Source organism: Allocatenococcus thiocycli (assembly GCF_921292965.1).
In the GTDB taxonomy this organism is placed as follows: Bacteria; Pseudomonadota; Gammaproteobacteria; order Enterobacterales; family Vibrionaceae; genus Vibrio; species Vibrio natriegens.
Map to the genome: position 1 here is coordinate 1 of NZ_CAKLCK010000036.1, position 86,840 is coordinate 86,840.

The 86,840-nt window shown below is 45.1% G+C and carries 76 protein-coding genes, 1 tRNA gene and 1 riboswitch; of the genes, 29 read left to right on the forward strand and 48 right to left on the reverse strand.

All coding sequences use genetic code 11. From position 1 onward, the window contains the following. The 4 genes from L9Q40_RS14325 to L9Q40_RS14340 all read left to right on the forward strand — a co-directional run. Positions 1–261 (forward strand): SDR family NAD(P)-dependent oxidoreductase (locus L9Q40_RS14325; protein WP_498793682.1); only part of this gene is annotated, 261 nt, incomplete at its 5' end. A 130-nt stretch (positions 262–391) separates the two neighbouring features. After that, the gene (gene imuA, locus L9Q40_RS14330; RefSeq protein ID WP_498793683.1) at positions 392–1,084 is read left to right on the forward strand and encodes a translesion DNA synthesis-associated protein ImuA; all 693 of its coding nucleotides are present in this window, start codon (positions 392–394) and stop codon (positions 1,082–1,084) included. Positions 1,085–1,091: 7 nt separating this feature from the next. Continuing rightward, complete coding sequence (locus L9Q40_RS14335; protein WP_498793684.1) at positions 1,092–2,495, forward strand: Y-family DNA polymerase; 1,404 nt, start codon at positions 1,092–1,094, stop codon at positions 2,493–2,495. A gap of 6 nt (positions 2,496–2,501) precedes the next feature. Further along, entirely contained in the window at positions 2,502–5,576 is a 3,075-nt protein-coding gene (locus L9Q40_RS14340; RefSeq protein ID WP_498793685.1) for an error-prone DNA polymerase, read from the forward strand. Positions 5,577–5,664: 88 nt separating this feature from the next. On the opposite strand, the gene mlc is transcribed toward L9Q40_RS14340, so the two are convergent. After that, on the reverse strand, positions 5,665–6,882 hold the full coding sequence (gene mlc / locus L9Q40_RS14345; RefSeq protein ID WP_014232474.1) for a sugar metabolism global transcriptional regulator Mlc: 1,218 nt from the start codon (positions 6,880–6,882) through the stop codon (positions 5,665–5,667). Positions 6,883–7,242: 360 nt separating this feature from the next. On the opposite strand from mlc, the gene pyk reads away from it, so the two are divergent. After that, a complete protein-coding gene (gene pyk / locus L9Q40_RS14350) occupies positions 7,243–8,685 on the forward strand; it encodes a pyruvate kinase (protein ID WP_065297075.1) in 1,443 nt (480 codons plus the stop codon). 69 nt (positions 8,686–8,754) lie between these two features. On the opposite strand, the gene L9Q40_RS14355 is transcribed toward pyk, so the two are convergent. Both L9Q40_RS14355 and cydH read right to left on the reverse strand, forming a co-directional pair. After that, the gene (locus L9Q40_RS14355; protein WP_014232476.1) at positions 8,755–9,912 is read right to left on the reverse strand and encodes a patatin-like phospholipase family protein; all 1,158 of its coding nucleotides are present in this window, start codon (positions 9,910–9,912) and stop codon (positions 8,755–8,757) included. A 33-nt stretch (positions 9,913–9,945) separates the two neighbouring features. Then, positions 9,946–10,038, reverse strand: coding sequence for a cytochrome bd-I oxidase subunit CydH (gene cydH, locus L9Q40_RS14360; RefSeq protein WP_020335625.1), 93 nt, complete (start codon positions 10,036–10,038; stop codon positions 9,946–9,948). Positions 10,039–10,165: 127 nt separating this feature from the next. Between cydH and L9Q40_RS14365 the strand changes: the two genes are divergently transcribed. The 3 genes from L9Q40_RS14365 to L9Q40_RS14375 all read left to right on the forward strand — a co-directional run bounded on the left by L9Q40_RS14365 (position 10,166) and on the right by L9Q40_RS14375 (position 12,782). Beyond that, entirely contained in the window at positions 10,166–10,756 is a 591-nt protein-coding gene (locus tag L9Q40_RS14365; RefSeq protein ID WP_014232478.1) for an outer membrane beta-barrel protein, read from the forward strand. A 467-nt stretch (positions 10,757–11,223) separates the two neighbouring features. Continuing rightward, on the forward strand, positions 11,224–12,690 hold the full coding sequence (locus L9Q40_RS14370) for a sodium-dependent transporter (RefSeq protein WP_065302636.1): 1,467 nt from the start codon (positions 11,224–11,226) through the stop codon (positions 12,688–12,690). Continuing rightward, complete coding sequence (locus L9Q40_RS14375) at positions 12,687–12,782, forward strand: MetS family NSS transporter small subunit (RefSeq protein ID WP_014232480.1); 96 nt, start codon at positions 12,687–12,689, stop codon at positions 12,780–12,782. The genes L9Q40_RS14370 and L9Q40_RS14375 overlap by 4 nt, the downstream gene beginning before the upstream one ends. A 71-nt stretch (positions 12,783–12,853) precedes the next feature. Here L9Q40_RS14375 and L9Q40_RS14380 read toward each other — a convergent pair whose 3' ends face one another. The 17 genes from L9Q40_RS14380 to yceD all read right to left on the reverse strand — a co-directional run bounded on the left by L9Q40_RS14380 (position 12,854) and on the right by yceD (position 28,642). Next, positions 12,854–13,264: a hypothetical protein gene (locus L9Q40_RS14380; RefSeq protein ID WP_014232481.1), complete on the reverse strand. Its 411-nt coding sequence runs from the start codon at positions 13,262–13,264 to the stop codon at positions 12,854–12,856. A gap of 264 nt (positions 13,265–13,528) precedes the next feature. Further along, a complete protein-coding gene (gene ptsG, locus L9Q40_RS14385) occupies positions 13,529–14,959 on the reverse strand; it encodes a PTS glucose transporter subunit IIBC (protein WP_020335630.1) in 1,431 nt (476 codons plus the stop codon). Between the two features lie 485 nt (positions 14,960–15,444). Next, positions 15,445–15,903 (reverse strand): hypothetical protein, encoded by a 459-nt coding sequence (locus L9Q40_RS14390; protein WP_498793686.1) that lies wholly within the window; start codon positions 15,901–15,903, stop codon positions 15,445–15,447. Next, the gene (locus tag L9Q40_RS14395; RefSeq protein ID WP_020335632.1) at positions 15,903–17,519 is read right to left on the reverse strand and encodes a PTS transporter subunit EIIC; all 1,617 of its coding nucleotides are present in this window, start codon (positions 17,517–17,519) and stop codon (positions 15,903–15,905) included. Before L9Q40_RS14395 ends, L9Q40_RS14390 begins: the two co-directional genes overlap by 1 nt. 446 nt (positions 17,520–17,965) lie before the next feature. Next, the gene (locus tag L9Q40_RS14400; RefSeq protein WP_330471077.1) at positions 17,966–18,733 is read right to left on the reverse strand and encodes a TatD family hydrolase; all 768 of its coding nucleotides are present in this window, start codon (positions 18,731–18,733) and stop codon (positions 17,966–17,968) included. Continuing rightward, on the reverse strand, positions 18,724–19,686 hold the full coding sequence (locus L9Q40_RS14405; protein WP_498793687.1) for a DNA polymerase III subunit delta': 963 nt from the start codon (positions 19,684–19,686) through the stop codon (positions 18,724–18,726). Before L9Q40_RS14405 ends, L9Q40_RS14400 begins: the two co-directional genes overlap by 10 nt. A gap of 25 nt (positions 19,687–19,711) precedes the next feature. Then, entirely contained in the window at positions 19,712–20,344 is a 633-nt protein-coding gene (gene tmk, locus L9Q40_RS14410) for a dTMP kinase (RefSeq protein WP_498793689.1), read from the reverse strand. Further along, on the reverse strand, positions 20,341–21,357 hold the full coding sequence (gene mltG / locus L9Q40_RS14415; RefSeq protein WP_065297082.1) for an endolytic transglycosylase MltG: 1,017 nt from the start codon (positions 21,355–21,357) through the stop codon (positions 20,341–20,343). Before mltG ends, tmk begins: the two co-directional genes overlap by 4 nt. Continuing rightward, positions 21,354–22,169, reverse strand: coding sequence for an aminodeoxychorismate lyase (pabC, locus tag L9Q40_RS14420; protein WP_498793691.1), 816 nt, complete (start codon positions 22,167–22,169; stop codon positions 21,354–21,356). The genes mltG and pabC overlap by 4 nt, the downstream gene beginning before the upstream one ends. A 125-nt stretch (positions 22,170–22,294) precedes the next feature. Continuing rightward, a complete protein-coding gene (gene fabF, locus L9Q40_RS14425; RefSeq protein WP_014232490.1) occupies positions 22,295–23,545 on the reverse strand; it encodes a beta-ketoacyl-ACP synthase II in 1,251 nt (416 codons plus the stop codon). 93 nt (positions 23,546–23,638) lie between these two features. Further along, positions 23,639–23,872, reverse strand: a complete 234-nt coding sequence (gene acpP, locus L9Q40_RS14430; RefSeq protein ID WP_004406112.1) for an acyl carrier protein — start codon at positions 23,870–23,872, stop codon at positions 23,639–23,641. 247 nt (positions 23,873–24,119) lie between these two features. Further along, a complete protein-coding gene (gene fabG / locus L9Q40_RS14435) occupies positions 24,120–24,854 on the reverse strand; it encodes a 3-oxoacyl-ACP reductase FabG (protein WP_065297672.1) in 735 nt (244 codons plus the stop codon). A gap of 41 nt (positions 24,855–24,895) precedes the next feature. Next, positions 24,896–25,819: an ACP S-malonyltransferase gene (fabD, locus tag L9Q40_RS14440; RefSeq protein ID WP_020335642.1), complete on the reverse strand. Its 924-nt coding sequence runs from the start codon at positions 25,817–25,819 to the stop codon at positions 24,896–24,898. Between the two features lie 76 nt (positions 25,820–25,895). After that, on the reverse strand, positions 25,896–26,846 hold the full coding sequence (locus L9Q40_RS14445) for a beta-ketoacyl-ACP synthase III (RefSeq protein ID WP_020335643.1): 951 nt from the start codon (positions 26,844–26,846) through the stop codon (positions 25,896–25,898). A gap of 5 nt (positions 26,847–26,851) precedes the next feature. Beyond that, the gene (gene plsX / locus L9Q40_RS14450) at positions 26,852–27,877 is read right to left on the reverse strand and encodes a phosphate acyltransferase PlsX (protein ID WP_014232494.1); all 1,026 of its coding nucleotides are present in this window, start codon (positions 27,875–27,877) and stop codon (positions 26,852–26,854) included. A 10-nt stretch (positions 27,878–27,887) separates the two neighbouring features. Then, positions 27,888–28,058: a 50S ribosomal protein L32 gene (rpmF, locus tag L9Q40_RS14455; protein WP_014232495.1), complete on the reverse strand. Its 171-nt coding sequence runs from the start codon at positions 28,056–28,058 to the stop codon at positions 27,888–27,890. A gap of 59 nt (positions 28,059–28,117) precedes the next feature. Beyond that, entirely contained in the window at positions 28,118–28,642 is a 525-nt protein-coding gene (gene yceD / locus L9Q40_RS14460; RefSeq protein ID WP_014232496.1) for a 23S rRNA accumulation protein YceD, read from the reverse strand. A 149-nt stretch (positions 28,643–28,791) separates the two neighbouring features. Between yceD and L9Q40_RS14465 the strand changes: the two genes are divergently transcribed. Then, complete coding sequence (locus L9Q40_RS14465; RefSeq protein ID WP_498793695.1) at positions 28,792–29,373, forward strand: Maf family protein; 582 nt, start codon at positions 28,792–28,794, stop codon at positions 29,371–29,373. A gap of 56 nt (positions 29,374–29,429) precedes the next feature. Here the strand turns inward: L9Q40_RS14465 and rluC are convergent, their stop codons facing one another. After that, positions 29,430–30,374 carry a 23S rRNA pseudouridine(955/2504/2580) synthase RluC gene (rluC, locus tag L9Q40_RS14470; RefSeq protein WP_498793697.1) on the reverse strand — a complete coding sequence of 315 codons (945 nt, stop codon included), beginning with the start codon at positions 30,372–30,374 and terminating at the stop codon, positions 29,430–29,432. 640 nt (positions 30,375–31,014) lie between these two features. Here rluC and rne point away from each other — a divergent pair. Continuing rightward, positions 31,015–34,098 (forward strand): ribonuclease E, encoded by a 3,084-nt coding sequence (gene rne / locus L9Q40_RS14475; protein ID WP_491843333.1) that lies wholly within the window; start codon positions 31,015–31,017, stop codon positions 34,096–34,098. 322 nt (positions 34,099–34,420) lie between these two features. After that, a complete protein-coding gene (locus tag L9Q40_RS14480; protein ID WP_014232500.1) occupies positions 34,421–35,980 on the forward strand; it encodes a SulP family inorganic anion transporter in 1,560 nt (519 codons plus the stop codon). Between the two features lie 71 nt (positions 35,981–36,051). On the opposite strand, the gene L9Q40_RS14485 is transcribed toward L9Q40_RS14480, so the two are convergent. After that, positions 36,052–36,501: a low molecular weight protein-tyrosine-phosphatase gene (locus L9Q40_RS14485; protein ID WP_409391163.1), complete on the reverse strand. Its 450-nt coding sequence runs from the start codon at positions 36,499–36,501 to the stop codon at positions 36,052–36,054. A 122-nt stretch (positions 36,502–36,623) separates the two neighbouring features. Here L9Q40_RS14485 and cobO point away from each other — a divergent pair, with 122 nt between their 5' ends. Further along, positions 36,624–37,229 (forward strand): cob(I)yrinic acid a,c-diamide adenosyltransferase, encoded by a 606-nt coding sequence (gene cobO / locus L9Q40_RS14490; RefSeq protein ID WP_118118958.1) that lies wholly within the window; start codon positions 36,624–36,626, stop codon positions 37,227–37,229. A 66-nt stretch (positions 37,230–37,295) separates the two neighbouring features. Here the strand turns inward: cobO and L9Q40_RS14495 are convergent, their stop codons facing one another. The 3 genes from L9Q40_RS14495 to apbC form a co-directional block, all read right to left on the reverse strand. Then, positions 37,296–39,371 (reverse strand): AsmA family protein, encoded by a 2,076-nt coding sequence (locus L9Q40_RS14495; protein ID WP_498793699.1) that lies wholly within the window; start codon positions 39,369–39,371, stop codon positions 37,296–37,298. 190 nt (positions 39,372–39,561) lie between these two features. Continuing rightward, positions 39,562–40,203, reverse strand: coding sequence for a uridine kinase (gene udk / locus L9Q40_RS14500; protein WP_014232504.1), 642 nt, complete (start codon positions 40,201–40,203; stop codon positions 39,562–39,564). Positions 40,204–40,394: 191 nt separating this feature from the next. Continuing rightward, entirely contained in the window at positions 40,395–41,471 is a 1,077-nt protein-coding gene (apbC, locus tag L9Q40_RS14505; RefSeq protein WP_498793701.1) for an iron-sulfur cluster carrier protein ApbC, read from the reverse strand. Between the two features lie 160 nt (positions 41,472–41,631). Here apbC and metG point away from each other — a divergent pair, with 160 nt between their 5' ends. Continuing rightward, positions 41,632–43,707 carry a methionine--tRNA ligase gene (gene metG, locus L9Q40_RS14510; protein WP_014232506.1) on the forward strand — a complete coding sequence of 692 codons (2,076 nt, stop codon included), beginning with the start codon at positions 41,632–41,634 and terminating at the stop codon, positions 43,705–43,707. Between the two features lie 214 nt (positions 43,708–43,921). Further along, complete coding sequence (locus L9Q40_RS14515; protein WP_020335652.1) at positions 43,922–44,728, forward strand: hypothetical protein; 807 nt, start codon at positions 43,922–43,924, stop codon at positions 44,726–44,728. Positions 44,729–44,808: 80 nt separating this feature from the next. Here L9Q40_RS14515 and fadR read toward each other — a convergent pair whose 3' ends face one another. Continuing rightward, the gene (gene fadR, locus L9Q40_RS14520) at positions 44,809–45,648 is read right to left on the reverse strand and encodes a fatty acid metabolism transcriptional regulator FadR (protein ID WP_498793702.1); all 840 of its coding nucleotides are present in this window, start codon (positions 45,646–45,648) and stop codon (positions 44,809–44,811) included. Between the two features lie 641 nt (positions 45,649–46,289). Here fadR and nhaB point away from each other — a divergent pair. Both nhaB and dsbB read left to right on the forward strand, forming a co-directional pair. Then, the gene (gene nhaB, locus L9Q40_RS14525) at positions 46,290–47,876 is read left to right on the forward strand and encodes a Na(+)/H(+) antiporter NhaB (protein ID WP_498793703.1); all 1,587 of its coding nucleotides are present in this window, start codon (positions 46,290–46,292) and stop codon (positions 47,874–47,876) included. A gap of 83 nt (positions 47,877–47,959) precedes the next feature. Then, the gene (gene dsbB, locus L9Q40_RS14530; protein WP_498793705.1) at positions 47,960–48,496 is read left to right on the forward strand and encodes a disulfide bond formation protein DsbB; all 537 of its coding nucleotides are present in this window, start codon (positions 47,960–47,962) and stop codon (positions 48,494–48,496) included. Positions 48,497–48,574: 78 nt separating this feature from the next. Here dsbB and L9Q40_RS14535 read toward each other — a convergent pair whose 3' ends face one another. Beyond that, positions 48,575–49,183, reverse strand: coding sequence for an SEC-C metal-binding domain-containing protein (locus L9Q40_RS14535; protein WP_118118961.1), 609 nt, complete (start codon positions 49,181–49,183; stop codon positions 48,575–48,577). A 169-nt stretch (positions 49,184–49,352) separates the two neighbouring features. On the opposite strand from L9Q40_RS14535, the gene dusC reads away from it, so the two are divergent. After that, positions 49,353–50,321: a tRNA dihydrouridine(16) synthase DusC gene (dusC, locus tag L9Q40_RS14540; protein ID WP_498793707.1), complete on the forward strand. Its 969-nt coding sequence runs from the start codon at positions 49,353–49,355 to the stop codon at positions 50,319–50,321. A gap of 49 nt (positions 50,322–50,370) precedes the next feature. Here the strand turns inward: dusC and L9Q40_RS14545 are convergent, their stop codons facing one another. The 6 genes from L9Q40_RS14545 to yfbV form a co-directional block, all read right to left on the reverse strand. Then, positions 50,371–51,834, reverse strand: a complete 1,464-nt coding sequence (locus tag L9Q40_RS14545; protein WP_498793709.1) for a sensor domain-containing diguanylate cyclase — start codon at positions 51,832–51,834, stop codon at positions 50,371–50,373. Between the two features lie 77 nt (positions 51,835–51,911). Then, complete coding sequence (malZ, locus tag L9Q40_RS14550; RefSeq protein ID WP_498793710.1) at positions 51,912–53,738, reverse strand: maltodextrin glucosidase; 1,827 nt, start codon at positions 53,736–53,738, stop codon at positions 51,912–51,914. Positions 53,739–53,894: 156 nt separating this feature from the next. Then, entirely contained in the window at positions 53,895–54,689 is a 795-nt protein-coding gene (locus L9Q40_RS14555) for an ABC transporter ATP-binding protein (RefSeq protein WP_020335660.1), read from the reverse strand. Next, a complete protein-coding gene (locus tag L9Q40_RS14560) occupies positions 54,686–55,621 on the reverse strand; it encodes an ABC transporter permease (protein WP_020335661.1) in 936 nt (311 codons plus the stop codon). Before L9Q40_RS14560 ends, L9Q40_RS14555 begins: the two co-directional genes overlap by 4 nt. 234 nt (positions 55,622–55,855) lie before the next feature. Further along, positions 55,856–56,821 (reverse strand): ABC transporter substrate-binding protein, encoded by a 966-nt coding sequence (locus L9Q40_RS14565; protein ID WP_498793711.1) that lies wholly within the window; start codon positions 56,819–56,821, stop codon positions 55,856–55,858. A 377-nt stretch (positions 56,822–57,198) separates the two neighbouring features. Continuing rightward, complete coding sequence (yfbV, locus tag L9Q40_RS14570; protein ID WP_014232518.1) at positions 57,199–57,651, reverse strand: terminus macrodomain insulation protein YfbV; 453 nt, start codon at positions 57,649–57,651, stop codon at positions 57,199–57,201. Positions 57,652–57,996: 345 nt separating this feature from the next. On the opposite strand from yfbV, the gene L9Q40_RS14575 reads away from it, so the two are divergent. Next, positions 57,997–59,193 (forward strand): acetate kinase, encoded by a 1,197-nt coding sequence (locus tag L9Q40_RS14575; protein WP_014232519.1) that lies wholly within the window; start codon positions 57,997–57,999, stop codon positions 59,191–59,193. A 137-nt stretch (positions 59,194–59,330) separates the two neighbouring features. Beyond that, positions 59,331–61,475: a phosphate acetyltransferase gene (pta, locus tag L9Q40_RS14580; RefSeq protein WP_372377127.1), complete on the forward strand. Its 2,145-nt coding sequence runs from the start codon at positions 59,331–59,333 to the stop codon at positions 61,473–61,475. 77 nt (positions 61,476–61,552) lie between these two features. On the opposite strand, the gene L9Q40_RS14585 is transcribed toward pta, so the two are convergent. The 12 genes from L9Q40_RS14585 to moaA all read right to left on the reverse strand — a co-directional run bounded on the left by L9Q40_RS14585 (position 61,553) and on the right by moaA (position 73,135). Continuing rightward, positions 61,553–62,827, reverse strand: coding sequence for an MgtC/SapB family protein (locus tag L9Q40_RS14585; protein WP_014232521.1), 1,275 nt, complete (start codon positions 62,825–62,827; stop codon positions 61,553–61,555). 163 nt (positions 62,828–62,990) lie between these two features. Beyond that, entirely contained in the window at positions 62,991–63,941 is a 951-nt protein-coding gene (locus tag L9Q40_RS14590) for a glutathione S-transferase family protein (protein ID WP_498793712.1), read from the reverse strand. A 172-nt stretch (positions 63,942–64,113) separates the two neighbouring features. Further along, complete coding sequence (gene oppF, locus L9Q40_RS14595; protein ID WP_498793713.1) at positions 64,114–65,106, reverse strand: murein tripeptide/oligopeptide ABC transporter ATP binding protein OppF; 993 nt, start codon at positions 65,104–65,106, stop codon at positions 64,114–64,116. Next, positions 65,103–66,074: an ABC transporter ATP-binding protein gene (locus L9Q40_RS14600; protein WP_014232524.1), complete on the reverse strand. Its 972-nt coding sequence runs from the start codon at positions 66,072–66,074 to the stop codon at positions 65,103–65,105. Before L9Q40_RS14600 ends, oppF begins: the two co-directional genes overlap by 4 nt. A 25-nt stretch (positions 66,075–66,099) precedes the next feature. Then, complete coding sequence (gene oppC, locus L9Q40_RS14605; protein ID WP_014232525.1) at positions 66,100–67,002, reverse strand: oligopeptide ABC transporter permease OppC; 903 nt, start codon at positions 67,000–67,002, stop codon at positions 66,100–66,102. A 15-nt stretch (positions 67,003–67,017) separates the two neighbouring features. Beyond that, positions 67,018–67,938 (reverse strand): oligopeptide ABC transporter permease OppB, encoded by a 921-nt coding sequence (oppB, locus tag L9Q40_RS14610; RefSeq protein ID WP_498793715.1) that lies wholly within the window; start codon positions 67,936–67,938, stop codon positions 67,018–67,020. 129 nt (positions 67,939–68,067) lie between these two features. After that, entirely contained in the window at positions 68,068–69,753 is a 1,686-nt protein-coding gene (locus L9Q40_RS14615; protein ID WP_498793716.1) for an ABC transporter substrate-binding protein, read from the reverse strand. 561 nt (positions 69,754–70,314) lie between these two features. Next, positions 70,315–70,770, reverse strand: coding sequence for a molybdopterin synthase catalytic subunit MoaE (gene moaE, locus L9Q40_RS14620; RefSeq protein WP_020335667.1), 456 nt, complete (start codon positions 70,768–70,770; stop codon positions 70,315–70,317). 1 nt (position 70,771) lies between these two features. Continuing rightward, positions 70,772–71,029: a molybdopterin synthase sulfur carrier subunit gene (gene moaD / locus L9Q40_RS14625; protein ID WP_065297101.1), complete on the reverse strand. Its 258-nt coding sequence runs from the start codon at positions 71,027–71,029 to the stop codon at positions 70,772–70,774. Beyond that, positions 71,026–71,505: a cyclic pyranopterin monophosphate synthase MoaC gene (gene moaC / locus L9Q40_RS14630; protein WP_498793717.1), complete on the reverse strand. Its 480-nt coding sequence runs from the start codon at positions 71,503–71,505 to the stop codon at positions 71,026–71,028. Before moaC ends, moaD begins: the two co-directional genes overlap by 4 nt. Positions 71,506–71,532: 27 nt before the next feature. Further along, positions 71,533–72,045, reverse strand: a complete 513-nt coding sequence (gene moaB, locus L9Q40_RS14635; RefSeq protein WP_014232531.1) for a molybdenum cofactor biosynthesis protein B — start codon at positions 72,043–72,045, stop codon at positions 71,533–71,535. Positions 72,046–72,145: 100 nt separating this feature from the next. Further along, the gene (moaA, locus tag L9Q40_RS14640; RefSeq protein ID WP_014232532.1) at positions 72,146–73,135 is read right to left on the reverse strand and encodes a GTP 3',8-cyclase MoaA; all 990 of its coding nucleotides are present in this window, start codon (positions 73,133–73,135) and stop codon (positions 72,146–72,148) included. After that, a riboswitch (molybdenum cofactor riboswitch) is annotated at positions 73,124–73,261 on the reverse strand. Its footprint overlaps the gene before it by 12 nt. A 180-nt stretch (positions 73,262–73,441) precedes the next feature. On the opposite strand from moaA, the gene L9Q40_RS14645 reads away from it, so the two are divergent. Continuing rightward, positions 73,442–74,338: a YvcK family protein gene (locus L9Q40_RS14645; protein ID WP_014232533.1), complete on the forward strand. Its 897-nt coding sequence runs from the start codon at positions 73,442–73,444 to the stop codon at positions 74,336–74,338. A 77-nt stretch (positions 74,339–74,415) separates the two neighbouring features. On the opposite strand, the gene luxU is transcribed toward L9Q40_RS14645, so the two are convergent. The 3 genes from luxU to uvrB all read right to left on the reverse strand — a co-directional run bounded on the left by luxU (position 74,416) and on the right by uvrB (position 78,479). Further along, positions 74,416–74,760 (reverse strand): quorum-sensing phosphorelay protein LuxU, encoded by a 345-nt coding sequence (gene luxU / locus L9Q40_RS14650; protein WP_020335671.1) that lies wholly within the window; start codon positions 74,758–74,760, stop codon positions 74,416–74,418. Further along, the gene (luxO, locus tag L9Q40_RS14655) at positions 74,757–76,163 is read right to left on the reverse strand and encodes a quorum-sensing sigma-54 dependent transcriptional regulator LuxO (RefSeq protein WP_014232535.1); all 1,407 of its coding nucleotides are present in this window, start codon (positions 76,161–76,163) and stop codon (positions 74,757–74,759) included. Before luxO ends, luxU begins: the two co-directional genes overlap by 4 nt. Positions 76,164–76,448: 285 nt before the next feature. Continuing rightward, positions 76,449–78,479, reverse strand: a complete 2,031-nt coding sequence (gene uvrB, locus L9Q40_RS14660) for an excinuclease ABC subunit UvrB (protein WP_498793719.1) — start codon at positions 78,477–78,479, stop codon at positions 76,449–76,451. Between the two features lie 569 nt (positions 78,480–79,048). Between uvrB and L9Q40_RS14665 the strand changes: the two genes are divergently transcribed. The 9 genes from L9Q40_RS14665 to gloA form a co-directional block, all read left to right on the forward strand. After that, positions 79,049–79,124, forward strand: a tRNA-Asn gene (locus L9Q40_RS14665). Between the two features lie 339 nt (positions 79,125–79,463). Beyond that, positions 79,464–80,042, forward strand: coding sequence for an electron transport complex subunit RsxA (rsxA, locus tag L9Q40_RS14670; protein WP_014232537.1), 579 nt, complete (start codon positions 79,464–79,466; stop codon positions 80,040–80,042). Between the two features lie 3 nt (positions 80,043–80,045). Next, the gene (gene rsxB, locus L9Q40_RS14675) at positions 80,046–80,642 is read left to right on the forward strand and encodes an electron transport complex subunit RsxB (RefSeq protein ID WP_498793721.1); all 597 of its coding nucleotides are present in this window, start codon (positions 80,046–80,048) and stop codon (positions 80,640–80,642) included. Positions 80,643–80,650: 8 nt separating this feature from the next. Continuing rightward, complete coding sequence (gene rsxC, locus L9Q40_RS14680) at positions 80,651–83,371, forward strand: electron transport complex subunit RsxC (protein ID WP_498793723.1); 2,721 nt, start codon at positions 80,651–80,653, stop codon at positions 83,369–83,371. Next, complete coding sequence (rsxD, locus tag L9Q40_RS14685) at positions 83,371–84,417, forward strand: electron transport complex subunit RsxD (protein ID WP_329350767.1); 1,047 nt, start codon at positions 83,371–83,373, stop codon at positions 84,415–84,417. Before rsxC ends, rsxD begins: the two co-directional genes overlap by 1 nt. 7 nt (positions 84,418–84,424) lie before the next feature. Beyond that, positions 84,425–85,060, forward strand: a complete 636-nt coding sequence (gene rsxG / locus L9Q40_RS14690; protein WP_330471063.1) for an electron transport complex subunit RsxG — start codon at positions 84,425–84,427, stop codon at positions 85,058–85,060. After that, positions 85,057–85,749, forward strand: a complete 693-nt coding sequence (locus L9Q40_RS14695) for an electron transport complex subunit E (RefSeq protein WP_014232542.1) — start codon at positions 85,057–85,059, stop codon at positions 85,747–85,749. The genes rsxG and L9Q40_RS14695 overlap by 4 nt, the downstream gene beginning before the upstream one ends. 75 nt (positions 85,750–85,824) lie before the next feature. Then, positions 85,825–86,466: an endonuclease III gene (nth, locus tag L9Q40_RS14700; RefSeq protein WP_014232543.1), complete on the forward strand. Its 642-nt coding sequence runs from the start codon at positions 85,825–85,827 to the stop codon at positions 86,464–86,466. A gap of 32 nt (positions 86,467–86,498) precedes the next feature. Continuing rightward, the coding region (gene gloA, locus L9Q40_RS14705) for a lactoylglutathione lyase (protein WP_498793724.1) at positions 86,499–86,840 on the forward strand (342 nt) is incomplete at its 3' end.

Sequence of the window (86,840 nt, forward strand, 5' to 3'; positions counted from 1 at the left end):
GGTCCATACGCGATCTCTAAGTTCGCAGTAGAAGGCATGATGCAAACGCTGGCTGATGAGCTAAGTGATACAACAATGCGTGTTAATGCCATCAACCCAGGTGCCACACGTACTCGCATGCGTGAAAAAGCATACCCGGGTGAAGATTCTAACAAACTGAAAACACCACAAGATCTGATGCCACTGTACCTGCATCTGATGGATCCGAGTGTGACTGACGTGAATGGCCAGTGTATCGACGCACAACCAAAGCGTAAGTGATTCCGTTCTCACTCCTTCGCATAACTGATTGAAAAGGCAGCCAACGCTGCCTTTTTTATTTTTCTCGCAACAAAAATCTTGCTACTTTTCACCACAGAAATATACTGTACATATATACAGGTATTTAGTTATGCAAGATATTATTCAGCACTTAAAAAGCCAACACCTTGTTTGGCAGGCAAATTTAACCAAAGCGGACTCACATCAGTTCCTCAACAGCTCTTCTTTTCCTGAGCTGGACGCTCTACTGGGCGGAGGTTTTCCACCTCACGGCGTGATCGAAATGGAGTCTGTGGGCAGTGTCGGTGAATTGCGTTTATTAGCGCCTTATTTGAAATCATCGCTAACTAAAGGCGTTACTGCGTTTATTCAACCGCCAGCGTTAATGAATCCACTCTTTCTGCACAGTATCGGCTTGGATATCAATCAAGTCTGGGTTATTACACCGGAGCATCAGCGTGATGCACTCTGGGCTGCGGAGCAGTGCCTAAAAAGTAGTGTGTGTAGCAATGTATTATTGTGGCAAGACGAGCTTGAAATCCATCAAGTCAAACGTTTACAGGTCGCCAGTGAGCAAGGCTCTTGCCCTCTGTTTATGTTGAAGCCAATCCGAGCGAACCGTCTATCCCTGCCTGTCTCACTCAGCCTCAAAGTACAAGGGAGTGAGCAAGGCGTCAGCGTTGAGGTATTAAAGCGTAAAGGTGGCTGGAGTAAAGGTCAGGTCGAGATTAACTACCAGCATCACTACCCACAACTGGTCATGCCGCTTGAGACTCATACTCCATCGACAGTCGTGAATTTCCCGATGTTAAATCAAGGGTAATAACAACATGTCTTTATGGATCTACTTACACTTCCCTCGTCTGCAATTGGATACACTTTTTAGTGACAACCAAGAACAGCCTGTGGTGATAGTCGAAAGCCAGCGTTGTCGCATCATTCAATACAACGATGTTGCTGAGCAGCAAGGCATCAAGCTAAATATGGGATTGGGCAGCGCTGCGTCTTTATGTCGAGACTTACAAGTCCACCCTCACCATCCCCAAACTGAACTGAAGAAATTGCAGGAGGTTGCCCAGTGGCTATATCTGATCACGTCTGATGTGGTTCTGATGCCAAATCAGGGGCTCCTGCTACGCGCAACACCCATGCTCAGCCTCTATGATGGGTTGCAAAACTACTGGCACAAAGTCTCCGCCCACCTCGCCACACTAAAACTGAGTGTGCAGTTTGGCTGTGGGTTTTCTCCATTATCAGCCAAACTCATGGCACTGTCTGGAAGTAACCAGTTGATTGAAGACAAAGCGTCTATTCAACAATCACTCTCCTCTTTGCCACTCACACTGACAGATTTATCCACTGTGACGGTGGACAAATTGCAGCGTGTTGGCGTAAGTACTTTACAAGACCTGCTTGAGTTACCGCTGCAAGATATCGCTCGCCGTTTTGATATTGATTTAGTGAACTACGTAGGTCGTCTGACTGGCCAATTTAAACACCCTGTCGATTTTTATCATCCAACAGAATCATTCAGGGTGTATTTGGAGTTGCTGTTTGAGCTAGAAAATGTTCAGTGGATTGAGAAGCCCTTGGCCAAACTGCTGAAGCAACTCGAAACCTTTCTAAAATTAAGAGACAAAGTTGCTTTTGAGCTTTGCTTAACGCTCCACCAGCGAGATAAACACACACAGTCGGTGCCGCTTACCTCAGCACAAGGCGACTACTTATGCCACCGCTGGCAGCAACTCGCCAGTTTGAGCCTGGAGTCTCTGGCACTCAATGGACCTGTGATTGGCCTGACTTTGCAGGTCATTCGCCAAGGTGAACCAATCAGCAGCGCTTGCGACCTCTTTGCGGGGCAGAAAAGCCAAATGAATCCGTTAGAGCTGCTCTCTTTGTTGCAAGCAAAAATGGGAAAGCACTCCGTACTCAAGCCTGATATTGCTTACGACCCAAGACCAGAAAAAGCCTGCCAATACCGTTCGGCCGATGAACCCGATGTCGCGCTTTCTTCGATTCCTCAGTTGCTGCGTCCGGCAATGCAATTACCGAGACCAGTGCCGCTCCAAGAACAGGTTTCTCTGGTACACGGGCCAGAACGAATTGTTTCAGGGTGGTGGGATGGCGATGAAATCATGCGTGATTACTACATTGCACACACCAAGCAAGGTCGCTGGTTATGGGTGTTCCGCGATCAATACAAACATTGGTTTCTTCATGGATTTTTTTGTTAAGTCGCTATGAATTACGCAGAGCTGTTTTGTCAGTCCAATTTCTCTTTTCTTACCGGAGCTTCTCATGCAGAAGAGCTGGTTCTGCAAGCCGCTTTTTACCGCTATCAAGCCATTGCGATCACCGATGAATGTTCCGTCGCAGGTGTTGTAAAAGCATATTCCACGATCCAGCAACATAAGCTCGATATCAAACAAATCGTAGGAAGCATGTTTTGGCTCAATGATGAATGCCAAGTGGTCTTATTGTGTCCATGCCGTAAAGCTTATGCAGAATTGTGCCGCATCATCACCAACGCAAGACGGCGCAGTGAAAAAGGCAGCTATCAACTCTCTGAGTGGGATTTGATGTCGATTCGTCACTGTTTTGTTTTATGGCTCCCAACCCACCAAAACAGCGATCATTACTGGGGACGCTGGTTAAACCAACATCATGCAAACCGCTTATGGGTTGCCATCCAACGTCACCTTGGTGGCGATGATTCGGCATATACCAACCATTGTGAAAAGCTCGCCCATGAACTTCAGTTACCTATCACAGCTTGTGGTGGTGTACTCATGCACTCGGTCGAACGCCTGCCATTACAGCACGTACTTACAGCAGTGAAACACGGTTGCAGCGTCGATAAGCTGGGGTTTGAACGACTATCCAACGCAGAACGTGCACTACGCCCACTAAGCAAAATAGCTCGAGTCTACAAACCAAAATGGCTTGCAGAAAGCCAGCACATCGCTAATTTGTGTGAATTTAAGCTGAGTGACCTGAAATACGAATACCCTGCCGAGTTAATCCCCGACGGTTACACACCCGATTCTTACCTACGTATGCTGGTTGAACGCGGAAAGAAAAGACGTTTTCCTGAAGGTGCTCCAGAAACCATCCAGCAAACGATCGAGAATGAGCTCGCATTAATCAAAGAGCTGAAATACCACTATTACTTTTTAACCATTCACGACATTGTGATGTTTGCAAAAAAGCAAGGCATTCTCTATCAGGGACGCGGATCTGCGGCAAACTCTGTCGTGTGCTATTGCCTGGAAATCACCTCCGTGGATCCAAGGCAAATCGCGGTACTATTAGAACGTTTTATCAGCAAAGAACGAGATGAGCCGCCAGATATTGATGTCGACTTTGAGCACGAGCGCCGGGAAGAAGTCATTCAATACATCTATAAGAAATATGGTCGTGAGCGAGCAGCTCTGGCTGCAACCGTGATCAGCTATCGCTTCAAAAGTGCAGTCAGAGAAGTCGGTAAAGCACTGGGGATTGAAGAAACCCAGCTCGACTTTTTCATTAAGAACGTGAATCGCCGCGATCGTAGCCAAGGCTGGCAAGCGCAAATTGTCGAACTCGGATTGCATCCGGAATCACTCAAGGGGCAACAATTTATTCAACTGGTGAACGAGATCATCGGCTTTCCTCGCCACTTGTCTCAACACGTCGGTGGCTTTGTGATTTCTTCCGGACCGTTATACGAGTTAGTTCCGGTGGAAAACGCGGCGATGGAAGATCGTACTATCATACAGTGGGATAAAGATGATTTAGAAAGCTTAAAACTGCTCAAGGTCGATGTGCTCGCATTAGGCATGCTGAATGCGATCAGAAAGTGCTTTCAGCTGGTCGAAAAGCACCACCAGCGATCACTGTCCATTGCTGAGATCACCCGACTTCAGGATGATCCCCATGTGTATCGCATGATCCAGAAAGCAGACACCGTCGGGGTATTTCAGATCGAATCCAGGGCACAAATGAGCATGCTCCCTCGCTTAAAGCCTGCCTGCTATTACGACTTGGTGATTCAAATAGCGATTGTACGTCCAGGGCCTATTCAGGGGGATATGGTTCACCCCTTCCTGAAAAGGCGCAATGGTGAAGAACCCGTCAGCTACCCTTCAGAAGCCGTGAAAAGTGTCTTAGAGCGAACTATGGGTGTTCCGATTTTTCAGGAACAGGTCATCAAGCTCGCAATGGTTGCTGCGGGCTTTAGTGGCGGTGAAGCCGACCAACTACGCAGGGCGATGGCTGCCTGGAAAAAGAATGGCGATCTCGCAAAATTCAGACCTAAGCTTATCGATGGTATGCGTGAGCGAGGCTACGATTTAGCATTCGCGGAACGTATCTTCGAGCAAATTTGTGGTTTTGGCGAATACGGCTTCCCGGAAAGTCATTCCGCTTCATTTGCGGTGCTGGCGTATTGTTCGTCCTGGCTGAAATTCTATTACCCTGCTGAGTTCTATACAGCGCTATTGAACAGTCAACCTATGGGCTTTTACAGCCCTTCTCAATTGGTGCAGGATGCTCGCCGCCATGGCATCGAAGTCTTGCCAGTCTGCGTCAATCTTTCACACTATCAGCACCACCTAATCCAGCGCCCTAACGGTCGGTTGGGCGTGCAGCTTGGCTTTCGCTTAGTCAAAGGGCTCAGTGAAGAGAACGCGAACCAACTCCTTAAGCGCCGCCCTCAAAACGGCTATCGCTCAATTCAGGAGGTAAAGCAGGTGTTGAGAAGTCGCCGTGATATCGAGCTGTTGGCATCCGCGAATGCGTTACAGATATTATCGGGCAATCGCTACAGTGCTCGTTGGGCAGCCATGGACTCCCTATCAGACCTACCTCTGTTTCAGGATGTACAAGAGCCTGTAGCTGGCTATCAAACACAACCTTCTGAGTATGAAAACCTGATTGAAGATTATGCCAGTACCGGGCTTTCTCTCAATCGTCATCCGATTACTTTATTGGATCAAGCAGGTAAGCTGCCTCGCTTTACTCGCATGCAACAGTTAGTCGAGAAAGAACATAAATCACTGGTGACCGTTGTCGGGCTCGTCACCGGACGTCAGTCTCCCGGTACCGCTGCGGGTGTTACCTTTATCACTTTAGAAGACGATACCGGGAATATTAATGTCGTGGTTTGGAGTGCGACGGCCCGAGCCCAAAAGCAAGCTTATCTCACATCCAAAGTGATGATGGTAAAAGGAATTTTAGAGAGAGAGGGAGATGTGACACACGTGATCGCAGGCAAATTGATTGATTGCACTCATCACTTAGCGGCGTTACAAAGCAAATCACGAGACTTTCACTAGTGTTTAGGAAGCGCAGTCAATAACAAAAAGGGATGAGAACCCAAGTCTCATCCCTTTAATAGGTCGGTAATAAAGTCAGTAAAAGAGATTAACCCTCTACCACTTTCATCAACAGTTGTCCGTCATACAACGCTTGTTTTACAAGTGCTGCACCCGGCATTGTCGCTTGTTTGTAGAAACGAGACTCTACCAGTTCCAGATCCTGGTGATAAACCGGCAAACTTTGCTCTTCGATACAACGGCGAATAGCTGGGTAAAGAATGTCTTTCGCTTGGTTGATGACGCCACCAATCAAGATCTTTTCTGGGTTAAACAGGTTAATCACAATCGCAATCGCAGAACCTAGGTAACGGCCTAGTTTTTCAATCACATCCACAGCAAGGGGATCACCATTAGCGGCTGCTTCACAGATGCTCTCGATACTCATCTCTTCTTGCTCAGCAAGGCTGGACGCCTCACCATCAGCAATCCGTCTGACGACTTCTTCACGAATAGCCTGTGAGCTTGCTACCGTTTCCAAACATCCAATATTGCCACAGTGACAGCGTTTACCATTTGGATCGATTTGGATATGACCTAATTCACCGATATTACCGTGACGGCCTAACAACACGCGACCATCGAGAATAATACCGGCACCTAAACCATGGTGAATCGAAATCAGAACTGAGTTTTCATTCTCTTTAGAGTGACCAAACAGTTTCTCCGCTAATGCCCAAGCTCGCGTGTCATTAGCCACAAAGACGGGTAAGCCGGTTGCCTTATATATTTCAGGCCCCAGAGCTAAATTTTCTACGTTGTAATGCGGCATTTGTAACACGATGCCTTGCTCTGAGTTAACGAGGCCAGGCAGCGTAATTGCGATACTGGTAACACGATCTAGCTGATCAGCATAGGTTTGAAAAAACTCATCAATTTCATAAAGCAGGCGCTCAAGCACATCGTCTTGGTCCAGCTCATGAATTTCGATTTTAGTATCAATTAATACATCGCCGCCGAGCTCATGGAGCGCGATTGTTAAATAACCACGGCCTAAACGCATCGACAGGAACTGCCAACCTTCATTATTAACCTGCAAACCGACAGCGGGACGACCACGACTGGTGGCCTCTTGAACGGTTGTTTCATGAATCAAGTGTGCTTCAATTAATTCTCGAGTGATTTTAGTAATACTTGCAGGTGCAAGCTCACTTTGCTTGGACAAATCAATTCGAGATATTGGACCCTTTAAGTCAATTAGTTTGTATACCCGACCAGCATTGATCTGTTTGATATGATCAATATGGCCCGGTTGAGCCATGTACATTGTGCACTCCAAAATTCTATAACACGGCAATTTTTTTACTTTGCGAACTAATTGTGAAGTGAATTAATAGATCCCCGTGACAAGCATCACGCAGAAACCTGTTTGTTTGTGTATTTAGTCAAATAACGGAAAATTTACACCTGTTAAATTGTGTAAAAAATAACTTAATTTTTTGACCAAATTAGTCATCCACTCCACGCGAGTGGCTATCACTAAAAACATCAAGCGAATCTATGCAGTTGGTTTTTTATAAAGATGGAGAACTTTTTGCTCGTGTTCATCTTAACCAAAGCATTCTGTGCATATACTTAAATACAATTCGAGTTACCTTGTCCCACACTAGCATTCTTCGGAGAATCTATGACATCCAAATTGAGAAGAACAAAAATCGTTACCACACTTGGGCCTTCAACTGATAAAGACAATGTACTTGAGGAGATCATCAAAGCTGGCGCTAACGTTGTGCGGCTGAACTTTTCACACGGTAGCAGCGAAGATCATATTCAACGTGCAAACAAAGTCCGTGCAATTGCCGCAAAACTAGGGCGACAGGTTGCTATCTTAGGCGACTTGCAGGGTCCGAAAATCCGCGTATCTACATTCAAAGATGGCAAAGTGATGCTCAAAGTCGGTGACAAATTCACCTTAGATAGCGACTTACCAAAAGGTGAAGGCAACCAAGAAACTGTCGGTTTGGACTACAAAGAATTGCCACAAGACGTAGCACCTAATGATGTTCTGTTACTCGACGATGGCCGCGTTCAGTTACAAGTCACCAGCGTAGAAGGTAATAAAGTACATACTCGCGTCACGGTTGGTGGTGCCCTGTCAAACAACAAAGGCATTAACAAAAAAGGCGGCGGATTATCCGCAGAAGCCTTAACGGAAAAAGATAAGGCAGACATTCTTACTGCCGCAGAAATCAAAGTCGATTATTTAGCGATTTCTTTCCCACGTAATGGTGAAGACATGCACTATGCGCGACGCTTAGCGCGAGATGCAGGCCTGGAAGCAAAATTGGTCGCCAAAGTAGAACGCGCTGAAACGGTAGAGAGTAGTGAGTCAATTGACGATATCATCATGGCCTCTGATGTGGTCATGGTCGCTCGCGGAGACTTAGGGGTAGAGATCGGTGACCCAGAGCTTATTGGTGTTCAGAAGAAGCTCATTCGTCGTGCTCGCAGCCTAAACCGTATCGTCATCACGGCAACCCAGATGATGGAATCGATGATCACAAGCCCAATGCCTACCCGTGCTGAAGTCATGGACGTGGCAAATGCTGTTTTAGATGGTACCGATGCGGTCATGCTGTCAGGAGAAACCGCGGCAGGTGAATACCCCGTGGAAACCGTTAAATCGATGGCTGAAGTCTGTATGGGCGCAGAGAAAATGTCTGAAGCCAGTCTGTCGACCTATCGCCTTGAACGCTCCTTCGAAACCGCAGAAGAAACCATTGCGATGGCAACCATGTATTCTGCCAACCATATGGAAGGTATTAAGGCAATGATCTCCTTAACCGAGTCTGGCAGAACCGCTTTAATGATGTCTCGTCTGAGCTCAGGGTTGCCTATTTTTGCCTTATCAAGAAATGAATCGACACTGAATCGTGCTGCGTTATACCGAGGCGTCACACCAGTCTATTTTAATTCTAAAGGCGATGCAGGATTGCCAACCGCGCAGGATGCGATTAGCTGTTTAAAAGAACAAGGTTTTTTAAACGACGGAGATTTGGTCATCATTACTCAAGGTGACGTAATGGATGTCGTTGGTTCAACCAACTGCATGCGTATTATGCCTGCATAATATATCAGTACAAAAATCTAGGGCTCCAATCGGAGCCCTTTTTACTTTCATCTGAAGCGAATGAAAACACTACGCGCTTTCACGCCCATCTAAGTCGAGATCAATATTCAGTTGGTCATAAAGCTGAACGAAGTTATAGCCAGCCTGCAAACCTAACTGATAGTCATGTTCTAAATCTTCAGGGTCGCTTAACAAAGAAGAGGACCGAAGCACTTCTCTGGGTGCAATCTGTAGAATAAAAGTATCATCTGGTGGCGTAGAGAGAAACGCCTGTGTCAGCTCGAATGTTTGATAATGGATCATCAACATATCAGCCAAACCGGAGTCGAAGTTCTCCCCGATAAGGTGACTCAATCGATACAAGTTATCCGCCCCAAACAGCCATCGCCCGCCATTCAAAAGCATTTCGCCAGCCAGCTTAGATTGATGGGCCGTGTTAATCTTCTGCTGAAAGAAAGATGCCCAGTCTGACTTCCACTGGCTCACTTTCTGTTGCCAAGACTGCTGCACGGAGTTTATCGACTCTCGATACCACTGGACAGACTTATCCCCGACTTCACTTTGTACTCTTGCGTCGATTTCTGAGTAAGGCTCCGTTCGGATAACAATAATATTGCGCGCATTCTGTCTCCACGCTTCCTGCGCAGGGATTGAGGCGGAAACGCCACCATCGACAAACTTACGCCCGCCAACATCGACTGGCCCAAGGTATAATTTGGGAATCGCGCACGTTGCCAACATGGTTTGGAACCAGGAATCGCCCAGCATAGGAAGGTACTGATCGGAAAGCGTCTCTACATCAGTCACGGCAGCAAAAGCCCCTCTAGTGCCCAGTGCTTTGCGCCCCATGTCGAGGTCCAGTTTGTAGGGGAAATCCTGAATTCTTTCCAGCGCCCATTCCAGTCCCAAATATTGCTGCTTACGAATGTAACGAAAAAGGTTAAAAAACTCGGGCGAGGTGGTCAATTCGGTAATAAACGCCTTGCCCATCCCATGCTGACGGCATAAATAAGGGCAAAGGTTTAGAGCACCTGCTGAGGTACCATAGAATTCATCGAAGGGATCAAAGTTGGAAAGTAAAAATGCATCAAGCACTCCAGCGGTAAAAATTCCTCGCTGCCCTCCTCCTTGCGTGACAAGAGCAGTTTTGCCATGTCTGAAATGTTCGTAAACATTGATATCGAGTTCAGTATGGCTATCGGTGATTATACCGCTGTTACGTATCATCGGCTTAAGCCTTCTAATAAAGCTAAACTTAGATTAAGCCGAAGTAATCGCAATAATTCCGTATGACAAAAGAACTGCGAAAACAGCGGCAACGATGATTAGTGCGGATTTAAGATCGTGTTCCATAAACACCTCCTTGAACTGTAACAAATTAATAACACCAGCGTGAAACATGTTCAAGATTTGCTTAATTTGTTCGCACGATTTTGACTAAGCCATCACAATTAGCTTAGGCATAATAAGGAGATAGGGCATGAAGAATAACGTCGGCTATTTGATTGGAACTATTTTGATGAGCGTTGCTTTCAACGTCCAAGCGAATGTAATCGTCACACCATTTATTGGTTATACCGCTGGCGGCAAAGTGGAAGACACGAATGCCAATACCTACGACATTGATGCAGCGACCAGTTACGCGTTGGCAATCGAAACACCTTTTCTTCAGGGGCGAGTCGGTCTTTTTTATTCCTATCAACCAACAGAACTAAAATCACTGTCCAACTCAGCAGACATTCATTACCTGCAGTTTCAAAGTAGCCTCGCCTATCCCATTGCACAGGGTTGGCAGACATACGCCGGCTTGGGGTTAGGCGGCTCTTATACTGATGTGAACTGGGCGGATAAAAAAGTGGGTTTTTCTGCGAGTGCGTTTGCCGGTATTGAATATGAATACTCTCAAGCAATTGCTTTAACGGCACAACTACGTTGGCTAGGTACAGTCGTCGACAATGACACTTCAGGTTCATGCACATTGCCGTCTGATGGTTCCAACTGCATCATCAAGTATGACACCGATTGGATGAACCAATTTCAATCTAATGTCGGAATTAGTTTTCGCTTTTAACTGCAACACAATGACGAAACATCGTCTAGATGGTGTACAAAAGCTAGACGTACACCCTAAATAATCAAAATAGTCCTTATAACCATGCAATCGACCTCATTGCAGTCATTTATTTTGAGATCAAGCTTACACAACTCAAATAAACTCCAGAAAAACGAATATTAACCATATTATAACCAGACAAAATACTATTATTAACATTTAGAATCTGTTGCGCTTGTAATTATTAGAAGTTAGTCTGAATAGCGAAAACAGATAAATATTTCAGTTTTATCAAACACACATCATAAATTTAAGAGTTAAACTCTAAATTCTTTCATGTGAAGCAGAATAAAAAACGGCAAATCAATAACTACTTAGAATTTAGGCCATAAAAACTGATGGATAGCAGTTTCCCTAACTTTTAATAAATTGCCCTGCTTTACAGAAAGAGCTTCATTCCTTAGGGAGTTGTACAGGAGTCAAATATGAAGCGAGAACAATGGGGATCCCGCGCAGGGTTCATCTTAGCAGCAGTAGGTTCAGCGATCGGTCTGGGTAACATTTGGCGTTTCCCATACATGGCCTACGAAAACGGTGGCGGCGCATTTTTTATTCCTTACCTTTTTGCCATGATCACTGCAGGTATTCCATTCATGATCCTAGAGTTCAGTATGGGGCAAAAATACCGTGGCTCAGCACCAAAGACACTAGCAAAGATTCATTCAAAATTTGAGTGGCTTGGTTGGTTTCAGGTGGGTGTCGCAGCAGTTATCGCCGTTTACTATGTAGCCGTGATCGGCTGGTCTATTTCTTACTTTGGTCTGTCGTTCAGCCAAGGTTGGGGAGCAGATACAAACGCGTTTTTCTTCAGTGAATACCTGAAGTTAGGTGATAATTCACCAACGAATCTAGGCAGTATCCAATGGAAGATTGCGTTGTCTATGGTCATTGCTTGGGCCATTACTTATGTTGCGATTGCAAGCGGCGTGAAGTCAGGAATCGAGCGTGCATCTAAAATCATGATGCCAATTCTTTTCTTGATGGTGCTGTTCCTTATCGGGCGCATGGTGTTCTTACCAGGTGCACTGAACGGCGTGAACTACATGTTCGAACCAGACTTCAGCAAAATTTGGGACGTTAAAGTATGGGCAGCCGCTTATGGTCAGATCTTCTTTACCCTAAGTATTGGTTTTGCCATCATGCTGGCCTACTCTAGCTACTTGCCAGAGAAATCAGACATCACAAACAATGCGTTCATGACGGTATTGATTAACTGTGGTTTCTCTATCCTATCCGGCATCATGATTTTCTCGGTATTGGGCTACATGGCTCAGGAGCAAGGTAAACCTTTGACAGAGGTGGTTTCTGCGGGTGTTGGTCTTGCGTTTGTAACGTTACCAGCGGCAATTAACTTATTGCCAGCACCTTACATTCTTGGTCCACTGTTCTTCTTTGCTCTAGTTGTAGCAGGCTTAAGCTCTCATATCTCAATCATGGAAGCAGTAACCTCAGCAATTATCGACAAATTAAACTGGAGTCGTAAGAAAGCCGCAAACGTGGTTATCGGTACTGGTTTCGTTGTATCCATGGCATTCGCAACCAATGGTGGTCTGCTATTGCTCGACCTGGTCGATCATTTTGCAAACAACGTCGGTATCATGGTCGGTGGCTTGGTAGAAATCGTATTGATGGCATGGCTACTAAACCGTGTATCAGAAGTTCGTGGCTACGTTAACGAGCGTTCGGACTTCTCAATCGGCCAATGGTTTGAAATCTGCTTGCGTTTCGTAACACCAATTATGCTAGCTGTAATCTTAGCGACCAAGCTTTATGCTCTATTTACCGACGGCTACGGTGGTTACGATTTGACATTGGGCTGGGCATTGATCGCAGCACTCTTTATCTTCGGGCTATTAATTAACGCAGTAAACCGCAAGGAGAAAACAAAATGACAATCAGTGCAATCATCATGATGGTTCTTGGTTTAGGTATTACTTGGGGTGGTGCCGCCGTTTGTATCAAACGAGCGATGAATAAACAATAACCGTAACGTTAACAATAAAAATGCCGGCTTACTTAGCCGGCATTTTTTATTGGACGTTAATCAAATTGGTATTAGAAGCTGTATTTCACGCCCACTGCACCACCAAGCTGTAAGTCTACACCTTTGTATAGATCAAGCTCCGGATGTAGCTGTGCATACACATCCCAGCCCTGAGATAGGTCCCAATTGACACCTAGTGGTACGCGCACACCAAATTCATCGTCCCACTCGTACCAACCACCAACACCGACATACCAAGTCACTGGCACGTTTTGGTCGAACGTACCACGTTTAGCAATGTAGTCAAAAGCCATGCCGTCGTTACCGATAATCCCACGGTACGTATTATCTATCTCAACAACAACGCTCAATTGCTGATCGACTGCCATACCAACAGCTAAATCAGATGTTCCATTAGCCGCCATTGCAGCGCCAGACGTCAGTCCTGCTGCCAGTATTATTAGTTTCTTCTTCATAACCATTATCAATTCTTAAAAAAACATCGTGCATAATTCAAACACGACTGGATTTTATAATGTCAATGAAGGGTAAGAAGGATGTAGGGATACGCTCAAAAAAGTAAAGATGAGTTTATTGTCACATGAATACAGCAAAGCACTTTAAGGAAGAAGTGTCGATATAGGAAGTTTGTACAACTATGAGGTGATTCACGTATGAGGTTAGAGCACGCAGACATTAAAAAGGAGGCCGAAGCCCCCTTTCACATAAGTAATGGATAACTGAGATTAGCCGTGGTTACGAATCCACTCATCCATTTCTGTTTTTAGATTATCAGACTTAGTACCGAAGATAGCCTGAACACCACCAGCTACAACAACAACACCTGCTGCGCCTAGCTGTTTTAGTTTGTCTTGGTCGACAGCTGCAGTATCAGCTACTGCAACACGCAGACGAGTAATACATGCGTCTAAACCTGTGATGTTCGCTTTGCCGCCGAATGCTGCTACAAGTTCACCGCCCATGTCTGAGCCAGAAGTTGTTGCAGCTGCTTCAGCTTCATCTTCACGGCCCGGTGTTTTTAGGTCAAGAGCAGTGATTACTGCACGGAACACAACGTAGTAGATAACCGCGTAAACCAGACCTACACCAATCATCAGAACCATCTTTTGAGCATTACCAGACAACACTAAGAAGTCGATAAGACCGTGAGAGAAAGAAGTACCGTGAACGAAGCCTAGCGTGTTCGAAACAACGTATGCAGAACCAGCTAGTAGCGCGTGGATTCCGTATAGTAGCGGAGCAACGAATAGGAACGAGAACTCGATTGGCTCAGTAATACCAGTAAGGAATGATGTTAACGCAGCTGACGCCATGATACCCATTACCTTCGCGCGGTTTTCAGGCTTAGCACAATGAGCAATAGCAATAGCTGCCGCTGGTAGACCGAACATTTTGAACATGTAACCACCCGCTAGCTGACCGAAGCCATTACCAGCAGCACGTGATGCTTCATCAGCAACAAGGTAACAAGTTAACACGCCGTTTTGAGCTTGGCCCGCAGCGTTAACACATTTACCTGCTTCGAAGAAGAAAGGTACGTTCCATACATGGTGTAGACCGAATGGAATCAGTGAACGCTCAACAATACCGTAGATACCAAATGCTAGCTGTGGGTTTTGATCCGCCGCCCAGTGAGAGAACGCACTGATACCGCTACCAATTGGTGGCCAGATTACAGAAAGGATAACACCAAGAATGATCGCACCAAAGCCAGTGATGATTGGCACGGCACGTTTACCCGCGAAGAAGCCAAGGTATTCAGGTAACTGAATCTTGAAGAAACGGTTGAATGCCCAAGCAGCCAAACCACCACTTAAGATACCGCCTAGTACACCAGTATCGATTTTTTCAACACCCATGACGCCAGCCATTACACCAAGCGTCGCTGTCATAATACCGTAACCAACGATTGCAGCCAGACCTGCTACACCATCGTTATTTGTGAAGCCTAGAGCAACACCGACAGCAAATAGCAAGGCCATTTGGCCAAATACAGAACCACCAGCTTGTTCCATTAGGTTAGAAACAATCTCTGGAATGAAACTCAGATGGGCAGCACCAACACCCAGAAGAATACCTGCAACCGGCAATACCGATACTGGAAGCATCAGTGATTTACCGACTTTTTGCAGGTTAGCAAAAAGGTTTTTGAACATGTTCAAGCTCCTGATAAGTATATAAGTATTATTTGGGTACTAACGGCCACCCCCCGTAGCCTAAATGTTAGCACCCAATTAAGATGTAACCACAAATTGAGTATATTTTATGGCTCAAAATATATTATTGATAACCCTCAAAGTTCGATGACAATAATCCTTTCAAGATCACGAAAACAACAAATTGATTGGCAAATTACTCTAAAAAATGCGACTCATACCGACCATCAATGCCTTATTAGTAAATATAAATACGGCGAATATCACTAAAAGAATAAAGTAGAAAAAATCGCAGCGTCAATTATGAGTTCAATAAACACCAGATCTATAAATTGACGAAAAAATCTATCAGAAGCATAGGCGATAAATAGCACTTAGGATGCTGAAATCGAGAATAAATTAAAAATGAAGGGATGATGAGTTTAGGGTTTTTAGAATATAAAAAAGCCCGCTGACTTATCGCGGGCTTTTACTAGAAAGAAATGTTACTTCTGAGCTTGCTGGGCGTGGACCTCATGCAAAGGTTCTCTGTCATACATGTAAAACTGTATCGCTGAGTACGCGGCATAAAGCCCTAGCGTTGCAAGAAAATATACAATCTTCTCTCTTTCACGAGATAAATATGATGACAATTCAAGTTGCGCAATCCCGCGACTGTTCTCTACTTGAAGCAGATACTTACCTAGCGACTTGTTTATCATTTTAAAACAAACCGCGCAGTATCCTAGATAGATGCCGATATAGGTCAACAGCATAATCACTACCGTTGCCAATAAAACCGGCAGAGCCATATCATCGTTTAGTGATAAGCCCGTAACCTTATCGCTCCATAAACTAGACACGAGAAGTGCGAGAACAGACAAGACGACCTGAGTAAACATCTTAGCTATCATCAGGTCGACAACGAATGCGCCTGTTCTACGAAATTTGTCACCAATACTCATTATTTACCAAGTAGCGAGTTAATTTGAGCTTTGTAACCAGCAGCTTCAGCACCGTAAATAGCCTGAATACCAGTGTCGCCAACTTTCACTAGACCACGAGCACCAAGCTCTTGAGTCCAGTAATCGTTATCTTTAACTTCAGCACCACTTTTCACAGTGATACGTAGACGAGTGATACAAGCATCAACGTCAACGATGTTCTCAGCACCACCAAGTGCTTCGATCATGTCTTTTGCTTTTTGGTTGTCACCAGCACCGCCTTTCGCTGCGTGGTAGTCTTTCTTAGATACAACCGCTACTGCGCTGCCTTTGCGACCCGGAGTTTTAATGTCGAACTTAACGATAAACCAACGGAAAACAAAGAAGTAAACGAACGCGTATGCGATACCCACTAGAGGAATGTAGTACCAGTGGTTTTCAACACCAGTTACACCAGGAAGGATACCGAATAGTGAGAAGTCAATGAAACCACCACTGAACGTCATACCTACTTTAACATTCAGCATATCCATCAGCATGAACGATACACCAGCCAATGGCACGTGGATCGCGTAGTAAAGCGCTGGAGATAGGAATAGGAATGTAAATTCGATTGGCTCTGTGATACCCGTTAGGAATGCAGTTAGCGCAACAGAGAACAGTAGACCACCTGCTGCTTTCTTGTTTTCGTCATCCGCTAGTGTGTACATCGCGTATGCCGCAGCTGGCAAACCAAACATCATGAACGGGAACTTACCAGTCATGAAGTTAGTAGAAGTAAACTGAGAGAAATCGCCAGACGCTAGAGATGCGAAGAAGACGTTTTGTGTACCTTTGATCACTTCACCAGCAACTTCTGCTGTCGCGCCGATTTCTGTCTGCCAAAGTGGCAAGTAGAATACGTGGTGCAGACCTACAGGAATTAGAGAACGCTCGATAACACCGAAGATGAAAGAAGCAATGTAGCCGTGGCCAGATGCTGTCATCTCACCTAGTGCCGCACCGATAGCGCCGAACGCAGCACCAAAGAATGGCCAGATGAAAGTCAGAACGATCCCGTAGAACAGCGCTGCGAAAGCACTGATAATAGGAACAAAGCGAGCACCGCCGAAGAAACCTAGGTAATCAGGCAGTTTTGCATCGTGGTATTTGTTATGAAGAACGACAGTGATTGCACCAGCGATCAAACCACCAAACACACCCATACTTAGCGTATTAGCAATACCTAGCGTATCAGCCAAGACACCCGCGTATTCACTACCCATAAGGATAACAGTGTTTGCGTCAGCGTTGATCATGTTTGCAACGACTAGCGTTTTAGCGATAGCAACGTTCATAACCAAGTAAGAGATAAGAGCCGCTAGTGCTGCAGCACCTTTTTCTGCACGAGCGAAGCCAACAGCAATCGCTAGAGCAAACATTACTGGAAGGTTTGCAAATACAATACCGCCAGCAGCAGTCATAACTTGTAGGAAGCTGTTTAACAGACTTCCGTCTTGAAGCACATCGATGTTGTATGCTTCGATCATTGTTGGGTTAGTAAAACTACCCCCGATACCCAACATGATACCCGCAGCTGGTAGCAAAGCGATGGGCAGCATAATGGATTGCGAAAGTTTACTAAAGAAACCTTTCATTAGTTTTGCTCCTGATAGAATTTTTAGAATAGTTAGAGGGCTAGCGGCACACCCCCGCAGCCTGAATGCTAGCCTCTATGGAATATATAACCGCGGACGCGATATATTTTCCGGCTCTAAATATATCTCGTAACTGGTACCGGTTTCTAGCGGATGCTTGAGATTAGTTTCAAAGTAATATGCAGATCACAGTCCAAAAGCCACTAAGCAATGCATTACATCGTAAATAAGATACTGATTTGTATAAATTTTTTAATTAACAACATTAATTTTAAAGAGTAAATAAAATAGCCATCATTGTTACTTTTTATCACAAAATAAAGCCAGATTAATTTGACACCACAAAACCAACAAAATCAGTTAACTCATCGGGTTTATATATATAAGACGGTAATTTGATATAAAAAAAAGGGGCAATGGCCCCTTTTTTATCAAAATCTTTATATCTATCGTAAAAAAAGATTTCTGAAGTTTTCGGTAGTTTTTTGTGCAACCTCTGAAAGAGAAGCCCCTTTAAGCTGCGCGATGTAAGCTGCCACCTCGACAACATAGGCTGGCTGATTCTCTTTTCCTCGATGAGGAACGGGCGCTAAATAAGGTGAGTCAGTTTCAATAAGTAGCTTGTCCAAAGGAAGTGTCTTCACCACTTCTTTGAGTTCCGTTGCTTGACGGAAAGTGACGATCCCTGAAATAGAGATGTAAAAGCCTAAATCTAACGCGGCTTCAGCAAAAGCGAGATCTTCCGTAAAGCAGTGAATCACTCCACCACACTTCTCTGCTCCACCGTTGCGCAGAATATCTAATGTATCTGCACGAGCGTTTCTCGTGTGGATAATCAGAGGCTTATTAAGTTCAACCGCAAGTTCAACATGCTGCTCAAAACGTTCTTTTTGTAACGCCGCCGTTTCTGGCTTGTAATGATAGTCCAAACCCGTTTCACCAATCGCCACCACCTTATTGTGTGAAGCGTGCTGGTGAAGTGTATCCAGAGAAAATGCACTTTCTACATCCAGAGGGTGAACGCCGCAAGAAGCGTAAACATTCTCGTGTGGCGTAATCATTTCCAACATGTTAGGAAACGAGTCAAGAGTCACCCCTACAGAGAGTAACTCTGTCACATTAGCCTGTTTGGCCTTGTTAATAACGTCTTCCACGCTAGTGTGGAGATCGTCGTAATTCAATTTGTCTAAATGACAATGCGAATCTACGAACATAATGCCTCTCGTGATTCAATTAACCAATTCATAGATAATAGCTCAACGTTTAAGCCCGGAAATGCTTGCAGTTGAGCCTTGAGTTCCATCAGCTTGTTCGCTGATGAATATAAACCGTTGTAGTTTGTTTGCTGAAGCTGGTGAGCTCCCGGTAAAAGATCGCTTTCGGAAACACCAAATTGAAGCTTTTGAGCATCTGTGAGCAAATACCAGGCCCAGTTTATGGCGTTGTCAGGATTCTTCGCCATGTAAGACGCGCATCTTGATAAGTCTGCAACAACAGATGTCATCGCTTCGATGAAGTCGTGTTCGAATGTCAAATACTCATCCAATTCACCACTACTTTTTGCCGCTAGCATTTTTATTGGTGACCCCATATTAAGCTTCAACGCATAAGCAGGAAAATCGGATGCTCCGTTTTTTCTTAGCCACTGCATGGCTTGCTCAGTCGACGGGGGGGTAACGACCCAATGCTGACAGCGGCTACGTATCGTCGGAAGTAAGCGCTCTTGATTATGCGTGACAAGCAAGAACAAGCACTTCTCTCCTGGCTCTTCAAGCGTCTTTAACAACGCATTAGACGCCGACTCATTCATCATGTCCGCAGGTTCAATAACAAATAAACGATAGCCGTTGAGTTGTGATGACTCATGCGCAAGACGATTACAAGCACGGATCTGATCAACCGTTATTGCTTTACCCTCTTTCTCTGGTTTAACCCAGTGCAAGTCTGGATGACTTTGCGATTGAACAAGCTGACAGCTATGGCAAAAGCCACAAGCTTCGCTACTGTAGTTCTGACACAGAAGCGCGTGACTAAAACGCTCAACGAGTTGTTCAACGGCCAAACCACGCTCACTTTGTATCAACAAAGCGCCGGGAATTCGGTCTGAGTCTAAACCCGCTTTTAGATTATCCCAAATAGGGTTGAGCCATGGAAAATCATTAAACATGAGTCATTTAAATCCTCGTTCGCGCTTATTGACGCGATAACCACTCATTCAACGCCTCTTGAATATCATGAGACACTTTCTCAATCGACTGCTCAGCATTGATCACAACCACCGATGGATCACTATTGGCAATATCCAAGTAACGTTCACGTGTGCGCTCAAAGAAGCTGATGTCCATCTTCTCAATACGGTCAAGCTCACCGCGACCACGAGCACGTTCCAGACCAACTCGAGGGTCGATATCCATATAAAGCGTCAGAGCCGGTTTAAAATCACCAAGAGTCGTGTCACGAAGGTTTTTCATAAGTGATGCATCGATCTGACGACCCCCACCCTGATACGCCTGAGAAGACATATCATGACGGTCACCCACGACCCACTGCCCGTTAGCTAGAGCTGGCTTGATGACGTTCTCTACAAGCTGAACACGTGCTGCGTAAAGCAGCAGCAATTCCGTCATATCCTGAAGCTCTTCACCCTCGTGTTCTTCTTTGACTAGCGCACGCATCTTCTCTGCGAGCTGTGTGCCACCGGGTTCACGAGTATTGACAATATTTTCGATACCTGCAGTTTTAAGAGTATCTAACACAGTTTGAATCGCAGTACTTTTACCCGCGCCTTCCAGGCCCTCTATGACAATAAAATTCGCTTTCATCATTTATTCTTTCTTAGTTCTCTTAAATAGGCTCTTACGGCACGATTATGCTCAGCAAGGGATTTGCTGAACACATGTCCGCCCTTTCCGCTTGCGACAAAGTATAAGTAGGCGCTCTCTTCAGGGTTCAACGCCGCAACAATTGACGCTTCTCCTGCCATGGCAATTGGCGTTGGCGGCAACCCACTAATGACATACGTATTGTATGGAGTTGGCGTGCGCAGATCTTTTTTACGAATATTGCCGTCATACTCATCGCCCATTCCGTAAATCACTGTCGGATCCGTTTGCAAACGCATACGCTTGTTCAAACGGTTAACAAACACCGATGCAACACGCTCACGCTCTGAATCAATCGCGGTCTCTTTTTCGATAATTGAAGCCAAAATCAAAGCTTGGTATTTATCTTCAAGAGGCAGTTTTTCCTGACGTGACGCCCATTGAGCATCAAGTATGCTATTTAATTTCTGATGCGCACGCTTTAGTAGCTGGCTTTCTGTGGTACCAGCAGTGTAATGGTATGTTTCTGCTAGGAAGAGCCCTTCTAGCTTCTCACGTTCTATACCCAGCTTAGCCGCCATCTCCTTTTCAGAGAGTGCCGTCAAATCATGCTCTACGTAAGGCGCTTCTTTTAGCAAGGCCAACCATTCAGAAAAGCGGCTGCCTTCTACAAAAGTAATCGCGAACTGATATTCTTTGCCTGTGTTGAGGTGCTCTAACGCTTGATAAAGCGACATGTTAGGCTCGAGTTGATACGTCCCTGCCCTAACTTGTAACAGTTCCGGATAAAGACGCGGAATAAAACGAGTATATTCAGAAGACTCGATAACTTCTGCTTTCACCAAGTTACGTATTATTTGGTTAAAGCTTGTACCATTTTCTACCGTAAATAGCTGTGGTTGCTCAAGTAGAATTGGCTTATTTACGTATTGCTTCGCCTGTGAAACAACGTAAAAAACACCTGCTGCACCAATCAAAGCAATCAGTACAACAACAGCCAATAGTTTTTTAATCACGTAGTTAACTTCCCTTGCAGTCGTTGAGTCAGTTTTCCAATCGGAAATACGTTTTTCTTATTTTGTGTTGTAATGCTCGTTACAGGAGCCACACCTAATAATGAGTTACACATCCAGACTTCGTCGGCATTGAGCACATCAGAAAGACAGAAGGCGCCTACCTTCACATTGATGCTATTCGCCGAGCAAAATTCAAGCACCTTACGACGCATGACACCGGCAACACCAGACAAAGTTAAATCAGGCGTATAAACATTATTATCTTTAACCCAAAAAAGGTTGGCCATTGTAGTTTCAATGACATGATTTTGCACATTTAACGTTACTGCATCGGCAAACTCGGTCCCGTCAATTTCAGATTTCGCGAGCACCTGTTCTAAGCGGTTATTGTGCTTGTGACCAGCAAGTAGCGGCTGAATACCTAAGCGAGTTTCACACACGCCAAGGCTTACACCATTTGATTGCCAGGCAGCGTAATGACCAGGGAAAGGAAAATTAGAAATGGTCACGGTTGGCCCTTCAATGCCATACGGGCTGTATCCGCGTCCACCCATACCACGACTGATATGAATTTTCACGCCTGCATAATCATCTGACAAAGCCGCATTAGTGGCCCATTCAAAAACGACTTGCCAATCGGGGAAAGGAATGTGTAACGCTTTGAGACAGGCTTCCATCCTCGCAACATGCTCAGGCCAATATACCAACTGTCCCTTCTTAGTCAGGATTGTCGAGAAGCACCCATCACCATATTGAAAGGAACGATCGCTTAATGAGACATGTGTTTGTGGAATTCCATTTACCCAAAACATTCGGCTACCTTAAAATTTGTGGCTATCAAATAAAACAAAACGGCTCAATGCTAAGCATCGAGCCGTTAGAATACAAGTTCCACTTATCTAAATTGAGTTAGACAGTGTTACTCTGAAAACAAATGTTACTCAGCGAACTTTTTGAATACCAAAGAACCGTTTGTACCGCCGAAGCCAAACGAGTTACAAATTGCGTATTCCATACCTTCAACTTTGCGCGCTGTGTGCGGAACAAGGTCGATATCCAGGCCTTCTTCAGGGTCATCCAGGTTAATGGTTGGAGGAACAATTTGATCAACCAAAGACATAACCGTGATGATTGCTTCTACAGAGCCAGCAGCACCCAGTAGGTGACCTGTCATAGACTTCGTCGAAGAGACTAGAACTTGCTTAGCGCCTTCTTCACCAAGAGCGCGTTTCACACCCTTGATTTCAGCCACATCACCAGCAGGAGTCGAAGTACCATGTGCGTTTACGTAACCCACCTGTGTACCTTCGATTTTAGCATCGCGCATTGCAGCTTCCATCGCCAATGCACCACCTGAACCATCTTCACTTGGAGAGGTCATGTGGTAAGCATCGCCCGACATACCAAAGCCAACTAGCTCTGCGTAGATCTTAGCACCACGAGCCTTAGCATGTTCGTACTCTTCAAGTACCATAATGCCAGCGCCGTCACCAAGTACGAAACCATCACGGCCTTTGTCCCATGGACGAGAAGCTTTTTGAGGTTCGTCGTTACGAGTAGATAGCGCTTTAGCAGCACCAAAGCCTGCCATACCTAACGGAGTTGACGCTTTTTCAGAACCACCAGCAACCATAGCATCAGCATCGCCATAAGCGATCATGCGAGCAGCATGGCCGATGTTATGCAGACCAGTAGTACATGCAGTAGAAATCGCGATGTTTGGACCACGAAGACCACGCATGATAGATAGGTTACCTGCAACCATGTTTACGATGGTCGAAGGAACAAAAAATGGGCTAACTTTGCGAGGGCCTTTGTCTACTAACGCAGTGTGACCTGATTCAATCAGTTCCAGACCACCAATACCTGAGCCGATGGCAACACCAACTCGAGCCGCGTTTTCTTCGGTAATTTGTAAGCCAGAGTCATCAATTGCTTGCATACCTGCTGCGACGCCGTACTGGATAAACAAATCCATTTTACGAGCATCTTTCTTAGACATGTACTCTGTGCAATCGAAATCTTTCACAAGACCTGCAAAACGAGTTGAGAAGTTCGTAGCATCAAAGTGCTCGATATTCACAATACCACTTTGACCTTCTAGCAGGGCTTTCCAAGATGATTCTACTGTGTTGCCTACCGGTGACAACATACCCATGCCAGTGACAACTACACGACGCTTGGACACGATATAATTCTCCGGGAATTGAATATTTCTATGAGAGGATAGAAGAAGTTAGAAAGAACACAGGCGGTCTAGGAGACCGCCTGGGAGAGATAATTACTGAGCGCTGTTTACGTAGTCGATTGCAGCTTGAACAGTAGTGATCTTCTCAGCTTCTTCGTCAGGAATCTCAGTGTCGAATTCCTCTTCTAGAGCCATAACTAGTTCTACAGTGTCTAGAGAATCAGCACCTAGATCGTCAACGAAAGAAGCTTCGTTTTTAACTTCTGCTTCGTCTACACCTAGCTGTTCAACAATGATTTTCTTTACGCGTTCTTCGATGTTGCTCATTTTTTCTTTTCCTTTACAGATTTCGCCTAATGCGATGATTCCGTAGTTTATTCGAACTATTGAAAGTTGCAAGGGGGTCCTTGCTGGTCAAACCACAAAATTAGCGAATTTAACCGAATTTCAATACATTTTTGACTTAAATCATGCACAAATCTTGCGCATAAGCATGACAAGTTCATGACAGTAAAGTGCAACTATAAGCTATTCTTCACAATGTAAAATAGCTTATTTTGCCGAAACTGTCGTATTAAACCATGTACATGCCACCATTTACATGCAAAGTTTCACCAGTAATGTACGCTGCTTCAGGTGAAGCAAGGAAAGCTACTGCTGATGCAATTTCGCGAGGATCACCCAAACGACCTGCAGGAACGTTAGACAAAGTTGCCGCACGTTGCTCGTCATTTAATGCCTTAGTCATGTCAGTTTCGATGAAACCTGGAGCAACAGTGTTTACTGTTACACCACGAGAAGCAACTTCACGAGCCATCGATTTAGTGAAACCGATCACACCTGCTTTTGCTGCTGCGTAGTTTGCTTGGCCTGCATTACCCATAGTACCCACTACAGAGCCTACGTTGATTATACGACCCGCACGCTTTTTCATCATGCCACGCAATACCGCTTTAGACATACGGAAAATTGGTGTCAGGTTAGTATCGATGATGTCATTCCACTCATCATCTTTCATACGCATTAGTAGGTTATCACGAGTGATACCAGCGTTGTTTACTAGAATATCGATCACACCAAACTCATCATTGATGGTTTTTAGTGTGGCTTCGATAGACTCAACGTCAGTAACGTTAAGAGTCAAACCTTTACCGTTTTCGCCTAGGTATTCGCTGATAGCAGCTGCGCCACTTTCAGACGTCGCAGTACCAATAACTGTTGCACCACGTTCAACAAGAAGTTCAGCAATCGCACGGCCAATGCCACGGCTTGCGCCAGTCACTAGAGCGATCTTACCTTCTAGATTCATCATGTTGTGTTTTCCTTTTGTTATCGTGTCTTAACGCTAAATTATTTAGCCGCTTCTAACGACGCTACGTCGTTAACCGCCGCTGCACTTAGTGTCTTCACGATACGTTTTGTTAGACCTGTCAGCACTTTGCCAGGACCAAGCTCAAGAAGATTCTCTACGCCTTGCTCACTCATCAGCTGTACGCTCTCAGTCCAACGAACTGGGCTATGTAGCTGGCGAACAAGCGCGTCTTTAATTTTTGCCGGATCAGTTTCAGCCGCCACATCAACGTTGTTGATCACTGGAAGCTGTGGCGCATTAAACTCAATAGACTCTAGAGCAACAGCCAGTTTTTCTGCCGCAGGTTTCATTAGAGCACAGTGAGAAGGCACTGAAACAGGAAGAGGAAGCGCACGCTTCGCACCAGCTTCTTTACATAATGCACCAGCACGCTCTACTGCGTCTTTGCTACCAGCGATAACAACTTGACCAGGAGAGTTGAAGTTTACCGGAGATACCACTTCGCCTTGCGCTGCTTCTTCACACGCTTTTGCGATAGATTCATCATCTAGGCCAATGATTGCGTACATTGCGCCAGTGCCTGCAGGTACGGCTTCTTGCATTAGCTGACCACGAAGCTCAACCAGTTTGATTGCTTCTTTAAAATCAATCACACCTGCACATACTAGTGCTGAATACTCACCCAAGCTGTGACCTGCTAGGTTTGCAGGTTGCTCAAGACCAAGTTCTTGCCATACACGCCAAATAGCCACAGACGACGCTAACAATGCAGGCTGTGTACGGAACGTTTGGTTGAGATCTTCAGCAGGGCCATTTTGAACAAGCGCCCATAGATCGTAACCTAGTGCGTCAGATGCTTCTGCAAATGTTTGTTTTACTACGTCATATTGTTCGCCAAGCTCAGCCAGCATACCTACTGCTTGAGAACCTTGGCCTGGAAATACGATAGCAAACTTGCTCATGTTGTTTTCCTTTAAGCAATGTAAAAAGAAATAAGATGCACTTAAGTGCACCTTAAATTTTGAATACTCGTGAAACTTAGAACTTCACCAGAGCAGAGCCCCAAGTGAAACCGCCACCAAATGCCTCTAGTAGCAAAGTTTGTCCACGCTTGATGCGGCCATCGCGCACCGCTTCATCCAACGCTGTCGGAACGGTCGCTGCCGATGTATTACCATGCTTGTCTAAGGTCAATACCACTTGATCCAAAGACATTGATAGTTTCTTAGCTGTCGCTGAGATAATTCGGTAGTTCGCTTGGTGCGGTACTAGCCAGTCTAGCTCAGACTTGTGCATGTTGTTGGCTTCAAGTGTGTCTTTAACCAATTTAGACAATTGAGTTACTGCAACCTTGAATACTTCGTTGCCAGCCATGTGAAGCCATTTGTCAGCATCTTTACCACGCTCAGGCACTGGTAAGCTCAATAGCTCACCGAATTGACCATCCGAGTATATGTGAGTAGAGATGATGCCAGGTTCTTCACTTGCTCCAACAACAACGGCACCCGCGCCGTCACCAAACAGAATAATGGTTGAACGGTCAGTCGGGTCACATGTTTTTGACAATGCGTCTGCACCAATCACCAATACGTTTTTACACATACCTGTTTTGATGTGCTGGTCAGCTACAGATAGAGCATAAACAAAGCCAGAACAAGCAGCGGCTAAGTCAAAAGCCGGACATCCTTTAATGCCAAGCTTTCCCTGCACCTGACACGCAGATGAAGGGAAAGTATGGCTACTGCTGGTAGTAGCTACAATGATAAGATCGATGTCGTTCTTATCTATACCTGCCATATCGATAGCGTTTTCAGCTGCGTAGAATGCCATGTCAGCGACAGTTTCATCTTCTGCTGCGATTCGACGCTCTTTAATACCCGTGCGAGCAACAATCCACTCATCACTTGTATCTACCATTTTCTCTAGATCTGCGTTAGTACGCACCTGAGATGGCAGGTAGCTGCCAGTACCTAAAATTTTGCTATACATGAAGACTAATAATGCCTCTCGAGTAAAACCGCTTCCAAACGATCGCTAATACGGCCTGGTACTTGTCGTTTGACCTCGTGTACTGCCTCTCCAAGTGCATTGACAATTGCAGATACATCAGCACTTCCATGGCTTTTAATGACAATGCCGCGCAATCCTAGCAAACTTGCGCCGTTATACTGGTCGGGGTTCAGTGTTTTTAGTTCATTAAATAGCCGAGAAAACAACTTTCTAGCAATCCAACCCTTTATCGTAGACGCCATCATACTGGTTTTAATTTTTTCGATAAAAAGTTGTGCTGTTCCCTCGCTGGCCTTTAAGCATACGTTACCAACAAACCCATCACAAACGATGACATCGGCAACGTCATGCAATATTTGATTACCTTCAATATAACCAACAAAATTAATTGCGTCGGTTTGAGAAAGCATTTCTGCACAGCGCTTAACGAGATCATTCCCTTTTATCTCTTCTGCACCGATATTGAGAACCGCTACGCGAGCGGGATGACCCAGGTGCTGTTCAGCCAACGCGCTGCCCATCACGGCAAACTGGAACAGGCTATCGGCATCGCAAGATACATTCGCTCCCAGATCCAACATCCAAGTGCGCTTTCCGCTGATTGTTGGCAATGCAGACACTAAAGCAGGACGATCAATGCCAGGTAGCAATTTGAGAATAAAACGTGACAGCGCCATCAATGCACCAGTGTTACCACCACTGACACAAGCATCGGCTTTTTGCTCGGAAACAAGATCGATGGCTTTACGCATCGAGCTATTTTGGCTATTGCGTAGTGCTAAAGAGGGCTTTTCTGAGTTAGAAATTACTTTCTCCGTATGGAGAATAGTCAAACGAGATTGGGTAGAAGCACCTAATTGAGATAATTCAGACGTGATCGAGGATTGATCACCAATAAGGATCACTTTTAGCTCTGGGAAATGAGACAGTGCCTGCACGGCGGCAGGCACTGTTACGCGAGGACCGAAATCCCCGCCCATTGCATCAAGTGCAACGGTAATAGTTTGCAAAGGTTCAACCTTACTTGTTGATAACCTTCTTGCCACGGTAGTAACCTTCAGCAGTTACGTTGTGGCGTAGGTGAGTTTCACCAGAAGTCGCGTCTACAGATAGAGCAGCTGTAGTTAGCGCATCGTGTGAACGACGCATACCGCGCTTAGAACGAGTTTTACGGTTTTTCTGTACGGCCATTGACCCTACTCCTATACTATTGGGTTAAAAACCTGAAGAAGAATCGGCTACCACACCTATTACTTTTTCAGACTTTTCAAAACGTCGAATGGATTCGGTTTCTTTTCCTCAATTTCTTCAGGAAGCTCACCAAAAACCATGTTATTTGAATCAACGCTACAATCCGCTTCATCGTGCATCGCAATTTGAGGTAATGCTAAGATGAACTCGTCTTCAACCAGTTGTATAAGGTCTAATTCACCGTACTCATTTAGATCTACCAAATCATAAATTTCCGGTGCTTCCTCTTCTGTCTTCTCACCGTAGTAAGGAGTGTAAAGGAATTCAACTTCACACTGATGTGTGAATACCTCATTACAACGCTGACACTCTAATTCGACTTCGATGTTAGCTTTACCAGAGATAACAACAAGTCGCTGTTCATCTATCTCAAATGACAATGAGACTTCTGCGTCGCGTTTTACGCCTTCAGTTGCTTCCGCTAAGCGTTTGAAAAGACTAGCTTGGATGATGCCATCGTAATCCAATCGTTTCTGTGCCGCCTTCGCCGGATCAACCGTTCGCGGTATTTTTACCTTTTGCATAGGGCGCGAATCTTATCTTCCAAATCAAAATTAGTCAAAGAAAAAGGCAAAAAAGTTGTACTTTTTTACGCTTAACATACAGAGCATTAGCCAGAATCATTTTTGATCGATTATCCTATCGGAAATGCTCCTGCAAATTGTAATTCAAAATGAAAAATTACCAACTGGTTTTAGCCTCAACTTCCCCTTTTCGCCGACAACTGATGGAAAAACTCTCAGTACCGTTTATTTGCCTGTCACCTGATTGCGATGAAACTCCGTTAGACGACGAAAAACCTGTAGAACTTGTGATGCGGTTAGCCGCGAATAAAGCGACGTCTTGTAAAACAGATCAACCAAGCCTAATCGTCGGTAGCGATCAAGTTTGTGTGATTAACGATAAGATCGTTGGGAAACCACTCAATCGTGAAAATGCCATCGAGCAGCTACTTGCGCAAAGTGGAAACGTGATTGCTTTTTATACTGGCCTTGCCGTACATAATACTGCGACTAACCATACCGAGGTTGGTTACGATACTTTCGAAGTTCACTTCCGGGATTTAACTCGTGAACAAATCGAACGATATGTAGACAGAGAAGAGCCATTTTACTGCGCAGGCAGTTTCAAAAGTGAAGGAATGGGGATTTGCTTGTTCAACAAGCTTGTAGGGAAAGACCCGAACACGCTTGTCGGGCTACCACTCATTGACTTGATTGATATGTTGCGTGTTCAAGGGTTTGATGTCCTTTAACTCAAATAGAACTAAGGGAGCCAATGGCTCCCTTAGTTTAAGCGAGAAAAATACCGTTAAGCTTTTCTTAAACCAGCCAGCACTTTCTCTAACTTAGGTTCCATCTTCGCATTAATTTCCATCCATTCATCATTTGAAGGGTGCTGGAACTTAATATTCGCCGCATGAAGGAACAACCTATCCAGACCATACTGACCTGTGTAAGCATCAAAACGGCGGTCACCATAACGGTCATCCCAAGCGATTGGGTGCCCGGTGTACTGTGTATGAACACGAATTTGGTGTGTACGCCCGGTGATCGGGCTCGCTTGAATCAAGGTCGCCTGTTCAAACTTCTCCAAGATCTTAAAGCGTGTCTCAGATGGCTTACCGTTTGGATTAACACGAACGATGCTGTTTACTTCATTTTTCAACAATGGCGCGTTAACCACTTTGCAACTGCTTTTCCACTGCCCCATCACCAGTGCAAAGTATAACTTCTTCACTGTTTTTGCGCGGAACTGTGCTTGCAGGTGGCGAAGCGCTGAACGCTTTTTAGCCACAAGTAAAATACCAGAGGTATCACGGTCAATACGATGCACAAGCTCAAGAAAACGTGCGTCAGGACGTAAAGCACGCAGCGCTTCTATCGCACCAAACTTCAAACCACTACCGCCATGAACCGCTGTCCCGGATGGTTTGTTGAGAATAAGCATATGGTCATCTTCAAAAATGATCATATCTTCAAGCTCAGCAACGCGATTAAGTTTCGTGCTCGGCGCTACGTCGTCTTCTTTCTTCTCCATAGTAACCGGAGGAATACGAACCAGATCGCCCGCTTTTAGTTTGTACTCTGCTTTAATACGCTTTTTATTAACGCGTACCTCTCCCTTTCGCACGATTCTATAAATCATGCTTTTCGGAATGTCTTTTAATTGGTTGCGCAAAAAGTTATCAATGCGCTGACCCGCCATGTCTTCATCGATGTCGACAAACTGGACTTTAGTTCTTATTTCGCTCATGCGCGCTATTGTAAACGCAAATACTCGTGACTTCACATTATTCTTTCTGCAAAAGAAACACTTGCCAGCGCAGACTGGTCTGAAATCGCCCAAGCTTTTGTTTAAATTATTAAAACTCTCTGTCAAGATTTAGGTTTGTTTTGTGTCTTCATCACTTTACACGATTCAATTGTTTAGGAAACAGCCAGTTATAAATTACAAAATTTGAATTTTGTGGCAATTTTTCTATCGTTTGCACCAAAGCAGATTGCTGATAGCGACGTGCACTGCTATAGTTCACAGCTGCTAAGGAAGGTTTGGTTACATTTTATTCACTACCATTCATTACTCCTCAAGCAGTGTGAGTAGAACGTTGAAAGTCAGGTGCTGCAATTGGCGTAAGACACGTTGAATTCAACACACTTGCCACCCTACTCCTCGCATATTCACGTTGAGTACCTACCGCCCTAATAGCGGGTCACAAGTCTGCGTTTCCGACAGAAACCTAAAGAGATTTGTGATAACTGAAGTGCCCTAGAGCATCCCCTTCCAGCCGGGAGGCTGCAAAATATAAGTCATGGGATCAGGCACCGTGGAAAAGCGACCAAACAGTGGCAAGTCGACAAGAAAGATATAAAAGAAAAGACAACGAGAATTTTCAATGAAAAGAATGTTAATTAACGCAACTCAAAAAGAAGAGTTGCGTGTCGCTCTGGTTGATGGCCAGCGACTTTTCGATCTTGATATCGAGAGTCCAGGACATGAATCAAAAAAAGCGAATATCTACAAAGGACGTATCACACGTATTGAACCAAGCTTAGAGGCCGCATTCGTTGATTACGGAGCTGAGCGTCACGGTTTCCTCCCTCTCAAAGAAATTGCCCGCGAATATTTTCCAGAAGGTTACACCTACCAAGGCCGTCCAAGCATTAAAGAAGTGCTGACCGAAGGCCAGGAAGTAATTGTACAAGTGGAAAAAGAGGAACGTGGTAGCAAGGGCGCAGCTCTGACTACTTTCATTTCTCTAGCAGGTAGCTACCTTGTTCTTATGCCTAATAACCCTCGTGCTGGCGGTATCTCTCGCCGTATCGAAGGTGACGAGCGTACTCAACTAAAAGCTGCATTAAGCACATTAGAACTGCCACAAGGTATGGGTCTGATCGTGCGTACCGCAGGTGTTGGTAAGAGTGCAGAAGAACTTGAATGGGATTTGAACGTACTACTAAACCACTGGGGTGCGATCAAAGATGCATCAGACTCTAACCCTGCTCCATTCCTGATCCACCAGGAAAGTAACGTTATTGTTCGCGCAATTCGTGACTATCTACGTCGTGATATTGGTGAAATCCTCATCGATAGCAACACCATTTATGAGCGTGCAAAAGCGCACATTCAATTGGTTCGCCCAGATTTTATTAACCGAGTTAAGAAATACGACGGCGAAGTGCCACTGTTCAGCCACTACCAAATCGAAAGTCAGATTGAATCTGCTTTCCAACGTGAAGTGCGCCTGCCATCTGGTGGTTCAATTGTTATCGACCCAACCGAAGCATTGACTTCTATCGATATCAACTCTGCTCGCGCAACTAAAGGCGGAGATATCGAAGAGACAGCACTGAACACTAACTTAGAAGCAGCCGATGAGATCGCTCGTCAGCTACGTCTACGTGACCTAGGTGGTCTGGTTGTTATCGACTTTATCGACATGACACCTGTTCGCCACCAGCGTGAAGTAGAAAACCGTCTACGTGAAGCAGTTCGTTTAGACCGTGCTCGCGTACAAATTGGTCGTATCTCTCGTTTCGGTTTGTTGGAGATGTCTCGTCAACGTTTGAGCCCTTCTCTTGCAGAAGCGAGCCACCACATTTGTCCACGTTGTAGTGGTACGGGTGTTGTTCGTGACAACGAATCTCTAGCGCTTTCTGTTCTTCGTCTAATCGAAGAGGAAGCACTGAAAGACAATACTGCGCAAGTATTGGCTGTTGTCCCAGTGCCAATCGCCTCTTACCTATTGAACGAAAAGCGTCGTTCAGTTAACCACATCGAACGCATTCAAGAAGTGAAAATCACGGTTGTTCCTAACTCTGATATGGAAACACCGCACTTCGAAGTGATTCGTGTCCGTGAAGGCGAAGAATTTGATCTGATTTCTTACCTACTTCCTAAGAAACTGGAAGCGTTGAAAGAAGCAGAAGGTAAAGATCCTGTAGAAACGGACATCAAACCTAAACGACTAGAAGAACCAGTACTTAAGGGCTTTGCTGCACCTTCACAATCTGCACCTGCTCCAGCTTCTAAGCCAGCACCAGTGGCGAAGAAGAAGGAAAGCGAAGAAGTGAAGAAAGAAGCTTCGCCTGGTCTGTTTAGCCGTTTATTCAAAGCGCTTGGTAGCTTCTTATTCGGCGGTTCTCAAGAAGTAAAAGAAGAGCCTAAGCAACAAGAAGAGAAAAAGCCTAGTCGCGACAACAAGCGTAACAAGCGAGATCGCAACGATCGCCGTCGTGGTAATCAACGTGATAACCGCGATAATCGAGATAACCGCGATAACCGTCGCCGCCGTAAGCCTCGCGACGAGCAAGCTACTGAGCAGAATGATACTCAGCAGCAACAAGCAGCTGGCCAAGCAACCGGCAATAAACCGCAAAACCGTAACCAGAAGCGTAAGCCTAAAGCTCAACAAGCAGAAAATGCTCAAGAACAAAAAGCGAATGCAAAAGTAGCGGAAAAAGGCCTTCAACTTGCAGCCGAAGCTCGTTCTGAAACAAAACCAGAAAGCAGCAAAGCGAAGCCAAACGCTAACGCTAAAGCAGAAAAAGTTAAAGAACGTCGCCAACGTCGTAAACTAAACAAATCTGTTCGCGTTAAAGATCAGCAGGCTGCTGAGCAAGCTGAAGAAACACTAGTTAAAGCTACTGAATCTGTTGAAGCACCAGTAGAGAAACCAGTAGTAGAAGCAGTAGAAACTCAGCAAGAAAACAAGCAAGCCGAGTCAAAGCAACGTCGTAATCGTCGTTCACCACGTCACCTTCGTGCAAGTGGTCAACGCCGTCGTCGTGGTCGCGATCGTCGTCCTAACCCATTCCGCCTACGCAAAGGTGGTGTTGCCTCTCCAGAGATGGCAATGGGTAAAGTGATGCCACGTTACATTCCAAAACCAGCGCCTAAGAAGGAAGAGCAAGTTAAGGAAGAAGCAGTAGTCGCTGCAGTACCGGCAATGCAAGGTGGTTTCGCTTGTCCTGAGATGGCAATGGGTAAAGTGATTATTCGCCGTGAGCTACCAGTCGTTGCAGAGCCTAAAGCTCAAGAAGCGGTTAAAGTTGAAGCACCTGTTGTTGAACCAGTGGTTACTGAACCTGCTGTTGTTGAGCAAGCACCTGCGACACCAATCGTTGAAGAAAAGGCACCTGTTGTTGAAGTAACTCAACCAGTGGCAGAAACGACAACAGAGCAACCTGTAGAACCAGTAGTTGAAACTGTTGCCGAAACCACTGAAACGGTAGAAGTAGAAGAGGTGAAAGCACCAGCTCCTGCTGAAGTTCAAGAGATTGTCGTGGATGTGACTAAAGCGGTCGCTAAGCCAAACGCAAGTGCACCAATGACAAAAGCTCCGGGTCCTCAAGAGCTGCGTGAAATTGAAGTTGCTGCGGCACCATTTAAAGCTGACCGCTACCAGCCTAAAGGCGCTGGTAGTCAAGTAGCGAAAAACCGAGCTTCTGCAGCGATGACTAAACCAAACTTCAACTAGTTTGAGTTAGTAATTAGCTGAAAAGCAACTAAAAAGGCTGCCAAGTGGCAGCCTTTTTTACTTTCCGTTGAATCAACTTTCATTGTTCAATTTAATATCATTGACCGATCACAATTGTGGGTCAATATACGTGTCATTCTTGAACTTAATCACACTTTTCGGTAGCATTCGCCGACTAAAGTTTTCGACACCATTCTAATGCCACTCCTTTACTACTCCGATTTACACTGAGTGAGCGGATGACAAACCCACCTCTCAGTGGCTTGTGCAAATAAGAATATGTGTCGGGATAAACTCATCTCAACGAGAACTTAAAACAAACATGTTCGAATTTCCGCAATTTTCAAAGCACTCTGTAAAAAATGATGTGCTCTCAGGTTTGACCGTAGCATTAGCATTGGTTCCTGAAGCAGTCGCATTCGCATTCGTTGCTGGTGTAGACCCAATGGTTGGTCTTTACGCTGCATTTATCGTTGGCTTGATCACTTCTATCTTCGGTGGTCGCCCAGGCATGATTTCCGGTGCAACAGGCGCAATGGCCGTTGTAATGGTATCTCTTGTTGCCAGCCACGGTGTCCAATACCTATTCGCAGCAATTATGCTCGCGGGTATTCTTCAGGTTGCCGCTGGTCTGTTCAAGTTAGGTAAGTTTATCCGAATCGTTCCTCATCCAGTGATGATCGGCTTCGTAAACGGCTTAGCTATCGTTATCTTCCTGGCTCAACTTGGCCAATTTAAAGCGCCTGACATCAACGGCATTTTGACTTGGTTACCACAAGACCAGATGATGCTAATGCTTGGTTTGGTTGCACTGACAATGGCAATTATTCATTTCTTACCAAAAATCACAACAGCAGTACCATCTTCGCTGGTCGCTATCGTAACGGTTACCGCGCTAGTGGTTGGTTTAGATCTTGAAACCCGTACCGTCGTTGACTTCTTGCGTACAATGTCTGGTGATGAAGCAGCAACCCTAGCGGGCTCTCTGCCAACATTCTCTATTCCAATGGTGCCATTCACGCTTGAAACTCTGCAAATCATCCTGCCTTACGCGATTATTTTGGCTGCAATCGGTCTGATCGAGTCACTATTGACGCTGACAGTATTGGATGAAATGACAAACACACGCGGCCAATCTAACCGTGAATGTATTGGCCAAGGCATGGCTAACATGACTTGTTCCGTATTCGGTGCGATGGGTGGTTGTGCGATGATTGGTCAATCGATGATCAACGTAAACTCAGGTGGTCGTGGTCGTCTTTCTGGTATCGTTGCCGCAGTTGCGTTGTTGATGTTTATTCTGTTCGCTTCGTCGTTGATCGAGATGATTCCTCTCGCTGCACTTGTTGGTGTAATGTTTATGGTTGTCATCGGTACATTCGAATGGGCGACATTTAAACTGGCGCGCCGCGTACCAAAACAGGACTTCTTCGTTATCGTACTGGTTACTGTTGTGACCGTACTTACCGACCTGGCTGTTGCTGTAGGCGTCGGTGTTATCGCTTCTGCGCTGATGTTTGCCTGGCAGCATGCTAAGCACATCTACGCTGACACATGTCTGAACGAAGAAGGTTCAAAAGAATACAAAATCCATGGCCCTATCTTCTTTGGTTCTGCAGCGAACTTCCTTGAACTGTTCAATGCGCAAGACGACCCGAAAGATATCATTGTCGACTTTGCTGACTCACGAGTGACTGACCACTCGGCGATAGAAGCGATTGAAACGTTGGCAGAACGCTACGCGGTGCTTGGCAAGACACTTCATCTGCGCCACTTAAGCCCGGATTGCCGTAAACTTCTCGATAAAGCGGGCAGTCTGGTAGAAATCAATGTTAAAGAAGACCCTAGCTACAAAGTTGCAACCGACTTGTTAGCTGGTTAATAAATCGAAAGATATGATGTAAAGGGATGAGTATGACTCATCCCTTTTTTATTTTTCCGGCGGCACAGCATTCACACTTTTTTCAAAATGACTTCTGATGCCTCTTCAATTAAATCCAACACCAACTCGAAGCCATCGTCTCCGCCGTAGTATGGGTCAGGAATTTCGTCATAGCTGGAATCAGAGTGACTAAGAAACAAAGAGAGTTTATGTCGGTGCTCAACAGGACAACTATCCAAAAGATCGGCTAAATTGGCTTTGTCCGCCGCCAATACCATATCAAAGTACTCGAAGTCTTCACTTTTGACCTGACGTGCTTTCATGCCTTTAAAAGAGTAGCCTCGCAGTTTACCTGCCGCCATCGCGCGCGTGTCTGGTGAATTTCCTGCGTGATAACCAATTGTCCCTGCGGAATCAACCTCTACCGTAACACCAAGCTCTTTTGCTTTCGCTCTCATTACCGCCTCTCCGGTCGGTGAACGACAAATATTTCCCATACAAACAACGAGTATTCTCTTCATTTTATTCCCTGAATTATCGGTGGTTTTTCTGAATCACTTGTTGATCTATCATAGCGACATAATACGACTAGCCCAAGTTAACACCGAACCTTGGGTGTAATAAAAGGAATTGAGGTACTGATATGTCTATCGAAGAAAATAAAGAAGCCCGTCACAAGGCTCGCCAACAGAAAGTGAAAGAACAGGTAGACGCTAAAATCGCGGCCGCCCAGGAAGAAAAAGGCCTGCTCCTGATTATTACAGGAAATGGCAAGGGTAAATCAACGTCTGGCTTTGGCACGATAGCTCGTGCTGTAGGGCATGGTTTAAATTGCGCTGTAGCTCAATTTATTAAAGGCACTTGGGATAACGGTGAACGTAACCTGCTTGAGAAATTAGGTGTTGAGTTTCAAGTTATGGCGACAGGCTTTACCTGGGAAACGCAAAACAAAGCGGCAGACACTGAAGCTGCGCAATTGGTCTGGCAAGAGTGTAAGCGCATGCTGCAAGACGAATCGCTCGATGTCGTTCTGTTTGACGAACTGACTTACATGGTGAGTTACGGCTACATAGATTTAGACGAGGTTGTAGAAGCACTCAACAATCGCCCTAAAATGCAGTCCGTTGTCATCACAGGACGTGGCGCGCATCGTACATTGATTGAAATGGCCGACACCGTATCTGAAGTGAAAAACGTGAAACACGCTTTCGAGTCCGGCGTAAAAGCCTTGAAAGGTGTCGATTGGTAGTTTGACGACTAGCCATAAAAATAAAAAGGGTTGGCGAAATGCCAACCCTTTACGTACTGAATGAAGTTAGTTAAACAAGTTTTTCAATAAACCATCAACCGCTTCTTTAGTCTTTTCGTCTTTGATCTTATCCGTCAGTTTCTCTACACCACGGTCAATCTCTTTTTGTGCTTTTTGTTTCAGCACATCATCGAATACCAGTTTGAATTTAGGGTCTGCCCACTTACCAGATACATTGATTGGTATCGTAATATCTTTCAGCTCATCGATATTCTTACCACCTTGCCCTTCTAACGTGCCGACAATTGACGTACTGATAGTGAAATCGACAGTTTCGTTCAGGTAATTTGCTTTCCCATTACCACGCACACGAAGCAGTGGTGACTGCGCCTTCATATCATCTGTGGATACCACGCCTTTGTTTAGCTTCAACGTCGCTGTCATTGCACTGAAGTCCGTTTTCTTCACTTCCTTCGTGCTTTCAACGGACTGACCTTTGAATTTTGCGTAGTTTTCTCGAATTAACTGTGCCACGTTAATGCCATGAACAGCACCATCAGCAAAGTTAATCGCCACTGTGCCCACTAGGTTCTGTTTAATACCAGTCGGTGTCAGGCTGCTGCCTTTTACATTAACGTCTATATTACCGGTACCTTCCAACTTATCATTGTCTGCAACATCCACTAATAACGGCTGAACTTTCACACCTTTAATCGTGCTAGTCGCAATGTATGTCGCAGGCGTTTTACGAGCATCCAATTGTGCTTTCGCGTTAATCGTACCTTGATAGAGTTTCGAGCTGAATGAAGTCAGTTCAGCAACACCACGGTTGACCGTAAAGCTTGCTTTCACGGCTTCCATTTTCGCGTTTGCCGCTTTGAAGTTGTCTATCGTGATGTCACCTTTAACATCCAGTGTCTTCAGTGCTGACAAATCAGGCTCTACTTCCGGGCCAGTTTGGCTGGTTCCGCTAGTTGATGCCGATTTGTCACCAGATTGTTGGTTTAGCCCCAGGAATTCATCCAAATCAATATTTGGACTATGCAGCGCAAAACGAACTTTCGGGATATCGCTCAAAGTCACATCCGCTTTGCCGTCTAGCTCGATAGCATTTGCTGTGAGCTTCTCCAATACAAAACTCAAGTGGCTTGTGTTCAGATCAAAAGACAAATCAGACAGCATATCCACCTTCATTGGTGATTGAGGCAAAGTCTCACCTTCAAAAGTCGATTTAAGTGATAACTTGTCTAATTGTACTTTGCTGATCGCGTTGTCGATACTGAGCTGAGCGGCGCCTTGCATGTCCAACTTCATATCCGAAGCACTGCCTTTCAGGGCATAGCTAAGGTTAATAACGGTATCAAATGCAAAAGTATCCAAAGTGATGTTAGCCGATTCGATATTGTTGCTTGGATCAGCGTAAGTGGCATCAAACTTGATGTTCTTTAGCTCATAACTAGCGAGACCTTTGGCTAATTTAAAGTCCGCCTGACCTTGCGCGGTGAACTTCTGGTCATTCGTCTCACCTTTTATACCGAAATCTGCTGTCGTCCAATTGTCAAAAGCAAATTCAGAAAGATTGAGAGAAATATCATACAGCTTAGTGTAGCTGTCGGCTTGCTTATCCTGAATCTCTAAAGAGCCATTAGATACGGTGACACCAGCAAGGTTGATCACCCAATCAGAACCTGACTGCTGAGTTTCTGTGCTCTGTTCCGATGCAGCATTATCAGTTTGTTGAGACTGTTGCGCTTTTGTCAGAGCATCAATGTTTTTGCTGCCATCCTGCTTGGTTTCGAGATAAAACTCGGCACCATCAAGTGTGACATTGCCAATTTCCAACTGCTTGCTGAACAACGGAGTAACCGATACATCTACGCTCACGGTATCCACTTTGAACAGATTTGGCTGACTGAATCCTTGTGGGTTTCTTAGCTCCGTACGACCTAGCTCAAGACCAATGGACGGGAAGAATTGCCAGCTTAGATCCCCTTCTATCACTAACTCCAAGCCCGTTTGTTTTTGGGCTTGTTCAACGATAAGGGGCTTAAATTGATTAGGGTTTACAAAAATAGTTAAAGCGATAATCGCCCCAACAACTAGCACAACTGGTATTGCAATAATTAAGAGCAGTTTCTTCATTTGTTTATCCTTGCTCGTGTATTTTTAAATTCATAATAGTTGATTTGTTCTATCGCTGACAGTTCCGTGAAAGCGTCAATTTATCCTTTATTGTAGTGCAACTGATTAATTTAAAAACAAAAAAAAAAGAAGTAACACCTAAGGTGCCACTTCTTTTTACAAAAATAAAGCGATATAGCTGTTTAGAGGCTTATGCTTTCAAAAGTCTTGCAATATGAGCTTTAAGTACGTCAATCGCGATGCGGTTTTTACCACCACGAGGAACAATGATATCCGCATATTGCTTAGAAGGTTCGATAAACTGCATGAACATCGGACGCACTGTCTGTTGATATTGCTTTAGAACGGATTCCATTGTTCGGCCACGCTCTTCAACATCGCGCTTAACACGACGAAGCAGACAGATATCTAACGGCGTATCCATAAATACTGTCGCGTGCATTAGGTCACGTAAGCGAGGATCAGTAAGAAGAAGAATGCCTTCTAGAATAATGACCTTTTTAGGCGTCAATGTAGTAGTGTGACTTGTTCTGGTGTGCTCAGTGTAGCTGTACTCAGGTACTTCTACTGCTTCACCGCGAACCAACTTCTCAAGGTGCTCACACAGCAGATCGTGGTCTAACGCACTCGGGTGGTCATAGTTAGTCTTTACTCGATCTTCCATGCTTAGGTGGCTTTGGTCGTTGTAGTAGCAATCTTCCGTGATGACACCGATTTGATGATCGCCTACTTTTTCGCGAAGCTCATTGTAAATGGTGCTCGCGATCAGACTTTTTCCAGAAGCAGAAGCGCCAGCAATACCTACGATGACGCAATGATTATTATCAGACATTAATTTGCACCCGATGATGATTTCTAGTGACATAAAAAGGTAAACCGCGTGATTATAGGGAGTTCACCTCTTAGTTACTAGCTGGAATTGGAGTTTAGTTGTAAGTTTCTAACGACCCGAAGGATTAACCTCCGGGCAAACGTTAAAATGCGCAACTTTCAACCACAAAACTTAACAAACTTAGTTAAGAATTAATTCACCATTGTAAAACTGATTGCATCTGGCTTGGCTTTGCCTTGCCAATACATCGTGCTGCATACACGATCTGCTAGCTGTTTATAATAGCCTGCATGCTCACTGTCTGGTCTTCTCGCAACCGTTGGGACCCCAGCATCAATGTCTTCTCGCATGGCGATATGCAATGGGATTTGGCCTAACAGCGCTAAACCAAACTCCTGACACATTTTCTCAGCACCACCCATACCAAAGATATGCTCAGTTGCTCCACATTGGCTACAGATGTGGTAGCTCATATTTTCAACCACACCCACAACCGGTACATTCACTTTGTTAAACATTGCTGCACCTTTACGTGCATCAGCCAATGCCAGGTCTTGTGGTGTCGTCACCAATACTGTTCCTGTTACTGGAATTTGCTGTGACAACGTAAGCTGTATATCCCCGGTACCTGGTGGCATGTCGATAACCAAGTAGTCCAACTCAGGCCAGTCGGTCTCGGTAAGCAATTGAGACAATGCTTTCGAGGCCATAGGACCACGCCAAATCGCCGCTTCAGACTTGTCCACGAGATAACCAATAGAATGAGTATAGATCCCATGAGCCAAAATAGGCTCCATCCATTTTGAATCACGGACTTCTGGTTTGGCATCTTCTTGACCAAGCATCATAGGGACCGAAGGACCATAGATGTCCGCATCCAGCAGACCAACTTTTGCACCGGATTGAGCAATCGCCAACGCTAAGTTTACTGCTGTGGTTGATTTACCTACGCCACCTTTGGCCGAACTGACCGCAATGATATTTTTTACGCCTTTAACGCTATTAGTCACGTGGGTTTCCAGCGCTTTAACACTCAATTCAACTTGAAACGCAAACTCAGGTACAGCGCCGGAGCTTTGCTGCTGCGTAACCCATTGGTGTAGCGAAGTTTTAAGCTCATTACTTGCAAATGGCAAAGTAATATCAACACCACCTTGTGCTGTTATCGTTACAATACCATTAATTTCTGACCAATTTTCCACCAGCAGTGGGTGTTGAAATTGATTAAACCAATCACAAAAATCTTGTTTTGAAGTGAACTGATGCATACGCCCTCCTTTTGAGTCCCATGCTACCACCGACCTATCGTAATCAGAACCCCAAAAAACTAAGGCATTCCGCAGTTTGACACCTTGGAGTTAGTGAGCTCATGCGGTAGTATTATCCATCAAAAATCTTTATACCTATCAAGAAAAGCGAATATTAAGTATGGCAAACGATCCAAGACCTCTTTCTTCAAGAAAAATGCTGGTAACTTGTGCCCTTCCGTACGCTAACGGTTCGATCCACCTTGGCCACATGCTTGAGCATATCCAAGCGGACATTTGGGTTCGTTACCAACGCCTACGCGGCAACACTGTAAACTTCATCTGTGCTGACGATGCTCACGGCACGCCAATCATGCTTAAAGCGCAACAGATGGGTATTACTCCTGAAGAGATGATTGCCGCAGTTAGCGAAGAGCATCAAAAAGACTTTGCTGGCTTTGATATCAGCTTTGATAACTACCACAGCACGCACTCAGAAGAGAACCGCGAGCTGGCTTCGCATATCTACCTTGAGCTGAAGAAAAACGGCTTTATCTCTAGCCGCACTATTTCTCAGCTATTCGATCCAGAAAAAGAAATGTTCCTACCGGACCGTTTTGTAAAAGGTACGTGCCCTAAGTGTAAGTCTGAAGACCAGTACGGTGACAACTGTGACAACTGTGGTGAGACCTACAGCCCGACAGAACTGATCAATCCTAAATCTGCCGTTTCTGGTGCAACTCCAGTAATGAAAGATTCTGAGCACTTCTTCTTCGACCTGCCTCAGTTTGAAAGCATGCTAAAAGAGTGGACTCGCTCTGGCTCTCTGCAATCTGAAACCGCAAACAAGATGCAAGAGTGGTTTGAATCTGGCCTGCAACAATGGGACATCTCGCGTGATGCGCCTTACTTTGGTTTCGAGATCCCAGGTGAGAAGAACAAGTTCTTCTACGTATGGCTAGACGCACCTATCGGCTACATGGGTTCTTTCAAAAACCTATGTGACAAGCGCGACGATCTAGACTTCGACGAGTACTGGAACAAAGACAGCTCAGCTGAACTGTACCACTTCATCGGTAAAGACATTGTTTACTTCCACAGCCTATTCTGGCCAGCAATGCTAGACGGTTCTGGCTTCCGCAAGCCGAACAACGTATTCGTACACGGTTACGTAACAGTAAACGGTGCGAAAATGTCTAAGTCTAAAGGTACCTTCGTCAAAGCGAGCACTTACCTAGAGCACCTAGACCCAGAATGTCTGCGTTACTACTACGCTGCGAAGCTAAACAGCCGTATCGATGACCTGGACCTTAACCTTGAAGACTTCACTCAGCGCGTAAACGCTGACGTTGTGAACAAGATCGTTAACCTGGCATCACGTAACGCTGGCTTCATCGCAAAACGTTTTGAAGGCAAGCTGTCTGACAACTTTGCAGAGCCTGAGCTGTACAACGAGTTCGTTGCTGCGGCTGACCGTATCGCTGAACTTTACGAAACGCGTGAATTTGGTCGTGCAATCCGTGAAATCACTGCGCTAGCGGACAAAGCAAACCAATATGTTGACGAAAAAGCACCATGGGTTGTGGCGAAGGAAGAAGGCAAAGATCAGGAACTACAAGAAATCTGTTCTGTGGGTATCAACCTGTTCCGCGTGCTGATGACTTACCTAAAACCAGTAATGCCGGCACTTGCTGCACGTACTGAAGCGTTCCTAAACCAAGAACTGACTTGGGAAAACATCGCTGCGCCGCTAACAGGTCACGAAATCACTAAGTTCAAAGCACTGTTCAACCGTATTGATCCTAAGAACATCGAAGCGATGATCGAAGCGTCAAAAGAAGATGCGGCGGCAGAAATGGCGGCGAAAGAGAAAGCCGAAGCAGAAAAGAACAAGGCTAGCCAAACTGAGCTAGACAAAGATCCAATCGCAGAAGAGATTGAGTTCGACGCTTTTGCTGCAGTGGATATGCGTATCGCTCGAATCATCTCTTGTGAAGAAGTACCAAAAGCAAACAAATTGCTTAAATTCCAGCTAGATATCGGTGGTGAAACTCGCCAAGTGTTCTCTGGCATCAAGTCAGCGTACAAACCTGAAGAGCTAGAAGGCAAGCTAACGGTAATGGTAGCAAACCTCAAACCTCGTAAGATGAAGTTTGGTATGTCAGAAGGCATGATCCTAGCAGCGGGCCCTGGTGGCAGCGACCTATGGATTCTTGAGCCACACGAAGGCGCTCAACCTGGTATGCGCGTAATGTAATCATTAACGCGTTAAAGCTAACGACATTGATAAATCCCCGCCAAACTGGTGGGGATCTTTTGATCAATTTCACAATACTGTGCATTTATCGCACCAAAAACGAGCAAAAATAACAATCTAGGTCTATCTGGCCCTGTTTATATGCACCATTGGTTGGGAATAATTTTTGCATGACTACCTTAGCTAGGTCTTAAGAACTAACAAGGAGTTAGTCATGTTTGTTTTGATTTCGACATTACTGTCTATAGTAATTCTCGCTGGTATTTACCACCTCTCATCTAAACGAGAGCAGCAACATGCAAGTAAATATCAGTTACTAACGCTACTACGTGATGTAGTGCACCTACTTCGTCGTCACCGTGCCGCTACACACTACTCTATTCAATTCAACAAAAATAAAGAACAGGAAATAGAGGATCTTAATCAGGCTTTGACTCAGAAACTGTATCTTCTTGTGGAATCATCTCGCTCAGAAAACAAGCCTATGTATCGAGTCTTGCAGATAAACGTAAACAAAATGCTGGAGCAGTGGCAAGACAACAGTGTGGCTCGTAATCAGATGGAACATGGTAAGCTAATCCGTCACTGCCTGTTCTTAATGGATGAAGTCACCATCGCTTGGCTAGCTATTGAGCAAAGAGACGAACTCCATGACGAGTACCATATTAGCTGGCAGGCCATCATTGATAATCTCGAAACACTCACTCAGTTACGAATTTGTATCAGAGATTTTGATGATGTGTCCGATCAAGAGCGTTTAAAGAATACGGCCGCTATTATGCTTCGTAAGCTCAATCAATTAGCCGTAATCGCCCCACTCAGTATAGCGTCACCAGTCGCAGTGCGTTCTATACAGGCTCTCCACGACTATGTTGAAGATAGAGTCACAGGGCTGACCGAAGAGGAGCTATACAATATTACCTCGGATTTATCGTTGACGATTTTTAATACGTACGACCATGTACTTTCAACGATAGTTGAAGATCTTTACTTACCTCTTCCCAGACTCACACTAGCGTAATCGACACCACTGAAAAGAAGACAATAAAAAGCCGCAGACTAAGTCTGCGGCTTTTCAGAACCATGAGTAAGTATTAAAACTTAACAATCATCTTCGGTAAAGCTAGTTGGTAACTGCTTCTTCATTTCGTTCCAGATCAACGCGCTTTCGATACCGTAATGACGAATAACAACAGGAAGCTGATCACGCTCCGCATTTTCACACGTTTCCAGAAGCTGACGGTAGAATTTCAACGCCAACTCACGTGAAGCCGGATTTGAGAAGTAGTAGCTGCCGACACGGTCATACAGCTTTTTCAATCCGTTAAAGATAAGACCGTAAATCTGGTTGCCAGAATGGAATGCTAAACGCTGGAACAACATATAGTCGTAGAAGTTGAACGTTTTAGCGATAAGGATCTCTTGTCGCTTCGCCTCGTCTTTTTCGTTCTCTTCTTTAACGTTCTGCAGCACCTTGTCTGCATACGGAGAAGAGGCGATAAATTCATCCCAAGACGGGGCATTCATAAGCGCTTCACAAGACTCAATCACGTTCTTGATCGTACGCTCAGAGCTTTCTTTATTCATCTTGAATGCGTAACGCATGAAGATTGGGCTGATGTTGGTCCGAGCTGCAAGCAGATCTTCTACAATATTCGTTGCGTTATCGACATCCAGGGTCATCAGCGTATCCAAAATATGCAGACCTGACGTCTCCATGAATTGGTTTACTTTTGTTGGTTTGCCATGCTGGATAGTCAACCATCCATCACGTGCTAATCGTTGAAGAACCTCTCGCAACGTCGTGCGCGTAACACCAATCAGTTCAGACAGCTCACGCTCAGCAGGTAAAATTGAGCCAGGAGGAAAACGGCCGTTCCAAATGCTCTCGATAATGTACTTTTCTGCAAATCCAGCAGGGCTTTTCGCCTTTATGACCATTCTACGTTTTATCCAATATTGATTTTTGAGGGTCGATACTACTCATCATACCACTAGTTAACGGTTTGAGAAAACTAACGAACAATATTTAAAACACCCTACAAGTAGAGCAAAAACTCTACAAGTAGTCTCAATAGTGAATCATCGTTAACGTACCTATAACAAGTAAAACCAACATTTTACTTAAAAAGTACTAGTCATAATTTCCCATAAAGTAACGAAACTTTGGTCACATTTTTATATTCAGAATATGAAAAATTAATTTGTATCCACTCAATAAATTTCTCAGTTAAATTATATTTTTTCGTATCTAGTCATCATTTAGAATCCCAAAAGGAGTTTTCTAAAACTTTCATGATATAATAATGCACGTTCGCTCGCGCTCTTACATTAAAAAAGTTGTTTAAGTCAGAAGCCTTAAGCTTTGTTATTGACTAATAAAAACCTGCGTGTAGAGTTTGCGATCGAAAGTGAGCGGTGCTTAAGTTCAAAGGAAGTAACTTGGCAAGACTACAATAAAACAAAGGATTGTTGTTTTACTAAGTTACTGTTTTAAAAGACTAGCTAATAAGTCTAACAAACAAGTACTTATGCACTATTTCGTAGTGTCTATTCATAAATTTATTATAAAGAGATTTATCATGCCGATATCGCTCGGAAACGCTTTTATCAAGAACTTTCTAGGTAAAGCGCCTGATTGGTACAAAGTTGCCATTATAGCCTTCTTAATAATTAACCCTCTTGTTTTCTTTTTTGTCAGTCCATTTATTGCAGGTTGGTTGCTGGTCGCTGAATTTATTTTCACGCTAGCAATGGCATTAAAATGCTATCCACTACAACCGGGTGGTTTACTAGCAATAGAAGCCATAGCAATTGGGATGACTAGCCCTGCACAAGTGAAGCATGAATTGGTAGCGAATATTGAAGTGTTACTACTTCTAATATTCATGGTTGCTGGCATTTACTTCATGAAACACCTTCTGCTGTTTATTTTTACCAAAATATTACTTGGCATTCGCTCAAAAACGTTGCTGTCACTCGCATTCTGTTTTGCTGCGGCATTTTTGTCCGCGTTCTTGGATGCACTGACCGTTATCGCCGTTGTTATCAGCGTAGCAGTGGGCTTCTACTCGATTTACCACAAAGTGGCTTCAGGAAACCCTATTGGTGACCATGACCATACACAAGATGACACCATCACCGAGCTGACTCGTGATGACTTAGAAAACTACCGCGCATTTTTACGTTCATTGCTAATGCACGCAGGTGTGGGTACCGCACTTGGCGGTGTAACCACTATGGTTGGTGAACCTCAAAACCTGATTATTGCCGACCAAGCGGGTTGGTTTTTTGGCGAATTCCTGATTCGTATGTCGCCAGTTACGTTGCCAGTACTCTTCTGTGGTCTCATTACTTGTGCGCTCGTAGAAAAACTAAAAGTCTTTGGATACGGCTCAAAACTGCCAAACAATGTTCGCCAAATTCTCGTGGACTACGACCGCGAAGAGCGTAAAACACGTACCAAACAAGATGTCGCTAAACTTTGGGTTCAGGGCTTTATCGCGGTATGGCTAATTGCAGCTCTCGCACTACACTTAGCGGCAGTTGGTCTGATTGGTCTGTCGGTGATTATTCTTGCGACCTCGTTTACTGGTGTTATTGATGAGCACTCGATGGGTAAAGCGTTTGAAGAAGCTCTACCTTTTACCTCCCTACTTGCGGTGTTCTTCTCTATCGTTGCCGTCATCATCGACCAACAGCTATTTAAACCCGTTATTGATGCCGTACTTGCTGTAGAAGACAAAGGGACACAGCTCGCTCTGTTCTATGTCGCCAACGGCTTACTATCCATGGTTTCGGACAACGTGTTTGTTGGTACGGTTTACATTAACGAAGTGAAAACCGCTCTTGTTGAAGGCTTGATTACTCGTGAGCAGTTCGATTTGCTAGCTGTGGCTATCAACACTGGTACTAACCTACCTTCAGTTGCAACGCCAAACGGACAAGCAGCGTTTCTATTCTTGCTGACTTCAGCACTTGCACCACTTATTCGCCTTTCTTATGGTCGAATGGTTATCATGGCATTACCTTATACCGTAGTGTTGGCAATTGTAGGTCTGATGGGGATTATGTTCTTCTTAGAACCAGCAACCGCGTCTTTCTACGAAGCGGGCTGGATAACTCTGCACAATGTTGATTTAACTCCAGCAGTATCTGGCGGACATTAATATTTAAGTTGATTAAGAAACTTATACACGATAAAAAGCTCTGAGTAATCAGAGCTTTTTAATTTTCAGACAGGATTGAAACCGTGAATATTTTTAGATCACTAAACCAGTTTTCCAAGGGGCGCTTATCTTGGATGCTTCTTCTCTTGTTTATCATTTTCTTTGAAGCATGTGCCCTCTACTTTCAGCATGTCATGATGTTGGCACCGTGTGTAATGTGTATTTACGAGCGAGTGGCTATGCTGGGCATTGGCGGAGCTGCAATTATCGGGTTTATTTCACCGAGTAACCCACTCTTCCGATGGCTAGGTCTGATCGCATGGGGACTTAGTGCCTATAAAGGCTTGTTGCTTGCGCTACAGCACGTCGATTATCAGTTCAATCCATCGCCATTTGCTACCTGTGACGTATTCGTTACGTTCCCAAGCTGGGCACCGCTGAACCAGTGGGCACCTTGGATGTTTGAAGCCTATGGCGATTGTTCTGAGATTGTGTGGCAGTTCTTAACGCTATCCATGCCACAATGGTTAACCGTTATTTTTGCAGGTAATCTGGTCTTTCTCGCTCTGGTCGTGATTGCTCAGTTTTTCCCAGCAAGACGTAAGAACCCAATTCTTTAAAACATAAACCCAAATAACGACAAAGCCGACCTCGTGGTCGGCTTTATTAATCTTCGGTATTAAATCAGAACAACCTGATTACTTACCACAACACTGCTTGAATTTTTTGCCACTCTCACATGGGCAAGGATCGTTACGACCCACACCTTTAAATGGATTGAGACTCTTTGCTTTGTTCCCAACCATGAGCTCGTCTGCACCCAATGCCGCCTCACTGATCATCAAGTCAAGTTGATCAATCAAATCACTCAGTGCCGGTGGATTTTCAATACCTGCATCACGCATCTGTTGTTGAGTCGTAGATTCATCGATCGCTAGCATCATCGTCGTGAGCAAAGCTTGCAGCATGCGCTGTAAACCGTCATTGAGCTCGGTACCTTGCCACTGTTCTTCAATCATCGGCCAAACCGACATGAATCCTTCAGCGAAATCAGCCAGTTGCTCGGAATTATTGTCTGTAAGAGCAAGTACTGAATACTCGTTACGCAGAATGCGGTTGTGCTGCTTGTGAATCTGCTCTTCAACCACGGGTTGAATGGCTTTAAAATCAGCGCCTAGTAGCGGCTCTAACCAAGTCTCTGGTGCCAAGGGCTTAGTGGTCAGGTTTGCAGCTAACACAGCCCCTTCAATAAACAGTGAAGATTCATCTAGTTGAACCTCACCCTTTTCAATCAATGTATATTGCATGACATCTGGTTTCCCATAAATTTGCCGGCATTATACCCCAGAGCTTTAACTCAAGTAACCTCGGCATACCGGTTTGATAAGTTTGCGTGCTTCGAGTCTTTTAATGACAAACTAAGCTTACATCGCTACAATCGCCCTCCTTTTATCACCAAACTGTACTAGGCAAACTATGCGAGTTGTATTAGGCCCAATGGAAGGCGTTTTAGACCATTTGATGCGCCAAATTTTGACCGAAATAAACGACTATGATCTCTGCGTGACTGAATTCGTTCGAGTTATCGATCAGTTATTACCGGATCACGTATTCCATCGTTTGTGTCCGGAGCTTCTGCAAGGGTCTCAAACTGCATCTGGTGTACCAGTACATGTTCAATTGTTGGGTCAAGAACCAAACTGGATGGCCGAGAACGCTATCAAAGCGGCTGAGCTTGGCGCTCGTGGTATCGATATCAACTTTGGCTGCCCTGCAAAAATGGTGAACAAAAGTAAAGGTGGCGCAGCACTTCTTCAACATCCAGAGTTGATTCACCAAGTCGTAAAAGCATGCCGTGAAGCGGTTCCTGAAAATATCCCGGTTAGCGCGAAAATCCGCCTGGGTTGGGAAAACCCTGAGGATTGCTTTGAAATTGTCGATGCGATCCAGTCGGCCGGTGCAAATGAACTAACGGTCCACGCTCGCACAAAGCAAGGCGGCTATAAAGCATCGGAGATCAAATGGGAATACATTACGAAGATCCGCGAGCGATTCTCTATTCCATTAATTGCTAATGGGGAAATCTGGAACCACGAAGATGGTCAACGCTGCATTGAAACCACAGGTGTTGATTCCCTCATGGTTTGCCGAGGCGCATTTAACATTCCAAATTTAGGCAATATGGTCAAACACAACCACCAGCCTATGTCTTGGTCGGAAGTAGTTGAATTGCTGATTTACTACTCTAAGTTCGAAATGAAAGGCGACAAAGGGCTGTACTACCCGAACCGAGTTAAACAATGGTTCGCTTATTTGCGTCAATCTTACCCAGAAGCACAAGATTTGTTCCGTGAAATCCGCACCTTTAATAAAGCCGCACCCATCGTTGAACATATTCAACGATATCGCGATGAATTGGTGTCAGCGACATCAAAAGTGGCTTAAGTCTTTAAACATTCAAAAGGGCGACAATTCGCCCTTTTTTACATCCATTTCAGCACGCATAACAAATTTGATTTTTTCCGCTATGCTTTGCCTGATACAACTTTTCATCCGCCGCTTTAAATAACTCATCAAAGCTTTTATCTCCGCCTTCTGAACAGAAAACAACGCCTCCTGACACGGTGAATCCACTGCTAGTGACACGCGTGGAGCGCTCTACGATGGTTTTTCTTACTCGTTCGAGTATCCTCATCATCGACTCACTGTCTTCGCCATATATCGCTAACACAAACTCTTCGCCTCCAAAACGAGAGGCCACATCGGTATGACGTATATTCTCACGAATACACTTAGCGACAAGTTGAATGGCAATATCTCCCACATCGTGACCGTAATTGTCATTAATTGCTTTGAAGTTATCGATATCAAAAACCGCTAATGCCACCTTCTGTTTGGTCATTTTATTGCGCCAAACCGCTTCCATCCCTCGACGGTTTAATAACCCGGTCATCGGGTCTTTTGCAGCAAGATCTTTAAAATAACGTCGTTCAGTGTGCATGTTGACGTAAAAAATCACGATCGTGCAAAGAACATAAATAAACAGCGCGACAATAATGCTGTACTTTTGGAATACGACTAAGTTTTTAATCTCGCTCCACAAATTGTACTCATAATAAAGGCTGTGGTTGGCGCTCAAACGCTCTAGATCAATGGTTTTAATTCGAACGGCATTGTTAGGAAGCGCTTCAATGTTCGAAACTAAATGCAACTTGCCCGCAAAACGCGCCGAGCTGTTAAGCAGTAAATCCAAATTAAAGTCGATAGACAACGCGCCTTGATGAACACCGTTCTCATAGTAAGGCACTGCCAATGAAATGACTTTCCCTTGCATCGAATCTAGGATTGGCCCCGGCCCTGCTAAAGTAATATTAACCTTGTCCTGCGCGGTTTTTTGCCAGAATGGACGTGCCTTCAACGTTAATAAAAGCTCTTTTGTGACGTTCTTCGCGTAGGTGTCAGGCGACGAAATAATGTATCCGCGCTTATCAATGTAATGGATGCCAACGATGTGAGGTTCTATATCATGAAGAAAAGACAGTGATGGTGCAAAGCCCGCTTTTTGTTCTGCTAATTTGTTAATTTCAGAGCCTTTTTCACACAATTTCTCAATACCCACAAGCATGTAATCAAGCTCTGACGGCGGGTTACCTTCATCGACTTCTTGTACGCGCGACATTTGAATGGGCCAAATGTAACAAAAGCCGTCTTTCACTAAGTAACTATGACCTTCAGATAATGGGTTCTCTCTATTGATAAAGTTACTGAAACTGTAATCAAGTGCAGTGAGAACCTTCATACCGCGAACGATCGCACGCTCAATCCGCGCATACTCACTATCTAAGTTGCGGTTAACCGCGTCGTAATAGTTTTTGGCACTGACAAGTAACACCACCACAAATAAAGTAAGCGGGAAAAAAATAACAAATGAGTTGCTAAAACGTCTTTTATTAAACATTCAGTACCATAAGTAAGAGGATGGATGTTGAAGTGAACGAAAATATTCAACTACTCTAATAAAGGTAGACAACAGTGTCACTTTAGCCGCCATATTTTACCGCTCTCCGCAGGAAGATTAATGCTAAGGATATTCTTATAATCAATGACTTCACGATCATCCAATATGTTGTGCAAGCTTTTCGCACTCAGACCTAACTGCCATAGTGGTAGTTCAATACTCACTGCTTTTTCACTGGTGTTGATTGCAACAATGACCGCTTCGTCTTTCAACTGTCTCGCATATACCAACGCGTCATTATGGCAATAAAGCCATTGAATACTGCCGGATTGTAGGCAGTTGAACTTTTTACGAATCTCTATCCAGCGTCGATAAATACCCAACCATTTAGAGTTCGCCACTTCATGCCAAGGGAAACAACGTCGGTTATCAGGGTCTAATCCACCTTCCAGCCCAACTTCGCTGCCGTAATAAAGGCAAGGTGTACCGACATAAGTCATTAACAAAGTTAGCGCGATGTGCATTTTGTCTTCGCTACGGCTTACAAGAGTGATGAATCGCGCCGTATCATGGCTATCAAGTTGATTGAGTTGGGATAGCTGGTTCGCAAATGGAATCTTCGTTCTTGCTTCATCTAACCACTCTTTGAACTCTAATGCATTGATCTGGATAGGATCGTACATGATATCTTGCTTGGCAATAAATGCTCTTACGGGATGAGCAAAGCCGTAATAATTCATTGCTCCATCTTCTTGATCACCCTGTAGCCACTGAGTTGCCTCAAAAAAATGTTCTCCAAGGACATAGGCATTCGGGTTCACCGACTTTGTCGCTTTACGGAACGCTTCGACGTAATGAGCGTTATTTTTTGCTCCTTCTCCCTCTCCGAGCATATGAATCACATCAAAGCGCCAGCCATCAACTGAGTAAGGGGCTTTTAGCCAGTGTTTGATCACCGCGTGTTTGCCTTGATAAATGTAATCCCGCACCTCTTTATTCTCGAAGTTCAACACAGGTAAACTGCTGATACCTTTCCAGCCGATGTAATGATTGCTGTCATCGTCAAAGAAATAGTAATTGCGATACTTCGAGGCCGGATGGCCATATGCCCCATCATCTTCCATTTTCACATCAAACCAAGGATGGTGAACTGAAGTGTGATTAAATACTGCATCCAAAACAATTTTCATTTGCTTAGAACGTATCTTGTTGCACAACTGAGCAAACTGCTCATTGCTTCCAAACATTGGGTCAATGTTGAAATAGTCAGTGGTGTCGTATTTATGGTTACTCGGAGAGCGGAAGACCGGATTGAAATACAAAGCTGTCACGCCCAGATTTTCAAGATGATCCAGCTTCTGCTCAACGCCGTGCAGGTCGCCACCAAAAAACTCTTTGGCTCCGGTATTCTGGTGCTCCCCAACCGCTTCCCCCCATGACTTTACTATCGCTTCAGGATTGTATTCGCCATAGGCTTGTCGAATCGATTTTTCATCCTTACTTGGAGCAAAACGGTCTGGAAAAATTTGGTAGAAGATCTGCTGTTGTACCCATGTCGGTGGCTGGTTATTCACATTCAATTTAAAGTGAAACTCTTTTGGCGGAATACGCGACTGTACGCCTCTTCCATCCAGCCAAAACTGCTGCTCGCCCAGAACGAGCTTAAATACGTAGTGAGAGACATCTCGGTCCTTATTAGGGGCAAAGGTTGCTTTCCAGAGTTTTAGTTCTCCAGAAGTTCCCGCCGGATGCATTTCAGTCAGATATTCTTCGTTATCAGGCTCGGAGCGAACATAGACACGATCAAAATCCAGGCTCTCCGTCTTAAGCGTGACTGTTATAGCTTCTTCGTTGAAAGAAAGACCATCCAACGTCTGACTGTGGAAAATGAAAGGAAGGGTCATAGCAAATATTCCTGTAGCGGGCATATGCGATGACTTTACTATAGCCAGAATAAAAATCCTCCTTGTGAAACGGTCCGTTAGTCACGTTTCTCAAGGAGGATCACGTTCGGTAGGTATCATTAACCATAACCGAAGTCAGGTAACGTACTGTGCTGACTAATTGAGCAACAAACTATCGTCGGACAGTTCTTCACCACGTACTTTCGAGAACATTTCCAGCAAATCTGGTACCTGCATATTTGCTCTTTGTTCCCCTGCTACATCCAGCACAATTTCCCCCTGATGAAGCATCACGGTTCTGTCGCCACAAGCCAATGCATCTTTCATTGAGTGGGTAACCATCATCACGGTTAAATTAAACTCGTTCACGATACGTTTGGTCAGATCAATAACAAAAGCAGCCATACGCGGGTCAAGCGCCGCCGTGTGTTCATCGAGTAGCAGAAGCTTACTTTCCGACAGGGTTGCCATTACCAAACTCACTGCTTGGCGTTGACCACCGGACAACAAGCCAATGCTATCCCCCAGCCTATCTTCTAATCCCAAACCAAGAATACTGATTCGGTCTTGGAACAACTTTCGGCGCTGGGATGAGAGTGCCAGTCCCCAACCACGCTTTTTGCCACGCATGTAAGCCAGTGCCATGTTTTCTTCAATGGTTAATTCGCCACAAGTACCAGCCAATGGGTCCTGAAAGACCCGCGCACATTGAGTCGCACGCTGAGCCACGGTTTGTCGGGTCACGTCTTTACCATCGATAATCACTTGCCCGCCAATCATCGGGGTTTCACCAGTCGTAGCACCTAGTAACGTCGATTTACCAGCACCATTAGAACCAATGACGGTAAGAAACTGATGTTCAGGCACCTCTAGAGATACCCCTTTTAACGCTCGGTTCTCCAGAATAGTTCCAGGGTTGAACGTCACTTGGATATTATTGAGTTCAATCATAATGTCTCCCCTGAACCTTTTTTAGATGCGGCCTGTTTAGCATCTGAAACTCGTTGTTTCGCTTTCATGCGCTGTTTTAGTTTTGGTGCTATCAATGCGACCGCAACCAGCACAGCAGTAACAAGGTTTAGATCGGATGCCTGCAAGCCAAACATTCCAGAGCTCAAAGCAAACGCGACGGCAAGACGGTAAAGAACAGAACCAACGATAACGGCTAACACTGCCACCCAAATCTTGCGCCCAGGGATCAAGGTCTGACCTAAAATCACCGCAGCTAGGCCGACAACAATGGTACCGACCCCAGATGTTACGTCGGCAAAGCTGTTAGTCTGTGCAAACAGTGCGCCTGCAAAGCCAACGAAACCATTGGATAAAGCCAAACCAAAGAAGGTGTAAAAACCTGTGCTGGCACCTTGAGCAGAAACCATTCGGGCGTTGACGCCAGTTGCTCTTAGACCAAGGCCAAAGTCACTGTTGAGCAAACGAACCACAAAAAAGGCTGATAATAAAACTAGCACCCCAACCACAAGTGGACGCACGAACATTGAGTCGCCCATCGCTTCAAACGGTGTCAGGATCGTATCTTCGCCGAGTAGCGCCATATTGGGCTTACCCATAATACGAATATTGATGGAAAAGGCGGCGATCATGGTAAGAATTGAGGCCAAAAGGTGCAAAATACCGCAGCGGACAGCCAGAAACGCGGTAACCCAGCCCGTCATAGCACCGGCTATAATCGCCATACCTGTGGCTACCCAAGGATTAATTCCAGCAACAATTGCTGTCGCGGCAACTGCAGCTCCCATAGGGAAACTGCCATCAACACTTAGATCGGGAAAATCGAGTACACGAAACGTGAGGTATACGCCCAAAGCGACCAGCCCATAAATCAAGCCAATCTCAAGAGCGCCAAAAAATGCAAATGCAGACATAAAACGGCTCCTTTCTGCATGTTCAGATCAATATCGGGATCTGAAAGTAAGACTTCTCACTTCAGTCAGGGCGAACTTATCAACTCAAACTCAAGTCTATTCGAACAAGGTTCAGCTTCACTCAGAAGTTTAAACATTCTCGGTAAAGTAATAAGCCAATGACATGACTTATTACTTTCGCCAATGCAGTTAACTTGCTCGAATGAGTCGAATACGCCCCAAAAAAAAAGCGACTTATTGCATGCTTGTTGCACGTTCTACGACTGAACTCGGTATTTGGATACCTAGCTTAGAAGCAGCCTCTTGATTGATCACCAAGTCAGAACCTGTTGCGACTTTTACGTCTAATTTGCCCGGATCCTGACCATCAAGAATCGCCGCGACATAATCCGCGGTTTGAACACCTACTTGGTAGTAGTCAAAGCCAAGGCCTGCGATCGCGCCTTTTTCAACATAAGATGTGGCACCACCAAATACTGGCGTCTTAGACTGATTCGCAGCAACGATCATACCTTCGATTGCACTTGCCACTGTGTTGTCTGTCGGTGCGTAAATGATGTCAGATTTTGCAGAAATGGCCTGAGTCGCGGATTGTACGTCGGCACTTTTCAGAGCCGTTGCTTCTACAACTTCAATCCCTTTCGCTGCTGCGCTCACTTTTAGAAGTTCGACCAAGGTTACCGCATTGGCTTCACCTGGATTGAAGACAACACCGATACTTTTCACTTGAGGCAGGATCTCTTGGATAAGCTCAACATGCTGGGCAACTGGCGACAAATCAGAAAGTCCAGTCACATTCTGACCAGGCTGTTCCATGGTTTTAACCAGTTTTGCACCAACTGGGTCCGTTACCGCAGTAAAAACAACTGGGATTGAGCGCGTTGCGGAGACGAGAGCTTGCGCAGATGGCGTCGCGATACCGACTAAAACATCTGGGCTTTCACCAACAAACTGGCGAGCAATCTGAACCGCGATAGCAGGGTTACCTTGTGCCGTTTTGTAATCAAACTCTAGGTTTTTACCTTGTTCATACCCTTTCGCCTTCAAGCCGTCTAAGAGTCCCTGACGGGCAGCATCTAATGCTGGATGTTCCACAATTTGTGAAACCGCAACAGTCGCTGTATTAGCAATAGCACCAGCAGAAGAAAGAACGGCAGTCGCAGATAAAATTGCGGTGGCAAGTAAACGTTTCGTTATCATCATAACTCCTTGATGTGTCTTCGTCCTTGTTCTGCGAACATTCACCTTTTGGTGTACGCTCGCAAGCCCCAAAATGGGAAGGCGTTTTTTGTTGTGTTTGTAATAAATTTAGCTGTGCACTTCTTGTGCATCTTATTTTTATTATTACTACTAAGTCTCAGTAAAGAAAAGAAACATTTAACAGTAAAACAACAATTGTGATCGCGGAGTAGTAATCGAGTCGCGCAAAATCAACGAGAAAGGGGGAAATCTTTGTCAGGGTGAACGAAAAGCGACAAAAAGAAGTAGATCGATAGGATTATTGAAGAGGACGTAGCACAAAAAATGGAGTGGCTTGTACGCACTCCATTTTTCTAAATTTCACGATGTTGGCTTGTTTAGAACCAACGCTCTAACGAGGATTTATCTAACTGCCTAAAAGCACGATTTAAGATTAACGCCAGTTCTTTGTAACGAGGCTTTGTCTTGACTGGTTCTAACGCGAAACCACTCTCAACTATTTTGTGGTGCAGCTCTCTATACCAGGTAGCCAGAGAAGGAGGCAATTTAGTATTTGAACGGGCACCTAACCACCAAATCCCCTGCAACGGTAAACTAATAGCGAACAAGGCAACAATGATCGACTGAGGCAGCGCACTATAGTTGTTAAACGCCATTTGAGTGAGGACGCTGATCGCAGCAACCGCTGGCATGACTTTAATGCCAAATCGCGTCGCTTTAATGATTCGCTGCTCTGGAAATACGGCATTCAGCTCTTTACGAACCGGCCAGATCTCCATGTAGTTTTGGCCATCTTTCAGGCTATGGATCAATCCGACTTTATTACTCATACCACTCTCTCACTAAAAAATAGTTGAACGTTTCAACTGAAGGTGCAAAAAATTGATGAAAATTAATATTATTTCAAATTTTTTTTGTTATCATTGCCCATTATCGCTATCCTTTGCAGGCCCTCAACCTCATTGTTGCCGTTATTTACAATTTAAGCAACTCTGAGGTCACTATCTGCAAGGAACGCGTCATCGTGATGAGTGGGCTCATCACTATATCTTTATATGGAATTAGAACAATTTTTGACCAAGATTAGTACGCACCCTTGCTGGTATCGACTATTCTTGTGATTAATTTTTCATTCTTTAACTGATTTTGATCAGACGAATAACAGGTAGTCATACATGTCTAAGCTAGTTTTAGTTTTAAACTGCGGTAGTTCTTCTCTTAAATTTGCCGTAGTTGATGCCGAGAACGGCGACGAGCACTTATCAGGTCTTGCTGAGTGTCTTCACCTTCCTGAAGCTCGTATCAAGTGGAAACTTGATGGCAAGCACGAAGCTCAACTAGGTAACGGTGCAGCTCACGAAGAAGCACTAGCGTTCATGGTAGAAACTATTCTTGCTTCTAAGCCAGAGCTTTCTGAAAACCTAGCAGCTATCGGTCACCGTGTAGTACACGGCGGCGAGAAGTTCACTCAGTCTGCTCTTATCACTGATGACGTACTGAAAGGTATCGAAGACTGTGCAACACTAGCACCTCTTCATAACCCAGCACACATCATCGGTATCAAAGCAGCTCAAAAATCTTTCCCAGCACTGAAAAACGTTGCTGTGTTCGATACTGCATTCCACCAAACAATGCCAGAAGAGTCTTACCTATACGCTCTTCCATACAACCTGTACAAAGAGCACGGCATCCGTCGCTACGGTATGCACGGTACTTCACACCTATTCATCACTCGTGAAGTTGCAGGTCTACTGAACAAGCCAGTTGAAGAAGTAAACATCATCAACTGTCACCTAGGTAACGGCGCGTCTGTATGTGCAGTTAAAAACGGTAAATCAGTAGATACTTCTATGGGTCTTACTCCTCTAGAAGGTCTGGTAATGGGTACTCGTTGTGGTGACATCGACCCTGCGATCATCTTCCACCTACACGACGCACTAGGCTACTCTGTTGAGAAAATCAACACGATGCTAACTAAAGAGTCTGGCCTACTAGGTCTGACTGAAGTGACTTCTGACTGTCGTTTCGTTGAAGACAACTACGGTGAGAAAGAAGAAGCAACGCGTGCAATGGACGTGTTCTGTCACCGTCTAGCTAAATACGTAGCGGGTTACACTGCATCAATGGACGGCCGTCTAGATGCGATCACTTTCACTGGCGGTATCGGCGAGAACTCTGGTCCTATCCGTGAAATGGTTCTAAACCGTCTAGGTATCTTCGGTATCGAAGTAGACAGTGAAGCAAACCTTAAAGCACGTTTCGGCGGCGAAGGCACTATCACTACTGCAAACAGCCGTATCCCAGCAATGGTAATCTCTACTAACGAAGAGCTTGTGATTGCTGAAGACACTGCACGCCTAGCAGGTCTTTAATGCATAAACTGGCTAGCCAATTGGCTAGCCAGTTTTTCTTCCAAAGAGCTTTCTTTAGGGGCTCAGCTCCTATTCTTTGAAGATCATGGAATAAGAATTGAGCTTTTATCTCTCCCAATAGCAAAGGTACTCTACGAATGTCTCGTACTATTATGCTTATCCCTGCAAGTGCTGGTGTTGGTTTAACTAGCGTAAGCATGGGTGTTCTTCGCGCTATGGAGCGCAAAGGCGTTAAAGTTTCTTTTTACAAACCTATTTGTCAGCCACGCAGTGGCGGCGATCAGCCAGATCTAACTTCAACTATCGTTGGCCACAACAGCGATATGAAGATCGGCGAATCTATGGCGATGTCTGTTGCTGAAAGCCTGATCGGTAACGACAACATGGATGAGCTGCTAGAAACCATCGTTGAGCGTTACAACCAAATCAATAAAGATGCAGATGTAACTCTAATTGAAGGTCTGGTACCAACTCGTAAGCACCCATTCGCTAACCAAGTGAACGCGGAAATCGCAGCAACACTTGGTGCTGAAATTGTTCTAGTGGCAACGCCTGGCACAGATAACCCAGCTCAGCTTAAAGAGCGCATCGAAGTAGCATGTTCTAACTTCGGCGGTACTAAGAACAAAAACATCTCTGGTGTTATCATCAACAAGCTAAACGCACCTGTTGATGAAGCTGGCCGTACTCGCCCTGACCTGTCTGAGATCTTTGATGATGCAGACAGCGCGAAGCAAAACGAAATGAAAGTGATGGAGATCTTCAACACTTCTCCAATTCGTGTACTAGGTTGCGTGCCATGGAGCATCGACCTGATTGCGACTCGTGCTATCGATATGGCGAAACACTTGAATGCTGATATCATCAACAAAGGTGACATCAACACTCGTCGCATCAAGAGCATCACGTTCTGTGCGCGTTCTCTGCCAAACATGATTGAGCACTTCAAACCAGGTTCTCTACTTGTTACTTCTGCAGACCGTCCGGACGTAATCGTTGCTGCTTCTCTAGCGGCAATGAACGGTGTTGACATCGGTGCTGTACTGCTAACTGGCGGTTACGACATCCCACGCGAAATTGAAGGTCTATGTAAGCCAGCATTCGAAACAGGCCTACCTATCTTCAAAGCTCAAGGCAACACTTGGCAGACTTCTCTAAACCTACAGAGCTTCAGCATTGAAGTACCTGCAGACGACAAAGAGCGTATCGAATTCATTAACGAGCACGTTGCTGGTCACATCGACGGTAACTGGATCGAGTCAATGACTGAAGGTACTCAGAAGTCTCGTCGTCTAAGCCCACCAGCATTCCGTTACCAGCTAACTGAACTTGCTCGTAGAGCCGGCAAGCGCATCGTTCTTCCAGAAGGTGATGAGCCACGTACAGTGAAAGCTGCTGCTATCTGTGCTGAGCGCGGCATTGCAGAATGTGTGCTTCTGGGTAACCCAGCAGAAATCCGTCGCGTAGCTGCACAACAAGGTGTTGAGCTAGGCGCTGGCGTTCAAATCATCGACGCTGATGCTATCCGTGAAAACTACGTTGCTCGCCTGGTTGAGCTACGTGGTGCGAAAGGTATGACTGAAGTTGTAGCTCGTGAGAAACTACAAGACTCAGTATTCCTGGGCACAATGATGCTTGAGAACAACGAAGTTGATGGCCTGGTTTCTGGTGCTGTTCACACTACGGCGAACACTATCGTTCCTCCGTTCCAAATCATCAAGACTGCACCTAATGCGTCTATCGTTTCTTCAGTATTCTTCATGCTTCTGCCTGATCAAGTACTGGTTTACGGTGACTGTGCAATCAACCCAGATCCAACGGCTGAACAGCTTGCTGAAATCGCTATCCAATCAGCAGATTCTGCTGCTGCATTCGGTATCGACCCACGCGTTGCAATGATCTCTTACTCTACTGGTGAATCTGGTAAGGGTGCAGACGTTGATAAAGTGCGTGAAGCTACGAAACTAGCTCAAGAGAAACGTCCTGATCTTATCATCGACGGTCCTCTACAGTACGACGCGGCTATCATGGAAAACGTTGCTGCTTCTAAAGCACCAAACTCTCCAGTAGCAGGTAAAGCGACGGTATTCGTATTCCCAGACCTAAACACGGGTAACACGACTTACAAAGCAGTACAACGTTCAGCAGATCTAGTATCTATCGGTCCAATGCTGCAAGGTATGCGCAAGCCTGTAAACGACCTGTCTCGTGGCGCGCTAGTAGACGACATCGTGTACACAATCGCTCTAACAGCAATCCAAGCAACTCAAGAACAGAAGTAATTCTTTTCTCTGCTTGATTGAATATTCAAAGCCCTCGATTCGTCGAGGGCTTTTTTGTTGCGAGTTTACTGAGCTGGTTACGAAATAGCTAAGAACATTACCCCACCGACAATCACACACCCGATCATCACTGGCGCGACTCGGTGCCATAACCTCCTCTCGCCTAAAGCCACCACCATTCCCATTTTCACTATGGTATTTACCGAAGCGGCAATGAGGATACCCAGCGCCGCGGTGGTTACACTCAAGTGCAGGACACTTTGCCGACCAAGAGCCAATGAAATTGCATCCACATCAGTGATACCTGATACTGCTGAGAGCATCAAAACCCCCGCATCGCCAAACCAATCTGAGAGCGCATGTGAGAGCAACATGATCACCGCCAGTACAACACCAAAAAAGAGAGCGGACTGCAAAGCAAGAGGATTAGTTTGCTTATTTGATTGCTCCACCTTTTCCATTTCACACCGTCTCCATATCCACCAAGCCGGTAAGTAAAGTGCAACCATCATCGCGAGTACGATTGGCCAAAGCATTTTCACTAATGGAGGGTTAATAACAGAGAGTATGAACAAGAGCCGTGGGAACATGGTTCCACAACTTATTAAGATGCCACTTGCCAGCAGCGGGCTAATTGCAGGCTGTTCACGAGACAGATGGGAAAACTGTAGGGTCAATGCCGTTGAAGAACTGAGGCCAGCAAAAACGGACGTAAATAAAATCCCCCGCTTCGCGCCGCCAATTTTAATCGCAAAGTAGCCAACAAAAGAAATACTGGCGATCAACACGACCATCCACCATATCTCGTAAGGATTTAAAGCTTTCCATGGCCCATAAGTTTTATCAGGTAAGAGTGGAAGTAAAACGATAGAAATGAGAAGTAAGCGCAGAGCTGCATCTAATTCGTACTCTTGTAACTTTTGCAATGCCTCATGGAGCTCTCTCTTATTATCCAGAACCAGAGCGGTTATCACGGCCGCGGATGCAGCAAGTACCGCTTCGCCAGCCACCGCTAAACTGCCTAAAACGAACGTCACCAGCAGACTTACTAAACCAGTGATACTGACATCACCGCTGTTCTTTTGCTTAACAAAAAACGCGATGCAAGCCAAAATCACCAACGCGATCAGAGCAAAGCCAAGCAGTAACGGGGAATAGTGGGAAGCGAGAATTGCAACCAGACCACCAAGCAAGCCGACCAAAGAATAAGTACGAATACCTGCGACCCGGCTGCCTTCAACACTATTGCGCTTCACCCATCCGCGCTGAATGCCAATTATCGACCCTAACAGAAGAGCAATCAGCAAATTCCAGATTTGATGCTCGCCAGATGCAAACTCGTTGATATCCATACCTCACCTCGCTAAAAGATCGGTTCTATATCATTAGTTTATGTCATGTACTGGAATAATCTGTGATGCTTGGGGAAATAACCGATAAAACAGCGTATAAATGCATATCGCTTTAGTAAGGAGATAACAAAGCGCCATAGAAAATGACGCTTTAGCAGAAGAACTAATTTGAAAGTGGTTCACGACCGTGAGGCGACTCTAAATCTAAGTCCGGGCCTTTTGGTACAACCTGTGTTGGGTTGATTCCTGTATGACTGAAATAGTAATGACGTTTAATGTGGTAGAAATCCGTCGTCTCTGCCACACCATCGACTTGATAGAGTTCTTTTAAGTAGCCCTGAATATTGGTGTAATCCGCAATGCGCTTTTTATTACATTTAAAGTGCCCAACATACACAGCATCAAAACGTACTAATGTAGTAAACAGACGCCAGTCAGCCTCGGTGATCTGATTGCCTGTTAAATAACGATGTGTCGCCAGATGCGTATCAATTTTATCTAACGCAGAAAACAGTGAATCAAAAACTTCTTCATACGCTTCCTGAGTTGTCGCAAAACCACAACGATAAACCCCATTATTCACATTCGGATAGATAAAATCATTCCACTCATCAATAGAGGCTTGCAAATGTTCAGGGTAGTAATCATCTTCGTTACCCGTTAACTCATTAAATGCTGAGTTGAACATACGGATAATCTCAGAAGATTCATTGGATACAATCGTATTGGTTTGTTTATCCCATAAGACAGGAACGGTCACACGCCCACTATAGTCTGGCTTAGCTTGGGTATAAACTTGATGCATACGCGTATGGCCAAACAATGGCTCAGGTAAGCCCATCTGCCAGCCTTGGCTAAGCATGTCCGGACAAACAACCGTGACATCAATATGCTGTTCTAGCCCTTTGAGTTTTCGAAAAATAAGAGTTCGGTGCGCCCAGGGGCAAGCAAGAGAAACATACAAATGGTAACGACCAGATTCTGGCTGGAATTCTGCATCCGGCTCATTCTTGATCCAATTACGAAAACCTGCGTCTTCGCGGACAAATTTACCGCCGCTTGATTTCGTATCGTACCAGACGTCGTGCCAAACACCTTCGACCAATTTACCCATCTTCGTTCTCCTCTCGTTCTATTTTCCTCTATATTAGCGATTCGTGACGAACAGAAAACAACCGGGCTTCGGACATGACGTTCAAGAAATTTGAATAAGTGCTCGGTTAGACATAAAAAAAGCGCGCCCCTAATTAAAGAGCCGCGCTTAAGCCCGTCACAGGCTGAATGACTTACACTTGAACGTGTAAACAAGATACCGCATGAACATCGTTACCTTGAATCGTCGGTTTTGTCTTCGCACATTCTTCCGTGGCCTGTGGGCAACGAGTACGGAAGACACAACCCGATGGTGGGTTGATTGGCGAAGGAAGATCACCTTCCAGCATTTGGATTTTCTTTTGACGTTCGATATTCGGATCTGGAATTGGTACAGCCGACATCAATGCACGCGTGTATGGGTGTTTAGGATCAGCAAATAGTGCGTCAGCTTCACCAAGTTCTACGGCGTTACCCAAATACATAACCAGAACACGGTCAGAGATATGTTTTACCACAGACAGATCGTGTGCAATGAATACCAAAGATAGACCAAGCTCTTTCTGAAGCTCTTTAAGCAAGTTCACAACCTGAGCCTGAATCGATACATCCAGTGCTGATACAGGTTCGTCACAAATGATCATTTTTGGCTTAAGGATAAGTGCACGTGCGATACCAATACGCTGACACTGACCACCAGAGAACTCGTGCGGATAGCGGTTGATCACGTTTGGTAGCAGACCTACTTTCGCCATCATCTCTTTAACGCGATCTTTGATCTCTTGCTTTGAAAGCTGTGGATAAAAGGTTTCTAGCGGCTCAGCAATGATGTCACCAACCGTCATACGCGGGTTCAGAGAAGCCAAAGGATCCTGGAAAATCATTTGGATTTCTTTACGCGTTTCACGGCGCTGAACATCTTTCATCTTAGTCAGGTCTTGACCTAACCACACCACTTCGCCGTCAGTCGCTTCTACCAAGCCGATGATAGCGCGCGCAAACGTCGACTTACCACAGCCTGATTCACCTACAACGCCCAGAGTTTCACCTTCGTACAGACGGACATTAACACCATCGACTGCTTTTAGGTTTGAAGGCTTAGACCAAGGCCATGCTGATTTTGCTGCAATGCTAAAGTGAACTTTAAGTTCTTTAACATCGAGTAGTAATGATTTATCTACACTCATTTTTTCCAAGCCTCCCACTGCGAAAAACATGCGCGCTGACGACCATCACCAAACGGTGTCAGAATTGGCGCTTCTTGCTTACAACGGTCCATTACACGGTGGCAACGTTCCTGATAAGGACAGCCAGGTGGTAGGCGAAGTAAGTTTGGTGGGTTGCCCGGAATAGTTGGCAGGATCTCACCTTCAGTATCTAAACGAGGAATCGCCTTCAGCAGGCCTTCTGCGTATGGGTGGCTCGGATTGTAGAAGATTTCATCAACCGTTCCGTATTCCATTGTACGGCCAGCGTACATTACCAATACTTTGTCACAAGAACCCGCAACAACACCCAGGTCGTGCGTGATCATGATGATTGCGGTATTAAACTCGTCTTTCAGTTCGTTAAGCAGATCCATGATCTGCGCCTGAACGGTTACGTCTAGTGCCGTTGTCGGTTCATCAGCAATCAACAGTTTAGGACGACATAACAGAGCCATTGCGATCATTACACGCTGACGCATACCGCCTGAAAACTCGTGCGGATACATGGTAATACGCTTGCGGGCTTCTGGAATTTTCACCGCTTCAAGCATACGTACCGATTCTTCAAATGCTTCCGCTTTACCCATGCCTTTGTGAAGCATCAATACTTCCATCAGCTGATCACTAACCTTCATATAAGGGTTTAGTGACGTCATTGGGTCTTGGAAGATCATCGCGATCTGCTCTGCTCGAACTTTGTTAAGTTCTTTTTCAGGCAGGTTCAGGATCTCTTTGCCTTCAAACTTTGCGCTACCAGAAATGATACCGTTTTTAGCCAGCAGACCCATGATTGCGAATACGGTTTGAGATTTACCTGAACCTGACTCACCTACGATACCTAAGGTTTCACCCTGGTTAAGAGAAAAGTTCAAATCGTTTACTGCGGTTACGATACCATCTTGAGTGGTAAACTCGACGCGCAGATCTTTGACATCTAATAAGCTCATCGTTGCTTCCTTAATCTATCTGTAATTATCTGTCTTTAGGATCCAGCGCATCGCGCAGACCGTCACCAACGTAGTTGAAGCAGAACAGAGTCACAACCATGAACGCGGCTGGGAATGCCAGCTGCCAGATTGCTACTTCCATTGTCTGTGCACCTTCTTGTAGAAGTGCGCCCCAACTTGTCATTGGTTCCTGAACACCAAGACCAAGGAACGATAGGAATGATTCAGTCAGAATCATGCTAGGGATAAGCAGCGTTGAGTAAACTGCTACGATACCAAGTACGTTCGGTACGATATGGCGAGTAATGATCTTCCAGTTACTTACACCACAAACGTGTGCCGCTTCGATGAACTCTTTACTACGTAGGCTAAGCGTTTGACCACGTACGATACGTGCCATATCCAGCCATGCGATTGCACCGATCGCTACGAAGATAAGAATAATGTTACGGCCGAAGAAGGTTACTAGTACGATAACTAGGAACATAAACGGTACCGCGTATAGGATCTCAAGGATACGCATCATGATACGGTCAACTTTACCGCCAATGAAGCCAGATGCTGCGCCGTAAAGCGTACCAATCAAAACTGCTACGAATGCACCCATAACCCCTACCATTAGGGAGATTCGGCCACCAATCAGCGTACGAACGTACAAGTCGCGACCTAAGCTGTCAGTACCAAACCAGTGGTCAGCGTTAGGTGCAACGTGCATTGCGTACCAATCTGTATCATCAAATGCATAAGGTGCGATCATTGGCAGAACAATCACCGCCAACGTCATTAGAGCCAGGATAAATAAACTCACCATTGCTGCTTTGTTACGCATAAAGCGAATTCGAGCATCCTGCCAAAGACTGCGACCTTCAATCTCTAAACTCTCAGAGAATTTTTCAATCGCTTCTAGGTTTTCTTTTTTCGTTAACATAACCAAACTTCCCTGTTAGTAGCGAATTTTCGGGTCAATCATTGCTAGTAGGATATCGACAATCGCGTTGAATAAGATAAATAGGAAACCAATCAGAATGGTTACACCCATTACTAGCGAGTAGTCACGGTTAAATGCAGCGTTAACGAAAAGCTTACCAATACCTGGTAGACCAAAGATGGTTTCGATAACAACAGAACCGGTAATGATACCTACGAAAGCAGGACCCATGTAAGAAACGACAGGGAGTAGTGCTGGCTTAAGTGCGTGCTTAAGGATGATGTAGCGGTAACTTAGACCTTTCGCGCGTGCGGTACGAATAAAGTTACTGTTTAATGTTTCAATCATTGAGCCACGAGTAATACGTGCGAATGTTGCAACGTAAAGCAATGACATACCAATTACTGGAAGTACAAGGTACTTGAAGCCACCATCATGCCACCCCCCCGCAGGGAAGAGGTTCCAGTGAAGAGAGAATAGGTAGATCAGTGCCGGGGCCAATACGAATGATGGCATGACAACGCCTATCATCGCCGTTGACATAATCGTGTAATCGACCCAGGTATTCTGTTTTAAAGCGGCTATTGTGCCAACCGTCACCCCCATTATCAGGGTGAAAATGAAGGCAATGAAACCGACTTTTGCAGATACAGGTAACGCAACAGAAATCAGTTCATTAACTGAGTAATCCAGGTACTTAAATGACGGTCCAAAGTCACCTTGGATAACGTTAAACAAGTAAGTCGTGTATTGCTCGAATACTGGCTTATCTAGGCCATATTTAGCTTCGATGTTAGCCATAACTTCTGGTGGTAATGGACGTTCTGTCGAGAATGGATTTCCCGGAGCAAAACGCATGAGAAAGAAAGATACGGTGATCAAAACCAACATTGTTGGGATCGCCTCAAATATCCTTTTTGCGATGAATTTAAGCATAAACTCACTCTTTCAGTCTGTGACAGTGTAAATGAAAACCAAATGTCCAAATTTTGGACACAACATAGGCGCTGCATGCGATCTCTCACATGCAGTGCCTAATTTTTTATAATTCTATCTGATTAAGATTTACTCAGTAATGTATAGGTCTTTTGAGTAGATCTTTTCTTCTGCGTTGTTAGCTGGGAAGCCACCAACTTTAGGAGACAGTAGACGTGATTTCACGTACTGGTAGATAGGTGCAATTGGCATATCCTTCGCCATCAACTTCTCAGCTTCCAAGTATAGTGCTTGGCGCTGTTCATCTGATGTAGAAGCAAATGCTTTGTTCATGATCTCGTCGTACTCTTTGCTATCGTAGTGAATACCACCAGTGGTGTTGTTACTCATCATTAGCGTCAGGAATGATGAAGCTTCGTTGTAGTCACCACACCAACCTGCACGAGCCACTTCGAAGTCACCCGCATCTTTAGAAGATAGGTAAGTTTTCCACTCTTGGTTTTCTAGAGTGACATCAAGACCCAGAGTCTTCTTCCACATTGAACCTAGAGCAACCGCAATTTTCTTGTGGTTCTCTGAAGTATTGTAAAGAAGATTAAATTTCAGTGGGTTATCTTTGCCGTAACCAGCTTCTTCTAGAAGACGTGCTGCTTCGGCGTTACGCTCTTCCTGAGTCATCTTACCATAAGCTGGCATTTCAGGATTGAAGCCTGCTGTGATTTCAGGCGTTAGGAAGTAAGCAGGCTTTTGACCTTGAGCTAGGATCGCATCCGTTACGATGTTACGGTCAATTGCGTACGAGATCGCTTTACGAACACGAACATCATCAAACGGTTCTTTCTTAGTGTTGAAGATGTAGTAGTAGGTACATAGGTTACCCGTTACAGAAACTTCTTCTGGATGTTCTTTTTGCAGACGCTTGAAGTGCTCAGTTGGCAGTTCATTGGTAAAGTCGATTTCACCTGCTAGGAAACGGTTCATTTCCGCTACCTGGTTTTCGATAGGTAGGAAAGTAACTTTATCCAAAGTCGTGTGTTCGTTGTCCCAGTATTGCTCGTTACGCTTCAATACTAAACGTTCGTTTACAACCCAGTTATCAACAACATATGCGCCGTTACCTACAAAGTTCTCTGGTTTGGTCCACTGATCACCGAATTTTTCAACAGTCGCTTGGTGAACTGGCTTAACCGTTGTGTGGCCCATCATCATGACGAAGTACGGTACTGCAGTATCAAGCTCAACAACCAACGTCTGGTCGTCAACCGCTTTCACACCTAGCTCGCTTTTATCTTTTTTACCAGCAACGATGTCTTTCGCATTCTTCATCTTGGTGTATTCCATGTACCAAGCGTATGGAGAAGCGGTTGCAGGATCGACTGCACGCTGGAAGCTGTAGACGAAATCGCCGGCCGTAACAGGATCGCCGTTAGACCATTTTGCGTCTTTGCGTAGGTGGAAAGTGAATGTTTTGTTGTCTGCAGTTTCCCAAGATTCAGCAACACCAGGGATGGTATTACCATCTGCATCTTGGTTTACAAGGCCTTCAAGTAGATCGCGAATCACGTGAGATTCAGGAACACCTTGTGATTTGTGTGGGTCGATTGTCGCTACTTCTGTACCGTTACCACGCACTAATTCTTGAACCGCAGCAAGTTTTGGCTCCGAAGAATCAGATTTCGCTTCAGAGGCAGGGGCTGGTGCAGGAGCAGGCTGAGCTGCTTGCTTCTCTTCTGGCTTATCACCACCACAACCAGCAAGAGCTAGAGAAAGACCAGCGCCAATGAATAAAGCGCGCGTGATTTTATTCTTATACATGCGTAAAACTCCAAATTTTTTTGTTAGCATCCATGACCTCTTTGTAGGTTCACAAAAACGGGCTGTGATTTAGATCTTTTTAGCGCCAAAACTAAGCACCAAGAACCTAAAACCATACAAAGACTGCGGCACACATTAGCAATCATTGAAGTTATTTGCCATAAAAATGTAGCAAAAAGACCGATAATCCTGTATCTGTCGCACAAATCCAGCAAAAAAAGCTGATTAAAAACATTTTGCTAGTCCAATGGCTAGCTCAATCTCTCCTCAACAGATTAAAGTTTCGATTAATCTAAATTTAAACCAATTAGCAGCATCATATACTAATCATATGCACAAACTTAACACTTCTGACACAAAGAACTTAGCAAACGTTTGCTTATGTATTGTTTAGAGCGATCCAATATTGTGCAAATTTATGGAGTAATAGAGACGAATAGCTTGCGTTTTATGTGGGCAATAAATGTACAACCTTTATATATAAAAAGGTAAATATAAAAAAAGCTAAGCACCTGTAATGCTTAGCTTTTAACTTTCATTGTGCGAGAAATACTTTCTACTCTACTTTTGCCAACGCTGTGCAGCTTTGTGATCAGTGTCTCTTGATTCAATCCAGCGATTTTCAGTCGTTGTGCGTTCTTTTTTCCAAAATGGTGCTTTCGTTTTTAGATAATCCATAATGAATTCGCACGCTTCAAATGCCGCACCTCGATGAGCGCTAGAAACACCAACAAAAACAATTTGATCACCGATATCCAAATCACCAATACGGTGGATAACACGCACACCAAGTAATGGCCAACGATCTTCAGCTTGATTACAAATGTCGATAAGGCTCTTTTCTGTCATACCAGGATAATGTTCTAGATGCAGACCAACAACGTTATCGCCTAAGTTCATATCGCGCACTTTACCGATAAATGTCACGACGGCACCAGAAGACGTTCCTTCGGATAAACCTTGGTATTCTTGATCGACAGAAAAATCTTCAGCCTGTACAGAAACACGAGGATCCATCTTAACCTCCAGTCACTGGCGGGAAGAATGCCACTTCGTCTCCCGATTTCACTTCAGTATCTAACGGCACAATAGACTGGTTAACTGCTGCAAGTAGCTTTCCGGGCTCGAGAGCCAAGTCCCACTTGCCGTCTTTTTCCGTGCCCTTTTCGACCAAATGAGCACGAACCGCTTCTACCGTTTCAAACTGCCCTTCTAAATCAACACTGTCGATTCCCACCAACTCACGTGTCTGAGCGAAGAAAAGTACTTTAATCATGATTCTGCCTTGAAGTGTCCTGACTTTCCGCCCGTCTTCTCAAGAAGACGAACCTGACCAATGACCATATCTTTTTGCACCGCTTTACACATGTCATAAATAGTCAACGCTGCAACAGAAGCCGCCGTTAGCGCTTCCATCTCTACGCCTGTTTTACCTGCAAGTTTACAAACAGACTCGATACGAACCTTGCTCTCCGATTCAATCGCTTCTAACTGAACTTCAACTTTAGACAGTAAAAGCGGATGACAAAGCGGAATCAGATCCCAGGTTTTTTTCGCGGCTTGAATACCTGCTATACGTGCGGTAGCAAACACATCGCCTTTATGATGTTGACCAGAGACAATCAACTCGAGAGTTTCTGGTGCCATGTGCACAAATGCTTCTGCTCTTGCTTCACGTACTGTTTCCATTTTCGCTGAAACATCGACCATGTTAGCTTCGCCGGATGCATTAATGTGTGTAAATTGGGTCATTGCTTTTCCTTCACTTAGTAGAAAAGGTTATACAGATAGGTGTGGCATAAAGTTACAAGGGCGGTGACTTGCGTCCATCTGCTGCTTGATTATTTTCGTCCAACCAGTGCGGCATGCACCTGTAGACCCTGGCATAGCAAAGATGACGGTATGGTTAGCAAAACCAGCAATTGCACGTGACTGGATAGTCGATGTGCCAATCTCTTCATAAGAAACCATACGGAATAACTCGCCAAAGCCTTCCACTTCTTTATCAAACAGCGGCTTAAGTGCTTCTGGAGTGCTGTCACGAGAAGTAAAACCTGTACCACCGGTGATCATGACCGCTTGTACGTTTTCGTCTGCGATCCATTGAGAAACAATCGCTCGAATCTTATACATATCATCAATGACGATTTGCTTATCAACGACATTGTGACCGGCTTCCTGGGCGTGTTCTACAAGGTAGCGACCTGATGTGTCATTTTCTTCAGTACGAGTGTCAGATACCGTTAGAACGGCAATATTTGCAGGTTGAAATTTGCTTTCAGCGTGACCCATTAGTTCACCTATTCTCTAAAGTTAGCTTGGATTCGTTATATCGATTCAGGAAATATCATCGAGAAAGCCCGCGAGCTTCCTCTATAAAAGTTGTGTGATGTTAGCCGCCAATGGACGCGAGATGAGGCGTCATCCCAGTGTTGCCATCATGCAAAAAGTGACTGACAGACTTAGTCTGCAGCTGAGCTTGAATACGCTCAATTAACTCATTCTCTTGTTCATCACCTTGCAGAAGGTCACGTAAGTCAATGCCATGCTCGCCAAACAAACATAGATGCAGCTTACCCATGGCAGAAACACGAAGCCGGTTACAGCTTTCACAAAAGTCCTTCTCATAAGGCATAATTAGCCCAATTTCACCCTTGTAATCCGGGTGAACAAATACCTGAGCAGGGCCATCATTGTGAGAACGGACTTTCAGTAGCCATCCATTAGCAATGAGCTGATTACGGATCGCAACACCAGAAACGTGATGCTTATTAAACAAGTCATCCATTTCACCCGTCTGCATCAGTTCAATAAAACGCAATTGAATTGGTCTATCTTTGATCCAGTTGAGGAAGGCAGGCAGCTCGTGATGGTTGAGATCTTTCATCAACACCACGTTCACTTTCACTTGTTCATAGCCGACTTCAAACGCACGCTCGATACCATTCATCACTTCGGTGAACTTATTTTCACCCGTGATTTGATGGAACATGCGTGGGTCCAGACTATCCACACTCACATTGATGTGCGTGAGGCCAGCTTCGCGCCAGTCTGCAACCTGTTTGGCCATGCGATAGCCATTTGTCGTTGTCGCGACTTTCTCAATACCAGGTGTCGTTGCGACAGCATGGATGATGTCAGTAAAGTCCTTACGTAAACTTGGCTCACCGCCTGTAATGCGGACTTTTGAAGTACCACAATCTGCAAACGCGGTGACTACCCGCTTAATTTCAGGTAGCGATAAAAAAGACGAGTTTTTTTTGCCCGAAGGTTTATAACCATCAGGCAGGCAATAGGTACATTTGAAATTACAAACGTCAGTTACAGACAGACGTAAGTAATAGAATTTACGATGAAATTTGTCTTCGAATTGTTGCGCCACGGAACACCTTTCCAAACACGGGAGGCGTGGTCATTTCCAACCAAGCCCTTGTGGCAGTATGCCACTGGCTCAGAACACCTATCCTTAATCGAACTTAGTGTTGTGAGCTCGGAGTTATGGCAACCAGAGAAAGTAAAACTCTGATAGCTTTGCTGTGTAAAATACTGAATATTTATAAGGGAATCCAGACTTGAGCACTAAAAAATATCTCAAGTCACACAATTTACCGCTAAGTGAGTACCGTTAGTGCACTCATTACGTTAAATTGTAGCCGTTTTTACGAATTTTATTAGAAGAATGTAACGTATGAGTATCTATACGGATAACAAAGTAGTCGCAGTTGGCGGTGGCCATGGTTTAGGTAGAATGTTAGCAGCACTGAGCGATTTTCGTGGCAACGCGACGGGCATCGTCGCTACCACTGATAATGGCGGCTCCACTGGCCGAATTCGTCATTGTCAGGGTGGTATCGCTTGGGGTGATATGCGCAACTGCATCAACCAGTTGATCACTGAACCATCAATCAGTTCAATGATGTTCGAGTATCGCTTCAAGGGCAGTGGCGAACTTGATGGTCACAATTTGGGAAATTTAATGCTCACCGCTCTGGACAACCTTTCGGTCCGTCCATTGGATGCGATCAATCTTATTCGCAATATGCTTAAAGTCGATGTGAATATTCTACCTATGTCAGAGCACCCATCCGATCTGTCTGCCCTATCTGTCGATGGCAAATGGGTCACCGGAGAAACCAATGTCGACCACATGGAGGCTGACCTTCGCCGTTTAGACCTATCTCCTGAAGTACCCGCAACAAAAGAAGCAGTGGCAGCATTATCAGAGGCTAATGCCATTGTTCTGGGGCCGGGAAGCTTTCTGACCAGCATCATGCCACCACTGTTATTGCCAGAGCTAGGTAAAGCGATCGCCAACAATAAAAACGCCAAAGTCATTTTTGTCGCGAACTTGAGTCCGGAATATGGTCCTGCCGGTCGTATGAGCATGGAGCAAAAATTAGAATGGTGTGAGCGAGCATTGCAAGGCAGAAAAATCGATGTCGTTCTTGCTGAAAAAGCAGAACAAGAAGTGCTCGATAGATGGAATGTGGTCACCGAGTCACTGGCTTCAAGCAATCGCGACTGGCGTCATGATCGTAATAAACTCAAGAAAGCCATCGAAGATCAACTTGTTAGCCAGAGTTAATCTTATCCAGAAACAGTAAAGCCCTTCACTGAATGTGAGGGGCTTTACTTTTAAACTTCACTGTCACTTCTTGTCGGTTATAGGCTCCAGGAGCGGTAAACCTCTTGTGTATCGCGCAGAACGTCGATCATGGTAGTGGCTTCTTCTCCTTCTACCGCCAACTCTCCCGCTTTCGCTTTCTTATCAATAGAGATTGCTAAGTCACACAAACGATCAGCACCAAAACTGGCAGCACTGCTTTTTAACGCATGGCTGATTTCTTTCAAATATACCAGTTGATCGGCGTCATCGAACTGAGATAAGTTTCTAATGTAAGTGTCTATTTCACCTAAAAAAATATCAAGCAACACTGGTACATTGTCGCTGCCAATCTCCATGGACAGATCGTCTATTTTCTTCTGGTTAAGTATATTCATGCTCATACCTTTTGCCGCTCATCCTTGCTGTTCCATGCTTGTAGCTTACGGTAAATCGTCGATGGACTGACATCTAGATACCCTGCCGCTCGAGGAATATTACCGTCACACGCTTCAATTGCGCGTTCAATCGCCGTTTTTTCAGTAATCCACAGTGGCACAATGTCCGAGGCTGTCATCACTTGAGACTCAACTGTGGCGCTTGATGTCTTACGCTCCAAAGGTTGATTCAATGGAGGCGGAAGCATATCCAAAGTAATTTCTTTACCGTGATTTAACACCACGATATTGCGAAGCACGTTTTGTAACTGACGTACGTTACCGGGCCATTCATAGTTATTAAATCGATCTATCACTTCTTGCGAAAAGCGTACAAAGCCTTTCCCCTCTTCATGAGACATATAACCCAATAAAGAATAAGCAATTTCGACAACGTCTTCGCCACGCTCACGCAAAGGTGGAAGATGCAATGGTATTACGTATAAGCGGTAATATAGGTCTTCACGAAAGCGCCCTTCCTGAACCTCTTTCCAAGGGTCACGGTTGGTGGCACACACAAAACGTACATCCACGCTCTTCATTTTTGATGAACCGACTTTCTGGAAGGTACCAGTCTGGATAAATCGCAACAACTTGGTCTGTAAGTCCAAATCCATTTCACACAATTCATCGAGGAAAAGCGTACCGCCATCCGCTAATTCTGCCGCACCTTGACGATCATTCGCCGCACCAGTAAACGCGCCTTTTACGTGACCAAACAACTCACTTTCAATCAGGTCTTTAGGGATCGCTGCACAGTTAATCGCAATAAAAGGTTTGTCACCACGTTTACTTGCGGCATGGATAGCTTCGGCACACACCTCTTTACCCGTACCACTTTCACCAGTAATGAAAATACTCGCCTTACTGCTCGCGGCTGAGTCAATGGTGCGGTAAACCTGCTGCATGGTTTGGCTACTACCGATGAAACCCTGATAATTCTGGTTACCAGGATTATCCGCTTCGTTTTTTAACTTGGTCGCTTTTCGTATTGCGTTGTTCACCGTGACACGTAATCGGTCGGCTTCACACGGTTTAATCAAAAAGTCTTGAGAGCCATGACGCATCGCTTCTACCGCAGTGTCGATAGAGCCGTGTGCAGTCATAAAGATGATAGGAACATCTGGGTGACTTTGTTTAACGGCATGTAAAACATCCATCCCCGTCATATCAGGCAGACGAAGATCAAGCAGAATAAGATCGGGGATACGATGTTTCAGACTTTCGATCGCATCACGCCCGGTACCAACAATGTTGATGTCAATACCTAGTGGCGTCAGGTAAGAGCGATACAACGCCGCAACCGACGCAGTATCCTCGACCATTAGCAGATAACGAGCCTTTGGATCTTTAGTAGTTTGTTGTTGCATAACCTAGCTAGCTTTTTTGTAATCTTTTAAACAATAATCGCATTACGCTTTGCATTATGCAAATAACAATACATAAATCAGGGGCAATTTAGATCAATAAAAACAGAGATCAATAAGTTAAGAATTTGGCATAAATCATGCTCGATTAACTATGACCCCTCGGGTCACCTAGCCAACTGACGTTGTTAGTGAACATTATGTTCGCAAATAAAGCCAATAGAAACGACTGCCTATTGGCTTCTTTTTTTCCTGCAATATCAGGTTAATCAGTGATTAGCGTGAAGATCAGCTATTAGCGATAAACTGAGCACGCAGTTTTTCAATCTCATCACGTTTTTCAGCCGCCAGCTCAAACTCAAGATCTTGAGCATGCTGGTACATCGCTGCTTCCAGTCTGCTGATTTCTTTTTCCAACTGTTGTGGCGACATGACTTCATAAGACTGAGACGGCTCCGCGACTTTCGATAATGGAACCTGTTTACCAGTACGCTGACGTTTGGACTTAGTGATATCACCTAGCTCCATGATGTCTTTGATATTGCGCGTCAATGCCTGCGGTACAATCCCCATTTCTTCATTGTACGCTTGCTGCTTCTCACGACGACGGTTGGTTTCATCCATCGCTTTCTTCATCGACTTGGTGATGGAGTCGGCATACAAAATGGCCTTACCTTCGATGTTTCGAGCAGCACGGCCGATAGTCTGGATCAGTGAGCGTTCCGAGCGCAAGAAGCCTTCTTTATCAGCATCCAATATCGCCACCAGCGACACTTCCGGCATATCCAAACCTTCTCGTAATAAGTTGATACCGACAAGCACGTCAAATTCGCCTAGTCGAAGATCTCGAATAATCTCAACTCGCTCTACGGTATCAATATCGGAGTGAAGATAACGTACGCGAACATCGTGTTCATGCAGGTATTCGGTCAAATCTTCTGCCATGCGTTTGGTCAACGTTGTGACGAGGACTCGTTCATCTTTCACCGCACGAATACGAATCTCGGAAAGCAGATCATCGACCTGCGTCGCGACGGGACGAACTTCCAGTACAGGATCAAGTAATCCCGTAGGGCGAACAACTTGATCAGCAATATCGCCATCGGATTTTTCGAGCTCATAGTTACCCGGTGTCGCTGAAACAAAAATAGTCTGCGGCGCAAGCGACTCAAACTCTTCAAATTTAAGCGGGCGGTTATCCAGTGCTGAAGGTAAACGAAACCCGAATTCCACCAGCGTTTCTTTACGAGAACGGTCACCTTTATACATGGCGCCAATTTGTGGGACGGTTACGTGTGACTCGTCAATAATCAATAAACCATCATGGGGTAGATAATCAAAAAGTGTCGGTGGCGGCTCTCCCTCAGCGCGACCACTGAGGTAACGAGAGTAGTTTTCGATTCCCGAGCAGAATCCAAGCTCATTCATCATCTCGATATCGAACTGTGTACGCTGACTGATACGTTGCTCTTCCAACAGCTTATTATTGTCCAATAACTGCTTTTTGCGTACTTCGAGTTCCACTTTGATATTTTCAATCGCTTCCAGGACACGATCGCGAGGCGTAACGTAATGCGTTTTCGGATAGATGGTATAACGCGGTAAATCGCGCTGTTTAACGACTCCGGTAAGTGGATCAAACACGCTGATGCAGTCGACTTCGTCATCAAACATTTCAACTCGAACTGCATCTTGATCGGATTCAGCAGGAAAGATATCAATCACTTCACCACGAACGCGAAACTGGCCTCGCTCAAAGGCTACATCGTTACGTGAGTATTGCAGCTCAGCCAAGCGACGAAGCATGTCACGTTGGTCGATCACATCGCCACGACGTAAATGCAACATCATTTGCAGATAAGACTCAGGATCACCCAAACCGTAAATGGCAGAGACCGACGCGACGATAATGGCATCTTTACGCTCTAATAACGCTTTGGTCGCGGATAATCGCATCTGTTCAATGTGAGCGTTAACAGATGCGTCTTTTTCGATAAACGTATCGGTGGTTGGCACATAAGCTTCTGGCTGGTAGTAATCGTAGTAAGAAACGAAATACTCAACCGCATTATTCGGGAAAAATGACTTCATCTCTCCATAAAGCTGCGCGGCCAGAGTTTTGTTAGGTGCGAGCAAAATTGCAGGACGTTGCGCTTGAGCGATCACATTCGCTAATGTGAATGTCTTACCTGAACCTGTCACACCTAACAGTGTCTGATGTGCTAAACCCGAGTCTAACCCCTCAAGTAATTGCTTAATTGCATCGGGTTGATCTCCTGATGGCTGATAACTAGAAACCAGCTCATAAACTTTGCTCATACCGTTCCTTAACTCTACTACGGACTAACTGTATATATACACACTATATATACACCTTAGTCAATGAAATCTATGCCTGTCGGAGTATTATCGACCATTACTATTAAATTTGTGCCTTTGTACAACTCGCTATAGCCTTACCTGAGATGCTCTGATATAGTACGTCGCCCTAGTCAATGATTATTCTCAAATATCATTTATCATATTTCCACAACTTTTCCCCAAAAAGCAGTACAAAGTAAGCTTATCCCCTAAAGTCTAATTTTTATCCACTTTGACTATTTCTACTTGATTACCAATAAACCTCTGTATTATCTGCCTAATTAGTGCATAATCCTGCTTACAAATGCAGAAAAATAAACCGTGTTGCATATCAATTAACTTTACTCAGATTTCATCAACATACTTATCCACAAATTTAGTGGATAAGTAACCCTAGCCCTTTACTGGTAAGCCATACAAAAAAGTAAAGAGCCAACCGTGATATTTTTTCAAAAAAATGTATTTTATTCCTGTTGACAGTAGATTTTGGGGTCGGTAAGATTTGCCCCGCTTTCAAGCAAAGCAATTCCCCCTTAGTTCAGTTGGTAGAACGGCGGACTGTTAATCCGTATGTCGCAGGTTCGAGTCCCGCAGGGGGAGCCAAATTCAAGGAAAAGCCGTGTCGTAAGACGCGGCTTTTTCGTTTCCAAACTACGAATGATTTGTTCCAAGTGAATGTCTCAGACCGAAGTTTTGGGCCACTTAGCCACCCGAGTCACTTTCCGACAAAATGCGTCAAAATCTGCATAAGCAACAATCCTCTTCTCCTCTTTTGTCTTACAAATCATTCACCAAATCTCTTATTTCGATAAAAATTCATCTATCTGAATCACATAGACGGCTATTTTTCCACCGTGTATATAAAACCACATCGTTCACTGGTTGTTATTGGTGTCACAAAACACGATAATATTGGGATCGGATTTTAAGAACGTAAAAACTATGACCGAATATGTTTTGTTGTTAGTCGGCACTGTGCTGGTAAACAACTTTGTACTGGTAAAATTTTTGGGCCTCTGTCCGTTTATGGGCGTGTCCAAAAAACTGGAAACAGCAATAGGTATGGGCTTAGCAACCACTTTCGTGCTAACGCTCGCGTCGGTGTGTTCATATTTAGTAGAAAGCTACATCCTTCGCCCATTAGGTATCGAATATCTAAGAACCATGAGTTTCATCTTGGTTATCGCTGTTGTGGTTCAGTTCACAGAGATGGTTGTGCACAAAACCAGCCCGACACTCTATCGCCTACTCGGCATCTTCTTACCGCTCATTACCACTAACTGTGCGGTACTTGGTGTTGCGCTGCTCAATATCAATGAGAACCATAACTTCATCGAATCTATCATTTATGGCTTTGGTGCAGCAGTCGGTTTTTCTATGGTATTAATTCTATTTGCCTCTATGCGTGAGCGAATTGCTGCCGCAGATGTACCGCTTCCTTTTAAAGGGGCCTCTATCGCTATGATCACTGCTGGTTTGATGTCGCTTGCCTTTATGGGCTTTACTGGTTTGGTGAAGTAAACGATGAGTACGATTCTAATTGCGATCATCGCACTCGCTGTGCTTGCTGCGATTTTCGGAGCCATCCTCGGATTTGCTTCCATTCGCTTCAAAGTTGAGGCGGACCCTATCGTCGATCAGATCGATGCTATTTTGCCTCAAACCCAGTGTGGCCAATGTGGCTATCCAGGCTGTCGCCCATATGCAGAGGCGATTGCTAATGGTGACCATATCAACAAATGTCCTCCTGGCGGTCAGGCAACAATAGAAAAGCTAGCTGATCTCATGGGCATAGAGCCAGAAGAGTCGGCACACGATCTTGATAATAAAGTTCCTACGGTCGCGTTCATTCATGAAGACATGTGCATTGGCTGTACCAAATGCATTCAGGCTTGTCCTGTCGATGCCATTGTTGGTGGCACCAAGGCCCTTCATACCGTTATCAAAGAAGAATGTACTGGTTGTGACTTGTGCGTAGCACCATGTCCGACTGACTGTATTGAAATGATTCCTGTGGCAACCACCACAGACAGCTGGAAGTGGAAACTTAATACCATTCCAGTTGTGGATATTACGGATGCTGCCAAAGATGCAGCGAACGTGAAAGATTCAATTAATTAAGGTTTCGTATGTTGTCTTTGATTGAACAAATTCGTACTGGGTCGCTTTGGGATTTCCCAGGCGGTGTGCATCCGGCAGAAAATAAAAAACAATCCAATAAAGCAGAATTACTACGCGCAGCAATTCCGGCAGAGATCGTTCTGCCATTGAAACAGCATATTGGTAAAGCAGGTAACCTACTTGTTGCCGCAGGTGACAATGTACTAAAAGGCCAGCCTTTAACACAATCCGAAACCGGTTTTACGGTACCTGTTCATGCGCCAACATCAGGTAAAATCACCGCGATCGAACCTAGAACGGTCGCTCACCCATCAGGGCTAAGTGAACTGTGCGCGGTTATCGCGCCTGACGGTAAAGATACGTGGTGTAAGAAAACCCCTGTTGTCGATTACACACAAGAATCTGCAGATGCGCTAATCGACGTTATCCGTCTTGCGGGTATTTCGGGTATGGGTGGCGCAGGTTTCCCAACCGCGAAGAAAATTCAATCTGGTGTTGCTCGAACGGAAATCCTGATTGTCAACGCAGCGGAATGTGAGCCATATATTACAGCCGACGACAAACTTATTCAGGAACATGCCGATGAACTGATTCAGGGCATTGAGATTGTCGAACATATCCTAAAACCAAAACTGACGATCATTGGTATCGAAGATAACAAGCCAGATGCGATCAAAGCATTGGAGAATGCAGCTTTAAACAAAGACATTGTTATCCGCGTCATTCCAACGAAATACCCTTCAGGTGGCGAAAAGCAACTGATCAAAATTCTGACCAACAAAGAAGTACCGAGCGGTGCGATCCCTGCTGATATCGGCATTCTGGTTCAAAACGTAGGTTCTTTGTATTCAATCAAACGTGCCGTCATTGATGGCGAGCCAATGATTGAACGCGTTGTCACTCTGACAGGTAAAACTTTTAAGACGCCACGCAACGTATGGGCTCTTTTGGGAACACCTGTTCAAGCGTTGCTAGATGAGTTTGGCTACAAGGCCGATAAAAAGCTCCAACGTTTGATCATGGGCGGCCCAATGATGGGATTCACACTGCCCCACTCCCATGTTCCGATTACCAAGACGGCCAACTGTATTCTTGCGCCAACTCGCTTTGAGATCTCAGCCAGTCAATACGAAATGGAATGTATCCGCTGTGGTCAATGTGCTGAAGCCTGCCCGGCGTCACTGCTTCCTCAGCAACTACTTTGGCATTCCAAAGCAGAAGAATATGAAAAGCTTGAAGAGTTAAACCTCAAAGACTGTATTGAGTGTGGTGCGTGTGCATTTGTTTGCCCAAGTGAAATTCCACTGGTGCAATACTATCGCCAGGCAAAAGCCGAAATTCGCACCCGAGCGCAAGAAGCAGAAGCGGCTGAGCGAGCAAAACAGCGCTTTGAAGAGAAAAAAGCGCGTATGGAGCGCGAAAAAGAAGAGCGAGAAAACCGCTTCAAGAAAGCTGCTGATGAACGTCGCAAAGACATGAAGTCTAAAGGTGGCGATGATGCGATAGCCGCTGCGATTGCGCGTGTGAAAGCTCAAAAAGCTAATGCAGAAGAGAAAGCAGAACCTGCCGTGAAACCAGCGGTTGCTGCTGCGATAGCGAAAGCAAAAGCCAAACAAGCCGCTGCCGCGGAAGCAGGCGCTGCAGAACCGGATAACACCGAGATGGCCAAGCTGCGTGAAGAGCGCAAGCGCCTGGCTAGAGAACGCAAAGCAGAAAAAGAGCAAAGTGAAGGTTCAGCCGATACTGATGATAAAAAGTCAGCCGTGGCCGCTGCTATTGCTCGCGCCAAAGCTAAAAAGGCACAGCAAGAAGACACCACCACGTCTGCTGAACCGGAAGATAAAAAAGCAGCGGTTGCTGCGGCTATAGCTCGTGCGAAAGCACGCAAGGCAGGACAAGAAGCAGAAGCAAAACCTGCTGAAAATGAAGCGCCGGCTGAGCAAACAGACGATCCGAAAAAAGCAGCAGTCGCGGCGGCCATTGCTCGTGCGAAAGCACGCAAGGCAGGACAAGAAGCGGAAGCTAAACCTGCTGAAGAAAAGGCTCCGGCTGAACAAGCGGAAGATCCAAAGAAAGCCGCTGTCGCGGCGGCTATTGCACGTGCCAAAGCTCGTAAAGCTCAGCAAGAAACAGAAGTAAAACCTGCTGAAGATGAAGCGTCGGCTGAACAAACCGACGATCCGAAGAAAGCCGCTGTCGCTGCGGCTATTGCACGTGCCAAAGCTCGTAAAGCTCAGCAAGATTCAGAAGCAAAACCTGCTGAAGATGAAGCGCCGGCTGAACAAGCGGAAGATCCAAAGAAAGCCGCTGTCGCGGCGGCTATTGCACGTGCCAAAGCTCGTAAAGCTCAGCAAGAAACAGAAGTAAAACCTGCTGAAGATGAAGCGCCGGCTGAACAAACCGACGATCCGAAGAAAGCCGCTGTCGCCGCTGCCATTGCTCGTGCGAAAGCGCGTAAATCTCAGCAAGAATCAGAAGCAAAACCTGCTGAAGATGAAGCGCCAGCTGAACAAACTGAAGACCCGAAGAAAGCCGCTGTCGCTGCTGCCATTGCTCGTGCGAAAGCACGCAAAGCTCAGCAGGAAGCAGAATCAAAACCAGCTGAAGAAGCCCCGGCTGAGCAAATTGAAGACCCGAAGAAAGCCGCTGTCGCTGCTGCCATTGCTCGCGCGAAAGCACGTAAAGCTCAGCAAGAAGCAGATAAAAATAATACCGAGGAGAACGAGTAATGTCGTTTTTTATAGCCAGCTCACCGCATACCCACAGTCGTCGTAGCACGCCTGATTTAATGAAATGGGTGGCACTGTGTGCGATCCCTGGTTTAGCGGCTCAAACTTACTTTTTTGGCTGGGGTACACTGATCCAGCTTATTTTTGCCATTGCTGTTGCGATATCTCTGGAAGCATTAGTGATGGTCGCCCGCAAGCGATCTCCAATGCGAGCACTTCGAGATAACAGTGCCATCGTTACCGCTTGGCTGCTGGCTGTTGCCATTCCGCCTTGGTCTCCTTGGTGGCTAACTGTGATCGGCTTAGTGTTTGCGATTGTTATAGCCAAACATCTCTATGGTGGCCTTGGGCAAAATCTATTTAACCCAGCGATGGTGGCTTATGTTGTGCTGCTTATCTCCTTCCCGGTTCAAATGACGAGCTGGAGCGTGCCGACATCTCTGATTCCGGATCACGTGAATTTTGCCGACGTCCTGTCACTGATTTTTACTGGGTTTGATGGTGATGGCCTATCACTTCAGCAAGTTCGTGCAGGCGTAGATGGCGTGACAATGGCAACACCACTCGATGCTTTTAAAACAGGGCTGCATACTGGCGCAACACCAGGTGAAATCCTGTCACAGCCGATTTTTTCTGGTTTAGCGGGTGTTGGTTGGCAATGGGTCAATATTGCTTACTTTATTGGTGGCCTGGTGATGATCAAAAAGCGTCTCATCCAGTGGTACATTCCGGTGGGCTTCTTAGCGAGTCTGACCTTGTTTAGTCTGGTATTCTCGCTGATCACTCCGGGAGAAACGGCGTCCCCGATATTCCACTTGCTATCGGGCGCGACCATGCTGGGTGCTTTCTTTATCGCTACGGATCCAGTCTCAGCTTCAACTACGGTAAAAGGTCGCCTAATTTTTGGCGCTCTAATTGGTGCACTCGTCTTTATCATTCGCAGTTGGGGTGGATTCCCTGATGGCGTTGCATTCGCCGTTCTGCTAGCCAATATGTGCGTGCCACTGATTGACTACTACACCAAACCTAGAACTTACGGGCACTGAGGTAAACATGTTAACCGCAATTAGAAAAAATGGTCTGACACTCGCTATCTTTGCTTGTGCCACAACAGGTCTGGTGGCATTGACTCAGTACTTAACCGAAGATCAAATCAAACAACAAGAACGCAAACAGTTGTTGTCGGTGCTTAATCAGGTCATTCCTGAGACCATGCATGACAACGCGTTAACGCAGGCGTGCACTATGGTCAGCTCACCAGAGCTTGGAACCTTACATGCAATGCCGGCTTATATTGCGACTAAAAATGGCGAACCAACCGCAATTGCAATTGAGTCCATCGCCCCAGACGGTTACAACGGTGAGATCAAAGTCATTACTGGCATTGATAACCAAGGGAAAATTCTGGGAACTCGCGTCCTTAGCCAAAAAGAAACACCGGGGTTAGGCGATAAAATCGACCTTCGTGTATCAGATTGGATCCTGAGTTTCACCGGAAAAGAGGTTACAGAAGCAAACTGGAACTCTTGGCGAGTTCGTAAAGACGGCGGTGATTTTGATCAATTTACTGGCGCGACAATTACGCCAAGAGCAGTGGTCAAAGTGGTGAGAAACACCGTAAACTATGTCAATAACACCCGTGATGAGATTCTTAGTCAGCCCCTAGACTGCGCAGGAGGCAACCAATGAGTGAAAACAAACTGCTGATGAAAAACGGCATGTGGAGCAACAACCCGGCATTAGTTCAATTGCTTGGTCTTTGTCCTCTGCTGGCTGTGTCATCTACGATCACAAACGCACTTGGCCTTGGCATTGCTACGCTATTGGTGCTGGTCGGCTCAAACGTGACGGTCTCTCTTATCCGTAACTACGTGCCAAAAGAGGTCCGTATTCCGGTCTTCGTCATGATAATTGCTTCACTGGTTACCTGTGTACAGCTGTTAATGAATGCTTACGCATACGGTTTGTATCTTTCACTCGGTATCTTTATCCCGCTGATCGTAACCAACTGTATTATTATCGGCCGCGCAGAAGCCTATGCGTCTAAAAACGATGTACTGCCTTCAGCGTTAGACGGTTTATGGATGGGTCTGGGCATGACCAGTGTACTAGTTGTACTAGGTGCAATGCGTGAGCTCATTGGTAACGGCACGTTATTCGACGGTGCAGATTTACTACTAGGCGATTGGGCAGCGTCACTTAGAATTGAAGTGTTCCACTTTGATAGCAGCTTCCTTCTGGCTCTGCTACCACCAGGCGCTTTCATTGGTGTTGGCTTGCTGATCGCTTTAAAAAATATTATCGATAACTCGATTCAGGCACGACAACCAAAAGAAGAAAAACCGACCATTGAACGTGCCCGCGTCACCAACGCTTAGTACGCAGAATAAAAAATTAGGCTCTACCATTCGTAGGGCCTTTTTAATCCGCCAAGACGGTACTGGAAATCCGCAATGAACAAAGTCAAAAGAATTGAAATTTTAGAACGATTAAGGGAAAACAACCCAAACCCTCAGACCGAGCTAAACTGGAACTCTCCCTTTGAACTGCTTATCGCTGTATTGCTCTCAGCACAAGCGACGGATGTGAGCGTAAACAAAGCCACTGACAAGCTCTTCCCTGTAGCAAATACGCCACAGAGCATGTTTGATTTGGGTGTCGATGGCTTAAAAGAGTACATCAAGACCATTGGCCTGTTTAATTCGAAAGCAGAAAACACCATTAAAACCTGTAAGATCTTGCTGGAAAAGCACAATGGTGAAGTTCCGGAAGATCGTGCAGCACTTGAGGCTCTGCCGGGCGTAGGAAGAAAAACGGCAAACGTTGTGCTCAACACCGCTTTTGGCTGGCCCACCATTGCCGTCGATACGCATATTTATCGTGTCTCTAATCGCACGAAATTTGCGATGGGCAAAACGGTCGATGATGTCGAGCACAAACTATTAAAAGTGGTACCTAAAGAGTTTAAACTCGATGTTCACCACTGGCTCATTCTTCATGGACGCTATACTTGTTTGGCGAGAAAGCCACGCTGCGGTAGCTGCATCATTGAAGATTTGTGCGAATATAAAGAGAAAGTATATCCAGATAGTTAATGCTATTTGAAAATGAAAGCTAGGAGTTAAAAATGTCAAACGGTCGAATTCTACACACTATGCTACGCGTTGGTGATCTAGACAAATCAATCCAATTTTACACTGACGTTATGGGTATGAAGCTGCTTCGTACCAATGAAAACAAAGAGTACGAGTACACACTTGCCTTCCTAGGCTTCGGCGATGAGTCAGAAGGTGCGGTTATTGAGCTGACTTACAACTGGGGTACAACCGAGTATGACCTGGGCAATGCTTATGGTCATATCGCAATCGGCGTAGATGACATCTACACGACTTGTGACGCTATTAAAGCGGTTGGCGGTAATGTAACGCGTGAACCAGGTCCGGTTAAAGGTGGTACGACTCACATCGCT

Bases quoted from the DNA above. Each gene is read 5' to 3' on its own strand.
- cydH (WP_020335625.1), bottom strand. From the start codon at position 10,038: ATGGAACACGATCTTAAATCCGCACTAATCATCGTTGCCGCTGTTTTC.
- cobO (WP_118118958.1), top strand. From the start codon at position 36,624: ATGTCTATCGAAGAAAATAAAGAAGCCCGTCACAAGGCTCGCCAACAG.
- L9Q40_RS14355 (WP_014232476.1), bottom strand. From the start codon at position 9,912: ATGATACGTAACAGCGGTATAATCACCGATAGCCATACTGAACTCGAT.
- L9Q40_RS14545 (WP_498793709.1), bottom strand. From the start codon at position 51,834: ATGTTTAATAAAAGACGTTTTAGCAACTCATTTGTTATTTTTTTCCCG.
- metG (WP_014232506.1), top strand. From the start codon at position 41,632: ATGGCAAACGATCCAAGACCTCTTTCTTCAAGAAAAATGCTGGTAACT.
- L9Q40_RS14405 (WP_498793687.1), bottom strand. From the start codon at position 19,686: ATGTTTAATGATTTTCCATGGCTCAACCCTATTTGGGATAATCTAAAA.
- L9Q40_RS14535 (WP_118118961.1), bottom strand. From the start codon at position 49,183: ATGCAATATACATTGATTGAAAAGGGTGAGGTTCAACTAGATGAATCT.
- ptsG (WP_020335630.1), bottom strand. From the start codon at position 14,959: ATGTTCAAAAACCTTTTTGCTAACCTGCAAAAAGTCGGTAAATCACTG.
- pta (WP_372377127.1), top strand. From the start codon at position 59,331: ATGTCTCGTACTATTATGCTTATCCCTGCAAGTGCTGGTGTTGGTTTA.
- luxO (WP_014232535.1), bottom strand. From the start codon at position 76,163: ATGCAACAACAAACTACTAAAGATCCAAAGGCTCGTTATCTGCTAATG.
- nhaB (WP_498793703.1), top strand. From the start codon at position 46,290: ATGCCGATATCGCTCGGAAACGCTTTTATCAAGAACTTTCTAGGTAAA.
- moaD (WP_065297101.1), bottom strand. From the start codon at position 71,029: ATGATTAAAGTACTTTTCTTCGCTCAGACACGTGAGTTGGTGGGAATC.
- pyk (WP_065297075.1), top strand. From the start codon at position 7,243: ATGACATCCAAATTGAGAAGAACAAAAATCGTTACCACACTTGGGCCT.
- imuA (WP_498793683.1), top strand. From the start codon at position 392: ATGCAAGATATTATTCAGCACTTAAAAAGCCAACACCTTGTTTGGCAG.
- L9Q40_RS14485 (WP_409391163.1), bottom strand. From the start codon at position 36,501: ATGAAGAGAATACTCGTTGTTTGTATGGGAAATATTTGTCGTTCACCG.
- L9Q40_RS14645 (WP_014232533.1), top strand. From the start codon at position 73,442: ATGAGTATCTATACGGATAACAAAGTAGTCGCAGTTGGCGGTGGCCAT.
- apbC (WP_498793701.1), bottom strand. From the start codon at position 41,471: ATGCATCAGTTCACTTCAAAACAAGATTTTTGTGATTGGTTTAATCAA.
- acpP (WP_004406112.1), bottom strand. From the start codon at position 23,872: ATGAGCAACATCGAAGAACGCGTAAAGAAAATCATTGTTGAACAGCTA.
- oppB (WP_498793715.1), bottom strand. From the start codon at position 67,938: ATGCTTAAATTCATCGCAAAAAGGATATTTGAGGCGATCCCAACAATG.
- L9Q40_RS14585 (WP_014232521.1), bottom strand. From the start codon at position 62,827: ATGGATATCAACGAGTTTGCATCTGGCGAGCATCAAATCTGGAATTTG.
- mlc (WP_014232474.1), bottom strand. From the start codon at position 6,882: ATGTACATGGCTCAACCGGGCCATATTGATCATATCAAACAGATCAAT.
- L9Q40_RS14445 (WP_020335643.1), bottom strand. From the start codon at position 26,846: ATGTATAGCAAAATTTTAGGTACTGGCAGCTACCTGCCATCTCAGGTG.
- yfbV (WP_014232518.1), bottom strand. From the start codon at position 57,651: ATGAGTAATAAAGTCGGATTGATCCATAGCCTGAAAGATGGCCAAAAC.
- rsxD (WP_329350767.1), top strand. From the start codon at position 83,371: ATGTCGTTTTTTATAGCCAGCTCACCGCATACCCACAGTCGTCGTAGC.
- L9Q40_RS14495 (WP_498793699.1), bottom strand. From the start codon at position 39,371: ATGAAGAAACTGCTCTTAATTATTGCAATACCAGTTGTGCTAGTTGTT.
- rluC (WP_498793697.1), bottom strand. From the start codon at position 30,374: ATGAGCGAAATAAGAACTAAAGTCCAGTTTGTCGACATCGATGAAGAC.
- L9Q40_RS14365 (WP_014232478.1), top strand. From the start codon at position 10,166: ATGAAGAATAACGTCGGCTATTTGATTGGAACTATTTTGATGAGCGTT.
- udk (WP_014232504.1), bottom strand. From the start codon at position 40,203: ATGTCTGATAATAATCATTGCGTCATCGTAGGTATTGCTGGCGCTTCT.
- moaB (WP_014232531.1), bottom strand. From the start codon at position 72,045: ATGGGTCACGCTGAAAGCAAATTTCAACCTGCAAATATTGCCGTTCTA.
- moaE (WP_020335667.1), bottom strand. From the start codon at position 70,770: ATGGATCCTCGTGTTTCTGTACAGGCTGAAGATTTTTCTGTCGATCAA.
- L9Q40_RS14340 (WP_498793685.1), top strand. From the start codon at position 2,502: ATGAATTACGCAGAGCTGTTTTGTCAGTCCAATTTCTCTTTTCTTACC.
- L9Q40_RS14555 (WP_020335660.1), bottom strand. From the start codon at position 54,689: ATGATTGAACTCAATAATATCCAAGTGACGTTCAACCCTGGAACTATT.
- fabG (WP_065297672.1), bottom strand. From the start codon at position 24,854: ATGAATCTAGAAGGTAAGATCGCTCTAGTGACTGGCGCAAGCCGTGGC.
- L9Q40_RS14380 (WP_014232481.1), bottom strand. From the start codon at position 13,264: ATGGTTATGAAGAAGAAACTAATAATACTGGCAGCAGGACTGACGTCT.
- malZ (WP_498793710.1), bottom strand. From the start codon at position 53,738: ATGACCCTTCCTTTCATTTTCCACAGTCAGACGTTGGATGGTCTTTCT.
- rpmF (WP_014232495.1), bottom strand. From the start codon at position 28,058: ATGGCCGTACAGAAAAACCGTAAAACTCGTTCTAAGCGCGGTATGCGT.
- L9Q40_RS14400 (WP_330471077.1), bottom strand. From the start codon at position 18,733: ATGTTCGTAGATTCGCATTGTCATTTAGACAAATTGAATTACGACGAT.
- L9Q40_RS14590 (WP_498793712.1), bottom strand. From the start codon at position 63,941: ATGGGTAAATTGGTCGAAGGTGTTTGGCACGACGTCTGGTACGATACG.
- rne (WP_491843333.1), top strand. From the start codon at position 31,015: ATGAAAAGAATGTTAATTAACGCAACTCAAAAAGAAGAGTTGCGTGTC.
- rsxB (WP_498793721.1), top strand. From the start codon at position 80,046: ATGAGTACGATTCTAATTGCGATCATCGCACTCGCTGTGCTTGCTGCG.
- L9Q40_RS14390 (WP_498793686.1), bottom strand. From the start codon at position 15,903: ATGAGTATTGGTGACAAATTTCGTAGAACAGGCGCATTCGTTGTCGAC.
- L9Q40_RS14375 (WP_014232480.1), top strand. From the start codon at position 12,687: ATGACAATCAGTGCAATCATCATGATGGTTCTTGGTTTAGGTATTACT.
- dusC (WP_498793707.1), top strand. From the start codon at position 49,353: ATGCGAGTTGTATTAGGCCCAATGGAAGGCGTTTTAGACCATTTGATG.
- L9Q40_RS14695 (WP_014232542.1), top strand. From the start codon at position 85,057: ATGAGTGAAAACAAACTGCTGATGAAAAACGGCATGTGGAGCAACAAC.
- L9Q40_RS14575 (WP_014232519.1), top strand. From the start codon at position 57,997: ATGTCTAAGCTAGTTTTAGTTTTAAACTGCGGTAGTTCTTCTCTTAAA.
- pabC (WP_498793691.1), bottom strand. From the start codon at position 22,169: ATGTTTTGGGTAAATGGAATTCCACAAACACATGTCTCATTAAGCGAT.
- luxU (WP_020335671.1), bottom strand. From the start codon at position 74,760: ATGAGCATGAATATACTTAACCAGAAGAAAATAGACGATCTGTCCATG.
- rsxC (WP_498793723.1), top strand. From the start codon at position 80,651: ATGTTGTCTTTGATTGAACAAATTCGTACTGGGTCGCTTTGGGATTTC.
- tmk (WP_498793689.1), bottom strand. From the start codon at position 20,344: ATGATGAAAGCGAATTTTATTGTCATAGAGGGCCTGGAAGGCGCGGGT.
- uvrB (WP_498793719.1), bottom strand. From the start codon at position 78,479: ATGAGCAAAGTTTATGAGCTGGTTTCTAGTTATCAGCCATCAGGAGAT.
- L9Q40_RS14480 (WP_014232500.1), top strand. From the start codon at position 34,421: ATGTTCGAATTTCCGCAATTTTCAAAGCACTCTGTAAAAAATGATGTG.
- moaC (WP_498793717.1), bottom strand. From the start codon at position 71,505: ATGACCCAATTTACACACATTAATGCATCCGGCGAAGCTAACATGGTC.
- fadR (WP_498793702.1), bottom strand. From the start codon at position 45,648: ATGGTCATAAAGGCGAAAAGCCCTGCTGGATTTGCAGAAAAGTACATT.
- yceD (WP_014232496.1), bottom strand. From the start codon at position 28,642: ATGCAAAAGGTAAAAATACCGCGAACGGTTGATCCGGCGAAGGCGGCA.
- L9Q40_RS14615 (WP_498793716.1), bottom strand. From the start codon at position 69,753: ATGTATAAGAATAAAATCACGCGCGCTTTATTCATTGGCGCTGGTCTT.
- L9Q40_RS14565 (WP_498793711.1), bottom strand. From the start codon at position 56,821: ATGATAACGAAACGTTTACTTGCCACCGCAATTTTATCTGCGACTGCC.
- L9Q40_RS14465 (WP_498793695.1), top strand. From the start codon at position 28,792: ATGAAAAATTACCAACTGGTTTTAGCCTCAACTTCCCCTTTTCGCCGA.
- L9Q40_RS14395 (WP_020335632.1), bottom strand. From the start codon at position 17,519: ATGAAAGGTTTCTTTAGTAAACTTTCGCAATCCATTATGCTGCCCATC.
- L9Q40_RS14515 (WP_020335652.1), top strand. From the start codon at position 43,922: ATGTTTGTTTTGATTTCGACATTACTGTCTATAGTAATTCTCGCTGGT.
- rsxA (WP_014232537.1), top strand. From the start codon at position 79,464: ATGACCGAATATGTTTTGTTGTTAGTCGGCACTGTGCTGGTAAACAAC.
- L9Q40_RS14335 (WP_498793684.1), top strand. From the start codon at position 1,092: ATGTCTTTATGGATCTACTTACACTTCCCTCGTCTGCAATTGGATACA.
- oppC (WP_014232525.1), bottom strand. From the start codon at position 67,002: ATGTTAACGAAAAAAGAAAACCTAGAAGCGATTGAAAAATTCTCTGAG.
- fabD (WP_020335642.1), bottom strand. From the start codon at position 25,819: ATGAGCAAGTTTGCTATCGTATTTCCAGGCCAAGGTTCTCAAGCAGTA.
- L9Q40_RS14560 (WP_020335661.1), bottom strand. From the start codon at position 55,621: ATGTCTGCATTTGCATTTTTTGGCGCTCTTGAGATTGGCTTGATTTAT.
- nth (WP_014232543.1), top strand. From the start codon at position 85,825: ATGAACAAAGTCAAAAGAATTGAAATTTTAGAACGATTAAGGGAAAAC.
- oppF (WP_498793713.1), bottom strand. From the start codon at position 65,106: ATGAGTGTAGATAAATCATTACTACTCGATGTTAAAGAACTTAAAGTT.
- L9Q40_RS14370 (WP_065302636.1), top strand. From the start codon at position 11,224: ATGAAGCGAGAACAATGGGGATCCCGCGCAGGGTTCATCTTAGCAGCA.
- rsxG (WP_330471063.1), top strand. From the start codon at position 84,425: ATGTTAACCGCAATTAGAAAAAATGGTCTGACACTCGCTATCTTTGCT.
- L9Q40_RS14600 (WP_014232524.1), bottom strand. From the start codon at position 66,074: ATGAGCTTATTAGATGTCAAAGATCTGCGCGTCGAGTTTACCACTCAA.